We start from the raw sequence: 111268 nt of genomic DNA, 5'->3' as shown, positions 1-111268 counted from the left end.
GCGACCCCGGGTTGGCCCTGTGCACGCGGGCCGCTGCAGAAACGTTTCTTGACGCGATGCACACGCCCGCTTGACCGTTCGGCGGCATGCTGTGGGTCGTCAGGAGCGCGCCATGTCCAACCCTTCTTCGCTGCAAGCCGCGATCGCGGCACACCGCTTCGGTCTGGGTGAGGCGTCGCTCGAAACAATTGCGCCCGACCCGCAGCAATGGCTGCTCGGCCAGATCGGCCCGGCAGATGCGCCACGCGGCGACGGCCTGCTGAGCACCGCGCAGGCGCTCGAGCACGTGGCGGCCGAGCGCGAGAAGCGCCAGCAGGCCAAGAACCCGCCGCCCGGCATGACGGCCGAGCAGGTGCTCGCCGGCCACTACCGCGAAGTGATCGTCGCCGACGCGCGCTCGCGCCTGCTCACGGCCGCCACCACCACCCGCCCTTTCGCCGAGCGGCTGCAGCTGTTCTGGGCCAACCACTTCACCGTGTCGCTCGCCAAGGGTGCCACGCGCGGACTGGTGGGCGCGTTCGAGCGCGACGCGATCCGGCCGAACATCGCGGGCTCGTTCGAGGCGCTGCTGAACGCTTCGACCACCCACCCGGCGATGCTGCGTTACCTCGACAACGTGCAGTCGGCCGGCCCGCACTCGCGCATCGTCGCCCGTGCCGCGCGCCGCGCCGAACGCTTGGGCGAAGGCCCGCGCATCACCGGCCTGAACGAGAACCTGGCGCGTGAAGTGCTGGAGCTCCACACGCTCGGCGCCGAAAGCGCGCGCGGCGCGAACGGCACGTACAGCCAGGCCGACGTGACCGCGTTCGCGCGGGTGCTGACCGGCTGGCGTGTCGGCGCGCAGGGCACCGACGCGGGCGACACCTTCGACGGCAACTGGCACGAGCCCGGCACCAAGACCGTGCTCGGCAAGATCTACCCCGAGGGCCCCGACGCGCTGCGGCGTGTGCTGCACGATCTGGCCTTCCACCCCGCCACCGCGAAATTCATCGCCACCAAGCTCGCACGCCACTTCGTGGCCGACGATCCCCCGCCAGCCCTCGTCGAACGGCTCGCACAAACCTATCTGCGCAACGAGACGCGGCTCGCACCGGTCTACGCTGAACTGGTGCGCAGCCCCGAAGCCTGGCCGCCGCAACCGATGAAGCTCAAGACGCCCGAAGAATTCGTGCTCTCGGCGACGCGTGTGCTGCGTGTCAACCCGCGCCTCTTCGAACGTGGCGACAACGCGATCGGCGTCACTTCGCTCGGCCAGCGCATTCAGGCCGCGCCCTCGCCCGCCGGCTGGAGCGACCGTGCCGAAGACTGGCTCGGCCCCGACGCCGTCTGGAAGCGCATCGAATGGTCCACGCGCACCGCCAACCGCATGGGCAGCACCGTGGACGCGCGGGCTCTTGCCACGCAGAGCCTCGGCCCGCTGCTGAGCGCCGAGACGAAGACGCAGATCGACCGGGCGGCCGACGGCCCGCAGGCGCTGGCCTTGTTGCTGATGGCACCGGAATTCCAGCGCCGCTGAAGAGGAATGGCCCCATGAACAAACACCGTCACTTCAACCCGCAGCGGCGCCAGATGATGGGCGCAGCCCTCGGCGCCGGTGCGCTCGGCGCCCTGTCGACCCTCAGCTTCGCCGCGGGCAACAACGGCAGCCCGAAGCGTCTTGTGTTCGTCGTGCTGCGCGGCGGCATGGACGGCCTCTCGGCCGTGCCGGCGATCGGCGACCCCGAGTTCGCCGCCGCGCGCGGCCCGCTCGCGCAGTTCGGCAGCGCACCACTTTCGCTCGATGCCACGTTCGCGCTGCATCCGAACCTCGCGCAGCTGCACACGATGTACACCGGCGGTGAGCTCGTGGTCGTGCACGCCGCGGGCCTGCCCTACCGCGAGCGTTCTCACTTCGACGCGCAGCAGGTGCTCGAAAGTGGCGGCGTGCGGCCCTACGAGCTGACGACCGGCTGGCTCGGCCGCGCACTCGCACCGAGCGCTGCGAAGAGCCTGGCACTGAACACGAGCGTACCGCTGGTGCTGCGTGGGCCGGGCGCGGTCGACACCTGGGCGCCGTCGGCGCTGCCCGATCCTTCGGCCGACCTGGTCGCGCGCATCGAACGCCTGTACGGCAACGACGCGGTGCTCGCCACGGCGCTGCAGCGTGCGAAGGCGCTGCACTTCGACGGCGCGATGCCGGCCGACATGAATTCGATGGACGGCAAGGCCATGGGCAACGCGGGGCGCAGCGGCAACTTCACGCTGCTCGCACAACGCGCGGCAGAATTCCTGGCGCCATCGAACGGCCCGCAAGCGGCGGTGCTCGAGCTCGGTGGCTTCGACAGCCACGCCAACCAGGCCAACCCGAACGGTGCCTTGTCGAACACGCTGCGCCAGCTCGACACCGGCCTCGCCACCTTGCGCGAAGGCCTGCTCGCCAGCGGCACCTGGGCGCGCACCGTCGTCGTGGTCGCCACCGAGTTCGGCCGCGAGGTCGCCGTCAACGGCACGCTGGGCACCGACCACGGCACCGGTGGCGCAGCCTTCGTGCTGGGCGGCGCGGTCAAGGGCGGGCGTGTGATCGCCGACTGGCCGGGCCTGGCCAAGCGTGATCGCTTCGAAGGCCGCGACCTGCGCATCACGACCGACCTGCGCGCGGTGCTGCGCGGGGTGTTGGCCGACCACCTGCAGGTGGCCACGCGCAGCCTGAACAACGAGGTGTTTCCGGGCAGCGAGAACATCAAGCCCGTCGCGCTCCTGAAGGCCTGAGCACGCGCCAGGTCAGAGCAGCGCCGCGATCTCTTTCGCCATGCGCTGCGCTGCGCCTCGGTGCTGGCCCGAGAACGCGAGCGCGCTCTTCACGCAACCGTCGAGCCGCGCCGGCTGCTGCAACAGGGCGAGCGCTTCTTCGACCGCCGCATGCATGTCGGGCACGCGGATCGCCGCGCCGGTGGCGACCGACAGTTCGGCCGCCTCGGCGAAATTGAAGGTGTGCGGCCCCATCACCACGGGGCAGCCGCAGGCCGCGGCTTCGATCAGGTTCTGGCCACCGAGCGGTGCGAAGCTGCCACCGAGCAGTGCGACCCGTGCCACGCCGTAGTACAGCGCCATCTCGCGCATCGTGTCGCCGAGCCAGACCTGGGCTGTCATGGCTTCGACCGAAGGTGCATCACCCCAGCCGCTGCGCCGCGCGAGGCTGAAGCCGGCGCCCGTGACCAGCGCCGCCACCTCGTCGAAACGCTGCGGGTGGCGCGGCACGATCAGCAGCAGCGGGCGCGGCTCGCTGTGCCGTTGCCAGGCCGCGAGCAGCAAGGCTTCTTCGCCTTCGCGCGTGACCGCGGCGAGAACCACCTCGCGCGCCAGGCTCAAGCGCCAAACGTGGCCGAGTGCCACCAGGGCCGGGTCGGGTGACATGTCGAACTTGAGGTTGCCACTGACCTTCACGTCGGGTGCACCGGCGTCACGCAACCGCGCCGCGTCGGCTTCGGTCTGCGCGAGCACGAGGCGCAGGCTTTGCGCCGCAGGCCGCATCAACGCGGCCAGGCGCTGGCCCTGGCGGTGGCTCTTCACGCTCAGGCGCGCGTTGGCCAGCACCATGGGCACGGCCCGCGCCTGCGCAGCGAGCAGCAGGTTGGGCCAGACTTCGGTTTCCATCAGCACGCCGATGGCGGGGCTGAAGTGGGCGAAGAAGCGCTCGGCGATGGCGGGGGTGTCGTAAGGCAGCCAGGCCTGCACGTCGCCTTCGCGCAGCGTCTGCACACCCGCTTCGCGGCCGGTCGCCGTGCCGTGCGTGAGCAGCAGCCGCATGCCGGGCCGCAAGACACGCAGCGCCTCGATCAAGGCTTCGGCGGCGCGGGTCTCGCCGAGCGAGACGGCGTGAACCCAGAGCCAGCCGGCGCTCGGTGCGCCTTCGTAGACACCGAGCCGCTCGTCGATGGCGTGCTGGTACAGCGGCTCGGCACGCCCGCGCCGCCGCAGGCGCAGCACGTACAGCGGTTGCAGCAGCCGCATCAGCAGCGAATAGGCGCCACGCGCCGCACGCTGCCCGAGCGAGATCATCCGCGTGCCGCCCCGGCCACCTGCATCCAGGCCGCCCACACGGTTTCGAGCGACGGGATCGGCTGGCCTTCGACCGACACCTGGTGCAGGTGCCCGTGCTCGGCCTGCGGCCCGGTGCGCCACGCGGTCGGGAAGTTGTAGAGCTGCACATGCGGCAGGTCGAGCGCCACGGCGATGTGGCTCAGGCCGCTGTCGACGCCGATCACGCCCTGCGTGCCGGCGAGCCGGTCGACCACCGCGTCGAGCGAGAGCGACGGCCAGACTTCGACCCGCATCGTCTGGTCGAATTGCCAGCCCGCGGCGATCAGCTCGGCGCGTGTCTGCTCGGCTTCGTTGCCTTGTGGCAAGGCGATCGACCAGCCGGCTGACAGGAAACGTTTGCCGAGTTGCACCCAGTTGCCCAGTGGCCAGAGCTTGTCGTCGCGCGAGGTGCCGTGCACGAACACGACCGTGGGCGCCGCGCCCTGTCGCCTGGCGGCGGCGCCGGCCTGCAGCCCGTAACGTGGCGCGCCTTCGGGCTGGTAGTGCAGGGCCGCGCCAACCAGCACCCGCGCCCGGTCCATCGCATGGATGCGTGGCGGCACCGAGATCGCGTGGTCGACCAGCCAGCGCGCCGGCCACTCGTGGCTCGCGCCCTCGGTCTGGTTCGCCAGGCCATAGCTCGTGCCGCGGGCCAGGCGCGCGATCACGGCCGATTTGGTCAGGCCTTGCAGGTCGATCACCGCGTCGTAGTGGTTCTGTTGCAAGCGCGCCCGAAACGCGCGCCACTCGGCGCGCACCGGCGCCGTCCACCAGGCCTTGCTCCAGCGCCGCAGCGCACATTCGATGACGGTGCCGATGCCCTGCACACGCCGCAGCAGTGGCGCGAACCCGGGCTCGACGACCCAGTCGATCACCGCGCCCGGGTGCGCGGCCAGGATGTCGTGCACCACCGGCATGGTGTGCACCACGTCGCCCAGCGACGAGAGCTTGACGATCAGGATGCGCAAGGGGCGGCCGGGTTCAATGCGCGGCCGCGGCGATCTGCGCGTCGGGCTTGACGACGCGCAACGCCGCCATGAATTCGGTTTCGATGCGCTTCAGCGCCGCCGGCGTGTGCCCCTCGAAGCGCAGCACCAGCACCGGCGTGGTGTTCGAAGAACGGATCAGGCCGAAGCCGTCGTCGTATTCGGCGCGCAGCCCATCGATCGTGACGATCTCGTGCGCGCCGGGGAACTTTGCGGTGGCAAGCAGTTGCTGCACGATGCGCGGTGCTTCGCCTTCGGCGCAGCGCACGTTCAGCTCGGGCGTGCTGAAGCTTGTGGGCAGGGCGTTGAGCACCGCGCTCGGGTTCTTGCTGCGCGAGAGGATCTCGAGCAGGCGCGCCGCGGTGTAAGTGGCGTCGTCGAAGCCGTACCAGCGTTCAGCGAAGAAGATGTGGCCGCTCATCTCGCCGGCGATCGGCGCCTTCGTTTCGCGCAGCTTGGCCTTGACGAGCGAGTGCCCGGTCTTCCACATCAGCGGCACGCCGCCGGCCGCTCGGATCACCGGCCCGAGGCGCTGCGTGCACTTCACGTCGAAGATGACGCTGGCGCCGGGGTGGCGCGTGAGGATGTCGACGGCGAACAGCATCAGTTGCCGGTCGGGGTAGATGATCTGGCCGTCCCTGGTGACCACGCCGAGGCGGTCTCCGTCGCCGTCGAAGGCCAGGCCGAGTTCGGCGCCGCTGCTCTTCACCGTGCGGATCAGGTCGGCCAGGTTGGCGGGTTGGCTCGGGTCGGGGTGGTGGTTCGGGAAGCTCCCGTCGACCTCGGAATACAGCTCGGTCACGTGGCAGCCGAGCGCGCGCAGGATGCCGGGCGCCGAAGCGCCGGGGATGCCGTTGCCGGAGTCGACCACGATCTTCATCGGCCGCGCCAGCTTGCAGTCGCCGGTGATGCGGGCCGCGTACTCGGGCCCGATGTTCAGCGGCGCCGAGCGTCCCGGTGCGCGCACGTAGTCTTCGGCCTCGATGCGCCGGCGCAGGCCCTGGATCTCTTCGCCGTGGATCGCCTTGCCGGCGAGCACCATCTTGAAGCCGTTGTAGTCCTTCGGGTTGTGGCTGCCGGTCACTTCGATGCCGCTGCTGCAGCCGTGTTCGGCGCGCGTCGCGGCCACGTAATACAACATCGGCGTCGTCACGGCACCGAGGTCGACCACGTCCAGCCCGGTCGAGGCCAGGCCACGCACGAGGGCGGCTGCGAGCGACGGGCCGGAAACCCGGCCGTCACGCCCCACCGCCACCGCTTTTTCACCCAGGCGCAACGCCTCGCTGCCGAAGGCACGGCCCAGGTGTTCTGCAAAAGCTTCGTCGATGTCGCGGCCGACCACGCCACGAATGTCGTAGGCCTTGAAGCTGGAAGCACTGACCTGCATGGAGACCCCGCTTGAAAATCGTCCGGCGATTGTAGGGACCGTCCCGCCACCCGCCGGCCGCGTTGTCGATTCATCGGCCCGGCTGTCCACCCGGCGCAGCCAGCCGCGGGCCCGGGGTGCGGCTGCGTAGACTGGCGCCCCATGTTCACCCGGCAACTCCTCGCGCAATCATGGCGCTCCTGGCTCAGCCGCAGCGCCCCGCGCGCCGGCCCGGCCTGGCTGCAGCCGGTGTGGACGCTGCTCTGGTGTGCCGCCATCGCGGTGGGCTTCACGGCGGCGGCGTTCATGCTGTCGGGGCCCGGCGATGCGGCCACGAACCCCTGGGCGGCCTGGGCCCGGTGGTACGGGCGTTGCCTGATCATCACCGCCTGCATCGGCTTCACGATCCGGGCGCTGTTCGATCTGGGCTGGCGCGCTTTCGGCGTGGCCCGCGTGCGGGCCTTCAGCGCCTGGCAACGTGTCGCCTTCTTCTGCGGTGTGCCCATGGTCGGCACCTTGCTGGCGTGGCCGGTCGGCATGGTGCTCGCTGGCTACGAAGTGGCCGGCCTGCTGGCGCGGCAAGGCCCGCACGACATCGGCGCAAGCATGATGCTGGCGCTGCTGATCAGCTTCCTGTTCTACCTGTTCTTCGCGATCAAGAACCGGCAGATCGACGCCGAGCGCCGCGCCACCGAAGCGCGTCTGAAGCTGCTGCAGGGCCAGATCGAACCGCACTTCCTGTTCAACACGCTGGCCAACGTGGCCAGCCTGATGGACCATGACACACCGCGCGCGCGGCTGATGCTCGAGACCTTCGTCGACTACCTGCGCGCCTCGCTCGGCAGCCTGCGGGTGGCAGCGCACACGCTCGGCGACGAACTGGTGCTGGTCGAGGCCTACCTGCGCATCATCCAGATCCGCATGGACACGCGCCTGGCATACCGCATCGACGTGCCCGATGCGCTGCGCTCGCTGCCCTTGCCGGCGCTGACGCTGCAGCCGCTGGTGGAGAACGCGGTGCAGCACGGCTTGGAGCCGAAGATCGAAGGCGGCACCGTCACGGTGACTGCCGGGCTCGAAGGCGCGAGTCTCGTGCTGACCGTGGACGACGACGGCCTGGGCCTGCCCGCGGCCGGCACGCGGCCGCAGCGCGCTGGCGGCGGCACCGCATTGGCCAACATCCGCGAGCGGCTGAGCGAAGCACACGGCAGCGCCGCCACCCTCAGCCTCGCGAACGGCGCGCTCGGTGGCGTGCGCGCGATGCTCACCCTGCCCGCCCACCCATGACACGAACCATGACCACCGCCCTCATCGCCGACGACGAACCACACCTGGCCAAGCACCTTGGCGAGCAGTTGCAGAAGCTGTGGCCCGAGTTGCAGTTGATGCCGGCCGCACGCAACGGTGTCGAAGCGGCTGCACAGATCGCGGCGCTGCAACCCGACCTGGCCTTCCTCGACATCAAGATGCCGGGGCTGTCGGGGCTGGAAGTGGCGCAAGGCATCGAGGGCCGCACGCGTGTCGTATTCGTCACCGCGTTCGACGAATTCGCGGTCAAGGCTTTCGAGCAGGAAGCGCTCGACTACGTGCTCAAACCGGTGAGTGCGCAGCGCCTGGCGCAGACGGTCGAGCGGGTTCGGCGCGCGCTGGTGGCGCCGTCACCCGCAGCCGACACCGACGACGCGCGCCTCGCGACGGCCCTGCAACGCCTTCTGCCCGCGCACGGCACCGCACCGCGTCTGCGTTATGTGCGCGCGAGCCAAGGCGAGCTCACGCACCAGATCGACGTGGCCGAGGTGCTGTTCTTTCGCGCCGATGACAAGTACACCTGCGTGCAGACGGCCAGCGGCGAGCACCTGATCCGCACCCCGATCGCCGAGCTGGCGGCGCAGCTCGACCCCGAGCAGTTCTGGCAAGTGCACCGCTCCACGCTGATCAACCTGCGCTTCGTGGCAGGCACGCGGCGGGACGAGCTCAGCCGGCTGTTCGTGCGCCTGCTCGGCCACCCGGCCGAGCTGCCGGTGAGCCGCGCTTACGTGCACCTGTTCAAGGCGATGTAGGCGCGGCCCGGGCCGTTGCGTCAGTAGTTCGCGCCCAACTGCTCCAGGATCGCCGGATTCTCGAGCGTGGACGTGTCCTGCGTGATCGCCTCGCCCTTGGCCACCGAGCGCAACAGCCGCCGCATGATCTTGCCCGAGCGGGTCTTCGGCAGGTTGTCGCCGAAGCGGATGTCTTTCGGTTTGGCGATCGGGCCGATTTCCTTGCCGACCCAGTCGCGCAGCTGCTTGGCGATGGCCTTGGCTTCGTCGCCAGTGGGCCGCGAGCGCTTCAGCACGACGAAAGCGCAAATCGCTTCGCCGGTGGTGTCGTCTGGGCGGCCGACGACTGCGGCTTCGGCCACGAGCTCGGTGCACGAGACCAGCGCCGACTCGATCTCCATCGTGCCCATGCGGTGGCCGCTCACGTTGAGCACGTCGTCGATGCGGCCGGTGATCGTGAAGTAACCGGTCGTCGCGTCGCGGATCGCGCCGTCGCCGGCGAGGTAGTAGCGGCCCTGGAAGTCGTCGGGGTAGTAGCTCTTCTTGAAGCGCTCGGGGTCGCCCCAGATCGTGCGGATCATGCTCGGCCACGGCTTCTTCACGACCAGGATGCCGCCCTGGCCCCAGGGCACGTCCTTGCCGGTCTCGTCGACCACGGCGGCCATGATGCCCGGGAAGGGCAGCGTGCACGAGCCCGGCACCAGCGTGGTGGCACCCGGCAGCGGCGTGATCATGTGGCCGCCGGTCTCGGTCTGCCAGAAGGTGTCGACGATTGGGCAGCGGCCGCCGCCCACGTGCTTGTGGTACCACTCCCAGGCCGCCGGGTTGATCGGCTCGCCCACCGAGCCGAGGATGCGCAGGCTCTTCAGGTCGTAACGATCGGGGTGCACGGCGGCGTTGCCTTCGGCGGCCTTGATCAGCGAGCGGATCGCCGTGGGCGCGGTGTAGAACACCGTGACCTGGTGGTCCTGAATCATCTTCCAGAAGCGGCCGGCGTCGGGGTAGGTGGGCACGCTCTCGAACACCACCTCGGTGCCGCCGAGCGCGAGCGGGCCGTAGGTGATGTAGGTGTGGCCGGTGACCCAGCCGATGTCGGCGGTGCACCAGAACACGTCGTCGCCCTTCAGGTCGAAGGTCCACTTGGTGGTGAGCGCCGCGTGCAGAAGGTAACCGCCGGTCGAGTGCTGCACGCCCTTGGGCTTGCCCGTGGAGCCCGAGGTGTAGAGCAGGAACAGCGGGTGCTCGGCGCCCACCCATTCGGGTTCGCAGGTCGTGGCCTGGTTCTTCACCTCGTCGTGCAGCCACTTGTCGCGCGCCGCGTTCCAGGCGATCTTGCCGCCAGTGCGCTGGTAGACGATCACGTCACGCACCGATTCACAGCCTTCGAGCGCGAGCGCTTCGTCGACGATGGACTTGAGCGGCAGTTGCTTGCCGCCGCGCAGTTGTTCGTCGGCGGTAATCACCATCACGGCGCCGGTGTCGGCGATGCGGTCACGCAGGCTCTGCGCCGAGAAGCCGCCGAACACCACCGAGTGCGTGGCGCCGATGCGGGCACAGGCCTGCATGGCGACCACGCCTTCGACCGACATGCCGATGTAGATGACGACCCGGTCGCCCTTCTTCACGCCGCGCGCGCGCAAGGCGTTGGCCAGGCGGCAGGTGCGCTCCAGCAGTTCGGCGTAGGTGACCTTGCTGACCTTGGCGTCGTCGGCCTCGAAGATGATCGCGACCTTGTTGCCCAGGCCGGCTTCGACCTGGCGGTCGAGGCAGTTGTACGAGGCGTTGAGCGTGCCGTCGTCGAACCACTTGAAGAAGGGCGCGTTGCTGTCGTCGAGCACCTTCGTGAAGGGCTTCTTCCAGCTGATGAGTTCACGCGCCTGGCGCGCCCAGAAGGCCTGGTGGTCGGCCTCGGCCTCGGCGCAGAGCGCGTTGTAGGCATCCATGCCCGGAACGTGGGCCGCCTTCGCGAGGGCGGCAGGCGCGGGGTAGAGGTGGGTGTCGGCGGCGCTCATGGCTTGTCTCCAGGTGGGCTCGTGGTTTTGATTCTGCAGCTGGGCGAGACCATAAGCAGACGCTCTTACGAAGGCCTTACTCTGCCACCGCACGGGTTGGGCCCATGGTGCGGCCACTACAATTTCCGGCAACCGGACTATCCCTGAAAGCCCCTTCATGGCCCAGACGCCTTCGCCCACGCCCCCGCCCGTGAAGCTGCGGCCGTTGCCCAATTTCATCTTCATGAGCCGCTGGCTGCAGCTGCCGCTCTACCTCGGGCTGATCCTGGCGCAGTGTGTCTACGTGTTCCATTTCTGGGTCGAACTGGTCCACCTGATCGAGGCGGCCTTCGGCAGCCCCACGGCACTGAACGCGCTCGTCGCCGGCATGGGCTACCAGTTTCCCGACATCAAGGACGCCGCCGGCACGGTGATCGGCCAGCAGGCGCCGAAGCTGACCGAGACCGTGATCATGCTCGCCGTGCTGGCGCTGATCGACGTGGTGATGATCTCCAACCTGCTGATCATGGTGATCGTGGGCGGTTACGAAACCTTCGTCAGCCGCATGAACCTCGAGGGCCACCGCGACGAACCCGAATGGCTGAGCCACGTGAACGCCTCGGTGCTGAAGGTCAAGCTCGGCACCGCGATCATCGGCATCAGCTCGATCCACCTGCTGAAGACCTTCATCAACGCCGGCAACTACACCGAGAAGGTGTTGATGTGGCAGACCATCATCCACATCGCCTTCCTGCTCTCGGCGATCGCCATCGCCTACACCGACAAGCTGCTCAACGCCTCTCACCCCGACGGTCACTGAGGCAGCGCGAGCGCCTCTTCCACCGCGGCCAGCAGCTCCTGCATGTCGAGCGGCTTGGTGAGGTAGCGCACGAAGCCCGCGGCCAGGCCGTGCTCCACGTCGCGCGCCATCGCGTTGGCGCTCACGGCGATCACCGGCACCTGGCGGCCGGCCTCTTCGAGCCGCAGGCGGCGCAGCACCTCGAAGCCGTCCATGCCGGGCAGCTGGATGTCGAGCAGGATCAGGTCGGGGCGTTCGTCCACCACCATCTGCAAGCCGAGCATCGGCAGCGGTGCGCTCAGCATCTGCAGGCCGGCCACGCGGCCGAGCATGGCTTCCATCAGCAGCACGTTGACAGGGTTGTCTTCGATGTAGAGCACCTTGCGAAGGCGCGCCGGCGGCAGGCTCGCGCCGGGGAGAGGCAGGGCGGCCTGTTCGCCGCGGCCCGGCGCCGCAGGGCCCTCGGTCCGTGGCAGGCGCAACCAGAAGACGCTGCCGGCGCCAACCTGGCTGTCGAGCCCGATCTCGCCGCCCATGGCTTCCATCAGGTGCTTGCTCAGCGCCAGGCCCAGGCCCGCGCCTTCCACGCCGCTGCGCACCGCGTCGAGCCGCTCGAAGGCCTGGAACAGGCGTGCCGCCTGTTCGGCGCTCAAGCCCGGGCCGTTGTCGCGGATCTCGACGCGCACGCCCTGCGCATCGACAGCGCAGGCGATGTGCACGTGGCCGTGCGGCCGGTTGTACTTGATCGCATTCGACACGAGGTTGAGCAGCACCTGCTTCAAGCGGGTGCGGTCGGCCACCACGAAACATTCACAACCGCCCTCGTCGAGCACTTTCACGTCGATGTAGTCGGCACGCGCCAGCGGGTGCACCAGGGCCATGCATTCCTGCAGCAGCTCGGCCAGTTGCACCGGCTCGAGCGAGACCTGCAGCTTGCCGGTTTCGACCAGTGCCAGGTCGAGCACTTCGTTGATCAGGTTCAGCAGGTGGCGCGCACCGCGCAGGATCTCGCCCACGTGCTCGCGCTGCTGCTCGGCCAGCGGATGGCGGGTGTCGGAGACCAGCAGTTGCCCGAACCCGAGAATCGCGTTCATCGGCGTGCGCAATTCGTGCGACATGCGCGAGAGAAATTCAGATTTGGCGCTGTTTGCACGCTCGGCCTCGTCTTTCGCTTCGGTCAGCGCCTGCTGCGCTTCGAAATACGCGGTCACGTCGGCGTAGGTGCGCACCAGGCTGCCGTCGGGCAGGTGCCGCGTCTGCACCTCGAGGCGCCGGCCGGCGCGGGTCTCGCGCACGTAGAGCTGCGGCAGGTCGAGGTGTTTCATCGCGCGGATGAAGTGGCGCGACTCGGGCGAGATGTACGACAGGGCGTCGCCGAAGTCGCCACGCTCCTTCTGGAAGGTCGCGATCTCGGTCAGCGTGGCGCCGGGCCGGACCAGCGTGTCGGGCAGGTCGAGCAGTTCGAGCATGCGCCGGTTGTGCACGCTGACGCGGCCGCTCGCGTCCATGCTGACGATGCCCTGGGCGATGCTGTCGAGCGTGACCTGCAGCGCATGGGTCTTCTGCGTCAGCTCGGCGCTGGTGGCGAGCAGCTGCTTCTCGACCCGCTTGCGCGCGCTGATGTCGGCGAACATGCCGATCGCGCCGAGACGTTTGCCCGCCGTGTCGAAGATCGGCGTGGCGTTGTTGAAGCAGTCGACCTGGCTGCCGTCGGGCCGGGAGAGCGCGATCTCGTAGCCGGTGGCCACGCCGGCGGCGCGGTGTTTCACCTGCTCCTGGAAGATCAGCGTGTTCGCGGCGTCGACGAAGGCATAGATGTTCCGGCCCAGAATGTCTTCGCGTGGCCGGCCGAGAATGCCGCACATCGCCGGGTTCACGTCGGTCGTGACGCCCTCGGTGTCGATGAACCAGAAGCCCTCGCGCGTGTTCTGCACCAGCAGCGTGAGCAGATGGTGCTGTTCGGCCAGCGCCAGTTCGGCCGCCTTGGCCTCGGTGATGTCTTGCACCACGCCGTTGATGCGAACGACCCGGCCGTCTTCGAGCTGCGGGTGGCCGATCAGCCGGACCCAGCGCTGGCGGCCACGAACCGTGGTGAGCGGATGCGCCTCGTCGTAGGGTTTGGCCGAGGCCACCACCGCAGCCAACCCGGCGCGCAACGAGGCCTGCTGCTGCGGCCCGTAGAGCCCGACGAAACCTTCGAAGGTGGGGCGGCTCGACGGCGGCGCATCGTGGATCAGGTAGGCCTGGGCGGTGAGACGCAAGGCCATCGTGGCAAGGTCGAGTTCCCAGCCCCCCACGGCCGCGGTGGCGCCGGTGCGTTCGAGCAGTTCTTCGCTGCGGCGCAAGGCCTCGGCCTGCTTGCGCTCGGCCAGCCGCAGCGCCACGTAGTTGCGCTCGACGCGGTGGGAACGGCGTGCCGTCAGGCTCAGGAAGGCGAGCGTGCCGATCACGGCGACACCGAGCGTCCAGTAGATCGAGTCGGTCTGGCCGAAGAGCTGCACGCTCAGCAGGCCGAACACCGGCGCACCGAAGGCCAGCGCAGCCGGCAGGTCGAAGGCCGTCATCGTGAAACTGCTCGCGGTCACACCGGCCAGCACGATGATGCGCACCGCCTGGTGCAGCGAGTCGTCGGCCGGGATCGGCAGAAAGCTCGTCAGGCCCCACACCACCCCGTGCACGAAGATGCCCAGGCGGTAGGCCCAGAGCCAGCGCGGGTAGGCCGCCGGCTCGGGCGCCGCGCGCGAGAACAGCAGCGCCGTGACTGCGCGAGCCACCAGCACCAGCGCCAGCAGGCCCAGCCAGGCCCACAGTGCCGCCTCTGGAACGACCTCGCGTTCCATCACGAAGAACAGCGCTGCGGCGAACACCGCGCCGCCGATCGCCGATGGCAAGTTGGTGAAGTGCGTTCGCACCTGCTGCGCCCGCAAGGCGCTGGCGATCGCTTCGCGATCGTCCTGCACCGTGGCCGACAAGGCTTCAGTTTTCATGGCGCTTTCCTGCGTTCACCGCCCAGCAGCAGGGCCGAGCCGATCAGCCCGGCGACCAGCGAACCGCCGAGCACGCCCAGCTTGACCTGCGTTTCATAGGCAGCGCCCTGCCCCGCAAAGGCCAGCCCCCCGATGAACAGGCTCATCGTGAACCCGATGCCACACAGCACGCACACACCGAAGAACTGGCGTGTGGTCGCGCCTGCCGGCAGGCTGGCCCCGGTCAGGCGCATCAGCAGCCACGCGGCACCGAACACGCCGACCGCCTTGCCGAGCACGAGGCCGAACGCGATGCCGAGCGGAATGCCCTGGGCCAGCGTGGCAAGCGACACGCCTTCGAGCGACACGCCGGCATTGGCGAAGGCGAACATCGGCAGCACGACGAACGCGACCCAGGGGTGCAGCGCGTGTTCCACGGTTTCGAGCGGCGAGCCACCGGCCGGGTCGCGCAGCGGGATCGCCAGCGCGGTGGCCACACCGGCCAAGGTGGCGTGCACGCCAGACTTCAACACGCACACCCAGACGACCAGGCCGATCAGGACATAGGGCGCGACGTGCATGACACGCGCCCGGTTCAACCCGAACAGCAGCAGCGCACCGCCGCCCGCGGCCAGCAGCATCGGCAGCGAGAGCTGCGCGGTGTAGAACAGCGCGATCACGACGATGGCGCCCAGGTCGTCGATGATCGCCACGGCCGTGAGAAAGATCTTCAACGACGCCGGCACGCGCGGGCCGAGCAGCATGAGGATGCCGAGCGCGAAGGCGATGTCGGTCGCGGTGGGGATGGCCCAGCCCCGCAGTGCCACCGGGTCGGCGTGGTTCAGTGCCACGTAGATCAGGGCCGGCACCAGCATGCCGCCGACCGCGGCCGCCGCAGGCAACGACGCCTGCTTCAACGACGCCAGCTCGCCGGCCAGCACCTCGCGCTTGATCTCCAGCCCCACGAGAAAGAAGAACACCGCCATCCACAGGTCGTTGACCCACAGCAGCAGCGGCTTGGCCAGCACCAGCCAGTCGCCACCGATGCGCACTTCACCCGGCAACTCGACGAACTGGCGGTACAGCGGGGCCAACGAAGAGTTGCTGACGATCAGCGCCACCACGGCGGCTGCCGCCAGCACCACGCCACCGGCAGACTCCGAAGCGATGAAACGGCGGATGCTGCTGATCAAGTCAGGCCTCGGGTTCAGTAAACTGCGAAGCTGCATTGTCGGCCACCTTCGGCCCACCCCCTCCCCGCGTCTTCCCCGCCCTTCAGCGAGCCCCACATGACCACGATCCGCTATGCCGACCTCGTCGAGAGCGTTGCCGGCGCACTGCAGTACATCAGCTACTACCACCCGGCCGACTACATCGCCCACCTGGCGCGCGCCTACGCGGCCGAGCAGAGCCCGGCGGCAAAAGACGCGATCGCGCAGATCCTCACCAACTCGAAGATGTGCGCCGAAGGCAAACGCCCGATCTGCCAGGACACCGGCATCGTCAACGTGTTCCTGAAGATCGGCATGGACGTGCGCTTCGAGGGCTTTGCCGGCAGCATCGAAGACGCCGTGAACGAAGGCGTGCGCCGCGGCTACGACTTTGCCGACAACAAGCTGCGCGCCAGCATCGTGGCCGACCCGCATTTCGAGCGCAAGAACACGAAAGACAACACGCCCGCCGTCGTCCACATGACGATCGTGCCCGGCAACACCGTCGACGTGCAGGTCGCCGCCAAGGGCGGTGGCAGCGAGAACAAGAGCAAGTTCGTGATGATGAACCCCAGCGATTCGCTGGTCGACTGGGTCATGAAGACGGTGCCGACCATGGGCGCCGGCTGGTGCCCGCCCGGCATGCTCGGCATCGGCATCGGCGGCACGGCCGAACGCGCCATGCTGATGGCCAAGCAGAGCCTGATGGAAGACATCGACATGTACGAGCTGAAGGCACGCGGGCCGCAGAACAAGGTCGAAGAACTGCGCATCGAACTCTGCGACAAGATCAACGCGCTGGGCATCGGCGCGCAAGGCTTGGGCGGCTTGACGACCGTGCTCGACGTGAAGATCGCCACCTACCCGACGCACGCCGCGAGCAAACCGGTGGCGATGATCCCGAACTGCGCCGCCACGCGCCACGCGCACTTCGTGCTCGACGGCTCCGGCCCGGCCTACCTGGAGCCGCCGAGCCTCGACCTGTGGCCCGACGTGAAGTGGGCGCCTGACTACAACAAGTCGAAGAAGGTGAACCTCGACACGCTGACGAAAGAAGAAGTCGCGGCCTGGAAACCCGGCGACACCCTGCTGCTGAACGGCAAGATGCTGACCGGCCGCGACGCCGCGCACAAGCGCATTCAGGACATGCTGGCCAAGGGCGAGAAGCTGCCGGTGGACTTTGCCAACCGCGTGATCTACTACGTCGGCCCGGTCGACCCGGTGCGCGACGAAGTGATGGGCCCGGCGGGCCCCACCACCGCCACACGCATGGACAAGTTCACCGAGATGATGCTGGCGCAAACCGGCCTGATCGGCATGATCGGCAAGGCCGAGCGTGGCCCGGCCGGCATCGAGGCCATCAAGAAGCACAAGAGCGCCTACCTGATGGCGGTGGGCGGCGCGGCCTACCTCGTGTCGAAGGCGATCAAGCAGGCCAAGGTGGTCGGCTTTGCCGACCTCGGCATGGAAGCGATCTACGAGTTCGACGTGACCGACATGCCGGTCACGGTGGCCGTCGACTCGCAGGGCGTGTCGGTGCACGAGACCGGCCCGAAGGACTGGGAAGCGCGCATCAGGTCGGGCATCGGCAAGATCCCGGTCACGGTGGCCTGACCTTTCTCGCTGGCGCCGGCCTGGCCCGGCGCCCTGACTACGGCTGCTTGCCGATCTCGGTCAGCAGCCGCGTCATCAGGTAGAGCCGCGGCACGATCGAGTCGATCTCGATGTATTCGTCGCGGGCGTGGTAGCCCCAGCCTGCCAAGCCGAAACTCTCGACCACCACGGCCTTGCCCGAGCGCGCCGCGAAGGCCGCGTCGGTGCCGCCGCCGGTCATCGGCACGAGCGCCAGGTCGCGGTCGATTTCCTTGTAGATCGCTTGCGCCTGTTCGGCCAAGGCCTTGCCGCGCGGGCCGGCCAGGAACGAGGGGCGGCCGACCACCAGCTTCGCGGTCGTCACGGTGTCGGGCACGAGCTTGCTGCTGGCCAGCTTCGCCTGCAGCGCGGTGTTGAGCTTCTCTTCGGCACCGGGCACGGTGATGCGCACGTCGCCACGCGCCACCGCCAGCTCGGGGATCTGGTTGGTGGCCTTGTTCGAGACCACGTTGGTCCAGTTCAGCGTCACGCCGGGAATGTCTTTCGCCAGGTCTTTCGTCTGCAGCATCTGGTGCGAGATCTCGATGATCGCGTTGCGGCCCTGCTCGGGTGCCGCGCCCGCATGCGCCGCACGGCCTTTCACTTCGAGCGTGGCCGCGGCGATGCCGGCCGCGCCGAGCAGCAAGGCTTCGGTCTTCACCACCGCCTTGGCGCCGGTGGGTTCGAACGACAGCACCGTGTCGTGCTGGTCGGCCAGCGTGGCGATGATCTCGCCGGAACCGGCCGAGCCCACTTCTTCGTCGGCGTTGAACAGCACGGTGACTTGCGCGTAGTCTTTCCAGCCCGCGTCGGCCAGGATCTTCAGGCCGTGCAGAATCACTGCGATGCCGCCCTTGTCGTCGGCGATACCGGGGCCGTAGAGCTTGTTGCCGTCGACCTTGTAGGGCTGGCTCTGCAAGATGCCGCGCTCGTACACGGTGTCCATGTGGCCCTGCAGCATGATCCGTTTCTTGCCGCTGCCGGTGAGCGTGCCGATCACGATGTCGGCGCCGGCACCGGCGGTCGACTTGCGGCGCTCGGTCTTGAAGCCCAAGGCCTTCAGCCGGTTGTCGAGCAGCGTGGCCATCTTCGCCAGGCCTTCCACGTCGGCGCTGCCGGTCTCGATGCCGACCAGCTCTTTCAGGCTCTCGATCACCGCGGGCTGCGCCTGCGTGGCGGCGGCCAGCAGCCTGGCGCCGGGCGCGGCGGCCGCGGCGCCGGCACACAGAGCGAGCCCGATGGCGGTGGCAAGAAGGTTCGTGGGGCGGGCGGTGGGTCGGCGCATCGGGGGCTCCTGAAAGGTCGTTGGCGTTCAGCTGCCGGGCAGCAGGTCGTTAGTATTGCCCAGACAAATTCGCCGCCCGGGAACAGCGATGCCGCCTTCAGAGATTCAACTCTTCCTGCGTGAACGCCACGGCCACGCCCACGTCACCAACGAAGAACTGTTCTTCGACCTGATCTATGCCTTTGCGATCACGCAGCTCTCGCACCGCCTGCTCGAACACCTGACGCTGGCAAGCGCACTGCAGACGCTGGTGCTGTGGTTCGCCGTGTGGCTGGGCTGGCAATACACCGCGTGGGTCACCAACTGGTTCAACCCGCAGAACCGCGCCATGCGGGTGATGCTGTTCGGCGTGATGCTGCTCGGCCTGATGATGTCTTCGGCCATTCCCGAGGCCTTCGGTGAACGGGGCCTGGTGTTCGCCGTGTGCTTTGCAGCGATCCAGGTGGGGCGCAGTGTCTTCGTGCTGTGGCAGTTGCCGGACGGGCACGCCTTGCGGCCGAACTTCACGCGCATCTGCGGCTGGCTGTGCATCTCGGCCGCCTTGTGGGTGGCCGGCGGCTTGTCGCAGGGTGATGCGCGGCTCGCGTTCTGGGCCGGCGCGGTGGCGTGTGAATACCTGTCGCCGATGTTCGGGTTCGCCTTGCCGGGGCTGGGCCGCTCGCGCTCGTCGGACTGGACGATCGACGGTGCGCACCTCGCCGAGCGTTGCCAGCTGTTCGTGATCGTGGCACTCGGCGAGTCGATCCTCGCCACCGGCGCCGGCTTCAGCGGCTCGAAACACTGGGACGTGCCGACCTTCATCGCGCTCTTCGTCGCTTTCGCCGGCAGCCTGGCCATGTGGTGGATCTACTTCGACACCGCCGGCAAACACGGCAGCGCGGTCATCACCGGCTCCAGCGACCCGGGCCGCATCGGCGCGCTGTTCCACTACATCCACGTCACACTGATCGCCGGCATCATCGTCAGCGCGGTGGCCGACGAACTCGTGATCCACCACCCGGCGCATCACGTCGACCTGGCCACCGCCTGCGCGCTGGTCGGCGGCCCGCTGATCTACCTGCTGGGCAACGCGGCCTACAAGAAAGTGGTGTACGGCCGGGTGCCGCTCTCGCACCTGGCCGGCGTGGCGATGCTGGTGGCGCTGTTCCCGGCCGCCTTTCTGACCGACCGGTTGATGGTCGGCGGCCTCGCAAGCCTGGTGATGGTCGTCGTGGCGGTCTGGCAAAGCCTGAAGACGCCTCGGCCGGCGAACGCATGAGCCCGCGCCAACCCGCTGCCGGCCAGCTCTCGACCACCGCCTTCGCCACGCTGCTGCTGATCGCCTTCATGATGGGGGCGAACCACGTCGCGGCGCGCGTGGCCTTCGAGCACGGCGTCGACGTGGTCACGGCGGTCGCGGTTCGCAGCAGCGTCACGGCGGTGGTGGTCTGGCTGTTGCTGGCGCACGCCCGCGTGCCGCTGAGGTTCGAGCGCCGGCACCGCTGGGCCTTGCCGGGCATCGGTGTCCTGATCGCGGTGCAGAGCGTGTGCCTGTATTCCGCGGTCGCGCGCTTGCCGGTGGCGCTGGCCTTGCTGGCCTTCAACACCTACCCGTTGTGGACGGCGCTGTGGGCGCGTGTGTTCTACGGCCACCGCGCCGAGCGGCGCGTCTTGATGGCGATGCCGGCGATGCTGCTCGGCCTGGCGCTCGCGCTCGACGTGCTGGGCGCTGCGTCGGGCCTGGGCGCGGCCGGGCAGTGGCAGAAGATCGGCGCCGGCGTGGCCTTCGCGCTCGCCGCCGCGGCCACGTTCGGTCTGGCGCTGGTGCTCACGCAGCACGAAGCCGGTGGCGTGGACGGCCGTTTGCGCACCGCCACCACGATGACGCTGGTGGCCGTGTTCGCGCTCGCCGGGTCGGGCCTGCAAGGCGGGCTGCACTTGCCGAATGCGGCGGCCGGATGGTTCGGCCTCGGCGCGCTCACCTTCCTGTACGGCACCGCGTTCACGATCATGTTCACGGTGCTGCCGCGGCTCGGCGTGGTGGGCAACTCGGCCATCATGAACGTGGAGCCGATCTTCGCGCTGGGCTTGGCGTGGGCGATCCTCGGTCAGTCCATCGCCGCCATTCAGGTGCTGGGTGGCCTGATCGTCGTGGCCACCGTGGTCTGGCTCGGGCTGCGCCGGCGCGCCGCGGCCTGACGACGCCCCTTCACCCGCGCGGGTGGTGCGTGGCGTGCAACTGCTTCAGCCGCTCGCGCGCCACGTGGGTGTAGATCGTGGTCGTGGAGATGTCGGCGTGGCCGAGCAGCATCTGCACCGCGCGCAAGTCGGCACCGTGGTTCAGCAGGTGCGTGGCGAAGGCATGGCGCAGCGTGTGCGGTGAGAGCGGCACCTGCACACCACCGCGCAGCGCGTGCGCCTTGATCAGCTTCCAGAACATCTGGCGCGTCATCGGCCCGCCACGGGCGGTCACGAACAACGCGTCGCTCGCCTGCCCCTTGAGGATCTCCGCGCGGCCGTCGGCCAGGTAACGCTGCAGCCAGGCCTGCGCTTCCTCGCCGAAGGGCACGAGCCGTTCTTTCGCGCCCTTGCCGGTCACGCGCAGGGCGCCTTCGCTCAGACTGAGGTGCACGCTCTTCAGCGTGACGAGCTCGCTCACGCGCAGACCGCTCGCGTACATCAACTCGAGCATCGTGCGGTCGCGCAGGCCGAGCGCCGTGTCGATGTCGGGCGCCCCGAGCAGGGCTTCGACCTGCGCTTCGCTCAGCGTCTTGGGCACGCGCAAGGGCTGGCGCGCCGTGAGCAGCTTCAGCGTGGGGTCGCTCGTGAGCAGGTGTTCGCGCAGCGCCCAGCGAAAGTAGCGCTTGAAGACGGTGAGGCGCCGGTTGCTGCTGGTGGCCTTGCTGCCTTCGTGGCGCGCCACGCGGTATTCGAGAAGATCGCTCTCGCGAGTGGCGTCGATGGCGCGCTCGGCGTGGCGCGCGAGCCAGCCGGCGTAGAGCTGAAGGTCACGCCGGTAGGCCGCCAGCGTGTTGTTCGACAGACCGTCTTCGATCCACAGAGCATCGATGAAACGGTCGATCGACGCCTGGCTGGCCTGGATCGCTTCCAGCCCTTACTCCAGCGTGAGCTTCTGCAGCGCCACGACCTTCTTGTAGACCTCGAACTCGGCCGCGATCTGGGCGGCGAATTCGGCCGGCGAATTCGCGACGATGAGCGAACCGGTGTCTTCGATGCGCTTCTTCACCGACGGGTCTTCGAGCGTCTTCTTCACCGCCGTGCTGATCTTGTCGACCACTTCTTTCGGCAGGCCCTTGGGGCCGTAGATGCCGTAGTAGGCCATGCGGTTCACCGGCTCCAGCCCCACTTCCTTGAAGGTCGGCACGTTCGGCAGCTGCGCCAGGCGCTGCGGCGCGGCGACCACGATGGCGATCAGGCGGCCGTCCTTGATGAACGGCAAGGCCGAGGGCAGGTTGTCGAAGATCATCGGCACCTGGCCGGCCACCGTGTCGTTCAAAGCCGGGCCAGCACCGCGGTACGGGATGTGCGTGACGAAGGTGCCCGAGAGGTTCTTGAACAGCTCCATCTGCAGGTGGCCGATGCCGCCGGTGCCCGAACTCGAAAAGCTGTACTTGCCGGGGTTCTTCTTGAGCTCGGCCAGAAAGCCCTTGTAGTCGCGCGCCGGGAAGCTCGGGTGCACGGCGATCACGTTCGGCGTGGCCGCCACGTTGATGATGGGCGTGAAGTCGGTCAGCGGGTTGTACGGGATCTTCGGGTTGATCGCGGGGTTGGCCGCGGTCGTCGACACCGTGGCCATGCCGAGCGCGTAACCATCGGGCACGGCACGCGCGGTTTCGGTGGCACCGACCGAGCCGCCGCCGCCGGCCTTGTTCTCGACGATCATGGTCTGACCGAGCGGGCCATTGATCTTTTCAGACAGCACACGCGCGACGATGTCGGTCGTGCCGCCGGGCGCGAACGGCACCACCAGCCGCACCGGCTTCGAGGGGTAGGCCTGGGCCCAGGCGCCCGTGGAAACGCCCAGCGTGGCGGCGGTGAGGGCAGTGACGATCAGGTTGCGGCGTTGCATCGGGTCGATCTCCGTCGAAGACAAAAGAGAAAAGTGTAGGGCCAGACCGTCAAGACCCTGCAGCGGGCTCACCCTGCCCCGCGTCCAAGCCGGCCGGCGCGCGCTGGCACACTCGGCCCATGTCGAATGCCCTGCTGTTGTTGCCCGACTTCCTGCTGATCCTGCTGGGTTTCGTGCTCTGCCACAAGACGGCCCTGAACCGCCCGGTCTGGGACGCCGCCGAGCGGCTCGTCTACTACCTGCTGTTCCCGGTGCTGCTGTTCAACTCGATCCTGAAGAGCCCGCTGCAGCCGGCCCAGACACTGAGCCTGGCCGCGGCGGCCGTGTGCACCGTGGGCGCCGGCGTGCTCATCGCCTTTGCGATCGGGCGCTGGCCAGGGGTCGACGCGCGCCTGCACGCTTCGGGTGCACAGACCGCGTTCCGCTTCAATTCCTTCATCGGCCTGGCCTTGTCGGAACGGCTCGGCGGGCCGCAAGGACTGGCGTGGATGGCCCTGTGCATCGCACTCTGCGTGCCGCTGTGCAACGTGGCCGCGGTGTGGCCGCTGGCGCGCCACGGTGGGCATTCCTACGGCCGCGAGTTGCTGCGCAACCCGCTGATCCTGAGCACGGTCGCGGGCTTGATCGCGAACCTGGCCGGGCTGAAGTTTCCCGAGGCGGTGGCGACGACGCTGCAGCGCATCGGCCTGGCGGCCTTGCCGCTCGGTCTGATGGCGACCGGTGCCGGCCTGCACTTCGGCCGACTCAAGTCGGCACCGGGCCTGGCCACGAGCTTCATGGCGGTGCGCCACGCCGTGTTGCCGGCCCTGGCGATCGGCCTCACCGCGGTGCTCGTGCTGCCGCCCGAGCAACGGCTGATCATCGTCATGTTCGCCGCGCTGCCGACCGCGTCGAGCGCCTACGTGCTCGCCGCGCGGATGGGCGGCGACGGCGGTTACGTGGCCGGGCTGGTGACGCTCTCGACGCTGCTGGGCATGGTCAGCGTGCCGCTGTGGCTCGCGGTGCTGGCGGGGCTTCAGTAACGCCTTCTCAAGGGCGCTGCGCGAGCGCCCATTCGATGTGCTCGCGCACCAGCTCGCCGGCGCTCGGCAGACGCTGTGCGAGCTGCTGCGAGAGGGCATCGGCCTCGCTGCCCCGCGCCACGCGCAGCGCATTGCCCAGCGCCACCGCGATGTTGCGTTGCCAGCGCTCGTGGCCGATGCGCCGGATCGGGCTGCCCTCGGTGAAACGCAGGAATTCTGGTTCGCTCCACGACCACAAGTCCAGCAAGGTGGCGTTGCCGACCGACGCGCGCACATCGAAGTCGGGCAGGCGGCTCGCTTTGGCGTACTTGTTCCAGGGGCACACGAGCTGGCAGTCGTCGCAGCCGTAGATGCGGTTGCCGATGAGCGGCCGCAGCTCGACGGGGATTGGCCCCGCATGCTCGATCGTCAGGTAAGAAATGCAACGCCGCGCGTCGAGCCGGTAAGGCGCCACGATGGCCTGCGTGGGGCACACGTCGATGCAGGCGCTGCAGCTGCCGCAGTGCGCGTCGGCGGGCTCGGTGAGCGGCAAGGCGAGGTCGACGTAGATCTCGCCGAGAAAAAACATCGACCCGGCGTCGCGGCTCAGCGCCAGCGTGTGCTTGCCACGCCAGCCGATGCCGCTCTTCGAGGCCAGCTCGACCTCGAGCACCGGCGCAGAATCGGTGAACACACGGTGGCCGAACGGTCCCACGCTGTCGGCCAATCGATCGGCCAGTGTTTGCAGGCGCGAGCGCAACACCTTGTGGTAGTCACGGCCACGGGCATACATCGAGAGTGTGGCCTGTGCCGGGTCTTCGAGCCGGCGCCATTCCACCGCCTGCCAGTCGCCCGGCGCGCTGCGTGGCAGGTAGTCCATGCGCGCGGTGATCACGCGCACGGTGCCCGGCACCAGCTCGGCCGGCCGCGCGCGTTTCAGGCCGTGTGCCGCCATGTAGGCCATCGAGCCGTGAAAACCGTTGTTCAGCCACTCCAACAACCCGGCTTCGGCGTGCGACAAATCCACATCGGCCACACCGATCTGGGAAAATCCGGCGGCCGCGGCCCACTGGCGCAAATTTGCCAGCAGCGCGGCCTTGTCCAGACCTGTCTGCAACCCTGCCTCTCGAGCACCGATCATTTGTCGATACTACTGACCCGCCGCCTGACCTGGCGCGACGAAGCCGCTTGTGCGAGCGCGGCCGCAGAGCTCGCCCGCCACGCCGGCGTGCACCAGGCCTTCATCGAACTCCACGGCGCACTCGGCGCCGGCAAGACCACCTTCGTCCGCCACCTGCTGCACGCGCTCGGCGTGCCCGGGCGCGTGAAGAGCCCCACCTACACCGTGATGGAACCCTACGAGGTGCCCGGCGCGAACGGCCCGTTGCACATCTGGCACTTCGACTTCTACCGTTTCAACGACCCGCAGGAATGGGAAGACGCGGGCTTTCGCGACGTCTTCGCGAGCACCGGCCTGAAGCTCGCCGAGTGGCCTGAAAAAGCCGACGGCCTGCTGCCCCAGCCCGACCTGCGCGTCTTCATCGAACCGGGCCTGGGCGACCAGCGCGAGGTGCGCATCACCGCGCACAGCGAGCGCGGCGTGGGCTTGCTGACGTGAAGAGCACACGCCGTGCCGCGCTGCGCTCGATGGGCGCCACCGTGCTGCTGCTCGGCGCACGCGAACTGGCCTTCGGCGCCAGCATCGTCGCGGTGCGTGTCTGGCCGGCGGCCGACTACACGCGCATCACGATCGAGTCCGACGCGCCGCTCGCCGAAAAGCACTTTCTCGCCGAAGCGCCGGGACGGCTGGTGATCGACATCGACGGCCTCGAGCTCAGCCCCGCGCTGCGCGAGATCGTCGGCAAGGTGCGCGCCGACGACCCTTTCATCGCCGGCGTGCGCGTGGGCCAGAACCAGCCGCGCGTGGTGCGCCTGGTGATCGACCTGAAACAGCCGACCGCGCCGCAACTCTTCACGCTCGCGCCAGTGGCCGCCTACCAGCACCGGCTGGTCTTCGACCTGTACCCCACGCGCGAACGCGACCCGCTGCTGGCCCTGATCCGCGAGCGTGAATCGGCCGAGCAGCAGGCCGCCAAAAGCGTGCAGGACGCGCTCGGCGAGTTCATCGGCAAGATGGACAAACCGCCGCTGCTGCCGCCGAACGCCGAGGCCTCGGCCGGCCCGCCGCTGGTCAACGCACCGGTGCCCGCGGCCACGCCGGCACCGATCCCGCAGGCGCAGATGCAGACGCCCGCCCCGCTCAGCCCGCAAGCGCAGGGCCGCATCGACCGCCTGGTGGTCGTGGCCATCGACCCCGGCCACGGCGGTGAAGACCCGGGCGCCGTGGGGCCGAGCGGGCTGCGCGAAAAAGACGTGGTGCTCGCGGTGGCGCTGCAGTTGCGCGACCGCATCAACGCCCTGCCCAACATGCGCGCCATGCTCACGCGCGACGCCGACTTCTTCGTGCCGCTGCAAGAGCGCGTGCACAAGGCGCGGCGGGTGCAGGCCGATCTGTTCGTCTCGATCCACGCCGATGCCTTCATCACACCGCAGGCGCGTGGCGCTTCGGTGTTCGCGCTCAGCCAGGGTGGCGCCAGCAGCTCGGCCGCACGCTGGATGGCCAACCGCGAGAACGCGGCCGACATGGTGGGCGGCATCAACATCAAGGCCAAGGACGCGAGCGTGTTGCGCGCCTTGCTCGACATGAGCACCACCGCGCAGATCCGCGACAGCCTCAAGCTCGGCGGCGAAGTGCTGGGCCAGATCGGCAAGGTCGGCAAGCTGCACAAGGGCAGCGTCGAACAGGCCGGCTTCGCGGTGCTGAAGGCGCCCGACATTCCGTCGATCCTGGTCGAGTCGGCCTTCATCTCGAACCCCGAAGAAGAAGCCAAGCTGCGCGACCCGCAGTACCAGGCGCAGCTGGTGCAGGCGCTGGCCGTCGGCATCCAGCGCTACTTCGCGAAGAACCCGCCGCTGGCAAGATCGCGGCAACTTTGAACATCGACAAGAACACCGGAGGAGACCTCATGCTGCACCCCCAGACCCGCGCCCTGCTCGACCTGATCGAACAGAAGAAGATCCCGCCCACGCACACGCTGAGCGTGGCCGACGCGCGGGCCTACTACCGCGACCGGCGCAGCGTCACGCAGCCCGCCCCGCCCGAAGTGGCGCTGGTGCGCGACCTGCAGGCGGCGGGCCCGGCCGGCCCCATCCCGCTGCGCCTGTACCGGCCGCTGGGTTCGCCTGCCGACGCTTCGTTGCCGGTGCTCGTGTACTACCACGGCGGCGGCTGGGTGATCGGCGACCTCGACACGCACGACAGCCTGTGCCGCGCGCTCTCCAACGAAGCCGGCTGCGCGGTCGTTGCGGTCGACTACCGGCTGAGCCCGGAGCACCGCTTCCCGGCGGCGGTGAACGACGCGATCGCCGCCACGCGTTGGGTGCACGCGAATGCCGCCGAACTGAAGCTCGACGCCTCGCGCCTGGCGGTGGGTGGCGACAGCGCGGGCGGCAACCTCGCCGCCGTGGTGTCGATCGCGGCGCGTGACAGCGGTGACCTGCCGATCCGGTTCCAGCTGCTGATCTACCCCGCCACCGACCAGCACCGCACGGCACCGTCGCACACCACGAACGGCGAAGGCTACCTGCTGACGCGCGACACCATGGACTACTTCAGCGGCCACTACATCGCCGACCGGTCGCACTACGCCGATTGGCAGAGCTCACCGCTGCTGCACACCGATCTGTCGAAGCTGCCGCCGGCGCTCGTGCTCACCGCCGGCTACGACCCGCTGCGTGACGAAGGCGCGGCCTACGCCGAAGCGCTCACCGCGGGTGGCAACCGGGCCAGCTACGTCTGCTTCGAGCGCCAGATCCACGGCTTCATCACGATGGGCAAGGTGCTCGACGAAGCGAACACGGCGGTGACGATGTGCGCGGCAACGCTGCGGCGGGCGCTGGCGGCCTGATGCGCAAGGCCTTGTTCGTCTGCGGGCTGATGGCGTGGGCCGGAGCGAGCCTTGCCGCGGCGCCTTCGGTCTTTCTCGAAGAGCTCACCTGGACCGAGCTGCGCGACGCGCAGCGTGCCGGCAAGACGACCGTGATCATCCCGGTCGGCGGCACCGAACAGAGCGGTCCGCACCTCGTGCTCGGCAAACACAACGCACGCGTGAAGCTGCTGGCCGGGCGCATTGCCGAAAGCCTGGGCAACGCGGTGGTGGCACCGGTGGTGGCCTACGTGCCCGAAGGCAACATCACGCCGCCGAGCTCGCACATGCGCTTCACCGGCACGATCTCGATCCCCGATGCCACGTTCAAGAGCCTGCTCGATGCGAGCGCCCGCGGCTTCAAGCAGCATGGCTTCACCGACGTGGTGCTGATCGGCGACCACGGCGGTTACCAGAACCTGCTGAAAGCGGTGGCGGCAAAGCTCAACCAGGACTGGGCCGCCACGCCTGCCCGCGCCCACTTCATCGACGAGTACTACCGCGTCACGCAGACGGCTTACGTCAAGTCACTTCAAGCCAAGGGCCTCGCCGAAGCACAGATCGGCGTGCATGCCGGTGCCGCCGACACCGCACTGCAGATGGCCGCCGACCCGGCCGGCGTGCGAGCCGATCAGTTCGCACTCGCGGCGCGCGAAGGCCCGGCGCTCGGGGTGACCGGCGACCCGCGCAGCGCCAGTGCCGCGCTCGGGCAGGTTGGCCTGGAATTGATCGTGTCACACACGGTTGCAGCAATCCGGCTCGCGCTTGCGCCACGTCATTGAAGCCTGCTGCTTTGCTTCGATAATTCGAAGTCCAACGAAGAACCACGAGACAGCCCTTGAGCAAGACCCGAACCATTGCCGCCCTGACCGTGCTCGCCGGCAGCGCCACACTCGCCTGGTGGGCGACCGCGCAAACGACGCCTGCCGCCAGTGCGCCCGTGGCAGCCAAGCCCGCCACCGTGAACACCGTGCCCGGCATGCCGCCGGTGCCCGACGCGAAGAACCTCTACAGCGAAACCGTCGCCGGCCGCCTGAGCCCGAATGTCGCCGGTGCGCTCGAGCGCGTGTACGTGCCGAACCGCAGCGCCAACACGGTGTCGGTGATCGACCCGGCCACGCTCAAGGTGGTGAAGACCTTCCCGGTCGGCATCAACCCGCAGCACGTGGTGCCGTCGTGGGACCTGAAGACACTCTGGGTCGCCAACAACGCCGAAGGCCGCACCGACGGCAGCCTGACGCCGGTCGACCCGCTCACCGGCAAGCCCGGCGCGCAGGTGATGGTCGACGACCCGTACAACATGTACTGGTCGCCCGACGGCCAATACGCGATCGTGGTGGCCGAAGCCTACAAACGGCTCGACTTCCGCGACCCGCGCACGATGGAGATGAAGTATTCGATCGCGACCCCCGAGTGCGCCGGCATCAACCACGCCGACTTCTCGATCGACGGCCGCATCGCCTTCTTCACCTGCGAATTCAACGGCTCGATCACCAAGATCGACCTCGTCAACCGCAAGGTGCTGGGCACGCTCAAGTTGAGCCAGTACTTCAACCGCCCCGACGCGCTGGCGCTGATCGCCAAACCCGGCAAGAAGCCGAAGAAGGTGCCCGACCCGAGCCAGCTCGGCGCCGAGATCTGCACCACGCCCGGCATGCCGCAAGACGTGCGCGCTTCACCCGACGGCAAGACCTATTACGTGGCCGACATGATGGCCGACGGCGTGCACGTGGTCGACGGCGAGACCCTCAAACAGACCGGCTTCATCGCCACCGGCGTCGGCGCGCACGGCCTGTACCCAAGCCGCGACGGCAAGAGCCTGTACGTGGCCAACCGCGGCAGCAACCTGATCCACGGCAAGCCAGGCGGGCCGGGCAGCGTCTCGGTGATCGACTTCGCCACCGCGAAGGTGCTGAAGACCTGGCCGATCGAAGGCGGCGGCAGCCCCGACATGGGCAACGTGAGCGCCGACGGCAAGTACCTGTGGCTCTCGGGGCGCTACGACAACGTGGTCTACCGCTTCGACACCGAGACCGGCGCCGTCGACAAGGTCAAGGTCGGCCGCGAGCCGCACGGGCTGACGGTGTGGCCGCAGCCCGGGCGCTATTCGCTGGGGCACACGGGCAACCTGCGCTGAACCAAGGCAGGCTTCACGCCTGCGCGCGCAGCGGCCGGAAGAACTCGCGAATCTCGTGCGCCAGCGCTTCGGGCTGCTCCATCGCGGCGAAATGGCCGCCGCGGGCCTGCACTGTCCAGCGCCGGATGTCGCTGTACATGCGTTCGGCCGCCGAACGCGGCGGCCTCAGGATCTCGCGCGGGAACTCGGCGTAGCCCGTCGGCACGTCGACCGTGGCGCCCGGCGGCACAGGCCACGGCCGGTTCAGGCGCGCGTGGTAGGGCCAGAACGACGAACCGATGGCGCCCGTGGCCCAGTAGAGCGTGATGTTGGCCAGCATGTCGTCGCGCGAGATCGCGTTGGCCGGGTCGCCGTCGCAGTCGCTCCAGCTGCGGAATTTCTCGACGATCCATGCCGCGAGGCCGGCCGGTGAATCGGTGAGGCCGAAGGCGAGTGTCTGCGGCCGGGTGCCCTGGATCCACTGGTAGCCGGTTTCGTCTTTCAGGAACTGGTTCAGCTCGCCGAGGAATCGGCGTTCTTCTTCGTTCGGGTTCTGCAGCAGAGCCGGGTCACGACGCAATGCCAGCAAGTTGAGATGGATGCCGACGAGGTGCTCGGCATACCGATAGCCGAGCCGCGAGGTGATGAACGAACCCCAGTCGCCACCCTGTGCGCCAAAGCGCGAATAGCCCAGAACGCCGGTCATCAACTCCTTGAAGACGTCGGCGATCTCTTCGACGCCGAAGCGCGGCTGGCCAGGCCGGAACGACAGCGTGTAGCCCGGCAACGAGGGCGCCACCACGCTGAAAGCATCGGCCGGGTCGGCACCGAACGCGGCCGGGTCGGTCAGCATCGGGATGAGCCGCCGAAACTCGAACACCGAGCCGGGCCAGCCGTGCGACAGCAGCAGGGGCAGCGGCGCCGGCCCCCGCCCCTGCTCGTGAATGAAGTGAACGTCGATGCCCGCCAGCGGCACCGTGTACTGCGCAAAGCGGTTCAGCTCGGCTTCGCGGGCGCGCCAGTCGAAACCGGTGCGCCAGTGTTCGACCAGCGCTTGCATGTAGCCCACGCTGGTGCCGGTGCGCCACGGCGGCTCGCCGCCCGGTTCGTCGGGCCAGCGTGTCTGTGCCAGGCGCGCGCGCAGATCGTCGAGCACCCGGTCGGCCACGTGCAACGTGAACGGCGAGAAGGCGGCATGCGGCATGCGGGCCGGCCTGTCAGGTGGTCGACGATTCGTCGTCCGGCACCACGGCGCAGCCGCTGATGCGCCAACGCTTGTCGCTCTGGCGCTGCAGCTCGTAGACAGCGCGCCACAGGCGCCCTTCGGCATCGCGGAACTGCACCGCCTGCGTGACCACGCCGCCCGCGCCTTCGGGGCGGAAGTAGCTCACCGAGCGAGGGCTAATCAGCATCGCGTAGCTCTGCCGCACCATGGCCATGAAGAGATCGGCGTCGCCGAACTGCTGGCGGATGGCCGGGGCAGCGTACGAGAAGGCCTGCTCGGCCTGGTTGTCGGCCAACGCCTTCAGCTGGGCCTGCACCACCGCGCGCACGGCTCGGCTGTCGCTTGCGCTGACGCTGTCGGCCTGCGCCGTACCGGCCAGCAAGGCCGCGCACGCGGCCAGCACCCAGAGCCACCGATCGATCCAGCGTTTGAACATGAGCGCCCCCTTGTTCGTCGACCCGTGCATTCTGCAGCCGCGGGCGATTCGGCGCTCAGGCGGCTGCTTTGCGGCGCGCCCGCCAGGCGCCGAACATCACCAGCACGCCGGGCAGGATGATCGCGCCCCAGATGATCTTGTCGAGATTGACCTTGACCCACGGAATGTTGCCGAACACGTAGCCGGCCAGCGTGACGCCACCCACCCACAGGCTCGCGCCGACGATGTTGTAGAACGTGAAGCGGCTGCGGGTCATCTCGGCCACGCCGCCGACGAAGGGCACGAAGGTGCGCAGAAAGGGGAAGAAACGCGCCGCGATGATCGTGATGCCCCCGTACTTCTCGTAGAAGGCGTGCGCCTGGTTGAAGGCGTCCTTGTTGAAGAAACGTGAGCTCTCCCACTGGAACACCTTCGGCCCGAAGTAGCGGCCGATGCTGTAGTTGCACTGGTCGCCGAGGATCGCGGCCACCGTGAGCAGGGCCATCGCCAGCGGCAGGTTCATCAGGCCGGCACCGCACAGCGCACCGACGACGAAGAGCAGCGAATCACCCGGCAGGAAGGGCATGACCACCACGCCGGTCTCGACGAAGATGATCAGGAACAGCAGCGCGTAGACCCAGGCGCCGTAGGTCTGCACGAACGTGGCGAGGTGCACGTCGACGCGCAGGATGAAGTCGAGAATGAAGTGAACGAATTCCATGCGGCGCGATTATCGGTGCGCACTGCGCCTCGCCCGCGCAAACCCGCTGGCCGCGGGTGGGATCAGGCCAGCGTGTCGAGCGCCCAGACGGTGTCGCCCCAGGCGGCCAGCGCTTCCGGGATGGGCTGGTCGGCCTCGAAGCCTTCCCAGCGGCGCTGCAACTGGTGCGCGCTGGCGATCAGGTTCCATTGCAGTTCCTGCGCCAGTGCCCAGAGCTCCACACGCAAGGCTGGGTCGTTTTCGGCGCCGCTGGTCAGCATGCCGAGTTGCTCGGCGGTGATGCCGGCATCGAAGAGCATGCTCTGCAGGGCCTCGGCCTGTTCGGCAAAAGACCGCAGCACACCGCGGCTCGCGTCGTCGAGGTCGGGGGTGGTCTGGTCGAGCGCGTCGTGCCATTCGGCCAGCAGGCCGGCGAGCAGTTGCAGCCGTTGCACCGATTCGGCCACGCCCGGGCCGGGTTCGTCGACCGGCGCCGGCAAGGTGGCGAGCAAACGCTGCACCGCCGCCACGCACGCCGCATCGAAGCGGCGCGGGCTGATGCGCAGCATCAGCGACACACGCTGCTCGGGGTACTGGCGCTTGCCGTCGAACATGGCGGTCACCACTTCGGCCAGCGACAGCACCCGCCCCAGCGGGCTGATGGCGGCGCCGGCCAGCCCGCGCGGGTAGCCCGAGCCGTCGAGTTGCTCGTGGTGTTCGACGATCGCACGCGTGACCTGCTCGGGATAGACATCGAAGCGGTTCACGAGCATCGCCGAGGTGATCGGGTGCACGTAGAGCGGCCGGCGCTCGCTGCTGCTCAGGCGGTGCCCGGCCTGCAGCAGGGCGGGGTCGATGTGCAGCATGCCCAGGTCGTGCAGCAGGCCAGCCGCCGCGGCAGCGCTCATGTCGGCCGCCGAGCCGCCGCTCTCGCGCACCAGGTGGGCACACAACAAGGCCATCAGCACGCCGTGGTCGAACTGCTCGAAGCTGGTTTCGCGCGCCAGCGTGAGCTGGAACGCCACCGGCGCCGGCAACGGAATCGCCGCCACGGCGTCGAGCAAGGCGTCGCGCGCGCCGGCGTCGGCCGCCATCGCAGCGAAGAAGGGCAGGCTGCGGATCGCATCGGCAGCCGCCTTGCGCAAACCCGCCGCGTCGATCGGCGCTTCGGTGGCGACACACTCGTCGAGACGCACCGCCAGCGGCTGCTCGAGCAAGGTGGCGACGCTGGCCGGGTCGAGGCTCACGCCGGCGTCGAGCAACTTCTCGCCGCGCAGGTTGTGAACGGCGCGCGCCGTCGACAAGGGCCGGCGCTGTGCCAGTTCGGCGATCGCGTGCAGGAAGGCCGGGCTCTCGGCGTCGGCGGAATCGTCAGAAGCGGGCGTCGGGGGCATTCGGAACGAGCAGGTTGAGCGGAGCCTGAAGCTAACCGATCCGCGCCCGCTGGCGCCACCCGGCGCCCTTTCAGAATGGCCGCTCGCGTGACATCACAACGCCCTTTGGGGCCCTTTCTACAATGGGCCGATGAACGCCTTGTTGCAAGCGCCCCCGCGCCGCCCGATCCGCGAGTTGCCCGACGAGCTGATCAGCCAGATCGCCGCTGGCGAAGTGGTCGAACGCCCGGCCTCGGTGGTGCGTGAACTGGTCGACAACGCGCTCGACGCCGGCGCCACCGAGATCGCGGTCAAGCTCGTGGGTGGCGGCATCCGCGCCATCGTGGTCGAAGACGACGGCCACGGCATTCCCGCGCCCGAACTGGCGCTGGCCTTGCGCCGCCACGCCACCAGCAAGATCGCCTCGCTGCCCGAACTCGAAGGTGTGGCGACGATGGGTTTCCGTGGCGAGGCGCTGGCCGCGATCAGCTCGATCGCCGAGGTCACGATCGCCAGCCGCACGCCCGACGCGCCGCACGCGCAGCGCCTCGACGCACGCTCGGGCGAGCTGGCGCCCTCGGCGCGCGGCGTGGGCACCAGCGTCGAAGTGCGCGAGCTGTTCTTCAGTACGCCGGCGCGGCGCAAGTTCCTGAAGACCGAAAGCACCGAACTCGCGCACTGCATCGAAGCGGTGCGCCGCCATGCGCTCACGCGGCCCGAAGTGGGCTTCGCCGTCTGGCACGAAGGCAAGCTGGTGCAGCAGTGGCGCAAGGCCAGCGCCGTGCAACGCATCGGCGACGTGCTGGGCACCGAGTTCATGGCCCAGAGCCGCGAACTGACGCTCGACCTCGGCGTGCTGCGCGTGAGCGGCCGCGCCGGCACGCCCGAAGCGGCGCGCACCCGCGCCGACCAGCAGTACGTGTTCGTGAATGGCCGCCATGTGCGCGACAAGCTCATCGCCCACGGCGCGCGCTCGGCCTACGAAGACGTGCTGCACGGCGGGCGCCAGCCGGCCTACGTGCTGTTCATCGAGATCGCGCCCGACCGGGTCGACGTGAACGTGCACCCGACCAAGATCGAGGTGCGCTTCCGCGATTCACGCGAAGTGCACCAGGCGGTGCGGCGGGCGGTGGAGAGCACGCTCGCGGTGCCGCAGGCCGGCGCGAGCGCGACTGTGGTCGGCCCCTCGCCGGGTGCCTGGTCGGACAGCGCGGCGGGCCGCTTCGGCGCCGCGCGCCAGGCGCCGCTGGGCCTGCAGCAGCCGGCCCTGCTCTACGCTCAACCGCTGGCCGCGCCAATCGGTGTGCAGGAACAACCCGCCAGCTGGACGGTGGCGCCAGTACCGGCCTTGAAGGCGGCAGCTTTCGATGCCGATGCCCACAGCTGGCCGCTCGGCCGCGCCATCGCGCAGATCGCCGGCGTGTTCGTGCTGGCCGAGAACGACCAGGGCCTGGTGATCGTCGACATGCACGCCGCCCACGAGCGCATCGTCTACGAACGGCTCAAAGCGAGCCTGGGCTCGGCCGCGATCGACAGCCAGCCGCTGCTGATCCCGGCCACCTTCGCCGCCACCGCGCAAGAGATCGCCACGGCCGAAGCCCAGGCCGACAACCTGCTCGCGCTGGGCCTCGACGTGGCGCCGCTCTCGGCCAGCGTGCTCGCGGTGCGATCGCGCCCGGCAGCGCTGGCCGGTGGCGACGTGGTCGAGCTCGCGCGCAGCGTGCTGGCCGAGCTGGCGCAATTCGAGGCGAGCACGCTGATCCAGCGTGCGCAACACCAGATCCTCTCGACCATGGCCTGCCACGGCGCGGTGCGCGCCAATCGGCAACTCACGCTCGAAGAGATGAACGCGCTGCTGCGCGACATGGAAGCGACCGACCGGGCCGACCAGTGCAACCACGGCCGGCCGACCTGGCGCCAGATCACGCTGAAAGAACTCGACGCGCTGTTCTGGCGCGGGCGTTGAACTTTTCCGCCACCTCGCCGCTCATTTGCCGATGCCCAAAAACCTGATCCGCGCGTTCTGGCTCGCCGCTGCCCTGCTCTTCACCGGCGCCGTGACGGTCGGTTGTGCCAGCTTCGACGAACAGCAGCGCAAGTGGATCTTCCAGCCGCAGACCGCCGGCGCGTCGCAACGCACCGGCAACACCGACGGCATGGACGACGTGTGGATCGAGTACACCGCCCCCAGTGACAACGACCAAGTGAAGCTGCATGCGCTCTGGCTGTCGCACGCCGACCCGGGCGCCCCCGTGCTGCTGTACCTGCACGGCGCGCGGCGCAATGTGTCGAGCAGCGCTTTCCGCATCCGCCAGATGAACGAGCTGGGCTTTTCGGTGCTGGCGATCGACTACCGCGGTTTCGGCCGCAGCAGTGCGGGCCTGCCGTCGGAAGCCAGCGTCGCCGAAGACGCCCTCGCCGCCTGGGCCTGGCTCGAGCGGCACCACGGCCGGCAGCCGCGCTACATCTTCGGCCACTCGCTCGGTGGCGCGATCGCGGTGCAGCTGGCCAGCGATCTGAAGGACGGGAACAGCGCCAAGGGCCTGATCCTCGAAGGCACCTTCACGTCGATCCCCGACGTGTTCGAGACCATGAAGTGGGGCTGGCTGCCGATCACGCCGCTGATCACGCAGCGTTTCGACTCGGCGCGCAAGATCGAACGCCTGACGCTGCCGGTGCTGGTGGTGCATGGCGACGCCGACACGCTGATCCCGCCCGAACTCGGCCGCGCGCTGTTCGATCGTGCCGTGGCGCCCAAACGTTTCGAGCTGGTGCAGGGCGGCACGCACTACAGCACCAATGGCGTCGGCCAGCCGCAATACCGGGAAGCCTTGCGCGCGCTCTTCGGTCTGGGCACCTGAGCCGCGCGCGCGTGCTCCAATCGGGGCCATCCGCGAGAACTCACATGGCCACCCTGAAGCTCAAGAACCCCCCAGCCCCCGCCAGCGGCGGCCTGTCGCCGCCACGCGCCCCGGTGCGAGGCATCGGCGCCGGCGTCAACAAACGCCCCACGCTGGCCGAAGCACAGGCGCAGCGCGCCGAGCGCGAAGCGCGCTACCAGGAGCAGTTGCGCCAGCGTTTCGGTGATCGGCCGCCAGCCGGGTTCACGCGCCGTGACGAGCCGCAGAGCGCTCGGCCCGCACCGCGCCAGGACCGCCCGCCGCGCCCGCAGGCACCCCGCCCGCAGGCACCGCGCGCCGAACCCCGCCAGCAGCGTCCCGCGGCACCGCCGCAGCGTCAACATCAAGACAACCGCGACGAACGCCAGGACCGCGAACCCACCGAACACGCGCCCGGCAGCATGCGCCTGTCCAAGCGCATGAGCGAACTCGGCATCGCCTCGCGCCGCGAAGCCGACGAATGGATCGCGGCCGGCCTGGTGCGCGTCGACGACCAGATCGTGAAAGAACTCGGCTCGCGCGTCGTGCCGGGGCAGCGCATCACCGTCGATGCCAAGGCCCGCCACCAGCAGGCGCAGCGGGTCACGGTGCTCGTCAACAAACCGGTCGGCTACGTCAGCGGCCAGGCCGAAGACGGCTACGAGCCCGCCGTGGTGCTGGTGACAGCGGCGAACCAGTGGCGCGAAGACCGCTCCGGCACACGCTTCCTGCGCGAACACCTGCGCAGCCTGGTGCCGGCCGGCCGGCTCGACATCGACTCCGTGGGCCTGCTCGTGCTCACGCAAGACGGGCGCGTCGCCAAGCAGCTGATCGGCGAAGACACCGAGGTCGAGAAGGAATACCTCGTGCGCGTGGCCACCGCGAACGGCAAACGCCTGCCCGAGGCTTCACTGGCGCTGCTGCGCCACGGCCTCGAACTCGACGGCGAAGCGCTGCGACCGGCCCACGTGGAATGGCTCAACGACGACCAGTTGCGCTTCGTGTTGCGGCAAGGCAAGAAGCGCCAGATCCGCCGCATGTGCGAAGCGGTCGGCATGCAGGTGCTGGGCCTCAAGCGCGTGCGCATCGGCAAGGTGATGCTGGGCGACCTGCCACCGGGTTGCTGGCGCTACCTGCGCCTCGACGAGAGCTTCGTTTGAACGCCGCGCCCTCACCTTCTAGGCGCGACCCGCAATGGGCGGCGCTCGCCTGGCTGCTGCTCGCCACCTTTGCCACCGCGGCCATCGGCGCGTTTGCTTCGATCGATGCGAAGACGTTCTATGCCAGCCTGAACCAGCCGTCGTGGTCGCCACCACCCACCGTGTTCGGCCCGGTCTGGACGGTGCTCTACCTGATGATGTGTGCCGCGGCCTGGCTGGTGGTGCGGCAAGTCGGCACGGCGGCGGCGCGCCCGGCACTGTGGCTCTACGGCGTGCAGTTGCTGGCCAACGCGCTCTGGACCTGGCTGTTCTTTCACTGGCACTGGGGCGCCGTGGCTTTCGCCGAAGTGCTGTTGCTGCTCGGGCTGGTGGCGCTCACCTTGCGCAGCTTCTCGCGCGTGCGGCCGCTGTGCGGCTGGCTGATGCTGCCTTATCTGTTGTGGGTCGGCTTCGCGTCGGCGCTCACGCTGGCGATGTGGCGCCTGAACCCCGGCGTGTTGTGAGCGATGTGCGCAAGTCGATGACCCCGACGGTCGTCGTATTGACGATCACCCTGCTGCTCGGCCTGCAACCGGTCACGACCGACCTGTACCTGCCGGCGTTGCCGACGATGCAGCGCGAGCTCGGCGCCACGGCCGGCGCCACGCAGATGACGCTGTCGGTCCTGATCATCTGCTTCGGCCTGGCCCAGCTGGTGTGCGGGCCGCTGTCCGACCGCTTCGGCCGGCGCCCGGTGTTGCTGGGTGGCATGGCGCTGTACTGCGTGGCCAGCGTGATGGGCGCGCTGGCGCAGCAGATCGACACGCTGGTCGCGTGGCGTGGTGTGCAAGGCGCCGCGATGGCGGCGGCCGTGACCTGTGGCCGCTCGATGGTGCGCGACCTGTTCCAGCCGCACGAAGGGGCGCGTGTGATGTCGCGCGCGCTCGGCGGCCTGGGCGTGGTCGCTTTGCTCAGCCCGGCCCTCGGCGGGCTGCTGGTGCAGTGGCTGAGCTGGCATGCAGCGTTGCTCGCCACCGCGCTGTTCGGTGCCGTCACGCTGGCCTTCATCGGCTGGCGCTTCGAAGAGACGCTGCTGCAACGCGACCCTCGCGCCACCCAACTGCTGCCGCTGCTGAACAACTGGCGCATCGTGCTGCGCGACCCGAGCTTTCGCGCCTGGACGGCACTGCTGTGCTGCACCTACGGCGCCCTCTTCACGATCCTGGCGAGTTCGTCGTTCGTGTTCATCGACGTGCTCGGCCTGTCGCGCGTGGCCTGCGGCGCGGTGCTCGCCGTCAACTCGCTGGCCTACATCGTCGGCACGGTGCTGTGCCGTCGCCTGCTGCTGCGCCATGGCCTGCGCGGTGCGGTCAAACGCTCGGCGCTGTTCTCGCTCGCCGGCGGCGTGGGCATGGCCGCCCTGAGCCTCGCCGGTGTGCAGTCGGTGTGGGCCATCGTGCCGCCGATGGTGCTGTTCGCGATCGGCCACGGCGTGAACCAGCCTTGCGGGCAGGCCGGTGCGGTCGGCCCGTTTCCCGACAAGGCCGGCACGGCCGCGTCGATGTCGGGCTTTCTGATGATGCTCACGGCCTTCTGCGCCGGCATCGTGCTCGGCCGCAGCATCAACGGCACCGTGTTCCCGCTGACGCTCGGCGTCGGCTTCTTCACCATCGTGCTCGCCGTGGTCGCCTGGACGCTCGTGCAGCGTGATGGCGAGCCTTCGGTGCGCCCCGGCGTGCTGGCTGCCAAAGCCTGACCATGAATCAGCAGACACCCACCCTCCACTGCCTGTGCCTGGCCGGCCCCACCGCTTCGGGCAAGACCGGCGCCGCGCTCGCGATCGCGCAGGCGCTGGCGAACGAACGCCCGGTCGAGATCGTCAGCGTCGACTCGGCGCTCGTCTACCGCGGCATGGACATCGGCACCGCCAAGCCCACAGCCGAAGAACGTGCGCTCGTTCCGCACCACCTGATCGACGTGATCGAACCCTTCGAGGCGTATTCGGCAGCACGTTTCGTCGGCGATGCGCAGCGGCTGATCAGCGAGATCACCGCGCGCGGCAAGCTGCCCCTGCTCGTGGGCGGCACGATGCTGTATTTCAAGGCCCTGTTCGAAGGCCTCGACGCGATGCCGGCGGCCGACCGCGGCGTGCGCGCCGCGTTGGCCGAGCAGCTCGAACGCGACGGTTTGCACGCCTTGTACCGCGAGCTGCAACGGGTCGACCCGGTCACCGCCGCGCGCCTGAAACCGGCCGACCAGCAACGCATCCAGCGAGCGCTCGAAGTCTTTCGCGTCAGCGGCCAGCCGATCTCTTCGTTCCACAGCGACAAGCCGGCGCGGGCCATGCCACCGCTGATCTCGCTCGAGCCCACCGACCGCGCCTGGCTCCACCGGCGCATCGAACAGCGTTTTGCGTCGATGCTCGACGCCGGCCTGCTCGACGAGGTGCGCGCGCTCGGCGAGCGCGGCGACCTGCACGCCGACATGCCGTCGATGCGCTGTGTCGGCTACCGCCAGTCGTGGGAAGCGCTGGAACACGAGTACGAACACGGCGAACACCTGCGCGCGGTGGTGCAGGAAACCGGCAGCGCCGCCACGCGCCAGCTCGCCAAGCGCCAGCTGACCTGGCTGCGCGGCATGGCCTGGCGCCACACCGTGGCCTGCGACGCCCTCGATGCCACCGCGCAGGCCGTGGCACTCGCGCGCCAGCTCGCGCCCGCAGCGGCATGAGGCGCGCCGCTTGAGCCTGCTGCAGGTCCACGCGCTCGCCAAACGTTATGGCGAGGCCGCGGTGTTTTCGGGGGTCGACCTGAACGTCGCGACCGGCGAATTCGTCGCGATCCTCGGCGAGTCGGGCGTGGGCAAGTCGACGCTGTTGAACTGCATCGCCGGGCTCGACACGGTCGACGCCGGCCGGGTGCAGATCGCCGGCACGAACATCACGACCCTGCCCGAAGCCGCGCAGGCGCTGTTCCGGCGCCAGCACCTCGGCTTCGTGTTCCAGGCCTTTCACGTCTTGCCGCACCTGAGCGTGGCACACAACGTGGGCCTGCCCTTGCTGCTGCAGCGCCGGCCCGACCCGGCGCGTGTCGAAGCCTTGCTCGACGCGGTCGGTCTCGGTGGCCTGGGCGAGCGCCTGCCCGAAACACTCTCGGGCGGGCAGTTGCAGCGCGTGGCGATCGCCCGCGCCATGGTGCACCGCCCGGCCTTGATCCTGGCCGACGAACCCACCGGCAACCTCGACCCGGTGACCGCCGAGCGCGTGATGGACCTGCTCTCGGCGCAGGTGCGCGAACAGGGCGCGGCCTGCGTGCTGGTCACGCACTCGAAGACCGCGGCCGCGCGGGCCGACCGGGTGCTGACGCTGACGGCCCACGGCATGCAAGACGGCGCGCCGGCCACATGAGCTCGTTGCTGCTCCGGCTGTCGTGGCCAGAGCTGCGCCACCACCCTTGGCGCCACCTGGCGGCGCTGCTGGCGGTCACGCTCGGCGTGGCCTTGGCGTTTTCGGTGCAACTGATCAACCAGTCGGCGCTGAGCGAATTCAGCTCGGCCGTGCGCGCCGTCAACGGCGAACCCGACTTCGAATTGCGCGGCCAGCGCAGCGGCTTCGACGAGGCCTTGTACGAACGCGTGGCGCGCCACCCGCAGGTGGCGATCGCGAGCCCGGTGGTCGAGGTCGACACCTACGGCTTCGACGCGGCGGGTGATCGCGTCGCCTTGAAAGTGCTCGGCATCGACGCGCTCGTGGTGGCCGGCATCGCGCCCGCGTTGATGCCGAGGCCTGATGCGAATGCCGAACGCCTGGCGATGCTCGACCCCGGCGCGGTGTTCCTGAACGCCACGGCACAACAGCGCCTGGGCGCCGCCGCCGGGTTGCGCGTGCAGAACAGCACCGGCATCACCACGCTGAAGCGCGCCGGCAGCGTGCTCGCCAACGGCGCACCGCTCGCGGTCATGGACATCGCCGGCGCGCAAGGCAACTTCGGCTGGCTCGGCCGCCTGAGCCGCATCGACGTGCGGCTGGCGCCCGGCGCCGACCGCGCCAAAGTGCTGCGTGAACTCGCGCTGCCGGCCGGCATCCGCGCTGCGGCACCCGATGAAGCGGCGCAGCGTGTGTCGAACGTGTCGCGCGCCTACCGCGTGAACTTGACGGTGCTGGCACTCGTCGCCTTGTTCACCGGCGCGTTCCTGGTGTTCTCGATCCTCTCGCTCTCGGTCGCCAAGCGCCAGCCGCAGCTGGCCTTGCTCGGCGTGCTCGGCCTGAGCGGGCGCGAGCGGCTGGCGCTGGTGCTGGCCGAGTCGGCGATCCTCGGCGCGGTGGGCAGTGCGCTCGGCCTGGCGCTCGGCACGGCACTGGCCGCGCTCGCGCTGCGCCTGCTGGCCGGTGACCTCGGCGGCGGATATTTTCCGGGTGTGGCGCCGAGCCTGCAGTTCGACATCGTTTCGGCCTCGATCTACGGCCTGCTCGGCATCGCCGCGGCCGCCATCGGCGGCTGGCTGCCGGCGCGCGCGGCGCAACAGCTCGCGCCGGCGCAAGCCTTGAAAGGCCTGGGGACACGCAGCGGCCACGCCGGCCCGGCCTGGTTCGGCCCCGCACTGTTGTTGGCCGGTGTGTTGCTCGCGCTGCTGCCGCCGGTCTTCGAGATTCCACTGGCCGCCTATGCCTCGGTGGCCTGCCTGCTGCTCGGCGGCATCGCCTGCGTGCCGGCCGGCGTCGGCCTGTTGCTGGCACGCGTGGCACCGCCGACGCACGCACTCGCGCTGCTGGCGGTGGAGCGCGCGCGCCACCAGCGCCACACCGCGACCATCGCGGTCGCCGGCGTGGTGGCGAGCCTGAGCCTGGCGGTCGCACTCACCGTGATGGTCGCGAGCTTTCGCGACTCGGTAACGCAGTGGCTCGGCACCGTGTTGCCGGCCGACCTGTACGTGCGCGCGGCGGCTTCGGTCAGTGCCGGCGACGTGGCAACGCTGCCACCCGAACTGCTGCGCCGTGCAGCCACCCTGCCCGGTGTGGCGCGGGTCGAGTCACAGCGTGTCTCGCAAGTGCAGTTCGACCCCGCGCGGCCGGCCGTGGCGGTGATCGCGCGTGCCCTGCCCGACCCGGCGCGCGCGTTGCCGCTGGTCGGCGAACTGGTGGCGCTGCCGGCCGGCGAGACCGCCGTGTTCGTCAGCGAAGCGATGGCGAGCCTGTACGGCGCCGCGCCCGGCACGCACCTTACGCTGCCCTTGCCGAAGGCCGGGCCGACCACGTTCTACGTGCGCGGCGTCTGGCGCGACTACGCCCGCCAGCACGGCGCGCTGGTGCTGCCGGCCGATGACTACCGGCGCCTGACCGGCGACGAGCGTGTCAACGACATGGCACTGTGGCTGGCCGAGGGCAGCAACGCGTCGGCCGTGCAGCGGTCGTTGCGCCAACTCGCCACCGACCTCGGCATCGACGGTTCCCTGCTCGAATTCGCTTCGGCCAGCGAGATCCGCCGGGTGTCGCTGCGCATCTTCGACCGCAGCTTCGCCGTGACCTACTGGCTGCAGGCGGTGGCGATCGCGATCGGCCTGTTCGGCATTGCCGCGAGTTTTTCGGCGCAGGTGCTGGCGCGGCGCAAGGAATTCGGGCTGCTCGCGCACCTAGGCCTGACGCGCAGGCAGGTGCTCGGCGTGGTCGCCGTCGAAGGCGCCGTGTGGACCGCCGCAGGCGCCCTGCTCGGCCTGTTGCTGGGGTTGGCAGTCAGCGTCGTGCTGGTCAAGGTCGTGAACCCGCAGAGTTTTCACTGGACCATGGAGTTGCTGTTGCCGTGGGGGCGCCTGTTGTCGCTGTGCGCCGCCGTCATGCTGGCCGGCACACTCACCGCCTGGCTGGCCGCACGCAGCGCCGCGGGCCGGCAGATGGCGCTGGCAGTGAAGGAAGACTGGTGAACACGATGGCGAGCCCCGGCGACCTCAGCCTGCCCGAAGCGCTGCTCGGCAAGCTGCGCGCTTGCTACGGCGAGCCGCACCGGCGCTACCACTCGCTCGCGCACATCGAAGCGCTGCAGCGCTGGTTCGCGCGCCACCGCACGCTGGCGCGCGAACCGGCACTGATCGACGCGGCGATCTGGTTCCACGACGCGGTCTACGACACGCGCCGGCAAGACAACGAACAGCGCTCGGCAGCGCTCGCGCAACTCGAGTTGGCCGCTCTGGGCTGGCCGGCTGCCAGCGTGCGCCGTGTCGCCGAACTCGTGCTCGCGACCCATCGGCATGAGGCCGAGCTTTCAGACACCGACGCCTGGCTGTTTCTCGATCTCGACCTGTCGGTGCTCGGCCAGAGCGCAGCGCACTACGCGGCCTACGCCGACGCGGTGCGGGCCGAGTACGGCTGGGTCGACGCGGCGGCCTACCGCGCAGGCCGCACGCGTGTGTTGCGCAGCTTTCTGGAACGCGACAGCATCTATCGCACGGCCGTGGTGCATGCGACCTGGGAGAGCGCCGCACGGCTGAACCTGCAGCAAGAACTCGCCGCGCTGCAGCCGCCGGTCTGAACGGAGCGGCTTCTGCTGTTCAGGGCAGACCCGGCAGGCCCGGCAAACCGGGTGGTCTGGGCGGGCGCGGCAAGCCCGGCGGGGCGGGCGGCCTCGGCAGACCGGCGCCCGAGTGCGGTGGCCGGGGCACGTGGGCCGGGCCGGGCACGTAACCGGGACGCGGAACGTGGGGCGCCGGCACGTAGACCGGCGGGTGGCCGTAGCCCGGCCCGTACCCGGGCCCATAGCCGGGCGCGTAGTTCGGCCCGTGGCCATAACCCGGCCCCCAATACTGGCGGTGCCCGTACCAGGGGCGGTGGCGGTAGTGCGCGCCCCAGTAGTCGACCATCACGAACGGCGTGATCGGAATGCCGAACCCGGGGCCGTAGTAGTTCGACACCGGTACCCAGCGATCCTGGTAGGGGTAGTAGAGACTGCCCGCCGGCGCCCAGCCACGTTGCCCGTCGGAGGCGACCAGGTCGCACCAGCGGTAGCCGCTGGTGCAGCCGTAGACCTGCACGTAGGTACCGGGTGGCAAGCGCATCACGGTGGGGTAGTTGCCGGCCGGGCCGGCGCGCACGTTGACCCACGCCTTGGTACGCGCCTGTTCGGCGGTGGCGACCAGCGGCAGCGCCAGGCACAGCGCGGCCAGCATCCGGAGCACGGGTTTTCTTGTCATGGCGACCTCCTGGTGGCGGCCAGCATAGCGCCAATGCACCGGGCGACACAACGCCACGCCACGGGGGCACAGGCCTCAGCCGCGCAGCGGCGGCGCAACGAGCGCGCTGACGGCGAAGTCACGCAGCGCCACGCCGATCTGCGGCAGGCTCTGCGCACCGTGGCGCCGCAACTGGTCACGCACCAGTTCTTCCATGCCTCCGACCAGCGCCAGCAACTGCGCGTCGCTGACCTCGCCCAGACCGGGTTCGAGTTGCCGGCGGCGCTGGTGGAAAGCGCGCCACTGTTCGACCCATTGCGCCATGACCCAGTCGCGCCGGTCGAGCGCGCGGCGGCCGGCGCCGAGCACCTCGACCGTGAACGACCAGGCGGCCGCCGGCACGCTCGCCATCGCGCCGAGGTAGGCGTCGATCGCGACGCGGGTGCGCAGCGCCAGTTCGTCGCGCGGCACACCGGCGAGTGCGCTGCGGATCGCCGCGAACAGGCTGCGCATGCCGTCTTCGTAGGCCGCGAGAAAGCAGTCTTCGAGACCGGGAAAGTGTTCGTAGAAGGTGCGGCGCGACACGCCCGCGAGCAAGATCACGTCGGCCACCGTGGCGGCGCCATAACCCTTGTCGGCGGCGACCCGTGCCACCGCGTCGAGCAGGCGCAAGCGCTGCGAGCCGGCCACCGCGGCCTGCGTGAGCGGGTGGCGGCCGCGTGGCAGCCTGGCGGGCGCAGCTGGTTGGTGGCGGCTTGCGTGCATGGTTTGAAAACATTACCATACACACAGAAAACACAAATGTTTTTAAATCAATGCCCGGGCCGACGGCCCGGCTGAAGGAGCCGAAGATGCTTGCGAATGTTCTGGTGGGCCTGGTCGCCGCCCTGCACGCCTATTTCATGGTGCTCGAGATGCTGCTCTGGGACAAACCCACCGGCCGCCGCGTCTTCGGTCTGACACAGGAATTCGCCACCGCGTCGAAAGGCCTCGCGATGAACCAGGGTCTGTACAACGGCTTTCTGGTCGCGGGCCTGGTCTGGGGTCTGAGCCAGGGTGCGGCGGGCCAGCCGCTGAAGCTGTTCTTCCTGGGCTGCGTGATCGTCGCCGGCGTGTTCGGCGCACTGACCGTGAACCGCAAGATCCTGTTCGTGCAGGCCGTTCCCGCCGTTGTGGCGATGGCCGCGGTTCTGCTGCCCTGAAGGGCACGGCCCGGCATGGGCCGTGCCGCCCGCCGCGATCAGTCGGCCGCGAAGCAGTAGTACAGGCCAGCGCCGCCGGTCGCCTTGAGCGCGTCGGCGCCGCAGCCGCGCGTCATGTGCGACGAGTTCCACGACTTGGCGGGCACGCTTTCGTCGAGCCCGGTCTTGTCGTGGTGGCCGACCATCGCCGAGCCTTCGCCGCTCTGCGTCCAGTTGCCGCAGGTCGAGTTCACGTTGCCGGCGATGAACGTGCCGTCGGGCTGCGAGCCGGTCAGCACGTCGTGCATGTTCGGCGTGTCGCCACGGCCGTTGACGCCGGCGCCGGTCTCGGTCAGCGCGGTCATCTTGTTCAGGTTGTTGGCCCCGTGCAGTTGCGCCACGTCGGTCGCCACGACCACGCCCTTGGCGTTTTGCCACGGGCCCTTGCCGATGCGGTCGCGGGCGTTGATGCCGGGCACGTTGGCGGTGGGCTGCTGGCTCAGGTAGGCGCGCCAGGTGCGGTTGCCGGCACCGGCCGCCGCGGCGAGCGTCTGGCACTGCTTGTCGGCACCCGCGAGGCCGCCCAGGTCGGCGCCCTTGCCCGGCCCGGCGCTGGTGACGAAGAAGCTCATGCCGGTCTTGCCGCCGGACATGCTGCCGCAGGCAGCGAGCAGGGACACGGCGGTGGCGCAGGCGGCCAGCGGCCAGATGATCGATTGACGCATGGGTTTCTCCTCGGGTTGTGATCGGTGACGACGCGGCAGTCTGCCAAATGTCGAAGCGCTCGCAGACTACCAAGCCCCCTTGCCGGAAGGGGCAAGGACAAACACCGAGGAATAAATCAGCGGGGCGCCTTCGGCGGGCCGCGGCGCGATCGGTTCGCGGCCGGTGCGTGGCCGCGGCTGCGCGCAGCCCACAGCTTGTACGCGGTCGGCGTGAGTTCACGCTTGAGCAACTGCACCAGCTGGCCTTCGGTCAGGCCGTGGTTCATCAACACGGCGTTGAACGGCGGGCGGTCGTCCCAGGCGGTCTTGATCACGCTGGCGACTTCGGCGGCACTCAAACGGGGAACGGGCTTGGCCATGGGGAGCGATTGTGTGCGATCGCTGTGCGATGCTCTGCGCATGCAACGACGTGACTGGCTCTTCTCTGCCGCCGCCTGCGCGGCCGCGCTGCGGCTGAACGCAGCGCCCTCGCCCGCCGCGCTGCGCTGGCCGCACGACTTCGGCGCGCACCCCGAGTCGCGCACGGAATGGTGGTACCTGACCGGCTCGCTCGAAGCCGGCGCGCGGCTGTGGGGGTTCCAGGTCACGTTCTTCCGCTCGGCCACCGGCCTGGCCGCCGGAAGCACGAGCCGCTTCGCCGCCACCGAACTCGTGTTCGCACACGCCGCGTTGACCGACCTGGAGCAGAAGCGGCTGCGCCACGACCAGCGCATTGCGCGTGCCGGTTTCGGCACGGCTGATGCGGCCGTCGGCAACACGCAGGTGCTGCTGCGCGACTGGCGGCTCGCCCGCGAATCGGGCGCACCGGACAGCAGCCGCTACCGCGCTTCGATTCGCAGCGACAGCGCCGGTTTTGTTTTCGACCTGCAGTTCGACGCCACCCAGCCGCTGCTGGTGCAAGGGGTGAACGGCTTGTCGCAAAAGGGGCCGGGGGCTGCGCAGACGAGCCGCTACTACAGCGAGCCGCAGCTCGCCGTGCAGGGCACGCTCACGCTCGACGGCAAGCCGCTCGCCGTGCAGGGCCGGGCCTGGCTCGACCACGAATGGAGCGACACGCTGCTCGACCCGGCCGCCGTGGGCTGGGACTGGGTCGGCATGAACCTCGCCGACGGCAGCGCGCTCACCGCCTTTCGGGTGCGACGCGCCGACGGAACGAGCCTGTACGCGGGTGGCAGCTTTCGTGCGCCGGGGCAATCGCCGCGCAACTTCGGCGCTGACGAAGTGCGCTTCATTCCCGGCCGTGTGTGGGCCAGCCCGAGCTCGAAGGCGAACTACCCGGTCGATTGGCGCATCGACACGCCCGCCGGCGTGTTCAACGTGAAAGCCCTGCTCGACAACCAGGAACTCGACAGCCGCGGCAGCACCGGCGCGATCTACTGGGAAGGCTTGAGCGACCTGCTCGGCGCCAGCGGCCAGCGCGTGGGCCGCGGTTACCTAGAGATGACGGGCTACGCGGCCAGGTTGCAGCTATGAAGGTTCAATGTGCCCCGCCGCCGCCAGCGCCTGCACCCAGCGTGGGCTTGGAGAGCCACACCATCACGATCAGCACGAAGAACAAGACCGCCGAGAGGTAGAAGATGTCGGTCACGGCCATCGTGTAGGCCTGCTGGTCGAGCAGCCGGTTCACGGTGGCCAGGGCCTGCTGCGGGGTGGAACCGCTGGCCGCCAGTTGATCGAGCGTCTGCATCGCCGTGGCGTTGCCGCGGTTCACGCTCTCGGCGAGCTGCGCGTGGTGCAGGATCGCGCGGTCTTCCCACACGGTGGTGAACAGCGAGGTGCCGACCGCACCTGCGGTGATGCGCACGAAGTTCGACAAGCCCGCCGCCGAAGGCATGCGCTCTGGCGGCAGGCCCGAGAACACGATCGCCTGCAGCGGGATGAAGAAGAAGGCCATCGCCGCACCCTGCAGCACGGTCGGGATCAGGATCGTCGTGAAGTCGGCCTGGGTGTTGAAGTTGGAGCGCATCCACAGCACCAGACCGAAGCCGACGAAGGCCACGGTGGCCAGCTTGCGCGGGTCGATCCTGCTGACGTTCTTGCCGACCCAGGGCGACAGGATGATCGCGAGGATGCCGACCGGCGCCGTCGCCAGGCCGGCCCAGGTGGCGGTGTAGCCCATGTGCTGCTGCAACCACAGCGGCAGCAACACCACGTTGCCGAAGAACAGACCGTAGGCGATCGACAGCGCCAGGGTGCCCATCACGAAGTTGCGGCGCGCGAACAGGCGCAGGTCGACGATCGGGTGCTTCTCGGTCAGTTCCCAGGCCAGGAAGAACAGGAAACTCACGACCGAGACGACCGCCAGCGTGACGATCTGGCCTGACGAGAACCAGTCGAGCTCCTTGCCCTTGTCGATCATGATCTGCATCGTGCCGACGAAGAGCACGAGCAGCCCCAAGCCCACCACGTCGAGCGGCACGCGGCGCGGGCCGGGGTCGCGCTTCTTGTAGATCGACCAGGTGAGCGCGGCAGCGCCCAGGCCGACCGGCACGTTGATGTAGAAGATCCAGGGCCACGCGATGTTGTCGGTGATCCAGCCGCCGAGCAGCGGCCCGGCCACCGGTGCCACCAGCACCGTCATGGCCCACATCGCCATCGCGATGCCGGCCTTGGCACGCGGGTAGCTGGCGAGCAGCAGCGTCTGCGACAGCGGGATCATCGGCCCGGCCACCAGCCCCTGCAACACGCGGAAGGCGATCAGCGATTCGATGTTCGGCGCCAGGCCGCACAACCACGAAGCCAGCACGAACAGCAGGATGCTGGCGGTGAACAGGCGCACCTGGCCGAAACGCTGCGTGAGCCAACCGGTGAGCGGCACCGAGATCGCGTTGGCCACCGCGAACGAGGTGATCACCCAGGTGCCCTGCGCCGGGCTCACGCCCATGTCGCCCGAGATCGCGGGGATGGAGACGTTGGCGATCGAGGTGTCGAGCACGTTCATGAACGTGGCGAGCGACAACGCGACCGTGCCCAGCACGAGTTCGCTGCCCTTGAGCGGTGCGAACGCGACAGGCCCGGCGGGTGGCGCGGGCGGCGGCGCGGAAGGCGCTGGTTCGGCAGCGCCCGGCGCCACAGCGGCGGTGGAAGACATCAGTGGCTCCGGCAGGTCACTTCAGGCGGGTGGCGGCCTGCGCCAGAGCACTGCCACCGGCGAGTGTGGCGACCGATGCCGGCGCGGCGGAAACCGGGGCCGTGCTCGCCGACGACACCGACGACGGCGCCGACGCCACCTTGTGGCCACCGGCCACGTCGAGCTTGCCCACCTTGCCACCGTTGGCGACGATGATCTTGCGCACTTCGGCGTCGGCCGCGCTGTTGTTCTGCTCGAACACGCTGGTCTGCGACACGGCCGAAGCGCGCGACGCATCGGCCAGCATGCGGCCGTCGGTCTTGCTGGTGTCGACCTTCGCGTCCATCGACAAGCCCACGCGCAGCGGGTGCTCGACCAGTTGTTTCGCGTCGAGCGTGATGCGCACCGGCACACGCTGCACCACTTTGATCCAGTTGCCAGTGGCGTTCTGCGCCGGCAGCAGCGCGAACGCCGCGCCGGTGCCCGCGCCCAGGCCTTCGATCGTTCCGGTGTATTCGACCTTCTTGCCGTACACGTCGGCCTGCAGCGTCACCGGCTGGCCGATGCGCAGCTTCTGCAGCTGGCTTTCCTTGAAGTTGGCTTCGACCCAGACCTGGTTCAAGGCGATCACCGACATCAGCGGTGCGCCGGCTTGCACCCGGGCGCCGAGCTGCACGCTGCGCTTGGCGACATAACCGTCGACCGGGGCGAGCAGGTCGGCACGCTTGAGCGCGAGGTAGGCCTCGCGCACGCGAGCCGAAGCGCGCAGCACATTCGGGTGTTGTTCGAGCGCCGTGCCGTCGGTGAGCGTCTGGTTCGAGGCCAGCTGTTCGCGCGCCGCAAGCGCCGCCGACTGCGCCGCCGCCACGCTGCTGCGCGCTGCTGCGAGCTGCGAGTTGACGTGGTTGAACTCTTCCTTGCCGACGGCGCCGGTGGACACCAGCGGGGCGCGGCGTGTCACGTCGTCCTGCGCGCGAGCCAGTTCCGACTGCGAACGCGCGAGATCGGCTTCACGCAAGGCGATCTGCGCCTTCAGCGTGCCGTTGTTCGCGTACAGCGTGCGCACTTCTCGCACGGTCTGCGCGAGCTGGGCTTCGGCTTGGTCGAGCGCGACCTGCGCGTCGGCCGGGTCGAGCTTGACGAGAAGCTGGCCGGCTTTCACGTGGTCGGTGTCGTCGGCGTTGATCGCCACGACCGTGCCGCCGACCTGCGGCGTGAGCTGCACGACGTTGCCTTGCACATAGGCGTTGTCGGTTGACTCGTAGTGGTTCAGCACCAGCGCCCAGTAGGCGCCGTAGCCAATGCCGGCCAGCACGACAGCGGCGGCGACCGCGCCGAGCGCTCGTTTGCGAGCCGGGTTGCCTTGCGGTGCGGGGGTGGTGGTGGTCTCGGGGGCGGTCATGGTCTTTCTCCGGAAATCTGTTCGGTGTGTTCGGTGTTCAGCGCTGTGCCGGGGTGCCTGCGACGGCGGCGACACGCGGCATGTCGTTGGCCTCGCTCACGTAGCCACCGCCGAGCGCGCGGATCAGCGCGATCTGGCTGTCGAGCGCGCGCGCTTTCAGGTCGGCGGCCTGGCGGCGCTGGTTCAACACGCTCGCTTCGGCGTTGAGCACGGTCAGGTACGTGCCCAGGCCGGCCTTGTAGCGCTGGGTGGCCAGGTCGTAGGCCGACTCCGATGCAGTCTGCGCCAGCGCCTGCTCGCGCTGCTGGCGTTCGATCGAGCGCAGCGAACCGATCTGGTCGGCCACGTCGTGCACGGCGTCGATCACTGCGCCGTTGTAGCTTTCGATCGCGGTGTCGAGGTCGGCGGCCTTGCCCTTCAGATTGGCGCGCAGCCGGCCCGAGTCGAAGATCGGCAAACGGATCGCCGGGCCGGCGCCGTACTGTTCGCTGCCCGACTTGACGAGCTGGTCGAGGCCGATGCTGGCCAGGCCGACGAAGGCGGTGAGGTTCACGTTCGGATAGAACTGCGCCTTCGCACTCTTCATGTCGCTGCTCGCAGCTTCGATGCGCCAGCGCGCGGCGGTGATGTCGGCGCGGCGGCCGAGCAGGTCGGCCGGCACGGCGGCGGGCAAGGGCACGGCCTGCACGCTGCGGAGCAGGGGGCTCAGCGTGTCGAGCGCGTCGGGGGCCTGCGCGCTCAGCGCCGCCAGCGCGTGGCGCGCCAGCGTGATCTGTTCGGCCAGCGCTTCGATCTGCTGGCGCGACTCGGGCAAGGCGCCCTGCCCCTGGCGCAGTTCGACGGCCGTGTCGAGGCCGCCGTCGACCCGCTGGCGAATGAGCGACAGCGTTTCGTCGCGCTGCGCCAGCGCGCGTTCGGCGACGGTGCGCTGCTCGACCAGCCGCGCGAGCTGCACGTAGGTGCGCGCCACGTTGGCCGCAAGCAGGATGCGCGCGGCCTCGGTGTCGGCCTGTGCTGCGCGCTGCGCGCCCACGGCCGCGTCGAGCGCGGCGCGGTTGCGGCCGAACAGGTCGAGTTCCCACGAAGCGTTGGCCTGCAGTGTGCCGAGCGTGCGGATCGAACCGCCGAGTGGCGGCGGGTAGATGCTGGTGGCGCTGAAGCGCTGGCGCGTCACGTCGAAGGCGCCGTTGACTTGCGGGCCTTCGGTGGCTTGCGCGCCCGCCACGGCGGCCTGGGCGCGGCTGAGGCGCGCTTGCGTGACCTTCAGGCTCGGGTTGCCGGCCAGCGAACGCTGGATCAGATCGGTCAGCGAAGCATCGCCGAAACCGAGCCACCAGTCGGCAGCGACGGCGGGCGTGGCCACCTTGGCGTCGAGGCCGGCGGGGGCTTGCGTATGTGCCATCGGGGCGATGCCCGCGCTGCTGGCGCACCCGGCAAGCGTGAGCACCAGCGACGATGCAATCGCGACGGCCATGGCTGCCACCGTGGGCAAGGCGGCGCAACGGGCCGAGACCTGATCGAGGGAGGCGTCGGTCGTCGACAGCGGCGATAGTTGTTGTGGCTTCATTTGCTTAGGCAGGTATTTGGGCAAGAGTGGCCAGGGGATCGTCTTCATGATTTCAGTCGGCGTCGCGCAAGGCTTCGCCGGTCTCGAGCATGCGGTTCAGGTAGGTCTTGAGCGCCAGCCACTCGGTCTTCGAAAAGCCGGCGAGGTGCGCGTTCATCACGTCGCTCAACACGGCCGGCACGCCGGCCACCGCGGCCTCGCCTTCGGGCGTGAGCTCGACCTGCACGACACGGCGGTCTTCGGTCGAGCGCACGCGCTTGCACAAGCCCTTCTTTTCGAGGCGGTCGAGCAGACGCGTCATGGCTCCGGCATCGACTTGCAACCAGCGTGCCAGTTCTGCCACGGTGGCGCTGCCGGAGTTCTTGATCTTCAGCAGCGGGCCCCACTGCGCGCTCGTCAGGCCGTGCGCGTCGAGGCGCTTGTCGGCCTGGTAGACGATCGACAACATGATGCGTTTCATCAGGTACCCGACGCTCTCTTCGGCACAGTAGGTGCCGGCGCGGTAGAAGTCGGCGGGAGCGGGAGGACGGGCCACGGGAATAACCTTGCGGGTGGGAGTGCTCGAACTATAACTGCCTAGGCAATTATTGTCAAGGCTTGGCAAGGTCGACACCCTGCCGAAGCGCCGGCCGCGAGCCGCTGCCCTACACTGCCGGCCATGCCCAGCACCGCCACGCTCAACGCTCCTGCCACGCCCGCTCCGGCCACACCCGCCCGCAACGTCAAGTCGCTGAGCGGCCTGTTGCCCTTCTTGCGGCCCTACCGCGGGCGCATCGCATTCGCGGTGGTGTTTCTCGTGCTCGCGGCCGTGAGCACGCTGGTGTTCCCGGTGGCGCTGAAGTCGCTGATCGACCAGGGCCTGGTCGCCGCCGACAACGGCTCGCGCGTGATGGCGCTGCGCGAACACTTCTTCGCGCTGTTCGCGGTGGGCGCGGCGCTCGGCCTGTTTTCTGCGCTGCGCTTCTACATGGTCACCTGGCTCGGCGAGCGTGTCACCGCCGACCTGCGCAACGCGGTCTACGCGCATGTGGTGACGCAGAGCCCCGAGTTCTTCGAGACCACGCAGACCGGCGAGGTGCTGTCGCGCCTGACGACCGACACCACGCTGGTGCAGACCGTCGTGGGCTCCAGCCTGTCGATGGGTCTGCGCAACGCGGTGCTCGGCATCGGCGCGATGACGATGCTGATCGTGACCAACCCTTATGTGATGACGCAGGTGCTGGGTATCCTGATCCTGGTGGTGCTGCCGAGCCTGTATTTCGGCCGGCGCGTGCGCAAGCTCAGCCGCGCCAGCCAGGACCGGGTGGCCGATTCGAGCGCGATCGCCGCCGAGGTGCTGAACGCCATTCCGGTGGTGCAGAGCTACACGCAGGAGTTGCGCGAAGCGAAACGCTTCGACCTGTCGACCGAGAACGCTTTCGGCACCGCCGTGAAACGCACGCGCATGCGTGCCGCGCTGGTCGGCTTCATCATCACCGCGACCTTCGGTGCTTTGCTCTGGGGCCTGTACCAGGGCACGCAGGCGGTGGTGCGCGGCGACATCAGCGCCGGGCACCTGGGGCAGACGGTGGTCTACGTGATCATTCTCGTGAGCAGCGTGGCGGTGCTGTCCGAGGTCTACGGCGACCTGCTGCGCGCCGCCGGCGCCACCGAACGCCTGATGGAGTTGCTGAGCCTGCGCTCGCCGATCGCCTCGCCCGCGCAGCCGACGGCGCTTGCGGCGACGAGCGGTGGCTCGTCGGTGGCGCTGCGCGACGTGACCTTCCGCTACCCGTCGCGGCCACAGCACGCGACGCTCTCGCACTTCGACCTGAACGTGCAGCCCGGCGAAACGGTGGCGCTCGTCGGGCCGAGCGGCGCCGGCAAGAGCACGGTGTTCCAGCTGCTGCTGCGCTTCTACGACGTGGCGTCGGGCAGTGTCCTGGTCGACGGCGTGCCGGTGAAAGACGTGTCGCTCGACGACTTGCGCGAGCGCATCGGCATCGTGCCGCAAGACAGCGTGATCTTCTCGGCCGACGCGATGGAAAACATCCGCTACGGCAAGCCGACGGCGAGCGACGAAGAAGTGGTGGCGGCCGCGCAAGCCGCGTTCGCGCACGACTTCATCAGCGCCCTGCCCGAGGGCTACAAGACCTTTCTCGGCGAGCGTGGCGTGCGCTTGTCGGGCGGGCAACGCCAGCGCATCTCGATCGCGCGCGCGATGCTCAAGAACCCGCCGCTGCTGCTGCTCGACGAAGCCACCAGCGCGCTCGACGCCGAAAGCGAACGCATGGTGCAGGCCGCGCTCGAATCGGCGATGAAGGACCGCACCACGCTCGTGATCGCGCACCGCTTGTCGACCGTGCAGCGTGCCGACCGCATCGTGGTGCTCGAAGCCGGCCAGATCGTCGAGACCGGCACGCACGCGCAGTTGATCCATTCCGGCGGCCTGTATTCGCGCCTGGCGGCCTTGCAGTTCGACCGCTGATAATCCAATCCCGCTCAACCGGAAGTTCGCCGTGACCTCGCCCAACACCCGCCCCGTGCGTTCGCAGTACGAAGACTTCATGCGCCATGTGGACGCACACGGCGTGTTCAAGGCCGACCGCACCGGCACCGGCACGAAGAGCGTGTTCGGCCACCAGATGCGCTTCGACCTGAACGAAGGCTTTCCGCTCGTCACGACGAAGAAGGTGCATCTGAAGTCGATCATTCTCGAACTGCTGTGGTTCCTGCGTGGCGACGGGAATGCAAAGTGGCTGCAAGACCGCGGCGTGACGATCTGGAACGAATGGGCCAAACCCGACGGCGACCTCGGCCCGGTCTACGGCGTGCAATGGCGCTCGTGGCCCCAGCCCGGCGGCGGCCACATCGACCAGATCGCCGAAGTGGTCAAGCAGCTCAAGGGCAACCCTGATTCGCGCCGCATCATCGTCAGCGCCTGGAACGTGGCCGACCTGTCGAAGATGGCTTTGATGCCATGCCACGCCTTCTTCCAGTTCTACGTGGCCGAAGGGCGCCTGAGCTGCCAGCTCTACCAGCGCAGTGCCGACATCTTTCTCGGCGTGCCGTTCAACATCGCGAGCTACGCGCTGCTCACCCACATGCTGGCGCAGCAGTGCGACCTGCAGGTCGGCGACTTCATCTGGACCGGTGGCGACTGCCACATCTACAGCAACCACGCCGAGCAGGTGGCGGAGCAGCTTTCGCGCCAGCCGCGTGCCTACCCCACGCTCGAGATCAAGCGCCGGCCCGCGTCGATCTTCGACTACGAGTACGAGGACTTCGCGGTGCTGGGCTACGAGCCGCACCCGGCCATCAAGGCGCCGGTGGCTGTCTGAAGCGCTGCGGGCGCAAGTCCGCAAGACTTGTCAAGGCGGCTCGCGGCATCATGCGCACTCACGCCAGACAGGGAGTGTCGTGATGCAAGACACCGGGGTGGGCAGCGTCATCGGCAGCGCGAGGGTCGAACGCCGCTCGGAGCACGAGCACGCCGTTCAGGAAGCGCTGGCCCACCCTGGCCAGCATGAGTGGGCGCGCTACGAGCCACGCCTGCAACGTGTCATCGAGCACGTGCACGACCACCTCGACGAACCGCTCGACCTGAACGCGATGGCCGAATTGGCCTGCCTGTCGCCGCACCACTGGCACCGCATCTACCACGCGATGTACGGCGAAACCTTGGCCCACACCGTGAAGCGCCTGCGGCTGCATCGCGCGGCGGGGCAACTGGCTTGTTCCACGACAGCCGTCGCCCAGGTGGCCCGGGCCGCCGGCTACCCGAGCGTGCCCTCGTTCAACCGCACCTTCAAGTCGGTCTACGGTTTGCCGCCGGCCCGCTTTCGGGCGGCCGGCCAGCACCTCGAGTTCGAATTGCGGCCAGAGACGTCGCACGGCCCGGCCTTCGAGGTCACGGTGATTCACACCGAAGCGCTGCCGGTGCTCACGATGACGCACCGGGGTTCCTACATGGCGATCGGCCGGACCTTCGACCTGCTGTTCACGCGCCTCGCAGCGGCCGGCCTGGCGCGCCCCGGCATGCGCATGCTGACGCTGTACTTCGACGACCCCGATCTCGTGGCCGAAGGCGAACTGCGCGCGCAGGCCGCCGTGGCAGGCTTCGCCGAGCCCGCGGCCGACTGCGGCTTGCAGCGCACGACGATTCCCGCCGCCACTCTCGCCAGCCTGACGCACACCGGCCCTTACTCTTCGATGAAAGCGGCTTACCGCTGGCTCTTCGGCCACTGGCTCGTCAACTCCGGCTTCGAGCCGGCCAGCGGCCCGGTCGTCGAGGAGTATCTCAACAGCCCGCGCGACACGGCGCCGCAAGACTTGCGCACGCTGATCCAGTTGCCCTTGCGGGCCGGAGGCATCACCCCATGAGCAGCCGCAAGCAGACCTGGACCGACCGCCTGCAGGACGCGAGGCCGCATCAGGTCAAACCAGCCCCGATCGACATCGCGGGCATGAAGGCCGGGCAGATCATGCTGGTGCCCAGCGCGCTGATGGTCGACGCCTTCATCCGCACGCTGCCACGCGGCCGCAGCCTGAGTGCGCGCGAGTTGCGTGCCGCGATGGCCGCCGCGCACGGCGCAGAAGTGACCTGCCCCATCACCACCGGCTTTCACTTGCGCACCGTGGCCGAAGCGGCCTGGGAAGCGCTGGCCGCCGGAACGCCGATCAGCCACCTGGCGCCGGTGTGGCGCGTGCTGCCGCCGGATTCGCTGACCTTGAAGAAGTTGTCGTTCGACACCGCGTTCATCCGGCAACAGCGAGAGGACGAAGGCCTAGACCGAAAACCCGCGGTGAACGGCGCGAGGTCTGCGGCTAGACGAAGCTGACCGTCAACGGTGGCAAGCCGGCACTGAAGCGCGCGGCCCAGCGCTCGCCCGGCTCGACGGGCCATGCGTCGGTCCAGGTGCCGGTGGTGACCACGTCGCCGGCTTTGAGGTCGGGCGCACCGGGGCAGGCGCGCAGTTCTTGCAGAAAGTGGTGCAGTGCACGCAGCGGGTTGTCGAGCACATTGGCACCCACGCCTTCTTCGACGAGTGCACCGTTCCTGCTCAGGCCCAGGCCGGTGCGGGCCAGAGCCGCCTGCAGTTGCTGCGCATCGCTCGCGATGTCGGCGATCGGTGTCTTTCTCCCGACCAGCAGGCGCGCATGCAGGCCGCCGTCGGCGACGGTTTCTGCAGCGCTGAACTTCCAGCCTGGCCGGTGCGACTGCACCACCTCGAAGCCGGGGGCGACCCAGTCGAGCGCGTCGAAGAGTTCGTCGAGGCTCGCGCCGACGCAGGGCGTGGCCTTCAATCCGAACACCGCTTCGGGCTCGATGCGCGGCTGGCACAGGCGGGCCAGCGACACGACACCCTCGTCGCCATCGGCGAACGAGAGCGTGCTATCCCACACCGAACCCCAGATCGGCGCGAACACGCCGTAGCGCGGCCAGATGTTGCGGTTGGTGAAGCCGATCTTGTAGCCGCGAGGTGCCTCGCCACGCGCCAAGCGCAGCGCTCGCGACCCGAGCGCCACCTGGTAGGCCGCGGCCAGGTCGGTGAACGCAGGGTTCGGCCATGCGCCGGGCCAGGGCTGGCCCGAGTCGATGTGGTCGAGCAATACTTGCGGTGTCATGGCGGTCCCTTCTTCATTCACGTGGCGCATGAAAAAAGCTCCCGGGCGTTTGGGCGCCAGGGAGCTTGAATCATCGGCGGTCAACGCCGAACTGTCGTCTGGTGGAGCTGGGGGGAATCGAACCCCCGTCCGAAAGCCATTGCCGGGCAGATCTACACGCTTAGCTGACTGATTTGGTTTTAGATCGGCGGGTCGCGCAGCAGCACGCTACCCACTTCTCGATTCACTAGATTTAGTCCTGTGAAGAGTGACCCAACTCAGGACGAGCCAATGTGTATGACTTCGCAGCCTTCGGGTTACCCCTCAGGCCCAGCCCATCGGCCAACTGTTGCGAAGCTCACCGGTATTAAGCGGCGAGGGCGTACGTTTGATCGTTCGCAGTTACTTTGTTTCCAGTGGATTTACGAGCGAACTGGTGCTCGGCGTGCACTGTTCCAACTCCGCACCTTCGTCGAAGCCAGGTCAGCCCCAGAGCCCGTAGTTTAGGCCATCGCGAGCAACTGCAAGAGCTGCTGCGGGGTCTGCACGATGTGATCGGCACCCCAAGCGTCGATGGATTCACCCAGGCCGAGGTAGCCCCAGGCCACGGCGATCGTCGTCATGCCAGCCGCCTTGCCGGCCTGAACGTCGCGCAGATCGTCGCCCACGTAGACACAGGCATCGGGCTCGACGCGCATGCGCCGCGCCGCTTCGAGCAGCGGCTCGGGGTGCGGCTTGGCATGCGGCGTGGTGTCGCCGCACACCAGCGTGGCGGCGCGAGCGAGCAGACCCAGCGACTGCACCAGCGGTTCGCTGAAGCGCGTGGCCTTGTTGGTGACGATGCCCCAGGGCAAGGCCTGCGCGGCGAGTGCGTCGAGCAAGGGCAGCACTTCGTGGAAGACACGCGTGTCCTGCGTCATGCGTGCTTCGTAGCGTTGCAGGAATTCGTCGCGCAGCGGCGCGAACTCGGGCGCGGGCGGGGCCACATCGAACGCCCGCCCCACCATGCCGCGGGCACCCGAGCCGACCATCGGGCGAAAGTGCGCCAAGGGGTATGGCGCCAGCGCGCGCGCGACGCGCATGTCGTTGGCCGCGCCCGCCAGATCGGGCGCGCTGTCGATCAGCGTGCCATCGAGGTCGAACAGGACCGCACGGATCGGCCCCCCGCCGCTGGCCGACCTCATGCCGGCCGTCTGCAGGCCAGCAGATAGTTGACGCTGGTGTCGGCCGAGAGCCAGTAGCGCTGGGTCAGCGGGTTGTATTCCATGCCGCGGGTCTCGAGCAGGTCGAGCCCGGTGTTGCGGCACCACTGCGCGAGCTCGCTCGGGCGAATGAACTTGGCGTACTCGTGCGTGCCTTTCGGCAGCAGCTGCAGCACATGCTCGGCACCGACGATGGCGAAGACGAAGGCCTTGGCGTTGCGATTGATCGTGGAGAAGAAGACCCACCCGCCGGGCCTGACCAGCGTGGTGCAAGCCCGGACGATCGAAGACGGGTCGGGCACGTGTTCGAGCATCTCCATGCAGGTGACCACGTCGAAACTGCCGGGCGCTTCGGCCGCCAGCGCCTCGGCCGCGACCTCGCGGTACTCGACGTTCGGCGTCTGCGCTTCGAGGGCATGCAGCTGTGCCACTTTCAGCGGCTTGGTGGCGAGGTCGATGCCGAGCACGTGGGCACCGCGCCGTGCCATCGAGTCCGACAGGATGCCGCCGCCGCAGCCGATGTCGAGCACGCGCTTGCCTGCCAGCGCCGAATGCGCGTCGATCCAGTCGAGCCGCAGGGGGTTGATCTGGTGCAGCGGGCGGAATTCGCTCTCGGTGTCCCACCAGCGGTGGGCCAGCTCGCTGAACTTCGCGAGCTCCTGCGGGTCGGCGTTGATCGTTTGGGTCATGGGGCTATCGTATCGAATGACGGCGCTGGAAGGCCGAGGCCAGAAAGCAGAAAACCCCGCCAGGGCGGGGTTTTCAAGGTCAGCGCGAGGCTGATTACTTCTTGGTGCGCGTACCGACCACTTCGATTTCGACGCGGCGGTTCTTTTGCTTGCCTTCCTTCGTCTTGTTGTCGGCAACCGGCTGCTTTTCGCCCTTGCCTTCGGTGTAGACGCGGTTCTTCTCGATGCCCTTGCCGACCAGATAGGCCTTCACGGATTCCGAACGCTGAACCGACAGCTTCTGGTTGTAGGCATCGCCACCATCGGAGTCGGTGTGGCCGACGGCGATGATCACTTCGAGGTTGATGCCACCCATCTTGCTGACGAGGTCGTCGAGCTTGGCCTTGCCTTCGGGCTTCAGGTTCCACTTGGCCACGTCGAAGAACGCGTCAGCGGCGAAGGTCACCTTCTCGCTCACAGGAGCCGGCGGCGGCGGGGGCGGCGGCGGAGCGACCGGAGCAGCGGCCGGTGCAGGTGCCGGAGCAGCGGCGGGGGCCGGTGCAGGAGCGGGAGCCGGGGCAGCCATCGGCTTGATCGCGCCATCGCAATCGGCCAGGGCGGTCGCGGGGGTCCACGAGCCATCGCGCCAGCAGAGTTCGTTGGTGCCGTTCTTCCAGGGCAGGTTACCGCTGCCGTTGACCCAGTTGTCAACCGACTGCGCGAACGCGCCGGACATGGAAGTTGCGAGGGCAGCGGTTGCAAAGAGCGACGCCACCTTGTTCAGTTTCTTCATGATTCTCCTCTCGAGGGAAGGCGCAGTAATGTTCTGCAAAACGTCCGAACCGGAATCGGAAAGTACTGGTTAACTCCCGCAGCACGGGCGCTGACCACCGACCGACTTATTGTGCCATAGGGCATTCGACGAACCTCTTTTTGGGGCACCCGGTGGCGCTCGGCCGGGTTGATGTTGCTTCGTCGCGACAACCAACGCCAACTACAATCTTGGGTTGCGTAGGGCGCGCGGCATGGTTTTGCCGCCCGAACGCTCCTCCCCAGGCTCCGTTGCACATATCGCATGACTCAGTTCGCCAAGGAAACGCTGCCCATCAGCCTGGAAGAGGAAATGCGCCGGTCGTACCTCGACTACGCGATGAGCGTGATCGTGGGCCGCGCCCTCCCCGACGCTCGTGACGGCCTCAAGCCGGTGCATCGGCGTGCACTGTTCGCGATGCACGAGCTGAACAACGACTGGAACCGGCCCTACAAGAAGTCGGCCCGCATCGTCGGCGACGTGATCGGCAAGTACCACCCGCACGGCGACCAGTCGGTCTACGACACCATCGTGCGCCTGGCGCAAGACTTCTCGATGCGGCACATGCTGGTCGACGGCCAAGGCAATTTCGGCTCGGTCGACGGCGACAACGCTGCGGCGATGCGCTACACCGAGATCCGCCTGGCCAAGATCGCGCACGAGATGCTCGCCGATCTCGACAAGGAAACGGTCGACTTCGGCCCCAACTACGACGGCAGCGAAAAAGAGCCGCTGGTCATGCCCAGCCGCCTGCCGAACCTGCTGGTCAACGGTTCGGGCGGCATCGCCGTGGGCATGGCGACGAACATCCCGCCGCACAACCTGAACGAGGTCGTCGACGCCTGCCACCACCTGCTGAAGAACCCGGGCGCCAGCGTCGAAGAGCTGATGGAGATCATCCCGGCGCCCGACTTCCCGACCGCCGGCATCATCTACGGCCTCTCGGGCGTGCGCGACGGCTACCGCACCGGCCGCGGCAAGGTGGTCATGCGCGCCAAGTGCCACTTCGAAGACATCGACAAGGGCCAGCGCCAGTCGATCATCGTCGACGAGATTCCCTACCAGGTGAACAAGAAGACGCTGCTCGAGCGCATCGCTGAGCTGGTGCACGAGAAGAAGCTCGAGGGCATCAGCCACATCCAGGACGAGTCCGACAAGTCGGGCATGCGGGTGGTGATCGAGCTCAAGCGCGGCGAGGTGCCCGAGGTCGTGCTGAACAACCTCTACAAGCAGACCCAGCTGCAAGACACCTTCGGCATGAACATGGTGGCGCTGATCGACGGCCAGCCGCGTTTGTGCAACCTGAAAGACCTGATCGAGGTCTTTCTCGAACACCGCCGCGAGGTCGTCACCCGCCGCACCGTGTTCGAGCTGCGCAAGGCACGCGAACGGGGCCATGTGCTCGAAGGCCTGGCCGTGGCGCTGGCCAACATCGACGAGTTCATCGAGACCATCAAGGCCTCGCCGACCCCGCCGGTCGCGAAAGCCGCGCTGATGAGCAAGAGCTGGGACTCGGCCATGGTGCGCGAGATGCTCTCGCGCGTGGCCGGCGACAACCCCGGCGGGCTCGACGCCTACCGGCCCGAAGGCCTGCCGAAGAACTTCGGCATCCAGCCCGACGGCTTGTACCGCCTGTCGGACGACCAGGCCAGCGAAATCCTGCAGATGCGCCTGCAGCGCCTGACCGGGCTCGAGCAGGACAAGATCATCGGCGAGTACAAGGAGGTGATGACGCAGATCACCGATCTGCTGAACATCCTGAACACGCCGGCCCGCGTCACGACGATCATCTCCGACGAGCTCGCCGCCATCAAGGCCGAGTTCGGGCAGACCAAGATCGGCGCGCGCCGCAGCGTGATCGAGCACAACGCGATGGACCTCGGCACCGAGGACCTGATCACGCCGACCGACATGGTGGTGACGCTCTCGCACACCGGCTACATCAAGAGCCAGGCGCTCAGCGAATACCGCGCACAGAAACGCGGTGGCCGCGGAAAGCAGGCCACCCAGACCAAGGAAGACGACTGGATCGACCAGCTCTTCATCGCCAACACGCACGACTACATCCTGTGCTTCACCAACAAGGGCCGGGTCTACTGGCTCAAGGTCTGGGAAGTGCCGCAAGGCTCGCGCAATTCGCGCGGCCGCCCGATCGTCAACATGTTCCCGCTGCAGCCTGGCGAGAAGGTCAACGTGGTGCTGCCGCTGACCGGCACGTTCCGCACCTTCCCGGCCGACCACTACGTGTTCATGGCCACCGCGCAGGGCACGGTCAAGAAGACCGCGCTCGACGAGTTCAGCAACCCGCGCAAGGCCGGGATCATCGCGGTCGATCTCGATCCCGACGACTTCCTCATCGGTGCGGCGCTCACCGACGGCGAACATGACGTGATGCTGTTCAGCGACGGTGGCAAGGCCGTGCGCTTCGACGAGAACGAGGTGCGCCCACTGAGCCGCACTGCGCGCGGCGTGCGCGGAATGACACTCGAAGAAGACCAGAGCGTGATCGCGCTTCTGGTCGCCGAAGACGAGACACAGAGTGTGCTCACGGCGACCGAGAACGGCTTCGGCAAGCGCACCTCGATCACCGAATACACCCGGCACCTTCGTGGTGGCAAGGGGATGATCGCGATCGTGCAGAGCGAGCGCAACGGCAAGGTCGTGGCCGCCACGCTGGTGCGCGCCGACGACGAGATCATGCTGATCACCGACAAGGGCGTGCTGGTGCGCACCCGTGTTTCCGAGATCCGCGAACTCGGCCGCGCCACGCAAGGCGTGACGCTGATCGCGCTTGACGGCGGCACCCAGCTCAGCGGCGTGCAACGCATCGTCGAGAACGACGCGAATGGCGACGCGAACGGCGACGCTTCCAACGAACCCGGCGGCGAGCCCCCGACCGAGGAGAACTCCTGATGAAAAATACGATCGTCGTGGCGCTGCTCGCCAGCGCCACGCTGGTGCACGCGCAGACCGCTTCCGCACCGGCGCCCGTCTCGGCCGCCAAGAAAGAGCTCGTGCAGAAGGTGCTGTTGTTGCAACAGCCCGCCATCGAGAACATGGCGCGCAATCTCGTCGAACAACCCGCCGGGCAGATGATGCAGGCGGCCGGCCGTGCCTTGCAGCAGCAGGTGCCGGCCGAGAAGCGCGAAGCCGTCGGCAAGGGCATCGAGGCCGACGTCAGGAAGTACGTGGACGAGTCCTACCCGACCATCCGCGACCGCGCCGTGAAGATCGCGCCCACGACCATCGGCGCCGTGCTCGAAGAGAAGTTCACCGAAGACGAACTCAAGCAGCTGATCGCCTGGCTGGAATCGTCTGTCAACAAGAAGTACCTGCAGCTCGGCCCCGAGATGCAGAACGGCTTCATGCAGAAGCTCGTCACCGAAGCGCGCCCCGTGCTCGACCCCAAACTGCAGGCGCTCGAGACCAAGGTGCGCACTTCGCTGGGGGTGCCGGCCGAGCCGGCCACGTCGTCTGCGCCGGCAGCGTCGCCCAAGGCGCCGGCGCCAGCGCGCAAGGCGTCGGGCGCCAAGTGATCGGCTGGTGAGCGCTCAGGGCAGCGCCCGCCCCGCCGTCGCCGCGCCGGCGGGGTCTTGACGCATGCGAGAATTTGCGCTCGACCATGGCTGACCCCTCCCCCGCAAACGCCGACACCCTGCTCGCTTTCCGCGTGCAGATCGATGCGCTCGACCGTGAGTTGCTCGCGCTGCTGAACCGCCGTGCCGCGCTGGCGCAAGAGGTCGGCGAGGTCAAGAAGCGCGAAGGCTCGGTGGCCTTCAGGCCGGAGCGTGAAGCGCAGGTCATCGACGGCCTCAAGCTGGCCAACGCCGGCCCGCTCAAGTCCGACAGCGTGGCACCGATCTGGCGCGAGATCATGTCGGCCTGCCGCGCGCTCGAAACGCCCACGCGGGTGGCCTACCTCGGGCCGGCCGGCACCTTCAGCGAAGAAGCCGCGCTCGGTTTCTTCGGCTCGTCGATCGTGCACGTGCCCTGCGCCAACTTCGACGAGGTGTTCCACGCCACCAGCGCCGGCTCGGCCGACTTCGGCGTGGTGCCGGTCGAGAATTCCAGCGAAGGTGTGGTCACGCGCTCGCTCGACCTGTTCCTGACCACGCCCTTGTTCATCATCGGCGAGACCAGCCTCTATGTGCGTCACCACCTGCTGCGCGGCGTGAATTCGCTCGACGGCATCGAGGCGGTCTGTGCGCATCCGCAGGCGCTGGCGCAGTGCCATGGCTGGCTGAGCAACCACTTGCCCAACGTTGAACGGCGGCCGGTGTCGAGCAATGCCGAAGGCGCGCGCCTGGCGGGCGCCGACCCACGCCTGGCCGGCATCGCCAGCGAGCGCGCGGCCAGCCAGTTCGGCCTGCACGTGGTGGCACCGGCGGTGCAGGACGACGCCCACAACCGCACCCGCTTCGCCATCGTCGCGCACCCGCACAAGCACCCGCAGCCGAAGGCCTCGGGGCACGACTGCACCAGCCTCGTCGTCTCGGTGAAGAACCAGCCCGGCGCGGTGCACGACATGCTGGTACCGCTGAAGCAACACGGTGTGTCGATGACCCGGTTCGAGTCACGCCCCGCCCGATCCGGCCAGTGGGAGTACTACTTCTACATCGACCTGCAGGGCCACCCCGACCAACCCCACGTCGCCGCGGCGTTGCAAGAGCTGCGCGAGGTCTGCGCGTTCTTCAAGCTGCTCGGCACCTACCCCATCGATGTGCACTGACGAGGGCACTCAAGTCTCATGTTCAACCAACTCGGAGTGATCGGCTGTGGCCTGATGGGCGGATCATTCGCGCTCGCGCTCAAGCGTGCCGGCCTCGTCAAGCGCGTGATCGGCTACAGCAAGTCGCCTTCCACCACCGAGAAGGCGAAGAAGCTCGGCATCATCGACACTGCTGCCGAATCGGCGCTGCTGGCCGTGTCGGGTTCCGACATCGTGTTGATCGCCGTGCCGGTGTCGGCGACCGAAGCCACCTTCAAGGCGATTCGCCATCTCGTCGAGCCCGGCCTTCTGCTGATGGACGTGGGTTCGACCAAACGTGACGTGGTCGATGCCGCCCGGCGCGTGCTGAAAGACCGCATCGGCTCGTTCGTTCCGGCGCACCCGATCGCGGGCAAAGAGGTGGCTGGCATCGCCCACGCCGACGCCGCGCTGTACAACGGCCGCCAGGTGATCCTCACGCCTCTGCCGCAAACCTCGCCCGAGCTGGTGCAGAAGGCCACCGACGCCTGGGCCGCCATCGGCTCGCAGGTCTTGCGCATGACGCCCGAGAACCACGACGCCGCGTTCGCCGCGGTGAGCCACCTGCCGCACCTGCTGGCCTTCGCGTACTTCAATTCGGTGGCGCGGCAACCCGCGGGGCGCGACTACTTGTCGCTCGCCGGCCCGGGCTTTCGCGACTTCACGCGCATCGCCGCGAGCGACCCGACCGTCTGGCGTGACATCCTGATGTCGAACCGCGAAGAATTGCTGAAGCAGACGATGCGCGTCCGCCACGCCCTCGAAGCGATGGAAATCGCGATCAAGTCGGGCAATGCCGAAGCGCTGGAAGACATGATCCGCAGTGCTTCCGATGCGCGCGCCGGCTGGCAGATGAACGCTTCCAAGCCGAACACCAGCCACTGATTTTTTTGCGCCGCAACGGCTGCGCAGCCGCCGAATGTTCAAGACCCGCTTTCTCGATATTCCGCCGCTGCAGTCTGCCGCGGGAAATGTGCAGTTGCCCGGCTCCAAGAGCATCTCGAACCGGGTGCTGTTGCTGGCCGGCCTGAGCGCAGGCACGACAGTCATTCACGACCTGCTCGAGTCCGACGACACGCAGGTGATGCTCGACGCGTTGCGCACACTCGGTTGCGAGGTTCGAGCCCATGGCGACACGCTGCATGTGACCGGCCTCGGCGGCCGCCTTCGAACACGCGAGGCCAGCCTCTTTCTCGGAAATGCCGGCACCGCGATGCGCCCGCTCAGCGCCGCGTTGGCCGTTCTGGCGGCCACCCAGAGCGGCAGCTTCGAACTGAGTGGCGTGCCGCGCATGCACGAACGGCCAATCGGCGACCTGGTCGATGCCTTGCGCCAACTCGGCTGCGCCATCGACTATCTCGGCAACGACGGTTTCCCGCCGCTCCGGTTGCAGCCCGGAACGACCGCGCTGCGAACGAGTCAGCCCATCCGCGTGCGCGGCGACGTGTCGAGCCAGTTCCTCACCGCCCTGCTGCTGGCCTTGCCGCTGGCCGCGCAGCAGCAGGCCATCGTGATCGAAGTCGACGGCGAGCTGATCTCGAAGCCTTACGTGGAGATCACGCTGAACCTGCTGGCACGCTTCGGCATCGCGGTCGAGCGTGACGGCTGGCAGCGGTTCACGATCCCGCAAGGCAGCACCTATCGGTCGCCGGGTGACATTCATGTCGAAGGCGACGCGTCGTCGGCCTCGTACTTCGTCGCGCTCGGAGCGATCGCTGCCACTGAAGCGCCGATCAGGATCGGCGGAGTCGGCTCCGACTCGATCCAGGGCGACATTCGTTTCATCGAGGCGGCGCAGGCCATGGGCGCGCAGATCACCAGCGGCCCCGGCTGGCTGGAAGTGCGACGCGGCACGTTCCCGCTCAAGGCGATCACGCTCGACTGCAACCACATCCCCGACGCCGCGATGACGCTGGCCGTGATGGCGCTCTACGCCACCGGCACGACCCGGCTCGACAACATCGCCAGCTGGCGCGTCAAGGAAACCGACCGCATCGCAGCAATGGCGGCCGAGTTGCGCAAGCTGGGCGCCAATGTCGTCGAGGGGGCTGACTTCATCGAGGTCAGCCCGCCCACGCACTGGCGGCCGGCCGCGATCCACACCTACGACGACCACCGCATCGCCATGTGCTTTTCGCTCGCGGCATTCAACGACGCGGCCGTGCCCGTGCGCATCCTCGATCCGCAGTGCGTCGGCAAGACCTTTCCCGACTACTTCGAAACGCTGTTCGACCGCGTGAGCACGGCGGCGCAGCACGTGCCGATCATCACCGTCGACGGCCCCACCGCTTCGGGCAAGGGCACGCTCGCCAGTGCGGTGGCCAAGGCACTCGGGTATCACTTCCTCGATTCCGGCGCCGTCTACCGTGCCACCGCGCTCGCCGCGATGCGCGCCAGCGTGCGTGCCGACGACGAACAGCGCCTGGCGCAACTCGCCTCGAACCTCGACCTGCATTTCGACGCCGGCACCATCCGCCTCGGCGGCCAGGACGTGACCGAAACGCTGCGGCTCGAAGAAGTGGGCGCCCTCGCCTCCAAGGTGTCGGCCTGGCCCCTGGTGCGCGCGGCGCTGCGCACGCTGCAGGTCTCGTTCCACCGCATTCCCGGCCTGGTGGCCGACGGGCGCGACATGGGCACCGTGATCTTCCCCGGCGCGCAGTTCAAGGTCTTCTTGACCGCGAGCGCCGCCACGCGCGCCGAGAGGCGCTACAAGCAGTTGATTTCAAAGGGAATTTCCGCTAATATCGACAGTCTTCGCGCCGAGTTGGAAGCACGCGACGCCCGGGATCAGACCCGCAGCGTTTCGCCTCTCAAGCCGGCCGTGGATGCGGTGTTGCTGGACAACTCGGCACTTTCCGTCGAAGCCTCGGTGGACGCGGTGCTGAAAGCCTGGGAACAACGCAGGCCGTTCGGGGCTACTTGATCGGCAAACAGCAAGAAGAGTCAGTTGTAGAGCAAGCAGAAGCAAGGTCCGTCGCTCTCCCTCCTGTGCCACTCACTTCCGAAGGCACGCCAGGGCGGCGGTTGTTCAACCCAACCCCGCGGTCGCAAGGCCGCACCGGAAACCTCAATGTCCCAAACTCAAGTGGCCGCCTCGAGCGGCATGGAATCCTTTGCCGCCATGTTCGAGGAGTCGCTGTCGCGCTCCGAAATGCGCAGCGGCGAAGTCATCACTGCTGAAGTGGTGCGCGTGGAACACAGCTTCGTGGTCGTCAATGCCGGCCTCAAGTCCGAAGCGTATGTGCCCATCGAAGAATTCAAGAACGACCAGGGCGAGCTCGAAGTCCAGGTCGGCGATTTCGTCTCGGTCGCGATCGACGCGGTCGAAAACGGCTACGGCGACACCATCCTGTCGCGCGACAAGGCCAAGCGCCTGGCATCGTGGCTGTCGCTCGAGAACTCGCTCGAATCCGGCGAGTTCGTGGTCGGCACCGTCAACGGCAAGGTCAAGGGCGGCCTGACCGTCCTCGTCAACGGCATCCGTGCCTTCCTGCCCGGCTCGCTGCTCGACACGCGCCCGGTCAAGGACATGTCGCCGTTCGAAGGCAAGACCATGGAGTTCAAGGTCATCAAGCTCGACCGCAAGCGCAACAACGTCGTGTTGTCGCGCCGTGCCGTCGTCGAGGCCTCGATGGGCGAAGAGCGCGCCAAGCTGCTCGAGACGCTGACCGAAGGCGCCATCGTCAACGGCGTGGTCAAGAACATCACCGAGTACGGCGCGTTCGTCGACCTCGGCGGCATCGACGGCCTGCTGCACATCACCGACATGGCCTGGCGCCGTGTGCGTCACCCGAGCGAAGTGGTGCAGGTCGGCCAGGAACTGCAGGCCAAGGTCCTGAAGTTCGACGCCGAGAAGAACCGCGTCTCGCTGGGCATCAAGCAACTGGGCGACGACCCGTGGCACGGCGTGTCGCGCCGCTACCCGAACAGCACCCGCCTGTTCGGCAAGATCACGAACATCGCCGACTACGGCGCGTTCGTCGAGATCGAGCCGGGCATCGAAGGCCTGGTGCACGTCTCCGAAATGGACTGGACCAACAAGAACGTCGCCCCGAGCAAGATCGTTTCGCTCGGCGACGAAGTCGAAGTCATGGTTCTCGAGATCGACGAAGACAAGCGCCGCATCAGCCTGGGCATGAAGCAGTGCAAGGCCAACCCGTGGGAAGAGTTCTCGACCACCGTGCAGCGCGGTGACCGCGTCAAGGGCCCGGTCAAGTCGATCACCGACTTCGGCGTGTTCGTCGGCCTGGCCGCCGGCATCGACGGCCTGGTGCACCTGTCCGACCTGTCGTGGCACGAGCCGGGCGAAGCCGCCGTGCGCAACTACAAGAAGGGCCAGGAAGTCGAAGCGATCGTGTTGGCGGTCGACGTCGATCGCGAGCGCATTTCGCTCGGCATCAAGCAGCTCGACAGCGACCCGTTCACCAGCTACACCTCGGTCAACGACCGTGGCATGGCCGTGACCGGCAAGGTCAAGATGGTCGACGCGCGTGGCGCCGAGATCCAGCTGAACGACGACGTGACGGGCTACCTGCGCGCTTCCGAAATCAGCCGCGACCGTGTCGAAGACGCGCGCAACGTGCTGAAGGAAGGCGACGAAGTCTCTGCCGTGATCCTGGCTGTCGACCGCAAGACGCGTTCGATCCAGCTCTCGATCAAGGCCAAGGACAACGCCGACAACCAGGAAGCGATGACCCGTCTGGCCCAGACCAGCGAGCGTGAAAACGCCGGCACGACGAGCTTGGGCGCCCTGCTGCGCGCCAAGCTCGACAACCAGAAGGACAACGGCTAAGCCGTTTTCCAGCTGAGTTCGAATGACCCGCTCCGACCTCGTGGCTCAACTGGCTGAACGTTTCAGCCAGCTGACGCATCGCGACACGGAGTTCGCGGTCAAGACGATCCTCGATGCGATGTCTTCGGCCTTGTCCAAAGGGCACCGCATCGAGATCCGTGGTTTTGGCAGCTTCTCGATCAACCGCCGCCCGCCGCGCGTGGGCCGCAACCCGCGCAGCGGCGAGCAGGTGGTGATCCCCGAGAAGCTCGTTCCGCATTTCAAGCCCGGCAAGGCGCTGCGCGAAGCCGTCGACTCCCAGGTGCCCGCCGATGCGGCACCCGTCGACGCCGCACGCATGCCAAGCGAAGGCTCGGGCACTTAGGCCCTGTTGCGCGTCGGCCGGCCGCTAAAATCGCGGCAGGAGTCTCGATGCGAATCTTTGTCTGGCTCGTTCGAGCCGCCATCTTCTTCACCCTGTTTGCCTTCGCGCTGAACAACCAGCAGGAAGCCGGCATCCGCTGGTTCTTCGGCCAGGAGTGGCGCGCGCCGATGGTCTTCATCGTGCTGGCCGCTTTCGCGCTCGGTTGTGCCTTCGGCGTGTTCGCGATGGTGCCGAGCTGGTGGCGCCACCGCCGCGTGGCACGCAAGCACGCGCCCGTGGTGGCGCCGACGCCTGAACCGGTGCCCACGACCCTCGCACCCGATTCCCTGCTGCCCCACCCGCCCCGCGATGGACTTTGACCTGCAGTGGCTCCTGCTCGGCCTGCCGCTGACGTTTGCGCTCGGCTGGCTCGCGTCGCGCTTCGACCTGAAGCAGTGGCGTCGCGAGCAGAAAGATTCGCCCAAGGCCTATTACAAGGGCCTGAACCTGCTTCTCAACGAACAGCAGGACAAGGCGATCGACGCCTTCATCGAAGCCGTCCAGCAAGACCCCGACACCTCCGACCTGCACTTCGCGCTCGGCAACCTGTTCCGCCGCCGTGGCGAGTACGAACGCGCCGTTCGCGTGCACGAGCACCTTCTGCACCGCGCCGACCTGCCACGCAGCGAGCGTGACCGCGCCCAGCACGCGCTGGCACAAGACTTCATGAAGGCCGGCCTGTTCGACCGCGCCGAAGTGGCCTACAAGGCCCTCGACGGCACCGGCTTCGACACCGAAGCGCGCCTCGCGCTGTTGACCCTGCACGAGCGCTCGCGCGACTGGCGCGCGGCGGCCGAAGTGGCGCAAAAGCTCGAACAGCGTGGCACCGGCAGCTTTGCCTCACGCATCTCGCACTACTGGTGCGAGATCGCGCTCGAGGCCGATGCAAAACACCAGACCGAAGAAGCCGATGCAGCGCTCAAGCGCGCACGCGATGCCGCGCCGCAGGCGGCCCGCCCGCTCGTGCTGGCGGGTCAGCGCGCATTGCGTCTCGGCGCGCATGCCGAAGTGCTCGCGCTGTGGGGCGTGCTGCTGGTGGCGCACCCGGCCGCCTTCAACCTCGTGGCGCGCGAATACGCGCAGAGTGCGCTCGCCAGCGGCGAGACGGCGGCAGCGCTGGTGCGTCTGCAAGACCTCTACCAACGTGCGCCCACGCTCGACCTGCTCGAAGCCATCGCCCTGCTCGACACCGACCCGGCGCGGCAACGCGAACGCCTGCTCGCCCACCTGCGCGACCACCCTTCGCTGTCGGCCGCGCAAGGCCTGCTCGGCCAGCAACCTGGCGGCACGTTCAACGAGCCCGAAACCCAGGCCCTGCGCGACGCCGTCGGCCGCGCGGCGCAGCCGCTGCGGCGTTACCGCTGCGCCGCCTGCGGCTTCGAGGCCCAGCACTATTTCTGGCAATGCCCGGGCTGCTCGAGCTGGGACAGCTACCCGCCGCAGCGGCTGGAGGACCTGGCATGAAAATCACCCGCGAGCGCCTGGCCCAGGCGCGTGTCCTGGTGGTGGGCGACGCGATGCTCGACCGCTACTGGTTCGGCGCCGTCGACCGCATCTCGCCCGAAGCGCCGGTGCCGGTGGTGCGTGTCAACCGCGAAGAAGAGCGCCTGGGTGGCGCCGCCAACGTGGCGCTGAACGTCAAGACACTCGGCGCGCAGGCCACGCTGCTGACCGTCGTCGGCGACGACGAGCCGGCCCGCAAACTGCGCGCCCTGCTCGAAGCGGAAGGCGTGGCCGCCCTGCTCGGCAGCGACCCGCAGCTCTACACCATCGTCAAGCTGCGCGTGATCGGCCGCAACCAGCAGTTGATCCGTGTCGACTTCGAGAACCAGCCCGATCACGAAGTGCTCTCGGCCATGCTGAGCGACTACGAACGCGTGTTGCCCGGGCACGATGCGGTGCTGTTCTCGGACTACGGCAAGGGCGGCCTGACGCACATTCCGCGCATGATCGAGTCGGCTCGCGCCGCCGGCAAGCCGGTGTTGATCGACCCGAAGGGCAGCGACTACAGCCGCTACGCCGGTGCCACGGTGATCACCCCGAACCGTGCCGAACTCGCGCAGGTGATCGGCACCTGGGCCAGCGAGGCACAGCTCGTCGAACGCGCCCAGGCCTTGCGCGCCGAGCACCGCCTAGAAGGCCTGATGCTGACCCGCTCCGAAGACGGGATGTCACTCTTCGACGGCGACGCACGCGACGGCGGCCACGCCCGCGTGCCCGCGCAAGCGCGCGAAGTGTTCGACGTGACCGGTGCTGGCGACACCGTGATCGCCACGCTGGCGGCCATGCTCGCGTGTGGGCTCAGCCTGCGCGAAGCGATGCCGCTGGCCAACCGCGCTGGCGGCATCGTGGTCGGCAAATTCGGCACGGCCAGTGTCAGCTACGAGGAGCTCTTTGCATGAAAGTCGTCGTCACCGGAGCGGCCGGCATGATCGGCAGCAACCTCGTCCACGGCTTGAACAAGATCGGCATCGACGACGTGATCGCCGTCGACGACATGACCGACGGGCCCAAGTACAAGAACCTGCTCGGCGCACAGCTGAGCGACTACCTCGACAAGAGCGAGTTCTACGCCCGCTTCGCGCGTGGCGAGTTCGGCCGGGTCGACGCGGTGCTGCACCAGGGCGCCTGCTCCGACACCATGGAGCACAACGGCCGCTTCATGATGGAGACGAACTACCGTTGCTCGAAAGACCTGCTCGACGCGTGCCAGGCCCAAGGCACACGCCTGCTCTACGCGTCGTCGGCCGCCACCTACGGCGGCAGCGCGTCGTTCGTCGAGACACCCGATTTCGAGCGCCCGCTCAATGTCTACGGCTACTCGAAGCTGCTCTTCGACAACGTGGTGCGGCGCGTCTTGCCGGGCGCTGGCACGCAGATCGCCGGGTTTCGCTACTTCAACGTCTACGGCCCGCGCGAGCAGCACAAGGCACGCATGGCCTCGGTCGCTTTCCACCACTTCAACCAGTTTGCCGAGACCGGCAAGGTCAAGCTCTTCGGCGAGTACGGCGGCTACGGCCCCGGGCAGCAAAGCCGCGACTTCGTGTTCGTGGACGACGTGGTCGCCGTCAACCTCTGGTTCCTGGAACACCCCGACCGCAGCGGCATCTTCAACCTGGGCACCGGCCGCGCCCAGCCGTTCAACGACGTGGCCGTGGCAACCGTGAACGCGGCGCGCGCGCTGAAAGGGGAACCGGCGCTGGCGCTCGACGAACTCGTACGGCGTGGCCTGGTCGAATACATCGACTTCCCCGCCGCGCTGGTCGGCAAGTACCAGAGCTTCACCCAGGCCGACCTGACGCAACTGCGCTCGACCGGCTGCGAGCATCGCTTCGCCGATGTGGCCCACGGCGTGCGGGCGTATGTGAACTGGCTCGCGCAAACGGCAGCGTGAAGCGCTGACGCGTCGGCGGCATCCACCTTTCGGGGGTGGTCTTTCGGGCTGGCCCGCCGTGGCGATTTTCAAGCCCGGCGTGGCCTCGAACAATCCAGCCAGAGCCTGCAATTCCGCAGCGCTCGAAACACTGGAGAACCCCATGAACCTGATCAAGATCCTGCTCGCCACCGTGCTCGCACTCGGCGCCGCTTTCGCTTTCGCTGCCGTCGAAGTGAACAAGGCCAGCCAGGCCGAACTCGAAACCATCAAGGGTGTCGGCCCGGCGATGTCGACCAAGATCCTCGAAGCCCGCAAGGCCGGCGCCTTCAAGGACTGGCCCGATCTGGCCGAGCGCGTGAAGGGCATCGGCAGCGGCAACTCGGCAAAGTTTTCGGGCGAAGGCCTGACCGTCAACGGCGCCACCTATGTGGCCAACACCAGCCCGGCGCCCGCGCCCCGGGCCGCGAACAAGGCCGGCACCACACCGAAAGAAGCCGCCAAGAAGTGAAGCGACGCAGCTACCAGCCGAAGAAGCTCACCACGTCGGCACGCCGCTTCATGGTGTCGGCCACACCGAGCGCCATCAGCTCGCGTGTGTACGGCGCTTCGAACAGCAGGTAGCTCGCCAGTGCCGCGCCGCGCGCGTCGTTGCCACGCCCTTCCACGCCCACGCCGCGCAGCATGCCGCGGATCGGCAAGGGCAAGGCGCCGAGGTGGCGTGCAGCGATGTCGTCCAGGCGCTGGCTCGGCGCGATCACCAGCACGTCGATCGGTTTCAGACTGCTGTGCGCACGCGCCTCGGGTGTCAGCAGCGCCAGTGTGCTGTTGATGCGCTGCAGGCGCTCGACGTCGACCGCCAGCGCATCGAGAAAGATGTTCGACAACGCGTGGCCGGCGATCTGCGCGAGGTTCGGGTACTCGCTGCTGCCGGCGCGTTCACCAGGCGGTTCGTGCATGCGCCCGGCACCGACCACGAGGATGCGCTCGGCGCCCAAGTGCACCGCCGGCGAGATCGGCGCGGCCTGGCGCATCGAACCGTCACCGCAATACTCGGTATGGCCGCCGATGTTCAGCGCCACGGCCGGGAACACGAACGGGATCGCCGACGAGGCGAGCAGGTGTGGCACGCCGATCGCGTCGCGCACGGCGATGCGCTGCGAGCGGGTCCACGGCAGGATGTCGGCCACGGCGTCGTAGAAGGTCACGTGCAGACCCGACCCGTAGCTCGACGCGGTGACGGCCAGCGCTTTCAGGTGGCCGTCCTGCATCACCTGGTGCAGGCGCTCGGTGCTGACGAGCCGGCTCAGCAGCTCTTGAAGCGGCGAGTTGTCGAGCAGCGAACGCGGCTTGGCGCGGCGCCAGCGTGCGATCACCCAGCCGATCGACATCATCGTCAACCAGCGCGCGCCGGTGCGGATCACGCCGAAAGAATCGGAGCGGTACACCTGTTCGGCGTGGAAGTTCTCCCAGACCTCGCAGATCGTGTCGACGGCCGCGTCGAAGTTGTCGGCGCGGCACGCGAGTGCGGCCGCGTTGATGGCGCCGGCCGAGGTGCCGGCGATCACCGGGAACGGGTTGGCGGCGGGGGCGCCACTGTCGCGCCGAATCTGCGCAATCGCCTTCAACACACCCACCTGGTAGGCCGCGCGTGCACCGCCGCCGGTGAGCACGAGGCCGGTGGTGGGTTGGGGCGTGGCGCTGGTTTCAGCCATCACGCTTTATCGGCCGAGGCGAACCCCGACTGAAGGCCGGCCCGCGGCCGTCACTCGTACACCACCACGGCGCGGCCGTTGCGCGCGCCGGCGCGCCAGCGGTCGAGCGCGGCGTCGGTGGGGTAGAAGCGTGCCGAGTCGCCCAGGTCGAGCTCGCCGCTCGCGTTGTCGCGCTGCAGTTGCAGGCGCACCGTCAGGCCCTGAGCCAGATCACCGTGTTCGGTGGCGACGCGGCGCGACGGAAAGTCGCGCAGCACGTCGGCCACCGGCGGCACGCTGCCGTTCACTTCCACACGCAGGTACTTGCCGAAGCGGCAGCGCGCGCCGGCCAGGTCCCAGACCTGCGCGACGGTGAGGCGCAGGCCGCCCGAGAAACGATCGGGCTGCACCTTGCCCTGCACGATGATCAGTTCGTCGTCTTTCAGCAGGTCGCGGTTGGCGTTGAGCAGGTCTTCGTTCGCGACCGCCTCGATCACTTCGCTCTTGTCGTCGAGCTTAAAGATCGCCACACGCCCGCGCTGGCCGTTGATCACGCGCAGGTCGCTCACGATGCCGGCCAGCAGTTGCGGCTCGCGGCTGTCGAGCAGGTCTTCTATTCTGCGTTTGGCGAAGCGCCGCACCTCTTCACCACTCTGGTCGAACAAGTGGCCCGACAAGTAGTAGCCCAGCGCGCCCTTCTCGAGCGTGAGCCGCTCCTTGATGCTCCAGGCTTCGGCCGACACCAGCGCCGGCTCCTGCGTGCTCGCCGCGTGGCTGCTTTCTTCGTCCGGGCCGAAGTCGAACAGGCCGCCCTGGTCGGCGTGCGCGGCCTGCGAGTCGGCCCAGTCGAGCGCGAGGCTCACGCTCGCCAGCATGGCCGAACGCTCGGGGTGCAATGCGTCGAACGCACCGGCCTTGATGAGCGCTTCGACCACCCGCTTGTTGATGCGCTGGCGGTCGACGCGAGCACAGAAGTCGAACAAGCTCTTGAACGGGCCGCCTTCGGTGCGCGCCTTCACGACCGCTTCGATCGCGCCCTGCCCTGTGCCCTTGACGGCGCCCAGACCGTACTGGATTTCCTTGTCGCTCACGGGCTCGAAGCGGTACACACCCTTGTTCACATCGGGCGCGTGCAACACCAGGCCGAAGTTGCGCAGGTCGAGCATCAAGACCCGCAGCTTGTCGGTGTCGTCCATCTCCACCGTCATGTTGGCGGCGAAGAACTCGGCCGTGCAGTGCACCTTGATCCAGCCGGTGTGGTACGCGAGCAGCGAATACGCGGCGGCGTGCGACTTGTTGAAGCCGTAGCCCGCGAACTTTTCCATCAGGTCGAAGACTTCGTCGGCCACGTCGGCCGCGATCTCCTTCTTGGCCGCACCGGTGCGAAAGATCTCGCGGTGCGTGGCCATCTCTTCGGCCTTCTTCTTGCCCATCGCACGGCGCAGCAGGTCGGCGCCGCCGAGCGAGTAACCGCCCAGCACCTGCGCGGCCTGCATCACCTGCTCTTGGTACACCATCACGCCGTAGGTTTCGCCGAGCACGGTTTCGAGCAAGGGGTGCGGGTAACTCACCTCTTCGCGGCCGTGTTTGCGGGCGCAGAAGGTCGGGATATTTTCCATCGGCCCGGGCCGGAACATCGCGTTCAGCGCGATCAGGTCTTCGATGCGCGTGGGCTTCGCGTCTTTCAGCATGCGCTGCATGCCCGAGCTTTCGAACTGGAACACCGACTCGGTGCGGCCTTCTGAAAAGAGCTTGTAAACGCGCGCGTCGTCGAGCGGCAGCTTGTCGTAGTCGAAGCCCGCGTACTGCGGGCGCCGCTTCAGGATGAACTCTTTCGCGATCTCGAGGATCGTCAGCGTCGCCAGGCCCAGAAAGTCGAACTTGACGAGGCCGATCGCTTCCACGTCGTCCTTGTCGAACTGGCTCACGGCGCTGTCGCTGCCGGGCTGCATGTAGAGCGGGCAGAAGTCGGTGATCTTGCCGGGCGCGATCAACACGCCGCCGGCGTGCATGCCGACGTTGCGTGTGATGCCCTCGACGCGCGCGGCGAGCGACAACAGCTCCGCCACCTCGACTTCGGCCGCTTCGCGTTGTTCGAGCTCGGGCGCTTCACGGCGCGCGTAGATCAGGCCCGCGTCGGGGTTCTCGGGCACCTTGGCCAGCGTGACCTGTTTGCCCGGCGGGGCGGGGATGAGCTTGGCAATCGAGTCGACATGGCCGTAGCCCATGCCCAGCACGCGCCCCACGTCACGCAGTGCCGCCTTGGCCGCCATGGTGCCGAAGGTGGCGATCTGGCTCACCGCGTCGCGGCCGTACTTGGCCTTCACGTAGTCGATCACACGTTCGCGGTTGGCCTGGCAGAAGTCGATGTCGAAGTCGGGCATCGACACCCGCTCCGGGTTCAGGAAACGTTCGAACAGCAGGTTGTATTGCAGCGGGTCGAGGCCGGTGATGTTGAGCGAATAGGCCACCAGCGAACCGGCTCCCGAACCCCGCCCCGGGCCGACCGGGCAGCCGTTCTTCTGCGCCCAGTTGATGAAGTCGGCCACGATCAGGAAGTAGCCCGGGAAACCCATCTTCAGGATGGTCGCGATCTCGAAGTCGAGCCGCTCGACGTAACGCGGGCGCTGCTTGTCGCGCTGCGCGGCGTCGGGGTAGAGCTGCAGCAGCCGCGCTTCCAGCCCCTGGTGAGAGGCGAGCGCAAAGTACTCGGGCATGGCGAGTTGTTTGCCGTCGACCAGCGGGGTGGCGAAGTCGGGCAGCTGCGGCTTGCCGAGCACCAGCGTGAGGCTGCAGCGCTTCGCGATTTCGACACTGTTGCGCACGGCGCTCGGCAGGTCGGCGAACAGCGCTTCCATCTGCGCCTGCGACTTGAAATACTGCTCCTGGCTGAAGCGTTTCACACGGCGCGGGTTGCCGAGCATCTCGCCTTCGGAGACACACACACGCGCTTCGTGCGCTTCAAAATCATCGGGCGCCAGAAACTGCACCGGGTGGGTGGCGACGACCGGCAACTTGCAGGTGGCCGCGAGCGCAGCCGCCGCGCGCACGTGCGCTTCGTTGCCGGGCAGGCCGGCGCGTTGCAGCTCGATGTAGAAACGGTTCGGGAACAGCGCGGCCAGCCGCAGCGCATGCGCTTGCGCACGGGCCGTGTCGCCGGCGACGAGCGCCTGCCCGACGGCGCCCTGCTCCGCGCCCGACAACACGATCAGCCCCGCGCCGAGCTCACCGAGCCAGTCCCATTTGACGAGCGCCTGGGCGCGCTGCTCGTTCTGCAGCCAGGCACGTGAGAGCAGCTCGCACAGGTTCAGGTAACCCTGGTTGTTCTGCACCAGCACGAGCAATCGGGTCGCCGCTTTTTCGCCGCTGGCGGGTTCGACCCAGAGATCGGCGCCGATGATCGGCTTGACGCCGCGCTTGCGTGCCGCGCTGTAGAACTTGACGGCGCCGAACAGGTTGGCGAGGTCGGTGATGGCCAGCGCAGCCTGTTTGTCTGCGGCGGCCGCAGCCACCGCTTCGTCGATGCGCAAGGTGCCATCGGCGACGGAAAATTCGGTGTGGGTGCGCAGGTGAACGAATGCCATGCGCCGCATTTTAGGGAAGGCGCGGCCCGTAAAATTTGCGCCGTGAAATCAATTCTGAATGTCTCGGCTTACAAGTTTGTGCACCTCGGGGAACCTGCCGCTTGGCGCGACCGCATTCGTGCGCAGGCACAGGCCTGCCGGCTGCGCGGCACGGTGCTGCTGGCCGAAGAAGGCATCAACCTGTTCATGGCCGGTGCCCAGGCAGACATGCAGGCTTTCGTGCGCTGGCTGCTCGCACAAGACCCTTTTGCCGATCTTGTCACCAAAGAAAGCGAATCCGACGGCGTGCCCTTCGGCAAGCTGATCGTGAAGGTCAAGCCCGAGATCATCCGCATGAACCACCCGATGATCCGGCCGCAAGACGAGCGGGCGCCGGCCGTCGACGCGCGCACGCTGGCGCGGTGGTTGTCGAACGGCCACGACGACGCTGGCCGGCCGGTCGTCACGCTCGACACGCGCAACGCTTTCGAGGTCGATCACGGGCGATTCACCGGCGCGCACGACTGGCGCATCGCGAAGTTCAGCGACTTTCCCGCGGCACTGGCGGCGCACCGCGACCAGTTGACCGGCAAGACCGTGGTGAGCTACTGCACCGGCGGCATCCGCTGCGAAAAAGCGGCGTTGCTGATGCGCGAGGCCGGGGTCGAGAACGTTCTGCAACTCGAAGGTGGGATCCTTCAATACTTCAAGGACGTCGGTGGCCAGCACTTCGAAGGGAATTGTTTCGTCTTCGACGAACGCGAGGCCTTGTCTGACACACTTGCGCCGACACCCCCGCTATAACTCTCGCCATGAAGTCGACCCCGCGCCTTGCGCCCTTGCACGCCAGCCCGCTCGCGCGTGCCTTCGCCGACGTGCGAGAGGCCACCGTGGCACTGGTGGCGCCGCTGTCGCCGGAAGACTGCCAGGTGCAGTCGATGCCCGACGCGAGCCCGAGCAAATGGCACCTCGCGCACATCACGTGGTTCTTCGAGACCTTCATCCTCGAACGTTTCGAGCCTGCGTTCAAGCCTTTCGACCCCAGCTTCCGCGTGCTGTTCAACAGCTACTACCAGGGCGTGGGCGAAATGCACCCGCGTGGCCAGCGCGGGTTGATCACGCGGCCCACGCTGGCCGAGGTGCTTCACTACCGCGCCGACGTCGATGCGCGCATGCAGCGGCTGCTCGCCTCGCGCACCGATGACCAAGCGCTGCATGAACTCGTCACGCTCGGCCTGCACCACGAACAGCAGCACCAGGAGTTGCTGCTGACCGACATCAAGCACGCGCTGTCCTTCGTCCCACAACAAACGCCCTACGCCAAACGCTGGCCCATGACCACAGTGCATGCGCAGCCACTGCGCTGGCACGGCTTCGAGGGCGGCTTGATCGACCACGGCTTCGACGCAGCGCTCGACGGCGCCTTCAGTTTCGACAACGAAGGCCCGCGTCACCGCGCGTACACGGCGCCGTTCGAGATCGCCTCGCGCCCGGCCACGTATGGCGAATACCTCGCCTTCATGGACGATGGCGGCTACCGGCGCCCCGAGTTGTGGCTTTCGATGGGCTGGGACTGGGTGCGCAGTGGCCAGCGCAAAGCGCCGCTGTATTGGCGTCAGGCGGACGGCGCGTGGCTGAACCACACCTTGCATGGCGAAGTCGAGATCGACCCGCGCACGCCGGTGTGCCACCTGAGCTACTTCGAGGCCGAGGCGTTCGCCCGCTGGTCCGGCGCGAGGTTGCCGACCGAGGTGGAGTGGGAACTGGCCGCGCGCAGCCTGCGCACCCCGCAGCGCCCGAACTTCGCCGACCGCGGCGCCTACCACCCGCTGCCGGCCGACGACGCGTGCGACGACGAGCCGCTGCAGATGTTCGGTGACGTATGGGAATGGACGCAGTCGTCGTACAGCCCCTACCCCGGCTACCGCGCCCTGCCCGGCGCGGTGGGCGAGTACAACGGCAAGTTCATGTGCAACCAGTACGTGCTGCGTGGCGGCTCGTGCGCCACGCCGGCCGGGCACATGCGGGCGAGCTACCGCAACTTCTTCCCGCCCGACGCGCAGTGGCAGTTCAGCGGCGTGCGCCTCGCGCGCGACGCCTGAGCTTCACGAGTTGAGCACGCTCAAGACCTCGGAGCGGAACTCTCGCTGATAGAGGATGTAGACCACCCCCGCGGTCGCCACCAGAAAGACGATCGGCGAAAAGAACCAGCCGATCGCAGCGAACGCGAAGTAGTAGCCCCTCAAGCCATCGTTGAAGGTCTCGGCGGCCAGGCCGACGATGCGCCCCGCCTTGTCGGCAAACTCTTCTCGTGACAGGCCTTCGCTGATGAAGCGCTCGGCCTCGGGCGCGGCCGCCACCAGCAGCGCGCCGAAGGTGTATTGCCGCATCGACCACGTGAAGCGGAAGAACACGTACACGAAGATGCCGAGCAGCAGAATGAGCTTCAGGTCGAAGATCAGCGTGGTGGTGCGGGCCGCGAAAGGCAGGTCGCGCACCAGCTCGTTTGCCTTGTCCCCGCCCAGCACCGCGAGCAGCCCGCCGATGATCAGGATGGTGGTCGACGCGAAGAACGACGGGCTGGTCGAGAGGTTCTGGATCACCACGCCGTCGATCACACGCACTTCGCGGTAGGTGGTCTGCAGCATCCACTCGCGGCGCACGGCGTTGGTGGTGCCGAGCACCGAACGGTGCGAGTCAGCCCGCAGGCGCGCAAAGTGCGCATAGCCGGCCCAGCCGGCGAAGAACAGCAGCAGCGCAGCCCAGTCAACCCAGGGCAGCACCGTGAGCACGGTGATGATCTTTTCCACACGGCGACTGTATCAAGGGCGCCGCCGCGCGAACAAGCGCCTGCGCGTGGCGCAGGCGCTTTCAGTGAGGCTCAGCGTGCCAGACGTGCGGCCGTGTCGGCCACGCGCTTGCCGAACAGCTTGGCCGTGGCGATGTCGCCCGGCACCATTTCGTCGGCCGAAGCGTCGGAAGGCGTGACCGTCATCAGGCCGGAATAGCCGCCGACGTTGTTGGGGTCGTCGCGCGTCGAGGCCTTGGCGTTTGGCGCGTGCATGCCCATGCCGACCCACAGCATGCCGTGCTGTTGCGACAGCGTGATCATCTGCTGGATGGTCGAGAACTTGTCGCCGTTCAGCGTCGCCGAGTTGGTGAAGCCGGCGGCGAGCTTGTCGCGCCACTGTTTCATGAACCAGGGCTTGGAAGAGGCGTCGGCGAACTTCTTGAACTGCCACGACGCGCTGCCCATGTAGGTCGGCGAGCCGAACACGATGGCGTCGGCCGCGGCCAGCGTTTCCCAGCCGCCTTCGGGCAGGTTGCCTTCGGCGTCGATGGCGAGCAGCGAACCGCCGGCGGCTTCGGCCACGGCCTGTGCGACTTTCGCGGTGTGGCCGTAGCCGCTGTGGTAGACGATCACGATCTTGGGCATGGGGTTCTTTCGTTGTGAATACAAAGGGTCGGGCAATGAATCAGCGGGCGCGCTTCGCATCGATGCTGATCGCGCCGGCGCCGAACGCGGCCAGCACCATCAGACCACCGGCGACCGAGATGTTCTTCATGAACATGAGTTGCTGCACCATCTGCTGGTCGGCCGGCAGGCTCCAGAACGCGTGGAAGATGAAGCTTGCCAGCAGGGTGAAGCCGGCCAGCGCCAACGCCGACCAGCGGGTGAAGAAGCCGAACATGATCGCCAGGCCACCGCCCACTTCGAGCACGATGGTGAGCGCCGCGAGCAGCGAAGCGGCAGGCAGGCCCTTGGACGCGATGTAACCCGCCGTGCCGGCGAAGCCGCCGATCTTGCTGAAGCCGGCCAGCACGAACATCAGCGCGAGCAGGATGCGGCCGACGAGGGCCAGTGGGTTTTGCAGGTTGTTGAGCACGGAAATCCTTTGATGAAAGAAAGGGTGAAAGGGAAAGGGAATCAGTGAAGGTCGAACACCAGCACTTCGGCATCGACGCCGTTGTCGATCTCGAGCAGCGTCTCGTTCTCGATGCGCAAAGCATCGCCCGCCTGCAGGTGCTGGCCGTTGACGTCGAGGCTGCCGCGCACGAGGTGCACATACGCCTTGCGCGACGGGTCGAGCTCGCGCTTGACCGCCTGCCCGGCGGCGAACAGACCGCTGTAGATGGCGGCGTCGGCGTGGATCGTCACCGAGCCGTCACGACCGTCGGCTGAAGCGACGAGTCGCAGCGTGCCGCTCTTCGAGCCGGCGTCGAAGTGCTTCTGCTCGTAGCCGGGTTCGATGCCACGCTGGCTCGGCTCGATCCAGATCTGCAGAAAGTGTGTCGTGTCTTTCGGCGCGTGGTTGAACTCGCTGTGGCGCACGCCGGTGCCGGCGCTCATGCGCTGCACGTCGCCCGGGCGAATCACGCCGGCCTGGGCCGCGCCGGCCTCGCCGTTGCCCATGCTGTCCTTGTGCGCGAGCTCGCCGCTCAGCACGTAGCTCACGATCTCCATGTCGCGGTGACCGTGCGTGCCGAAGCCGGTGCCGGGGGCGATGCGGTCTTCGTTGATGACACGCAGGTTGCCGAAGCCCATGTGCTTCGGGTCGTGGTAGTCGGCGAATGAAAAACTGTGGAAGCTCTTGAGCCAACCGTGGTCGGCAAAGCCTCGTTCGTTCGATTTGCGCAGTGTGAGCATGTCGGCTCTCCTTTTGATGAACGAACTTTAGGTGCGGCACAGCGCCGCACGGTGCAGCGCGCGTTGAAGTGATCGTTCAAATAAGATGAACGACTTTTCACACTCCAGTCGCCCATGCCCGACAGCCGCAACGTCCTCACACCCGACGCCCTCTCGATGATGGACGTGATCGCCCGCACCGGCAGCTTCGCCGCCGCGGCCCGCGAACTCGGCAAGGTGCCGTCGTCGCTCACCTACAGCGTGCGCCAGCTCGAAGACGCGCTCGACGTGCTGCTCTTCGACCGCCGCTCGCGCCAGGCGCGCCTCACCGCCGCCGGCGAAGAACTGCTGAGCGAAGGCCGGCGCCTGCTCGAGCAGATGGACGCGGTGGCGCACCGGGTCAAGCGCGTGGCCACCGGCTGGGAAACGCAGCTCAGCGTGGCGGTCGATGGGGTGCTGTCGCGCGTGACGATGTTCGAGCTGTGCGAGGCCTTCTACGCGCTCGCGCCGCAACCGGCGGCGCCGCGCGCGGCCGACAGCGCCGCCCTGCCCGCCACGCTCGGCAGCCCGGGCACGCGGCTGCGTTTGCGCACCGAGGTGATGTCGGGCACCTGGGAAGCGCTGGTGTCGGGCCAGGCCGACCTAGCGATCGGCGTTGGGCTCGACCGCACGGCCTCGCCCGGGTTTCAATTCAAGGAACTCGGCAGCCTCGACTTCGTGTTCGCGGTGGCGCCGCACCACCCGCTCGCGGCCTGCGGCGCGCCGATCAGCGACCTGGAACTGGTGCGCCACCGCGCCGTGGCCGTGGCCGACTCGGCGCAACGCCTCACGCCGCTGACCGTCAACCTGCTCCCCGGGCAGGACGTGCTGACCGTCAGCAGCATGCAGCTCAAGATCGAAGCGCAATTGCGTTGCATGGGTTGCGGCTTCGTGCCGGAGCCGCTGGCGCGCGAGCACATCGCCGCAGGGCGGCTCGTCGTCAAGCCGGTGCACCGCGGCTCGCAGAGCGTGCGCCTGGCCTACGCATGGCGCACGCCGGTCAGCAGCACGCCGGGCGCGGCGCGCAAGCCACAGCTCGGCCTGGCGCTGCGCTGGTGGCTGGGGCAGCTCGAAAGCCCGGCCACGCGGCAGGCGCTGCTCGAGCGGCACACGCAGATGCCGCTTGCAGGCATGTGAACGGCGTGGCTTACGTCGGCCGCTTCGCTCCGTCGCCCACCGGCCCGCTGCATGCCGGCTCGCTGGTGGCCGCGCTCGCTTCGTGGCTCGATGCGCGCGCACACGGCGGGCGTTGGCTGGTGCGCATCGAAGACGTGGACACACCACGCTGCGTGCCCGGCGCGGCCGAACAGATCCTGACGCAGCTCGCGGCCTGCGGGCTGGTGGCCGACGACGAGCCGGTCTGGCAGTCGACAAGAAGTGCCTTGTACCAAGGCGCGCTCGATCGGTTGGCCGGCGCGGGCTGGGCCTACCCTTGCGGCTGCACGCGCAGCGACATCGAGCAGGTGCTCAGGTCAGAAGGCCGCGAGCGAGAACGCCACCATGAGCTCGTGTATCCCGGCACCTGCCGCAGTGGCCTGCACGGCAAACCGGCACGCGCCGTGCGCCTGCTCGCCGCAGCCCAGGGCACGCACGAAGCGCTGAACATCGCCTGGCACGACCGCCGCCTCGGCGCCCTGCATCAAGACCTGACGCGCGAGGTCGGTGACTTCGTGCTCAAGCGCGCCGACGGTTGGTGGGCCTACCAGCTCGCGGTGGTGGTCGACGACGCGGCACAAGGCGTCACCCACGTGGTGCGCGGCGCAGACCTGGCCGACAACACGCCGAGGCAGATCCACCTGCAACGTTGTCTCGGCCTCGCCACGCCCAGCTACCTGCACACCCCGCTGGTGTTCGGCCCGAACGGCGAAAAGCTTTCGAAGCAGAACGGCGCGCAGGCGCTGGCGCTTGAGAGGCCCCTGCAGGCACTGCGGGAAGCGGGCGCGGTGCTCGGCTTGCGCATCGAAGGCACGGATATTGCGCGCTGGCTCGCCGCCGCCACGGCAGCATGGCGCGAGCGCTGGCCGGCGTGATTGCCGGCGCGGGGCTGGCATGATGCCGGACCTGTTCGATCGACTCACACAAAGGCTCACCATGACCACCACCGCTTCCGGCCTGCAATACGAAGACACCGTGCCGGGCACCGGCGCCACTGCGCAGGCCGGCCAACAAGTTTCGGTGCACTACACCGGCTGGCTCTACAACGACGGCGTGAAGGGCGCCAAGTTCGATTCCAGCAAGGACCGCAACGACCCCTTCGAGTTCGGCCTCGGTGCCGGCATGGTCATCAAGGGCTGGGACGAAGGCGTGCAAGGCATGAAGGTCGGCGGCACGCGCGTGCTGGTGATCCCGCCGCAACTCGGCTACGGCGCGCGCGGCGCGGGCGGCGTGATCCCGCCGAACGCGACCCTGATGTTCGAGGTGGAACTGCTGGGCGTCTGAAGCTGCTCATGCCCGTCCAGTACGAGATCGTCCACACGACGATCTACCACTACCAGCAGCCGGTGAGCTTCGGCGAACACCGGGTGATGTTTCGCCCGCGTGACAGCCACGACCTGCGCGTGCTGGCCACCGACCTCGAAGTGAGCCCCGAGTGCACGGTGCGCATGATCCAGGACCCGCACTCGAACTCGGTGGCGCTGGTGCAGCCGCTCGTGTCGGCGGCCGAGCTGAAGATCGTCTGCAGCTTCACCATCGAACACGCGCACACCAACAACCTCGAGCTGCCGCTGGCGCCGAGCGCCGAGGTCTTTCCGTTCGCCTACAGCGTGGAAGAGCGCTTCGACCTCGAACAGTACCTGCGCCCGCACCACGACGACCCGGGCGGCCACCTCACGGCCTGGGCTCGGCAGTTCATCCGCACCGACGGGCTGACCGGCACGCGCGACCTGCTGGTCAAGATGAACCAGTTCATCCGCGACAACTTCAACTATGCCGCGCGTGACGAACAGGGCACGCAGACGCCGCAGGAAACGCTCAAGCTCAGCACCGGCTCGTGCCGTGATTTCGCGCTGCTGATGATGGAAGCGGTGCGGCGCCTGGGCATCGCCACGCGCTTCGTGTCGGGCTACCTGTACGACCCGGCGCTCGATGGCGGTGAAGCCGACCACACGGTCGGTGCCGGCGCCACCCACGCGTGGCTGCAGGCTTACCTGCCGGGCGCAGGCTGGGTGCCTTTCGACCCGACCAACAACCTGCTCGGCGGCAACCAGCTGATCCGTGTCGGCGTGGCGCGTGACCCGTCGCAAGCCGCGCCGATCGCCGGCAGTTGGTACGGCGAGAACGGCGACTACCTGGGCATGACCGTCAAGGTGGTGGTGCACCGGCTCTGAGGCGGTCTTCAGCGCGGCAATCGCCCGCAAAAAAGCCCGCGTGTGCGGGCTTTTTCTTTGAGCCGTCGGGGCCGTTCAGCGTGTGAAACCACCCGGGCGCGGGCGTTGCGGCTTGAACGGGCCCTTGCCGGCCGGGGCACCCGGTTTGCGCGGCGCGAAGCCACCGGCCTTGTGGTCGATGCGGCCGGCGCTGGGCGCGCGGTCGAAGGGGCTGCGTTGGCCGTCACCACCCATCGGCGGGCGCGGTTGCTCGAAACGGTTGCCGTCTCGGTCACCGGCGTGGCGGTCGAACGGCGCGCGCTCACGCGGCGCAAAACCTTCACCCTGACGCGGTGCGAAGGGCTTCTTGCCGAAGCTCTTGGCCGGGCCGTAACCCGGCTTGCCGAAAGGCTTGCCACCGAAGCGGCCGGCCGGAGCGCCTTCGCTGCGCATTGCGAACATCTTGGGTTCCGGCGTCTTGGGCTCAAGGCCTTCGATCATCGCCACCGGAATGCTCTGCGTCGTGAACTGCTGGATGCGGCGGATCATGCCCACGTCCATGCGTTCGCCGAGCGTGATCGCCAGGCCGTTGCGGCCGGCGCGGCCGGTGCGGCCGATGCGGTGCACGTAGTCTTCGGCCTTCATCGGCAGGCCGTAGTTGATCACGTGGCTGATGGTGGGAACGTCGATGCCACGCGCCGCCACGTCGGTGGCGATGAGGATCTTCAGTTGCCGGTTGCGCAGGCCTTGCAACACGCGGTTGCGCCGGCCTTGCGGGTGGCCACCGTGCAGCGAAGCGACGTGGTGGCCCATGTCGGCGAGGCGGTCGGCGAGCCAGTCGGCGTCGCGCTGCGTGCTCGTGAACACCAACGCCTGTTCCATGTCTTTCTGGGTCAGGATGTGGTCGAGCAACGCGTTCTTGTGGTTCACGTTGTCGGCCCAGTGCAGGCGCTGCTCGATGTTCTCGTGCGTGTCGGTGTGCGAGGCGACGTCGATGCGCTTCGGGTCACGCAACAGGTTCTGCGCCAGGCGGCCCACGTGGCCGGCGAAGGTGGCGCTGAACATCAGGGTCTGGCGCGCGGCAGGAATGGCGTCTGAGATCGTGTTGATGTCGTCGATGAAGCCCATGTCGAGCATGCGGTCGGCTTCGTCGAGCACCAGCATCTCGACGTTTTCGAGCACGGCCTTGCCGGTCTGCAGGTGGTCGAGCAGGCGGCCGGGGGTCGAGATCAGGATGTCGAGCGGGCCACGCAACGCGGCGATCTGCGCCGGGTACGGCACACCACCCACGACGGTGGCGACGCGCAGGCCCTGCACGAAGCGGCCGTAGGTGGCGGCGGCCTTGGCGACCTGCATCGCCAGTTCGCGGGTCGGGCACAGCACGAGCACGCGCGGGCCATAGATCACGCCCTTTTCGCGGCGCTTGCTGTTGTCGCCGCGGGCGGCGAGCACACGCTCGAGCGCGGGCAGGATGAACGAGGCGGTCTTGCCGCTGCCGGTGCTGGCCGAGACCATCAGGTCGGCGCCTGCGAGCGCGGGCGGGATCGACTGGCTCTGCACTTCGGTGGCGGTGTCGTAGCCGGATGCGGCGACTGCTTTGGTCAGGGCTTCATTCAGGCCCAATGTTTCGAAACTCATGGTTCTCAGATCTCATATACATGGCGCCGCCGCGCGTCACCCGTGGTGAGCGCGCGAACAAAGCGCCGCCGGCACGTTGAAGTGCCGACAGACAAGTCGCTGGGGAGAAGGTCCGAACCAGCACCATGAACTGGGGCTGGACCTCGGGAACAGTCAAAGCGACGGCATCGCCGCCAACCATTCCTGAAAACCGCAAGGTTCAAAGGGTTCGAACAGGCCGCACGTCGCGCCGGATGCGCTTCACGTGGGAAGACTCGATGAGGTCAGAGGGGATGAACGAAACGCCGCACTTCAATCAACCTGCGGCGAAGCTCGGATTCTATGTCGTATCGGGTTTTCCCGCAAGCTGCCCGGTCGATCACTTGGCCAGAAGGTGCTCGCGGTAGTAGGCCAGTTCTTCGATCGACTCGTGGATGTCGGCCAGCGCCGTGTGGGCCTGCGCCTTCTTGAATCCGGCCAGGATCTCGGGCTTCCAGCGTTTGGCCAGTTCCTTGAGCGTGCTCACGTCAAGGTTGCGGTAGTGGAAGAAGGCTTCGAGCTTGGGCATGTAGTTCGCCAGGAACCGCCGGTCCTGGCAGATGCTGTTGCCACACATCGGCGAGGTGCTCTTGGGCACGTAGCGCTTCAGAAACTCGATCACCTGCGCCTCGGCCGAGGCTTCGTCGACGGTCGAAGCCTTCACCCGGTCGATCAGCCCGCTCTTGCCGTGCGTGCCTTTGTTCCACGCATCCATCGCGTCGAGCGCGGCGTCGCTCTGGTGCACGGCGAACACCGGGCCTTCGGTGCGGTGGTTGAGGTTGGCGTCGGTCACGACGACGGCGATCTCGATGATACGGTCGGTGTCGGGGTAGAGGCCCGTCATCTCGAGGTCGATCCACACGAGGTTCTGGTCGCTGCTGGTCAGAAGGATGCTGTTGCTGTCGGTCATGGTTTTTCTCCTGGCGGGGATTCTCGCAGCCCCGGCCCTCGCCGCATGCCGGGCGCCCTACACTTCGGCCCATGCAATCTTCCACCCTGACCCTGCTGTTCGCGGCCGCCCTGCTGGCGTCGCTGGGCGTCAAGTTCTGGCTCGCCACGAGGCAGATGCGCCATGTGGCGACACACCGCGACACCGTGCCATCCGCGTTTGCCGGAACGATCACGCTCGCAGCGCACCAGCGCGCCGCCGACTACACGCTCGCCAAAGGCCGCTTCGGCCTGTTGACCATGGCCTTCGGCGCGGCCGTGCTGCTCGGCTGGACGCTGCTCGGTGGCATCGACGCGCTGAACACTGTCTTGCGTGACGTCGTGCAGCCGCGCTGGGGCGACATGGCTTACCAGCTCGCGCTGTTCGTGGGCTTCGCGCTGATCGGCGGCCTGCTCGACCTGCCCTTCGAGCTCTACAGCACCTTTCGCATCGAGCAGCAGTTCGGCTTCAACCGAATGACGTGGAAGCTTTACGTGGCCGACATGTTCAAGGGCTTGTTCGTCGGCGCATTGATCGGCCTGCCGATCGCCGCGCTGATGTTGTGGATCATGGGCGCCACCGGTGGCTTGTGGTGGCTGTGGGCCTGGGGCGCGTGGATGGGTTTCAATCTGCTCGTGCTGGTGCTGTACCCGACCGTGATCGCGCCGCTGTTCAACAAGTTCGAGCCGCTCGCCGACGAGTCGCTGAAGGCGCGCGTGCAGGCGCTGATGGCGCGCTGCGGCTTCGCAGCGAAAGGCCTGTTCGTGATGGACGGCAGCAAGCGCTCGGCCCACGCCAACGCCTACTTCACCGGCTTCGGCGCGTCCAAGCGCGTGGTCTTCTTCGACACGCTGCTGAACAAGCTCTCGCCGGGTGAAGTGGAAGCGGTGCTTGCCCACGAGCTCGGCCACTTCAAGCACAAGCACGTGATCAAGCGCATCGCCTCGATATTCGCGATCAGCCTGGCGGGCTTCGCGCTGCTCGGCTGGCTGTCGACGCAGGTCTGGTTCTACACCGGGCTCGGTGTGCGGCCTTCGGCCGGCGCGCCGAACGACGCGGTCGCCCTGTTGCTGTTCCTGCTGGTCACGCCCGTGTTCGGCTACTTCGTCTCGCCGTTGTTCGCGCAACTCTCACGCCGTCACGAGTTCGAGGCCGATGCCTACGCCTGCCAACAAGCGAGTGGTGGCGACCTCGCCAGCGCGTTGCTGAAACTGCACGAAGACAACGCCTCGACGCTGACGCCCGACCCGGTTTACGTCCGCTTCTACTACTCGCACCCGCCTGCGTCGGAGCGCCTCGCGGCGCTGGCGCGGGCCCCGGTGCCCCAACCCGCGTGAGCCCATGAGCAACCTTCTGCACCAGAAATGCCAGGCCCTCGAAGGCGGCCTGCCGATGAGCGACGCCGCCGTGCACGACCACCTGGCCCAGGTCAGCGGCTGGCACTTGAAAGACGGCTCGATCGAGAAGACTTTCTCGTTCAAGAACTACTTTGAAACCATCGCGTTCGTGAACGCGCTCGCCTGGGTCTGCAACACCGAAGACCACCACCCCGACCTGGCCGTGAGCTACAGCCGCTGCGTGGTGCGCTTCAACACCCACTCGGTCGGTGGCATCTCGATCAACGACTTCATCTGCGCGGCAAAGACCGACGCGCTGGTGGCTTTCATTGCGTGAGCGTGTGCCGGTGACTTTGCGTTGAGCAAGACCGCGGCGCTCGACCCGGGCCTCGTGGTCGCCGGCCACGGCCGCCACTACATCGTCGAATCGCCCGAAGGCGTTCGCCTCAAGTGCCACCCGCGTGGCAAGAAGAGCGACTGCGTCGTCGGTGACCGCGTGCGCTGGCAGGCCTCGGGTGACGAAGGGGTGATCGAACACGTGGAGCCGCGCCGCAACCTGCTGTTCCGGCAAGACGAATGGAAGACCAAATCGTTCGCCGCCAACCTCGACCAGTTGTTGATCCTGGTCGCAGCAGAACCGGTGTTCAGCGAGTCGCAGCTCGCGCGCGCGCTGATCGCGGCCGAGAGCGCCGGGATCCCGGCGCGCATCGTGCTCAACAAGGCCGACCTCGAGACGATCGGCGCCGCCCGGGCCCGGCTCGCGCCCTATACCGCGATGGGCGTCGACGTGCTCGAGATGGCCTTGAAAGCGCGCCCTGCCGAAGCCCGCAGCGTGCTCGACCCGCTGCTCGACGGCCGCGCCACGCTCGTGCTCGGGCCGAGCGGCACCGGCAAGAGCACGCTGATCAACCTGCTCGCGCCCGACGCGAAGGCGCAGGTCGGCGACATTTCGCAAGCGCTGAATTCCGGCCGCCACACGACGACGACCACGCAGTGGTACTGGATCGACGCCGCGCGCGACACGGCGATGATCGATTCGCCAGGCTTTCAGGAATTCGGCCTGCGCCAGATCGACGCGAACCAGTTGTCGGGCCTGATGCCCGACCTGCGCGCGCACACCGCGGACTGCAAGTTCTACAACTGCAGCCACCAGCATGAACCGGGCTGCGGCGTGCGTGCTGCTCTGCAGCGTGGCGAGATCAGCGAGTCGCGCTACCGCATCTATGGCGAGATATTGAGCGAACTCGTGCAGCGGCGCTGAAGCGCCGGGTCAACCGACCAGGTTGGCGAGCGACAGCAAGGCGAGCAGCAGCATCCACAACACGACCGAGCGCCACACCAGCCCGACCACACTGCGCAAGTGGCCCGGCTCGGGTGCCAGCCCCGGTGTGGACCCGTCGGCGAACACCGCTTCGGGCGCGGCGCCGGCCTCGAAGGTCTTGGAGCGGTCGGGCGTGACGCCGGGCGCAGCCGCGCCCCCGAGTTGCACCCCCACCGCGCCGGCGGCGGCGGCCAGGATGATGCCTTCGTTCGGGTGTTTCCACAGCCCCGCATCGCGGCGCCAGCAGCTCACCGCTTCTTCGAAATTGCCGACCACCGCGAAGCCGAAGGCCGTGAGCCGCGCCGGCACGTGGTCGAGCAGATTGAACACGCGCTGCGACAGGTTCATCAGCGTTTCGTTCACGGCCGCGTCGATGGTGCGGCTCTTGAACGCCCAGTAGCGGCTCGCGTACTCGGCCATGCGGTACAGCACCGCGCCCGCCGGGCCGAGGCCGAACGACGAGAGCAGCACGAACCAGAAGAACACACCGAACACATGGCGGTGCGCGGCCAACAGCGAGTGTTCGATCACGTGGCGCAACAGCTCGGTGCGGGGCAGCTCGCTCGCGTCGAGGTGCCGCCACTCCGACAGCAGGCGGCGCGCCTCGGCTTCGTCACCCCGATCGAGGGCGTCGCGGATGTCGGTGTAGTAGTGGCTGAACTGGCGAAAGCCAAGCGTGACGTAGAGCACCGCCACGTTCCACAGCAGCGCGAGCAGCAGGCTGAAATGCGCGACACCGGCATAGATGGCCCACGCCAGCAGCGCTGGCACGACCGTCGTGATGCTCCAGACCACCCAGGCGTGGTGATCGCGCCCGGCGTCGAAATTGCGGCCGGTCCAGCGCAGCCAGCCGGTCAACGCGTCGTGCACCACGTTGCCGCGCGGCAAGGGTTTGAGCTGCTCGATCAGCAGCGCGAACAGGACGGCGAAGAAACTCATGCGCGGCAATGATACCGACGGGGTTCGTTCGCTCGCCTTCAGGCCGCCAGGAAGCGGTACAGATTGCGCAGCATCGCGGCCGTGGCGCCCCAGACGAAGTAACGACGCGGCTCACCCTGTTCGTCCAGCCCCTGCCAGGGCATCGACAAGAACTCGCGCCGGGTATCGTCGACCTCGACGACATGGCGTTGGTGATGGGCCGGGTTCATCAGGAACGCGAGCGGCACCTCGAACACCTCGGCCACCTCGAACGGGTCAGCCCGCAGCGCGAACCCGGGGCGCACGAACGCGACCACCGGCGTCACGATGAAGCCTGTGCCGGTCGTGTAGGTGGGCATGGTGCCCAGCACGTCGACGAACGAAGACTCCAGGCCGATCTCTTCGTGCGCTTCGCGCAGCGCGGTGGCCGCGGCGTCGGCGTCTTCCGGCTCAGCCCGACCGCCGGGAAAGCTGATCTGGCCCGGGTGGTCGGTGAGGTGGTCGGTGCGCTGGGTCAGCAGGACGGTGATTTCGTCGTCGCGCGGCACCAGAGCGATCAGCACCGAAGCAGCAGCCGGGGCGCGCTCGAAGAAGCGCGGTTCGGCCTTGATCTCGGGCGACCACGCCGGCGGCGCGTTGAAACGCTGGCGCAATGAATCGGTCAGCAGCGAACCCGCCGCCACAGGCGGCAAGTGGTCATCGACACCGAGGACCGGGAGTTTCTGCGGATCGAAGCTGAGCGCCATCGGGAATCCGGAATGAAACAGGCCGCCCCGTGGGGCGGCCCGTCGTGCGGCCCGCTGTGGCGGCCGCGGGTTGCGTCAGGCGAGCTTCTCTTTGATGCGTGCCGACTTGCCCGAACGGCTGCGCAGGTAGTACAGCTTGGCGCGGCGCACATCACCGCGGCGCTTGACTTCGATCGACGAGATCAGCGGGCTGTACAGCTGGAACGTGCGCTCCACGCCTTCGCCGCTGGAGATCTTGCGAACGATGAAGCTTGAGTTCAGGCTGCGGTTGCGCTTGGCAATCACCACGCCTTCGAAAGCCTGGACGCGCTTGCGCGTGCCTTCGACCACGTTGACGCTGACGATCACGGTGTCGCCCGGGGCGAACGCGGGAATGGTCTTGTTGAGCCGGGCGATTTCTTCCTGCTCGAGGGTCTGGATCAGATCCATGGTTTTCTCCAAGTGATCTTGCCGGCGCGTGGTTTGGAATTGGGTTGGGGCGGCGGCACGAAGCCTGTGCCCCTGCGCGGCAGAGGATCGAAAAGCCTTTGATTATAGCCTGAGTGAGGCGAGGTAACTCTCGTCTGCCGGCGTCAGGCGGCCCGCGGCCCGGGCGGCGGCCAACAGGTCGGGCCGCCGGCGTGCCGTGAGTTCGAGCGACCGCTCGCGCCGCCAGCGACTGATGTCCTTGTGGTGACCCGACATCAGCACCGCCGGTACCGCTTGCGCTCCGCCTTCACCGGGCAGCAGTTCCGGGCGGCTGTAGTGCGGGCAGTCGAGCAGCCCGTCTTCGAAGCTGTCCTGCTGGTGCGATTGGGCGTCGCCCAGCACACCGTCCTGCAAGCGCGCCACGGCGTCGAGCAGGGCCAGTGCCGGCAGTTCGCCGCCCGAGAGCACGAAGTCGCCCAGGCTGAGCTCCATGCTCACATGGCGGTCGATGAACCGCTGGTCGATGCCTTCGTAGCGGCCGCAAAGAAAGATCGCGCCGGCACCGGCAGCGAACTCGCGAACCACCGCCTGGTCGATGCGGCGGCCGGTCGGCGTGAAGTGCACCAGCGGCGCCGGCTGGGCATCCTGGCGCGCCGCACGCACCGCGCTCAGCGCGCGCCCGAGCGGCTCGGCCAGCATCACCATGCCGGGGCCACCACCATAAGGGCGATCGTCGACGCGCCGATAGTTGTTGTCGGCGAAGTCGCGCAGCGGCCAGAGTTTCACGTCGACCTGCCCCGACTCGAAGGCACGCCGCGTGACGCCGTGCACCAGGTGCGGTGCAAACAGTTCGGGGAACAGCGTGACGATGTCGAAACGCATGGGCGGGCCGCAGCGCTGCGTCAGAAGTCCAGGCCCCAATCGACCGTGATCAAGCGCTGCTCCAGGCTCACGGCGTCGATGTAGGCGGAGACGAAAGGAATGAGCCTTTCGCCGGCTTCGTCGAGCACGCCTTGGGGCGCCACCCGCAAGACGCTGTGCGGGCCGGTGTCGATGAGCCCGGTCACCGTGCCGAGCGTTTCGCCCTGACGGTTCACGACACCGAGGCCGATCAGGTCGACCCAGTAGAACTCGTCAGCTCCGGCCGTCGGAAAGCTCGAGCGGCCGATGAAGACCCGTGCGCCGCGCAGTGCTTCGGCGGCGTCGCGGTCGGGCAACTCTTGAGCCAGGGCCACGACCACGTCACCGTGGTCTTTGACCTGCGTGATCCGCAGCAACGGCGGCACCGGCTTCACGATCGTGGCCGGGCGTTGCAAGCCAGCCTTGTCGGAAGGTTTGATGAACCAGCGGCGCGATGAAAACAGCGCCTGCGGGTCGGACGCGAAAGGCTTGACCTTGATCCAGCCTTTCAGCCCCCAGGCATCGACCACGATGCCCACCTCGACCGCGTCTTCGGGCCAGCCCGGTTCGGCGGCGAGGCTGGGCGCAGAGGCACTCACGGGAGCGAGTGCGCAACCGCGCGCGGCAACCGAGAGATCAGGCCGCAGCCTTGGCCTGGGCGACCAGGCGCTGGACGGTCGGCGACAACTGGGCGCCGGTGGCGGTCCAGTGTTCGATGCGGTCGAACGCGACGCGCAGCGGCTGCTCGCCACCCGAGGCGACGGGGTTGTAGAAGCCCACGCGCTCGATGAAGCGGCCGTCGCGTCGGGTGCGCGAGTCGGCAACGACGATGTTGAAAAACGGGCGCTTCTTGGCACCACCTCGTGCGAGTCGGATCACGACCATGACTGTTCCTTCAGAATGTTCAATCTTCCACCGCACCAGGACACCGCGCCGGTCAGGGCACGCAGGTCAGGCAGATCGGGAGCCACCGGAGCCTTTGCGCCTTGCGGTGCGCAGCCTCCGACAGCACGTGCTGTCCCTCGTTGCCGTAGATACGCCGAACGCTCGCTCGGCCAGCAACGAAACCGCGCATTATAAACTCAGAGCAACCATCCTTGGGAACCGACATGACCGCCGCCTCGCTGCTGATCCGCCCCAGCACCCCCGCCGACGTGCCCGCCATCACGGCCATCTACGGCTGGAACGTGCTGAACGGCACCGGCACCTTCGAGCTCGAAGCGCCCGACGAGGCCGAGATGGCGCGGCGCCGCGACGACGTGCTCTCCAAGGGCCTGCCCTGGCTCGTGGCCGAGCGCGGCGGCGCGGTGCTGGGCTACGCCTATGCCAACCACTTCCGCCCGCGCCGCGCCTACCGCTTCTGCCTGGAAGACTCGGTCTACCTGGCGGCCGACGCCAAAGGCCAGGGCCTCGGGCGCCTGCTGCTGGCCGAGCTGCTGGCGCGCTGCGAAGCCGCTGGCGCGCGGCAGATGCTGGCCGTGATCGGCGACTCGGCCAACCTCGGCTCGATCGGCGTGCACCGCACCCTGGGCTTCGAACCCGTCGGCGTGATGAAAGCCGCCGGCTGGAAGTTCGAGCGCTGGCTCGACGTGGTGCTGATGCAGAAGAACCTCGGCCAGGGGGCCCGCACCGCGCCGGTGGACGCAGCGTGAGCGCGCCTGGCGCGCTCAAGTCGAAGACGCTGGCCACCTGGTTCGCGGTCGTCGGCGGCTGCTTCGGCCTGCACCGCTTCTACCTGCACGGGCTGAAAGACAAGGCAGGCTGGCTCGTCGTGGCGCCCACGCTGGCCGGCCTGTACGGTGTGCAGCGCATGCGTCATCTGGGCGTCGACGACCATCTGGCGTGGGTGCTGATTCCGATGCTCGGCCTGACGCTGACCATCGCCATGGTCAGCGCGCTCGTGCTCGGGCTCACATCCGACGAAAAGTGGCAGGCGCGCTTCAACCCGAGCGGCGCCGTGCAGCCCAGCGGCTGGATCGTGATCATCGGCGTGATCACCGCGCTGAGCCTGGGCGCGGGTGTGCTGATGGCCACGATCGCCTTCAGCGCACAACGCTATTTCGAGTACCAGGCCGCGCCGCCGGCCCGGTGATCAGACGAACAGGCGCAGGCTGATCCAGTAGAACACCCCGGCCACGAAGGCCGAGGCCGGGATCGTGAAGATCCACGCCCACACGATGTTGCCGGCCACGCCCCAGCGCACTGCCGAAGCGCGGCGCACCGAACCCACGCCGACGATCGCGCCGGTGATGGTGTGGGTGGTCGACACCGGTACACCGAGCGCCGTTGCCAGGAACAGCGTGATCGCTCCGCCGGTTTCGGCGCAGAAGCCGCCCACCGGCTTGAGCTTGGTGATCTTCTGCCCCATGGTCTTGACGATGCGCCAGCCGCCGAACATCGTGCCCAGGCCGATGGCGATGTAGCAGCTCCAGATCACCCAGCTCGGCGGCATGGCGTCGGTGGCCGGGGTGTAGTTCGAGGCGATCAGCAACATCCAGATGATGCCGATCGTCTTCTGGGCGTCGTTGCCGCCGTGGCCCAGGCTGTACAGGCCGGCCGACACCAGCTGCAGGCGCCGGAACAGGTTGTCGACCCGCAGCGGTGAAGCGCGCCGGCACAGGTGTGCCACCACGACCATCAGGATCGAGCCCAACAGGAAGCCGAGCAGCGGCGAGACGAAGATGAACAGCACCGTCTTCCACACGCCGGCGGCGATCAGCGACGTGGCGCCGGCTTTGGCGATCACCGCGCCGACGATGCCGCCGATCAGCGCGTGCGACGAGCTCGACGGAATGCCGTACCACCAGGTCACCACGTTCCAGAAGATCGCACCGATCAATGCGCCGAACACCACGTGGTGGTCGACCACGCCCGGCAGCACGATGCCCTTGCCCACCGTGGCCGCCACGTTCAGGTGAAACACCGCGATCGCCAGCACGTTGAAGAAGGCCGCGAAGATGATCGCCTGCTGTGGCTTGAGCACGCCGGTGGAAACGACCGTCGCGATCGCGTTCGCCGCGTCGTGGAAACCGTTCATGAAGTCGAACGCGATCGCCAGCACGACCAGCATCGCGACGACCCAGAAGGCAGTCTGTACAGAGCCCATCGGAACGCAGCGTCAGTTCAGGAATTTTCGAGGACGACGCCCTCGATCAGGTTCGCCACGTCTTCGCACCGGTCGGAGATCGACTCGAGCAGTTCGTAGATCGCCTTGAGCTTGATCAGCTCGCGCACGTCGGTCTCTTCGCGAAAGAGCTTCGACATGGCCGAGCGCATCACCCGGTCGGCGTCGGACTCGAGCTTGTCGATCTCTTCGCAGGTCTTGATCGCCGCCTCGGCCGTGGCCGGCTGGCTGATCCGGGGCAGAAGCGACACCGCATGCTGGACGCGCTCGCAGCACTTGGCGCTCAGGTCACCCAGGCGCAGCACGTCTTCGGTCATCGCGCGCACGTCGTAGAGCGACATGGTCTCGGTGGCGTCTTGCAGCAGGTCGAGAATGTCGTCCATCGCGTTGATCAGGCCATGGATCTGCTCGCGGTCGATCGGCGTGATGAAGGTCTTGTGCAGCAGCCGGTTCACCTCGGCGGTGATGCGGTCGGCCTGCTTCTCGGCGCGGTCGACCTCGGCGGCGTATTTCTCGCGCAGCTGCAGGTCGGCGTAGTTCTGGATCAGCAGGATGAAAGCGCGCGCGCCTTCGACGATGTGGTTGCCATGCTGGTTGAACAGCTCGAAAAAATTGCCTTCGCGAGGCAGCAGCTTGCCGAACAGCATGGGGGTCTCCTGGACATGTCATCAAACCGTCATCGATTTGACTCGGCGGGAGTGTACTTGCCGGGGCGCGGGCCCCTGGCGCCATTCAGGCGAACGGCACGTCGCCTGCCGAATGAAAGTACTCTCGCGGGCCACGGAACGCAGCCAGCCGCACCAGCAGCTCGTTGAAGTCGGCCTTGCTCTCGACCGGGTTGAAGTCTTCGGTGCCGATCGCGAACACCGGCGCGCCTGCATACGAGCCGAAGTAGCCGACGTAGGCGTCGCAAAGGCGCTGCAGATAATCGGCCGAGATGCCCTGCTCCATGCCGATGGCGCGCCGGTGGATGCGCTGCAGCAGCGTGGCGGGCGTGGCCTGCAGCCAGACCACGAGATCGGGCTCGCTGAACTGCCCGGCCACCTGCGCGTGCATCTGGCTGTAGAGGCGGTACTCGTCGTCGCTCAGGTTCAGGCGCGCGAACAGTCCGTCCTTCGCGAACAGGAAGTCGCTGACCAGCGCGCCGGCGAACATGCCCGGCTGCGCGATGCCCTGCATCTGCTTGACACGCTGGAACAGGAAATGAAGCTGGGTCTGGAACGCGTAGCCCGGCATGTCGGCGTAGAAGCGCCCGAGAAAAGGGTTCTCTTCGGCCTGCTCGAGCAGCAGATCGGCACCGAGGTAGGCGGCCAGTTTGCGCGCGAGCGAACTCTTTCCCGCGCCGATCGGGCCTTCGATCGCGATGTGTCGAAAGCGTTGCAGGCCGGCGTCCATCAGCCGCGGAAGATGAAGTACACCGCGCCGACCATGCACAGGCCGGCCCACAAGAAGTCGAGCTTGAAGGGCTGGTCCATGTAGACCATCGCGAACGGCACGAAGACCGCGAGCGTGATCACTTCCTGCGTGATCTTGAGCTGCGCCAGGGTGAAGCCCCCGGCGTAGCCGATGCGGTTGCCCGGCACCTGCAGCAGGTATTCGAACAGCGCGATGCCCCAGCTCACGAGCGCGGCGGTGTACCAGGGTTTGTCGGCCAGGTTCTTCAGGTGGCCGTACCACGCGAAGGTCATGAAGACGTTCGACGCCACCAGCAGCAGCACCGTCTGAAGCGAAACCGGAATGGAGTTCATCTCGGCAGTTTATCGGCCCGCTGGTCGGCCACCCGCAATAGCAGGTCGCGCACGCGGCCGACACCGGGCACCAGGGCATCGGCAGCGATCTCGGCCAGCGGCCGCAGCACGAAGGCCCGTTCGTGCAAGCGCGGATGCGGCACGGTCAGGGTGGCGCTGTCGATGCACTGCTCGCCGTACAGCAGCAGGTCGAGGTCGAGCGTGCGTGGGGCGTTGGGGTACGGTCGTTCGCGGCCATGGGCCGCTTCGATGCCTTGCAGTTCGGCCAGCAGTTCGTGCGGCGCGAGCCGCGTTTCGAGCAGCACGACCGCGTTCAGGTAATCGGGCCCGCTCGACTCGATCGGCGTGCTTCGATAGAGCGACGAACTCTGCCGCAGCGTTGTGTGAGGCAGCAGCGCCAGGGCGTTCAGCGCAGCGTGCAGCGTGGCACGGGCATCACCCAGATTGGCACCGAGGCCGACGAAGGCCTGCACCGGCCGCGCCGCATCAGTCGTCGATGGCGGCATAGACGAGCTGCCTGAACAACTCGCGCACCTCGTCGAGCTGGCCAGGCGCCTGCACCATCACGATCGCGAACATGGCTTCCTGCGGGTCGACGAAAAAAGCGGTGCCCGCCGCGCCGCTCCAGCCGTAGCTGCCGATCGAGCCGGGTTCGGTGTGCTCGCCGAGCGCGGTTTTCACGGCGAAGCCGAGGCCGAAGCCGTGCCCGCGCGGCAGCACCTCGCCCGAGCGCGGGATAGCCCCCAGGTGGTCGGCCGTCATGAACTCCACGGTCTTGCGGCCCAGCAGGCGCAGGCCGTCGATCGTGCCGCCGCCGAGCAGCAAACGCAGAAAGCGCGCGTAGTCGGCCGTGGTCGACATCAGGCCGCCGCCGCCGCCTTCGAGCGCCGCCGGCACGCGCGCGTCGAAGGTCGAAACGGGCACGCCGTTGTCGGGGTTGATCGCGAAAGGCTCGGCCAGGCGCGCGTACTGCGAAGCAGGCACGGCGAAGCCGGTGTCGTTCATCCCCAGCGGCTCGAAGATCGCCTCGCGCAGGTGTTCGCCCAGGCTCTGCCCGCTGATCACTTCGAGCAGCCGGCCGAGCACGTCGGTTGCGCGGCTGTAGTCCCACACGCTGCCGGGTTCGTGCATCAGCGGGATCTGCGCGATCGCCGCGCTGAGTGCAGCACCGGTTCGGTCGCGTGCGAACAGCTTCGCTTCCGAGTAGCGCAGCCGCACGGCAGAAGGCTCGAGAAACTCATACGTCAGGCCGGCGGTGTGGCGCAACAGGTCGTGCACCGTCATCGCCCGGTTCGGCATCTTCAGCTCGAGCTGGCCGTCGCGTTCCACGCCGACCCGAGCGCGCACGAACTCGGGCAGGTACTGCGACACCGGGTCGCGCAGCATCAGGCGGCCCTGTTCGACCAAGCGCATCGCCGCCACCGAGACGACCGGCTTGGTCATCGAGTAGATGCGAAAGATCGCGTCCTCGCGCATCGGCCCGCCACGCACCGGGTCGAGTTGACCGACGCTGTCGAAGCAGCCGACCGTGCCGCGCCGGTGGATCAGCCATTGCGCCCCGGGCAATCGCCCGCGCTCGACGAGGGCGGTGAACGCGGCGCGCAAGCGCTCGAGCGCTTCGCGGTTCAGGCCGGCGGCTTCAGGCGCTTTCACGGCCGGCCCTCAGACGTCGCCAGATGGCGCGGCGGGGGCGGCCGAATCTTTCGCACCTGCGCTGCCCGACGGCTTGCGGCGCCTGCGGCGGCGCTTGCGCACCGGGTCGCCATCGGACACGGCGGCCCCGTCCGATACTTCCGGGTCGGCTTCAGCATCGACACCAGCAGCCGCCGCGCGCGGAGCGCTGCGCACACGCCGAACCGGTTCCTGGCTGCGCGCTGCGTCGAGCAACGCACGCCGGCCGGCTTCGTCGGCGAGCGAGAAATCTTCCCACCAGTTGGCGAGCTCGCCTTCGATTTCGCCGGCGTCGCCACGCAGGCGCAGGAAGTCGAAGCCGGCGCGAAAGCGCGGTTGCTCGACGAGCGACATCACGCTGCTGCCGGTGCGGCGCTCGAAGCGCGGCTGCATCAGCCAGATCTCGCGCATGTCGGCGGCCAGCTTGCCACGGCCCGAGATGTCGCCGATGCGCGCGTCGAACACCGTGTCGACGGCCTGCTGCAACGCCGGGAACGACGGCTCACCCTGCGCCTTGAGCTTGCTCCAGCCCGCCAGCACGTCGTGCCACAGCATGCACGCGAGCATGAAGCTCGGCGCGACCGGCTTGCCTTCGCCGACGCGCCGGTCGGTGTCGGCCAGGGCGAGCTGCACGAACTTCTCGCGGCCGTCGTGGCGGTGCGCTTCGTCGAGAACCACGTCGATCACCGGGAACACACCCCGGTGCAGGCCCTGCTTCTTCAATTCTTCGACGCTCGCCAGCGCGTGGCCGGTCTGCAGCAGCTTGATCATCTCGTCGAAAGTGCGCGAAGCCGGCACGTTGTCGAGCAGGCCGACCATCGCCTTGATCGGCGCGCGGGTCTTGGGTTCGATCTCGAAGCCGAGCTTGGCTGCGAACCGCACCACGCGGATGATGCGCACCGGGTCTTCGCGGTAACGCGTGGCCGGGTCGCCGATCATGCGCAGCAGCTTCTTCTTCACGTCCTTGATGCCGCCGTGGTAGTCGACCACGATCTCGCGCACGGGGTCGTAGTACATCGCGTTGACGGTGAAGTCGCGCCGCGCGGCGTCGTCGACCTGCGGGCCCCACACGTTGTCGCGCAGCACGCGGCCTTCGGCATCGACCACATGGCTCTTGCCGGCGAGGTCGCTCTTCGATGTCTTCTCGTTGCCGCTGACCTGGTCGGTCGCTGCGGCCTCGACCATCGCGCGGAAGGTCGAGACCTCGATCACTTCAGAAAGCCCACGGTCCTGGCGCCCGCGCCCGAACACCACGTGCACGATGCGGAAACGCCGGCCGATGATGAAGGCGCGCCGGAACAGGCCCTTCACCTGCTCGGGCGTGGCGTTGGTGGCCACGTCGAAGTCTTTCGGGCGCAAACCAACCAGCAGGTCACGCACCGCGCCGCCGACGATGTAGGCCTCGAAGCCGGCGTCGGCCAGCGTGGTCACGACCTTGACAGCGCGTTCGTCGACCAGCGACGGGTCGATGCCGTGTTCGCTCTTCGGCACCTCGACGCGCTTGCCGGCGGCGGGGGTCGCAGGCTCGGCCTTGGCACTCTTGCCCAGCAGCTTGTCGATGAATTTCTTGATCATTCGCTTCGGTTCACTCGAACAGTTTCAGGACGCGCCAGCCGCGCTCGGTGGCCACGGCTTCGAGAGCGGGCGTCGGGTTCGTGGCCACCGGGTCGGTTGCGCGCTCCAGCAGGGCCAGGTCGTTCACGGAGTCGCTGTAGACGCTGATGCGCTCGAAGCTGTGCCAGGTGCAATCGCGCTCGGCCAGCCAGGCTTGCACCCGCGCCACCTTGCCTTCGCGGTAACTCGGTGTGCCCTCGATGCGGCCCGTGATGGTACCCCCGGGGCCCCGTTCGAGCCGCACCGCGATCAGCTTGCCGATGCCGAGGGCCTGCGCGATCGGCGCGGTGATGAAGTCGTTGGTGGCGGTGACGAGGGCGATCAGGTCGCCGCGCGCCTGGTGCGAACGCACCAGTTGCAAGGCGGCCGGCCGCAGGTTGGGCGCGATCACTTCCTGCATGAACTGCCGGTGCGCCTGCACGGCTGCGTCAAGCCCGCGCGCGCGCAGCGGCCCGGTCGCGAATTCGATGTAGGCATGGATGTCGAGCGCGCCGACCTTGTATTGGGCGTAGAAGGCGTCATTGCGGCGCTTGAATTCGGCCGCGTCGACCCAGCCGAGCCGCAGCATAAACTCGCCCCAGGCGTGGTCTGAATCGAGCGGGAGCAGCGTGTCGTCGAGGTCGAACAAACACAGGTTGCAGCCCACCTCCGAGCTCACGCGCCACCCTCTTCGATCAGCATCTGCTTGAGCAGCGGCACCGTGATCGCACGCTTGTTCGCGAGCGCGAACTCGTCGAGCCGGTCGAGCTGGGTCATCAGGTGCTTCAGGTCGCGTGCGAAGCGGGTCAACAGGTAGCTCATCACATCGTCCGACAGGAACACGCCGCGCCGGTCGGCTTCGCGCCGCAGTGCGGCGCGCATTTCGGTCTCGTTCAGCGGCTGCAGCGCGAACACGTGGCCCCAGCCCAGACGCGTGCGCAAGTCTTCGCGCAAAGGCAGGTCGACCGGCGGCAGGCGGCCGGCGGCGACGATCGGCACACCACGCGTCGTGGCTTCGACGAAGAGCGTGAAGGCGGCGTGTTGCGGGTCGGGTTGAAGCTCGTCGCAGCGGTCGATCACGATCAGCGACCAGCTCTCGTCGAACATCCAGGGCGCCGGGTCTTCGGCATTGAACCAGCCAGCCTGCGCGCCCTGCTGCTGGTACTGCAACACCAGCGCCTGAAGAAGATGGGTCTTGCCGGTGCCACTGGCGCCCCACAGGTACACCGGGGCCGACTGTGGCCCGAGCGCCTGCAGGTGCGCCACCGCCAGCGCATTGGCGCCGGGCAGGAAGTTGTCGAAGCTGTTCGCCGCTTCGACGCCGATGGCCAAGGGGATCTGCTTCATCCGAGGTACAGCTCGCTGGCAACGTAGCTGGCACGTAACCGCCGCACCGCGACCACCAGCAACGCGCTGACCGGCAGGGCCAGCAGCACGCCGACAAAGCCGAACAGGTGGCCGAACGCGAGCAAGGCGAAGATGACGGTGAGCGCGCTCATGCCGATGCGCTCGCCGACGAGGCGCGGTGTCAGGAAGAAGCTCTCGACGAGTTGCCCGAAGCCGTAGACCACCGCCACCGCGATCAGGCCGTACCAGCCGGTGAACTGCAACAGACCGGAAATCAAGGCCAGCACCAGGCCGAAACCGAAGCCGACGTAGGGAATGAAGACCGCCAACCCGGTGAAGACACCCACCGGCACCGCCAGCTCGAAGCCGAACAGCGCCAAGGCGATGCTGTAGTAGGCCGCCAGAACCAGCATCACCAGCAGTTGCCCGCGCAGGTACTGGCCGAGCACGTCGTCGCACTCCTGAACGAAGCTGTGAACACCTTCGCGCATGCGGGGCGGCACCAGGGCGCCGAGGCGCTGCGTCAGGTTCATCCAGTCCAGCAGCAGGTAGAACAGCACCATGGGCACCAGGAAGGCGTTGCCCAGCACCGCGAGCACGATGCTGCCGCCGATGCGCGCCGAGCTGAGCGCGGTGGCGATCGAGTCGTCGACGTTCGCGTCGAGGTACTTGAGCACGAAGGCCTTGATGCTGGCGGTGTCGAGCGCCACGTTGATGCCGAAGTTCGCGAGCAGCGGCGACAGGCCGTTGTTCAGGCGATCGGCCAGCAGCGGGATCTGTTCGCGCAGCAACGGAAGCTGCTTCGACAGGATCGGCACGAGCAGCAGGATCACCGCGAGCACGACGACGATGGCCGTGACTTCGACGAGCGTGACGGCCAGCACGCGTGGCACTCGGCGCGCCGCGAGGCGCTCGACCAGCGGGTGCAGCACGTAGCCGAGCACGGCGGCGATGAGGAACGGGGTGAGTACCGGCCCGAGCAGCCAGACCAGCAGGATGGCGAGCGCCCCGAGGGCGGTCCAGGTGGCGGTTTGGCGTTGTGCGGCGGTCAGGGTCATGAGGCGTGAAGTTGCGGCGCCAGGCTGGCGGCCGGTGCAGGCGCAACGCGGCAAGCCGGGAGAATTCTACGGGCCACGTTCGGCTCTGCGCGGCGGCTCAATGCAGGCGCGAAGCGCCGCCGCGGCCGAGCGCGAGCAGTTGCGCTTCGACGAGCGCTCGGTCGGGCGCCGCGGGCACGTGCTCGAGGTACGCGGCCAGGTCGCGCGTGGCGGCGTCCACCAGGCCCAGCTCGGCACACACCAGGCCGCGGTCGCGCCGTTCTTCCCAGGCCCGCGGCAACAGCACGACGAGCCGCTGCTGCACCGCCAGCAGGCGCCTGGCCTCGCCGGCGTTTCGGTGCACTTCTTTCAGGTTGCGCAGCATGCGGGCGAGCACGTCGCGCGAATTGGCGGTCTGCAGGAACAGACCGAGCGGCACGTCGAAGTCGCCTTGCAGGCCGCGGTGGCGCTTGTAGGGTGCGAGCAGCTCGTCGAGTTCGTCGCGCGAGAGTGAATGCCCGGTGAACGGGTCGATCACGACCTCGCCCTGCGGCATGCGCAGTTTGACGAGAAAGTGGCCGGGGAAGGAAACACCGCGCGCCGTCAGGCCGATCTGCGTGGCGAGCTCGATGTAGAGCACGGCCAGTGTGATCGGGATGCCGCGCCTCGTGGCGAGCACGGCATGCAGATAGCTGTTGTTCGGGTCGTAGTAGTGGTTGACGTTTCCCGCGAAGCCCAGTTCCTGGAAGAAGTAGCGGTTGAGCCAGCGCAGACGCTGCACCGGCACGGCGTCGGCGGGGAACTTGCGCTTGAGGCGGGCGGCGAGTTGGTCGATCTCGGCCAGCACGGCCAGGGTGTCGAGCTGCGGGTACTCGTCTTGCGCGATCGACACCGCCGCTTCGACGAGCGACAGGCTGGCGTCGTCGGCCACCAGCGTCGTGAAAAATTCAAGGGCGCTGGGCGTCTCGAATTGCAGGGGGCCGGGCATGCAGCCAGTTTAGCCGCGGCGCATGAAATGGCGAAGGCGGATGCCCATCGCCGCCAGTGCCACGAAATAGAGCAGCGCCGAACCGCCGAGGAAGGCGGCCATCAGGCCGATGCGCCTTCCCTCGTGGGCACCCAACGCGACCCAGTCGAACGCGTGCGCACCCCAGCCCAGCAAGCCGCCGAGCAGCGCCGAACCCACCAGCACGCGCAACCCGAAACCGAACCAGCCCGGGGCCGGTGTGTACCAGCCGGCGCGGCGCAGGCCAATGAAGAGCCAGGCGGCGTTCACGACGGCGCCCAAGCCGATCGACAACGCCAGCCCGGCGTGCTTGAGGTAAGGCACGAACACGAGGTTGAGGCACTGCGTCAGCACGAGCACGGTGATCGCGATACGCACCGGTGTGCGCACGTCCTGCCGCGCATAGAAGCCGGGCGCCAAGATCTTCACGCCGATGATGCCGAGCAGGCCGGCGCCGTAGCCCATCAGCGCCAGCGCCGACTGCCGCACCGCGTCGGCAGTGAACGCGCCACGGTGGAAGAGTGTGGCCAGCAGCGCGTCGGGGAACACCAGCAGCGCCACCGAACACGGCAAGGCCAGCAGCAGCGCCAGGCGCAAGCCCCAGTCGAGCAGGCCGGCGTAGACCGGCACGTCGTTGCGCGCCTGCGCTGCCGAGAGCTGAGGGATCAGCACCACACCGAGCGCCACGCCGAGCAGCGCGGTCGGGAACTCCATCAGCCGGTCGGCGTAGGTCAGCCACGAGACGGCGCCCACGCCCTGGTGCGTGGCGATCTGGGTGTTGATGATCATCGACAGCGGCGCGACCGACACACCGATCAGCGCCGGCCCCATCTGATGCATCACGCGCTTCACACCGGGGTGCGACCAGGCGTCGCGAATGGCGCTCCAGCGCAAGCCGATGCGTGGCATCTGGCCGATGCGCCGCAATGCAGGAACCTGCAGCGCCAGTTGCAGCACACCACCGATCATCACGCCGACGGCCAGCGAATAGATCGGGTCGACGCCGGCGCGCTTGAACACCGGCGCCAGCAGCCAGCCGGCGGCGATCACCGCGATGTTGAGCAATACCGGTGTCGCGGCCGGCACGGCGAAGCGCTTCCAGGTGTTGAGCACGCCCGAGCACAGCGACACCAGCGAGATGAAACCGATGTAGGGGAACATCCAGCGGGTCATCACGACCGCGCTGTCGAACTCGGCCAGTTCGGAGCCCATCACCCACACGACGACGGGCGCGGCGATCACACCGATCACGCAGGTCACGAGCAGCGCCCAGAACAGCACCGTTGCAACAGCGTCGATCAGGCGGTGCGTGACCTCGTCCCCTTCGACCGCGCGGGTGGCGGCGAGCACCGGCACGAAAGCCTGCGCGAACGCGCCTTCGCCGAAGAGGCGGCGCAACAGGTTCGGGATGCGGAAAGCGACGTTGAACGCGTCGGCGCTGGCCCCGGCGCCGAACAAGGACGCCACCAGAATCTCGCGGCCCAGGCCGGAAATGCGTGACGCCAGCGTGAACAGGGAAACGGAGGACGCGGCCCGCAACAGGTTCATGAACGACAGTGTGGCGCCGGGTGAGGGCCGCTCGGCAAGGCAGACCGGCAGAATTATAGGGAGCGCCCCTGCCCAGCAGGCCAACGGATTGCAGCGGCTTCCTGGCCGATGCTATACTCGCGGTCTTTGCTCCAATTGCTCAAGCTCCAACATGGCCACCACTTCCAAAGCCAAGAAAAAGACAGTTCGCATCGCTTCGGGTCTGAAGCGCGTGCGGCAAGACGTGAAACTCAACGCGGCCAACACGGCCCTGCGTTCGAAGTTCCGCACCGTCATCAAGAACGTGCAGAAGGCGGTTGTGGCCGGTGACAAGGCCAAGGCGGCCGAGCTGTTCAAGAGCGCCCAGGTCGTGATCGACTCGGTGGCCGACAAGGGCCTGTTCCACAAGAACAAGGCAGCGCGCCACAAGAGCCGCCTGTCGGCCAAGGTCAAGGCACTGGCCGTCGCCGCCTGACCCACTCCCCGGCACCGCACAAAAGGCTCGCATTGCGAGCCTTTTTGCTTTTAGGGTCGGGTAACAACTACTTCGGCGGGGCCTCGGGCACGAGGCAGGCCTCGGCCAATTGCAGCCGGTTGTCGCGGGCGAAGTTCATCACGAAGTCCCAGGCCATCGGCTCCACGCCCTTGAGCGCCTCGCTGACGATCACGCACTTGACGCCGTTGATGACGCGCGGCACGCACAGCGGCGAATAGCCGATGTAGGCGCCGATGCCGCCTTGCACGCCGTCGGGCCGGAAGCACGACATGGCGCCCGCCAAGCGCTCGGCCCAGTCGCTGGGGCGGAAGGCCTGGCCATCCAGGGTGACACCTTGGATGAAAAACTCGCGGGGCTTGGGGCTGGTCATCGGTTCGGTGCGGCCGGCAGTGGGCGGCCAAGCGGGACCCTCGGTCCGGAACGGCCGTTGTGCGGCACGCGCCATTGTGCCGTGAATGTGTTGCAGTGCAGCACGATCTGTGCCGGCGGCCGGGGTGTGCATGCCGTTGTCATCGCCGGATTCGGCCCCCGCTTTAGAATCGTGGCAGGGCGGGACGTGACTTATCGGCACTCCCGCCCGTTTCATTGACGCCCACCCACGGAGTCCCTGCCATGAATGCCCCGGACAAGCTGCACACATCAAGTGAACCCCATGTGATGCGCACCTACGGCCGCCTGCCGCTGGCGCTCTCGCATGGCCGAGGCTGCTGGGTCTGGGACACCGACGGCAAGAAGTACCTCGACGGCCTGGGCGGCATTGCCGTCAACACGCTCGGCCACGCCCACCCCAAACTGGTGCCGGCATTGCAAGAGCAGATCGGCAAGCTCATCCACAGCTCGAACTACTACCTGGTGCCGCTGCAGGAACAGCTCGCCGCCAAGCTGTGCGAGCTGTCGGGCATGAGCAACGTGTTCTTCTGCTCGACCGGCCTCGAGGCCAACGAAGGTGCGATCAAGCTCGCCCGCAAGTTCGGTCACGACAAGGGCATCGACCGCCCCGAGATCGTGGTCTACGAAGCGGCGTTCCACGGCCGCTCGATCGCCACGCTGTCGGCCACCGGCAACCCCAAGGTGCAGGCCGGCTTCGGCCCGCTGGTCGAAGGTTTCGTGCGCGTGCCGCTGAACGACGTGGCAGCGATCGAAGCCGTGGCGCGCAGCAACAAGAACGTGGTCGCGGTGTTTCTCGAAGTGATCCAGGGAGAAGGTGGTATCAACCCGGCGACGGTCGACTACCTGCGCGAAGTGCGCCGCGTCTGCGACCAGAACGACTGGCTGCTGATGCTCGACGAAGTGCAGTGCGGCATGGGGCGCACCGGCAAGTGGTTCGCGCACCAGTGGGCTGGCATCAAGCCCGACGTGATGCCGCTGGCCAAGGGCCTGGGCTCGGGCGTGCCGGTGGGTGCGGTGGTCTGCGGCCCGAAGGCCGCGAACGTGTTCGCGCCGGGCAACCACGGCACCACTTTCGGTGGCAACCCGCTGGCGATGCGCGCCGGCGTCGAGACCATCCGCATCATGGAAGAAGAACGCCTGCTGGCGAACGCCGCCACCGTCGGTGGCCTGCTCAAGGCCGGCCTGGAGCGCGAGCTCGCCGGCGTGAAGGGCGTGAAGCAAGTGCGTGGCCAGGGCTTGATGCTCGGCATCGAGCTCGACCGGCCGTGCGGTGATATCCTCGGCCGCGCCGCGAAAGCCGGGCTGATGTTGAGCGTCACGGCCGACCGCGTGATCCGTCTCGTGCCGCCGCTGATCCTGAGCGCCGACGAAGCCGCGCAGATCGTGCAGATCCTGTGCCCGCTGATCAAGGCCTTCCTCGCCGAAGCCACGTGATGAAACCCGGCATGAGCCTCATCAAGCACTACCTTCAGTTCAAGGACCTGCGCGCCGAGGAATACGCCTACCTGTTCGAGCGCGCGGCCACGATCAAGAAGCGCTTCAAGAACTACGAGAAGTACACGCCGCTGGTCGACCGCACGCTCGCCATGATCTTCGAGAAGGCCAGCACACGCACACGCGTGAGCTTCGAGGCCGGCATGTACCAGATGGGCGGCTCGGTCGTGAACCTGACCACCGGCGACAGCCAGCTCGGCCGCGCCGAGCCGATCGAAGACAGCGCGCGCGTGATCAGCCGCATGGTCGACATCGTGATGATCCGCACCTTCGAGCAGAAGAAGCTCGAAGCCTTCGCGGCGAACTCTCGCGTGCCGGTGATCAACGGCCTGACCAATGAATACCACCCGTGCCAGATCCTGGCCGACGTGTTCACCTTCATCGAGCAGCGCGGCAGCATCAAGGGCAAGGTCGTGGCCTGGGTCGGCGACGGCAACAACATGGCCAACACCTGGCTGCAGGCGGCCG

Annotated in this window: 108 protein-coding genes and 1 other RNA gene; 55 read left to right on the top strand and 54 right to left on the bottom strand. The window is 68.0% G+C overall.

The annotated features are described in order from the left end of the window. Positions 1-112: 112 nt before the first annotated feature. Positions 113-1516 (top strand): DUF1800 domain-containing protein, encoded by a 1404-nt coding sequence (locus AC30PD_RS08835; RefSeq protein WP_489535282.1) that lies wholly within the window; start codon positions 113-115, stop codon positions 1514-1516. 14 nt (positions 1517-1530) lie between these two features. After that, positions 1531-2748, top strand: a complete 1218-nt coding sequence (locus tag AC30PD_RS08830; RefSeq protein ID WP_489535281.1) for a DUF1501 domain-containing protein — start codon at positions 1531-1533, stop codon at positions 2746-2748. Between the two features lie 12 nt (positions 2749-2760). Here the strand turns inward: AC30PD_RS08830 and AC30PD_RS08825 are convergent, their stop codons facing one another. From AC30PD_RS08825 to AC30PD_RS08815, 3 genes are read right to left on the bottom strand one after another with little or no spacing between them, the layout of a single operon-like run. Then, the gene (locus AC30PD_RS08825; RefSeq protein ID WP_489535280.1) at positions 2761-4038 is read right to left on the bottom strand and encodes a 3-deoxy-D-manno-octulosonic acid transferase; all 1278 of its coding nucleotides are present in this window, start codon (positions 4036-4038) and stop codon (positions 2761-2763) included. After that, a complete protein-coding gene (gene waaC / locus AC30PD_RS08820; protein WP_489535279.1) occupies positions 4035-5027 on the bottom strand; it encodes a lipopolysaccharide heptosyltransferase I in 993 nt (330 codons plus the stop codon). Before waaC ends, AC30PD_RS08825 begins: the two co-directional genes overlap by 4 nt. Before the next feature lie 13 nt (positions 5028-5040). After that, positions 5041-6432, bottom strand: coding sequence for a phosphomannomutase/phosphoglucomutase (locus AC30PD_RS08815; RefSeq protein ID WP_489535278.1), 1392 nt, complete (start codon positions 6430-6432; stop codon positions 5041-5043). Positions 6433-6573: 141 nt separating this feature from the next. Between AC30PD_RS08815 and AC30PD_RS08810 the strand changes: the two genes are divergently transcribed. Both AC30PD_RS08810 and AC30PD_RS08805 read left to right on the top strand, forming a co-directional pair. Beyond that, a complete protein-coding gene (locus AC30PD_RS08810; protein WP_489535277.1) occupies positions 6574-7698 on the top strand; it encodes a sensor histidine kinase in 1125 nt (374 codons plus the stop codon). Positions 7699-7706: 8 nt separating this feature from the next. Next, complete coding sequence (locus AC30PD_RS08805) at positions 7707-8471, top strand: LytR/AlgR family response regulator transcription factor (RefSeq protein ID WP_489535276.1); 765 nt, start codon at positions 7707-7709, stop codon at positions 8469-8471. Between the two features lie 20 nt (positions 8472-8491). Here the strand turns inward: AC30PD_RS08805 and acs are convergent, their stop codons facing one another. After that, on the bottom strand, positions 8492-10462 hold the full coding sequence (acs, locus tag AC30PD_RS08800; RefSeq protein WP_489535275.1) for an acetate--CoA ligase: 1971 nt from the start codon (positions 10460-10462) through the stop codon (positions 8492-8494). A gap of 157 nt (positions 10463-10619) precedes the next feature. Here acs and AC30PD_RS08795 point away from each other — a divergent pair, with 157 nt between their 5' ends. Next, complete coding sequence (locus AC30PD_RS08795; protein ID WP_489535274.1) at positions 10620-11261, top strand: TIGR00645 family protein; 642 nt, start codon at positions 10620-10622, stop codon at positions 11259-11261. Here the strand turns inward: AC30PD_RS08795 and AC30PD_RS08790 are convergent. Next, complete coding sequence (locus AC30PD_RS08790; protein WP_489535273.1) at positions 11255-14227, bottom strand: PAS domain-containing hybrid sensor histidine kinase/response regulator; 2973 nt, start codon at positions 14225-14227, stop codon at positions 11255-11257. The genes AC30PD_RS08795 and AC30PD_RS08790 overlap by 7 nt on opposite strands. Continuing rightward, complete coding sequence (gene nhaA, locus AC30PD_RS08785; protein WP_489535272.1) at positions 14224-15399, bottom strand: Na+/H+ antiporter NhaA; 1176 nt, start codon at positions 15397-15399, stop codon at positions 14224-14226. Before nhaA ends, AC30PD_RS08790 begins: the two co-directional genes overlap by 4 nt. Positions 15400-15495: 96 nt before the next feature. Here nhaA and AC30PD_RS08780 point away from each other — a divergent pair, with 96 nt between their 5' ends. Continuing rightward, complete coding sequence (locus AC30PD_RS08780; protein ID WP_489535271.1) at positions 15496-17031, top strand: fumarate hydratase; 1536 nt, start codon at positions 15496-15498, stop codon at positions 17029-17031. A gap of 37 nt (positions 17032-17068) precedes the next feature. Here the strand turns inward: AC30PD_RS08780 and AC30PD_RS08775 are convergent, their stop codons facing one another. After that, a complete protein-coding gene (locus AC30PD_RS08775; protein ID WP_489535270.1) occupies positions 17069-18334 on the bottom strand; it encodes a glutamate carboxypeptidase in 1266 nt (421 codons plus the stop codon). 88 nt (positions 18335-18422) lie between these two features. On the opposite strand from AC30PD_RS08775, the gene AC30PD_RS08770 reads away from it, so the two are divergent. Beyond that, entirely contained in the window at positions 18423-19592 is a 1170-nt protein-coding gene (locus tag AC30PD_RS08770; protein WP_489535269.1) for a low temperature requirement protein A, read from the top strand. Then, positions 19589-20512: a DMT family transporter gene (locus AC30PD_RS08765; protein ID WP_489535268.1), complete on the top strand. Its 924-nt coding sequence runs from the start codon at positions 19589-19591 to the stop codon at positions 20510-20512. Before AC30PD_RS08770 ends, AC30PD_RS08765 begins: the two co-directional genes overlap by 4 nt. Before the next feature lie 10 nt (positions 20513-20522). On the opposite strand, the gene xerD is transcribed toward AC30PD_RS08765, so the two are convergent. Next, a complete protein-coding gene (gene xerD / locus AC30PD_RS08760; protein WP_489535435.1) occupies positions 20523-21416 on the bottom strand; it encodes a site-specific tyrosine recombinase XerD in 894 nt (297 codons plus the stop codon). Between the two features lie 12 nt (positions 21417-21428). Next, entirely contained in the window at positions 21429-22403 is a 975-nt protein-coding gene (locus tag AC30PD_RS08755; protein ID WP_489535267.1) for a tripartite tricarboxylate transporter substrate binding protein BugE, read from the bottom strand. A gap of 119 nt (positions 22404-22522) precedes the next feature. Between AC30PD_RS08755 and AC30PD_RS08750 the strand changes: the two genes are divergently transcribed. After that, positions 22523-23425: an AEC family transporter gene (locus AC30PD_RS08750; protein ID WP_489535266.1), complete on the top strand. Its 903-nt coding sequence runs from the start codon at positions 22523-22525 to the stop codon at positions 23423-23425. A 7-nt stretch (positions 23426-23432) separates the two neighbouring features. Here the strand turns inward: AC30PD_RS08750 and queG are convergent, their stop codons facing one another. Beyond that, positions 23433-24521, bottom strand: coding sequence for a tRNA epoxyqueuosine(34) reductase QueG (gene queG / locus AC30PD_RS08745; protein ID WP_489535265.1), 1089 nt, complete (start codon positions 24519-24521; stop codon positions 23433-23435). A gap of 24 nt (positions 24522-24545) precedes the next feature. Between queG and tsaE the strand changes: the two genes are divergently transcribed. The 5 genes from tsaE to AC30PD_RS08720 are packed head-to-tail and all read left to right on the top strand — an operon-like array spanning position 24546 to position 29527. Next, positions 24546-25022, top strand: coding sequence for a tRNA (adenosine(37)-N6)-threonylcarbamoyltransferase complex ATPase subunit type 1 TsaE (tsaE, locus tag AC30PD_RS08740; protein ID WP_489535264.1), 477 nt, complete (start codon positions 24546-24548; stop codon positions 25020-25022). A 29-nt stretch (positions 25023-25051) separates the two neighbouring features. Beyond that, positions 25052-26401 (top strand): N-acetylmuramoyl-L-alanine amidase, encoded by a 1350-nt coding sequence (locus AC30PD_RS08735; RefSeq protein WP_489535434.1) that lies wholly within the window; start codon positions 25052-25054, stop codon positions 26399-26401. Positions 26402-26430: 29 nt separating this feature from the next. Continuing rightward, entirely contained in the window at positions 26431-27372 is a 942-nt protein-coding gene (locus tag AC30PD_RS08730; RefSeq protein WP_489535263.1) for an alpha/beta hydrolase, read from the top strand. Next, on the top strand, positions 27372-28172 hold the full coding sequence (locus AC30PD_RS08725; protein WP_489535262.1) for a creatininase family protein: 801 nt from the start codon (positions 27372-27374) through the stop codon (positions 28170-28172). The genes AC30PD_RS08730 and AC30PD_RS08725 overlap by 1 nt, the downstream gene beginning before the upstream one ends. 56 nt (positions 28173-28228) lie before the next feature. Further along, positions 28229-29527 carry a YncE family protein gene (locus tag AC30PD_RS08720; RefSeq protein WP_489535261.1) on the top strand — a complete coding sequence of 433 codons (1299 nt, stop codon included), beginning with the start codon at positions 28229-28231 and terminating at the stop codon, positions 29525-29527. 13 nt (positions 29528-29540) lie between these two features. Here the strand turns inward: AC30PD_RS08720 and AC30PD_RS08715 are convergent, their stop codons facing one another. The 4 genes from AC30PD_RS08715 to AC30PD_RS08700 form a co-directional block, all read right to left on the bottom strand. Then, positions 29541-30710 (bottom strand): epoxide hydrolase family protein, encoded by a 1170-nt coding sequence (locus tag AC30PD_RS08715; protein WP_489535260.1) that lies wholly within the window; start codon positions 30708-30710, stop codon positions 29541-29543. 13 nt (positions 30711-30723) lie between these two features. Next, positions 30724-31167, bottom strand: coding sequence for a DUF4864 domain-containing protein (locus AC30PD_RS08710; protein WP_489535259.1), 444 nt, complete (start codon positions 31165-31167; stop codon positions 30724-30726). Between the two features lie 55 nt (positions 31168-31222). Next, complete coding sequence (locus AC30PD_RS08705) at positions 31223-31867, bottom strand: DedA family protein (protein ID WP_489535258.1); 645 nt, start codon at positions 31865-31867, stop codon at positions 31223-31225. Between the two features lie 62 nt (positions 31868-31929). After that, a complete protein-coding gene (locus tag AC30PD_RS08700) occupies positions 31930-33240 on the bottom strand; it encodes an HD-GYP domain-containing protein (protein ID WP_489535257.1) in 1311 nt (436 codons plus the stop codon). A gap of 130 nt (positions 33241-33370) precedes the next feature. On the opposite strand from AC30PD_RS08700, the gene mutL reads away from it, so the two are divergent. Genes mutL through AC30PD_RS08655 form a run of 9 tightly spaced genes read left to right on the top strand, consistent with a single transcriptional unit; the run spans position 33371 to position 43758 of the window. Beyond that, positions 33371-35185 carry a DNA mismatch repair endonuclease MutL gene (gene mutL, locus AC30PD_RS08695; RefSeq protein WP_489535256.1) on the top strand — a complete coding sequence of 605 codons (1815 nt, stop codon included), beginning with the start codon at positions 33371-33373 and terminating at the stop codon, positions 35183-35185. 31 nt (positions 35186-35216) lie between these two features. Next, the gene (locus AC30PD_RS08690) at positions 35217-36080 is read left to right on the top strand and encodes an alpha/beta hydrolase (RefSeq protein WP_489535255.1); all 864 of its coding nucleotides are present in this window, start codon (positions 35217-35219) and stop codon (positions 36078-36080) included. A gap of 44 nt (positions 36081-36124) precedes the next feature. Further along, positions 36125-37258, top strand: coding sequence for a pseudouridine synthase (locus AC30PD_RS08685; protein WP_489535254.1), 1134 nt, complete (start codon positions 36125-36127; stop codon positions 37256-37258). Next, entirely contained in the window at positions 37255-37761 is a 507-nt protein-coding gene (locus AC30PD_RS08680; protein ID WP_489535253.1) for a TspO/MBR family protein, read from the top strand. The genes AC30PD_RS08685 and AC30PD_RS08680 overlap by 4 nt, the downstream gene beginning before the upstream one ends. A 17-nt stretch (positions 37762-37778) precedes the next feature. Further along, positions 37779-38993, top strand: a complete 1215-nt coding sequence (locus tag AC30PD_RS08675) for a multidrug effflux MFS transporter (RefSeq protein ID WP_489535252.1) — start codon at positions 37779-37781, stop codon at positions 38991-38993. A 2-nt stretch (positions 38994-38995) separates the two neighbouring features. Then, positions 38996-39967: a tRNA (adenosine(37)-N6)-dimethylallyltransferase MiaA gene (gene miaA / locus AC30PD_RS08670; RefSeq protein WP_489535251.1), complete on the top strand. Its 972-nt coding sequence runs from the start codon at positions 38996-38998 to the stop codon at positions 39965-39967. Positions 39968-39983: 16 nt separating this feature from the next. Then, positions 39984-40643 carry an ABC transporter ATP-binding protein gene (locus tag AC30PD_RS08665; RefSeq protein ID WP_489535433.1) on the top strand — a complete coding sequence of 220 codons (660 nt, stop codon included), beginning with the start codon at positions 39984-39986 and terminating at the stop codon, positions 40641-40643. Further along, complete coding sequence (locus AC30PD_RS08660; protein ID WP_489535250.1) at positions 40640-43153, top strand: FtsX-like permease family protein; 2514 nt, start codon at positions 40640-40642, stop codon at positions 43151-43153. Before AC30PD_RS08665 ends, AC30PD_RS08660 begins: the two co-directional genes overlap by 4 nt. Continuing rightward, positions 43150-43758, top strand: a complete 609-nt coding sequence (locus AC30PD_RS08655) for an HD domain-containing protein (RefSeq protein ID WP_489535249.1) — start codon at positions 43150-43152, stop codon at positions 43756-43758. The genes AC30PD_RS08660 and AC30PD_RS08655 overlap by 4 nt, the downstream gene beginning before the upstream one ends. A 19-nt stretch (positions 43759-43777) precedes the next feature. On the opposite strand, the gene AC30PD_RS08650 is transcribed toward AC30PD_RS08655, so the two are convergent. Both AC30PD_RS08650 and AC30PD_RS08645 read right to left on the bottom strand, forming a co-directional pair. Next, positions 43778-44416, bottom strand: coding sequence for an SH3 domain-containing protein (locus AC30PD_RS08650; RefSeq protein ID WP_489535248.1), 639 nt, complete (start codon positions 44414-44416; stop codon positions 43778-43780). A 75-nt stretch (positions 44417-44491) separates the two neighbouring features. Then, on the bottom strand, positions 44492-45160 hold the full coding sequence (locus tag AC30PD_RS08645; protein WP_489535247.1) for a TetR/AcrR family transcriptional regulator: 669 nt from the start codon (positions 45158-45160) through the stop codon (positions 44492-44494). Positions 45161-45246: 86 nt separating this feature from the next. Between AC30PD_RS08645 and AC30PD_RS08640 the strand changes: the two genes are divergently transcribed. After that, the gene (locus AC30PD_RS08640; protein ID WP_489535246.1) at positions 45247-45597 is read left to right on the top strand and encodes a DUF1304 domain-containing protein; all 351 of its coding nucleotides are present in this window, start codon (positions 45247-45249) and stop codon (positions 45595-45597) included. A 38-nt stretch (positions 45598-45635) separates the two neighbouring features. Here the strand turns inward: AC30PD_RS08640 and AC30PD_RS08635 are convergent, their stop codons facing one another. Both AC30PD_RS08635 and AC30PD_RS08630 read right to left on the bottom strand, forming a co-directional pair. Then, positions 45636-46301 (bottom strand): hypothetical protein, encoded by a 666-nt coding sequence (locus AC30PD_RS08635; RefSeq protein ID WP_489535245.1) that lies wholly within the window; start codon positions 46299-46301, stop codon positions 45636-45638. Positions 46302-46417: 116 nt separating this feature from the next. Continuing rightward, positions 46418-46660 (bottom strand): DUF2805 domain-containing protein, encoded by a 243-nt coding sequence (locus tag AC30PD_RS08630; RefSeq protein WP_489535244.1) that lies wholly within the window; start codon positions 46658-46660, stop codon positions 46418-46420. 40 nt (positions 46661-46700) lie between these two features. Between AC30PD_RS08630 and AC30PD_RS08625 the strand changes: the two genes are divergently transcribed. Then, the gene (locus tag AC30PD_RS08625) at positions 46701-47774 is read left to right on the top strand and encodes a lipocalin-like domain-containing protein (protein WP_489535243.1); all 1074 of its coding nucleotides are present in this window, start codon (positions 46701-46703) and stop codon (positions 47772-47774) included. Between the two features lie 4 nt (positions 47775-47778). On the opposite strand, the gene AC30PD_RS08620 is transcribed toward AC30PD_RS08625, so the two are convergent. The 4 genes from AC30PD_RS08620 to AC30PD_RS08605 form a co-directional block, all read right to left on the bottom strand. Beyond that, a complete protein-coding gene (locus AC30PD_RS08620) occupies positions 47779-49392 on the bottom strand; it encodes a DHA2 family efflux MFS transporter permease subunit (protein WP_489535242.1) in 1614 nt (537 codons plus the stop codon). Between the two features lie 16 nt (positions 49393-49408). Further along, positions 49409-50773: an EmrA/EmrK family multidrug efflux transporter periplasmic adaptor subunit gene (locus AC30PD_RS08615; RefSeq protein ID WP_489535241.1), complete on the bottom strand. Its 1365-nt coding sequence runs from the start codon at positions 50771-50773 to the stop codon at positions 49409-49411. A 37-nt stretch (positions 50774-50810) separates the two neighbouring features. Further along, a complete protein-coding gene (locus AC30PD_RS08610) occupies positions 50811-52247 on the bottom strand; it encodes an efflux transporter outer membrane subunit (RefSeq protein ID WP_489535240.1) in 1437 nt (478 codons plus the stop codon). Between the two features lie 145 nt (positions 52248-52392). After that, complete coding sequence (locus AC30PD_RS08605) at positions 52393-52875, bottom strand: MarR family winged helix-turn-helix transcriptional regulator (RefSeq protein ID WP_489535239.1); 483 nt, start codon at positions 52873-52875, stop codon at positions 52393-52395. 123 nt (positions 52876-52998) lie between these two features. Here AC30PD_RS08605 and AC30PD_RS08600 point away from each other — a divergent pair, with 123 nt between their 5' ends. From AC30PD_RS08600 to AC30PD_RS08585, 4 genes are all read left to right on the top strand, one after another. Next, positions 52999-54807: an ABC transporter transmembrane domain-containing protein gene (locus tag AC30PD_RS08600; protein WP_489535238.1), complete on the top strand. Its 1809-nt coding sequence runs from the start codon at positions 52999-53001 to the stop codon at positions 54805-54807. 31 nt (positions 54808-54838) lie between these two features. Further along, the gene (locus tag AC30PD_RS08595; protein WP_489535237.1) at positions 54839-55660 is read left to right on the top strand and encodes a thymidylate synthase; all 822 of its coding nucleotides are present in this window, start codon (positions 54839-54841) and stop codon (positions 55658-55660) included. An 82-nt stretch (positions 55661-55742) separates the two neighbouring features. Continuing rightward, positions 55743-56702, top strand: a complete 960-nt coding sequence (locus AC30PD_RS08590; protein ID WP_489535236.1) for an AraC family transcriptional regulator — start codon at positions 55743-55745, stop codon at positions 56700-56702. Beyond that, positions 56699-57160 carry a hypothetical protein gene (locus tag AC30PD_RS08585; RefSeq protein WP_489535235.1) on the top strand — a complete coding sequence of 154 codons (462 nt, stop codon included), beginning with the start codon at positions 56699-56701 and terminating at the stop codon, positions 57158-57160. Before AC30PD_RS08590 ends, AC30PD_RS08585 begins: the two co-directional genes overlap by 4 nt. Here AC30PD_RS08585 and AC30PD_RS08580 read toward each other — a convergent pair. From AC30PD_RS08580 to ompA, 5 genes are all read right to left on the bottom strand, one after another. Continuing rightward, positions 57147-57947, bottom strand: coding sequence for a 2-keto-4-pentenoate hydratase (locus AC30PD_RS08580; protein WP_489535234.1), 801 nt, complete (start codon positions 57945-57947; stop codon positions 57147-57149). The two genes, AC30PD_RS08585 and AC30PD_RS08580, sit on opposite strands and share 14 nt — an antisense overlap. A gap of 99 nt (positions 57948-58046) precedes the next feature. Beyond that, positions 58047-58417: a transfer-messenger RNA gene (gene ssrA / locus AC30PD_RS08575) on the bottom strand. Between the two features lie 12 nt (positions 58418-58429). Further along, entirely contained in the window at positions 58430-59110 is a 681-nt protein-coding gene (gph, locus tag AC30PD_RS08570) for a phosphoglycolate phosphatase (protein ID WP_489535233.1), read from the bottom strand. Then, entirely contained in the window at positions 59107-59817 is a 711-nt protein-coding gene (gene ubiG / locus AC30PD_RS08565; RefSeq protein WP_489535232.1) for a bifunctional 2-polyprenyl-6-hydroxyphenol methylase/3-demethylubiquinol 3-O-methyltransferase UbiG, read from the bottom strand. Before ubiG ends, gph begins: the two co-directional genes overlap by 4 nt. A gap of 94 nt (positions 59818-59911) precedes the next feature. Next, positions 59912-60589, bottom strand: a complete 678-nt coding sequence (gene ompA, locus AC30PD_RS08560) for an outer membrane protein OmpA (RefSeq protein WP_489535231.1) — start codon at positions 60587-60589, stop codon at positions 59912-59914. 282 nt (positions 60590-60871) lie between these two features. On the opposite strand from ompA, the gene gyrA reads away from it, so the two are divergent. The 12 genes from gyrA (at position 60872) to AC30PD_RS08500 (ending at position 74433) form a co-directional block, all read left to right on the top strand. Continuing rightward, positions 60872-63520, top strand: coding sequence for a DNA gyrase subunit A (gene gyrA / locus AC30PD_RS08555; RefSeq protein WP_489535230.1), 2649 nt, complete (start codon positions 60872-60874; stop codon positions 63518-63520). After that, a complete protein-coding gene (locus tag AC30PD_RS08550; RefSeq protein WP_489535229.1) occupies positions 63520-64143 on the top strand; it encodes a DUF2059 domain-containing protein in 624 nt (207 codons plus the stop codon). Before gyrA ends, AC30PD_RS08550 begins: the two co-directional genes overlap by 1 nt. A gap of 86 nt (positions 64144-64229) precedes the next feature. After that, positions 64230-65336 (top strand): prephenate dehydratase, encoded by a 1107-nt coding sequence (gene pheA, locus AC30PD_RS08545; protein ID WP_489535228.1) that lies wholly within the window; start codon positions 64230-64232, stop codon positions 65334-65336. Between the two features lie 18 nt (positions 65337-65354). Beyond that, a complete protein-coding gene (locus tag AC30PD_RS08540; protein ID WP_489535227.1) occupies positions 65355-66239 on the top strand; it encodes a prephenate dehydrogenase in 885 nt (294 codons plus the stop codon). A gap of 34 nt (positions 66240-66273) precedes the next feature. Continuing rightward, complete coding sequence (locus AC30PD_RS08535) at positions 66274-68277, top strand: bifunctional 3-phosphoshikimate 1-carboxyvinyltransferase/cytidylate kinase (RefSeq protein ID WP_489535226.1); 2004 nt, start codon at positions 66274-66276, stop codon at positions 68275-68277. A 147-nt stretch (positions 68278-68424) separates the two neighbouring features. Then, on the top strand, positions 68425-70146 hold the full coding sequence (gene rpsA, locus AC30PD_RS08530) for a 30S ribosomal protein S1 (RefSeq protein ID WP_489535225.1): 1722 nt from the start codon (positions 68425-68427) through the stop codon (positions 70144-70146). Positions 70147-70168: 22 nt separating this feature from the next. Next, positions 70169-70510 carry an integration host factor subunit beta gene (locus AC30PD_RS08525; RefSeq protein WP_489535224.1) on the top strand — a complete coding sequence of 114 codons (342 nt, stop codon included), beginning with the start codon at positions 70169-70171 and terminating at the stop codon, positions 70508-70510. 47 nt (positions 70511-70557) lie between these two features. Beyond that, positions 70558-70869, top strand: a complete 312-nt coding sequence (locus AC30PD_RS08520; protein ID WP_489535223.1) for a LapA family protein — start codon at positions 70558-70560, stop codon at positions 70867-70869. Continuing rightward, on the top strand, positions 70859-72013 hold the full coding sequence (lapB, locus tag AC30PD_RS08515) for a lipopolysaccharide assembly protein LapB (RefSeq protein WP_489535222.1): 1155 nt from the start codon (positions 70859-70861) through the stop codon (positions 72011-72013). Before AC30PD_RS08520 ends, lapB begins: the two co-directional genes overlap by 11 nt. Continuing rightward, the gene (gene rfaE1 / locus AC30PD_RS08510) at positions 72010-72951 is read left to right on the top strand and encodes a D-glycero-beta-D-manno-heptose-7-phosphate kinase (protein WP_489535221.1); all 942 of its coding nucleotides are present in this window, start codon (positions 72010-72012) and stop codon (positions 72949-72951) included. The genes lapB and rfaE1 overlap by 4 nt, the downstream gene beginning before the upstream one ends. Beyond that, entirely contained in the window at positions 72948-73943 is a 996-nt protein-coding gene (gene rfaD / locus AC30PD_RS08505) for an ADP-glyceromanno-heptose 6-epimerase (protein WP_489535220.1), read from the top strand. The genes rfaE1 and rfaD overlap by 4 nt, the downstream gene beginning before the upstream one ends. A 142-nt stretch (positions 73944-74085) precedes the next feature. Beyond that, positions 74086-74433: a ComEA family DNA-binding protein gene (locus tag AC30PD_RS08500; RefSeq protein ID WP_489535219.1), complete on the top strand. Its 348-nt coding sequence runs from the start codon at positions 74086-74088 to the stop codon at positions 74431-74433. Between the two features lie 10 nt (positions 74434-74443). Here AC30PD_RS08500 and AC30PD_RS08495 read toward each other — a convergent pair whose 3' ends face one another. Next, positions 74444-75637, bottom strand: a complete 1194-nt coding sequence (locus AC30PD_RS08495) for a patatin-like phospholipase family protein (RefSeq protein WP_489535218.1) — start codon at positions 75635-75637, stop codon at positions 74444-74446. Between the two features lie 50 nt (positions 75638-75687). Next, positions 75688-79200, bottom strand: a complete 3513-nt coding sequence (dnaE, locus tag AC30PD_RS08490) for a DNA polymerase III subunit alpha (protein ID WP_489535217.1) — start codon at positions 79198-79200, stop codon at positions 75688-75690. A gap of 42 nt (positions 79201-79242) precedes the next feature. Between dnaE and AC30PD_RS08485 the strand changes: the two genes are divergently transcribed. Beyond that, positions 79243-79983 (top strand): sulfurtransferase, encoded by a 741-nt coding sequence (locus tag AC30PD_RS08485; RefSeq protein WP_489535216.1) that lies wholly within the window; start codon positions 79243-79245, stop codon positions 79981-79983. Positions 79984-79991: 8 nt separating this feature from the next. Further along, the gene (gene egtB, locus AC30PD_RS08480) at positions 79992-81281 is read left to right on the top strand and encodes an ergothioneine biosynthesis protein EgtB (RefSeq protein WP_489535215.1); all 1290 of its coding nucleotides are present in this window, start codon (positions 79992-79994) and stop codon (positions 81279-81281) included. A 3-nt stretch (positions 81282-81284) separates the two neighbouring features. On the opposite strand, the gene AC30PD_RS08475 is transcribed toward egtB, so the two are convergent. The 4 genes from AC30PD_RS08475 to AC30PD_RS08460 form a co-directional block, all read right to left on the bottom strand. Then, on the bottom strand, positions 81285-81989 hold the full coding sequence (locus AC30PD_RS08475) for a DUF599 domain-containing protein (protein WP_489535214.1): 705 nt from the start codon (positions 81987-81989) through the stop codon (positions 81285-81287). A gap of 71 nt (positions 81990-82060) precedes the next feature. After that, positions 82061-82615, bottom strand: a complete 555-nt coding sequence (locus tag AC30PD_RS08470) for a flavodoxin family protein (protein ID WP_489535213.1) — start codon at positions 82613-82615, stop codon at positions 82061-82063. Between the two features lie 40 nt (positions 82616-82655). Continuing rightward, complete coding sequence (locus tag AC30PD_RS08465; RefSeq protein WP_489535212.1) at positions 82656-83066, bottom strand: DoxX family protein; 411 nt, start codon at positions 83064-83066, stop codon at positions 82656-82658. A gap of 41 nt (positions 83067-83107) precedes the next feature. Next, positions 83108-83827 carry a pirin family protein gene (locus AC30PD_RS08460; protein WP_489535211.1) on the bottom strand — a complete coding sequence of 240 codons (720 nt, stop codon included), beginning with the start codon at positions 83825-83827 and terminating at the stop codon, positions 83108-83110. Between the two features lie 114 nt (positions 83828-83941). On the opposite strand from AC30PD_RS08460, the gene AC30PD_RS08455 reads away from it, so the two are divergent. The 4 genes from AC30PD_RS08455 (at position 83942) to AC30PD_RS08440 (ending at position 87174) form a co-directional block, all read left to right on the top strand. Further along, positions 83942-84982 (top strand): LysR substrate-binding domain-containing protein, encoded by a 1041-nt coding sequence (locus AC30PD_RS08455; protein ID WP_489535210.1) that lies wholly within the window; start codon positions 83942-83944, stop codon positions 84980-84982. 5 nt (positions 84983-84987) lie between these two features. Then, entirely contained in the window at positions 84988-85875 is an 888-nt protein-coding gene (gluQRS, locus tag AC30PD_RS08450) for a tRNA glutamyl-Q(34) synthetase GluQRS (RefSeq protein ID WP_489535209.1), read from the top strand. Positions 85876-85936: 61 nt separating this feature from the next. Beyond that, positions 85937-86284, top strand: a complete 348-nt coding sequence (locus AC30PD_RS08445) for an FKBP-type peptidyl-prolyl cis-trans isomerase (RefSeq protein WP_489535208.1) — start codon at positions 85937-85939, stop codon at positions 86282-86284. A gap of 8 nt (positions 86285-86292) precedes the next feature. Next, positions 86293-87174, top strand: a complete 882-nt coding sequence (locus tag AC30PD_RS08440) for a transglutaminase family protein (RefSeq protein ID WP_489535207.1) — start codon at positions 86293-86295, stop codon at positions 87172-87174. Positions 87175-87249: 75 nt separating this feature from the next. Here the strand turns inward: AC30PD_RS08440 and AC30PD_RS08435 are convergent, their stop codons facing one another. Both AC30PD_RS08435 and orn read right to left on the bottom strand, forming a co-directional pair. Next, positions 87250-88791: a DEAD/DEAH box helicase gene (locus tag AC30PD_RS08435; RefSeq protein ID WP_489535206.1), complete on the bottom strand. Its 1542-nt coding sequence runs from the start codon at positions 88789-88791 to the stop codon at positions 87250-87252. A gap of 358 nt (positions 88792-89149) precedes the next feature. After that, positions 89150-89719 (bottom strand): oligoribonuclease, encoded by a 570-nt coding sequence (gene orn, locus AC30PD_RS08430; protein ID WP_489535205.1) that lies wholly within the window; start codon positions 89717-89719, stop codon positions 89150-89152. Between the two features lie 71 nt (positions 89720-89790). On the opposite strand from orn, the gene AC30PD_RS08425 reads away from it, so the two are divergent. The 3 genes from AC30PD_RS08425 to rsgA are packed head-to-tail and all read left to right on the top strand — an operon-like array spanning position 89791 to position 92335. Continuing rightward, on the top strand, positions 89791-91074 hold the full coding sequence (locus tag AC30PD_RS08425; protein WP_489535204.1) for a M48 family metallopeptidase: 1284 nt from the start codon (positions 89791-89793) through the stop codon (positions 91072-91074). 4 nt (positions 91075-91078) lie between these two features. Then, a complete protein-coding gene (locus AC30PD_RS08420) occupies positions 91079-91411 on the top strand; it encodes a 4a-hydroxytetrahydrobiopterin dehydratase (protein ID WP_489535203.1) in 333 nt (110 codons plus the stop codon). 21 nt (positions 91412-91432) lie between these two features. After that, positions 91433-92335: a ribosome small subunit-dependent GTPase A gene (gene rsgA / locus AC30PD_RS08415; protein WP_489535202.1), complete on the top strand. Its 903-nt coding sequence runs from the start codon at positions 91433-91435 to the stop codon at positions 92333-92335. A 9-nt stretch (positions 92336-92344) separates the two neighbouring features. On the opposite strand, the gene AC30PD_RS08410 is transcribed toward rsgA, so the two are convergent. The 6 genes from AC30PD_RS08410 to rpsP form a co-directional block, all read right to left on the bottom strand. Further along, a complete protein-coding gene (locus tag AC30PD_RS08410) occupies positions 92345-93334 on the bottom strand; it encodes a CobD/CbiB family protein (protein ID WP_489535201.1) in 990 nt (329 codons plus the stop codon). Between the two features lie 38 nt (positions 93335-93372). Then, positions 93373-94059 carry a CoA pyrophosphatase gene (locus tag AC30PD_RS08405; protein WP_489535200.1) on the bottom strand — a complete coding sequence of 229 codons (687 nt, stop codon included), beginning with the start codon at positions 94057-94059 and terminating at the stop codon, positions 93373-93375. Positions 94060-94134: 75 nt separating this feature from the next. Then, on the bottom strand, positions 94135-94488 hold the full coding sequence (gene rplS, locus AC30PD_RS08400; protein WP_489535199.1) for a 50S ribosomal protein L19: 354 nt from the start codon (positions 94486-94488) through the stop codon (positions 94135-94137). Between the two features lie 102 nt (positions 94489-94590). Continuing rightward, on the bottom strand, positions 94591-95349 hold the full coding sequence (trmD, locus tag AC30PD_RS08395) for a tRNA (guanosine(37)-N1)-methyltransferase TrmD (RefSeq protein WP_489535198.1): 759 nt from the start codon (positions 95347-95349) through the stop codon (positions 94591-94593). Between the two features lie 20 nt (positions 95350-95369). Next, a complete protein-coding gene (gene rimM / locus AC30PD_RS08390; RefSeq protein WP_489535197.1) occupies positions 95370-95966 on the bottom strand; it encodes a ribosome maturation factor RimM in 597 nt (198 codons plus the stop codon). 37 nt (positions 95967-96003) lie between these two features. Next, the gene (gene rpsP / locus AC30PD_RS08385; RefSeq protein WP_489535196.1) at positions 96004-96252 is read right to left on the bottom strand and encodes a 30S ribosomal protein S16; all 249 of its coding nucleotides are present in this window, start codon (positions 96250-96252) and stop codon (positions 96004-96006) included. 224 nt (positions 96253-96476) lie between these two features. Here rpsP and AC30PD_RS08380 point away from each other — a divergent pair, with 224 nt between their 5' ends. Both AC30PD_RS08380 and AC30PD_RS08375 read left to right on the top strand, forming a co-directional pair. Then, positions 96477-97019, top strand: coding sequence for a GNAT family N-acetyltransferase (locus tag AC30PD_RS08380; protein ID WP_489535195.1), 543 nt, complete (start codon positions 96477-96479; stop codon positions 97017-97019). Continuing rightward, positions 97016-97459 (top strand): hypothetical protein, encoded by a 444-nt coding sequence (locus tag AC30PD_RS08375; RefSeq protein WP_489535194.1) that lies wholly within the window; start codon positions 97016-97018, stop codon positions 97457-97459. Before AC30PD_RS08380 ends, AC30PD_RS08375 begins: the two co-directional genes overlap by 4 nt. On the opposite strand, the gene AC30PD_RS08370 is transcribed toward AC30PD_RS08375, so the two are convergent. From AC30PD_RS08370 to murJ, 12 genes are all read right to left on the bottom strand, one after another. Continuing rightward, positions 97460-98473, bottom strand: a complete 1014-nt coding sequence (locus tag AC30PD_RS08370; protein WP_489535193.1) for an inorganic phosphate transporter — start codon at positions 98471-98473, stop codon at positions 97460-97462. Between the two features lie 17 nt (positions 98474-98490). Next, on the bottom strand, positions 98491-99138 hold the full coding sequence (locus tag AC30PD_RS08365; protein WP_489535192.1) for a DUF47 domain-containing protein: 648 nt from the start codon (positions 99136-99138) through the stop codon (positions 98491-98493). A gap of 85 nt (positions 99139-99223) precedes the next feature. Beyond that, positions 99224-99886 carry a deoxynucleoside kinase gene (locus tag AC30PD_RS08360; RefSeq protein WP_489535191.1) on the bottom strand — a complete coding sequence of 221 codons (663 nt, stop codon included), beginning with the start codon at positions 99884-99886 and terminating at the stop codon, positions 99224-99226. Beyond that, positions 99886-100239: a DMT family protein gene (locus AC30PD_RS08355; protein WP_489535190.1), complete on the bottom strand. Its 354-nt coding sequence runs from the start codon at positions 100237-100239 to the stop codon at positions 99886-99888. Before AC30PD_RS08355 ends, AC30PD_RS08360 begins: the two co-directional genes overlap by 1 nt. Further along, entirely contained in the window at positions 100236-100745 is a 510-nt protein-coding gene (gene folK / locus AC30PD_RS08350) for a 2-amino-4-hydroxy-6-hydroxymethyldihydropteridine diphosphokinase (protein WP_489535189.1), read from the bottom strand. Before folK ends, AC30PD_RS08355 begins: the two co-directional genes overlap by 4 nt. Next, positions 100726-101892, bottom strand: a complete 1167-nt coding sequence (locus AC30PD_RS08345) for a serine hydrolase domain-containing protein (protein ID WP_489535188.1) — start codon at positions 101890-101892, stop codon at positions 100726-100728. The genes folK and AC30PD_RS08345 overlap by 20 nt, the downstream gene beginning before the upstream one ends. Before the next feature lie 9 nt (positions 101893-101901). After that, a complete protein-coding gene (gene pcnB / locus AC30PD_RS08340) occupies positions 101902-103485 on the bottom strand; it encodes a polynucleotide adenylyltransferase PcnB (protein ID WP_489535187.1) in 1584 nt (527 codons plus the stop codon). A 10-nt stretch (positions 103486-103495) separates the two neighbouring features. Next, the gene (locus AC30PD_RS08335) at positions 103496-104182 is read right to left on the bottom strand and encodes an HAD family hydrolase (RefSeq protein ID WP_489535186.1); all 687 of its coding nucleotides are present in this window, start codon (positions 104180-104182) and stop codon (positions 103496-103498) included. Further along, positions 104179-104850: a DnaA regulatory inactivator Hda gene (hda, locus tag AC30PD_RS08330; RefSeq protein WP_489535185.1), complete on the bottom strand. Its 672-nt coding sequence runs from the start codon at positions 104848-104850 to the stop codon at positions 104179-104181. Before hda ends, AC30PD_RS08335 begins: the two co-directional genes overlap by 4 nt. Next, positions 104847-105908: an AI-2E family transporter gene (locus tag AC30PD_RS08325; RefSeq protein WP_489535184.1), complete on the bottom strand. Its 1062-nt coding sequence runs from the start codon at positions 105906-105908 to the stop codon at positions 104847-104849. The genes hda and AC30PD_RS08325 overlap by 4 nt, the downstream gene beginning before the upstream one ends. Positions 105909-106005: 97 nt before the next feature. Then, positions 106006-106875 carry a SirB1 family protein gene (locus tag AC30PD_RS08320; protein WP_489535183.1) on the bottom strand — a complete coding sequence of 290 codons (870 nt, stop codon included), beginning with the start codon at positions 106873-106875 and terminating at the stop codon, positions 106006-106008. 9 nt (positions 106876-106884) lie between these two features. Then, positions 106885-108441, bottom strand: a complete 1557-nt coding sequence (murJ, locus tag AC30PD_RS08315; RefSeq protein WP_489535182.1) for a murein biosynthesis integral membrane protein MurJ — start codon at positions 108439-108441, stop codon at positions 106885-106887. 151 nt (positions 108442-108592) lie between these two features. Between murJ and rpsT the strand changes: the two genes are divergently transcribed. Then, positions 108593-108895 carry a 30S ribosomal protein S20 gene (gene rpsT / locus AC30PD_RS08310; RefSeq protein ID WP_489535181.1) on the top strand — a complete coding sequence of 101 codons (303 nt, stop codon included), beginning with the start codon at positions 108593-108595 and terminating at the stop codon, positions 108893-108895. A gap of 67 nt (positions 108896-108962) precedes the next feature. Here the strand turns inward: rpsT and AC30PD_RS08305 are convergent, their stop codons facing one another. Continuing rightward, positions 108963-109286, bottom strand: coding sequence for a DUF3579 domain-containing protein (locus tag AC30PD_RS08305; protein WP_489535180.1), 324 nt, complete (start codon positions 109284-109286; stop codon positions 108963-108965). Between the two features lie 242 nt (positions 109287-109528). Here AC30PD_RS08305 and AC30PD_RS08300 point away from each other — a divergent pair, with 242 nt between their 5' ends. Then, on the top strand, positions 109529-110740 hold the full coding sequence (locus tag AC30PD_RS08300) for an aspartate aminotransferase family protein (protein ID WP_489535179.1): 1212 nt from the start codon (positions 109529-109531) through the stop codon (positions 110738-110740). Beyond that, positions 110740-111268 (top strand): Rossmann-fold NAD(P)-binding domain-containing protein (locus AC30PD_RS08295; RefSeq protein ID WP_489535178.1); only part of this gene is annotated, 529 nt, incomplete at its 3' end. The genes AC30PD_RS08300 and AC30PD_RS08295, both read left to right, overlap by 1 nt.

Origin of the sequence: Rhizobacter sp. (genome assembly GCF_032229685.1) — a bacterium.
Lineage (GTDB): Bacteria > Pseudomonadota > Gammaproteobacteria > Burkholderiales > Burkholderiaceae_C > LMDS01.
Note: the sequence above shows the minus strand (reverse complement) of the source record. Positions and strands in the feature narration are given on the sequence as shown.

What these genes read in the sequence shown, in the direction of transcription:
- AC30PD_RS08835 (WP_489535282.1), top strand. Translation starts at nt 113, where the DNA reads ATGTCCAACCCTTCTTCGCTGCAAGCCGCGATCGCGGCACACCGCTTC.
- AC30PD_RS08830 (WP_489535281.1), top strand. Translation starts at nt 1,531, where the DNA reads ATGAACAAACACCGTCACTTCAACCCGCAGCGGCGCCAGATGATGGGC.
- AC30PD_RS08825 (WP_489535280.1), bottom strand. Translation starts at nt 4,038, where the DNA reads ATGATCTCGCTCGGGCAGCGTGCGGCGCGTGGCGCCTATTCGCTGCTG.
- AC30PD_RS08815 (WP_489535278.1), bottom strand. Translation starts at nt 6,432, where the DNA reads ATGCAGGTCAGTGCTTCCAGCTTCAAGGCCTACGACATTCGTGGCGTG.
- AC30PD_RS08810 (WP_489535277.1), top strand. Translation starts at nt 6,574, where the DNA reads ATGTTCACCCGGCAACTCCTCGCGCAATCATGGCGCTCCTGGCTCAGC.
- AC30PD_RS08805 (WP_489535276.1), top strand. Translation starts at nt 7,707, where the DNA reads ATGACCACCGCCCTCATCGCCGACGACGAACCACACCTGGCCAAGCAC.
- acs (WP_489535275.1), bottom strand. Translation starts at nt 10,462, where the DNA reads ATGAGCGCCGCCGACACCCACCTCTACCCCGCGCCTGCCGCCCTCGCG.
- AC30PD_RS08795 (WP_489535274.1), top strand. Translation starts at nt 10,620, where the DNA reads ATGGCCCAGACGCCTTCGCCCACGCCCCCGCCCGTGAAGCTGCGGCCG.
- AC30PD_RS08790 (WP_489535273.1), bottom strand. Translation starts at nt 14,227, where the DNA reads ATGAAAACTGAAGCCTTGTCGGCCACGGTGCAGGACGATCGCGAAGCG.
- AC30PD_RS08780 (WP_489535271.1), top strand. Translation starts at nt 15,496, where the DNA reads ATGACCACGATCCGCTATGCCGACCTCGTCGAGAGCGTTGCCGGCGCA.
- AC30PD_RS08775 (WP_489535270.1), bottom strand. Translation starts at nt 18,334, where the DNA reads ATGCGCCGACCCACCGCCCGCCCCACGAACCTTCTTGCCACCGCCATC.
- AC30PD_RS08770 (WP_489535269.1), top strand. Translation starts at nt 18,423, where the DNA reads ATGCCGCCTTCAGAGATTCAACTCTTCCTGCGTGAACGCCACGGCCAC.
- AC30PD_RS08765 (WP_489535268.1), top strand. Translation starts at nt 19,589, where the DNA reads ATGAGCCCGCGCCAACCCGCTGCCGGCCAGCTCTCGACCACCGCCTTC.
- AC30PD_RS08755 (WP_489535267.1), bottom strand. Translation starts at nt 22,403, where the DNA reads ATGCAACGCCGCAACCTGATCGTCACTGCCCTCACCGCCGCCACGCTG.
- AC30PD_RS08750 (WP_489535266.1), top strand. Translation starts at nt 22,523, where the DNA reads ATGTCGAATGCCCTGCTGTTGTTGCCCGACTTCCTGCTGATCCTGCTG.
- AC30PD_RS08735 (WP_489535434.1), top strand. Translation starts at nt 25,052, where the DNA reads ATGGGCGCCACCGTGCTGCTGCTCGGCGCACGCGAACTGGCCTTCGGC.
- AC30PD_RS08730 (WP_489535263.1), top strand. Translation starts at nt 26,431, where the DNA reads ATGCTGCACCCCCAGACCCGCGCCCTGCTCGACCTGATCGAACAGAAG.
- AC30PD_RS08725 (WP_489535262.1), top strand. Translation starts at nt 27,372, where the DNA reads ATGCGCAAGGCCTTGTTCGTCTGCGGGCTGATGGCGTGGGCCGGAGCG.
- AC30PD_RS08715 (WP_489535260.1), bottom strand. Translation starts at nt 30,710, where the DNA reads ATGCCGCATGCCGCCTTCTCGCCGTTCACGTTGCACGTGGCCGACCGG.
- AC30PD_RS08710 (WP_489535259.1), bottom strand. Translation starts at nt 31,167, where the DNA reads ATGTTCAAACGCTGGATCGATCGGTGGCTCTGGGTGCTGGCCGCGTGC.
- AC30PD_RS08705 (WP_489535258.1), bottom strand. Translation starts at nt 31,867, where the DNA reads ATGGAATTCGTTCACTTCATTCTCGACTTCATCCTGCGCGTCGACGTG.
- AC30PD_RS08700 (WP_489535257.1), bottom strand. Translation starts at nt 33,240, where the DNA reads ATGCCCCCGACGCCCGCTTCTGACGATTCCGCCGACGCCGAGAGCCCG.
- mutL (WP_489535256.1), top strand. Translation starts at nt 33,371, where the DNA reads ATGAACGCCTTGTTGCAAGCGCCCCCGCGCCGCCCGATCCGCGAGTTG.
- AC30PD_RS08690 (WP_489535255.1), top strand. Translation starts at nt 35,217, where the DNA reads ATGCCCAAAAACCTGATCCGCGCGTTCTGGCTCGCCGCTGCCCTGCTC.
- AC30PD_RS08685 (WP_489535254.1), top strand. Translation starts at nt 36,125, where the DNA reads ATGGCCACCCTGAAGCTCAAGAACCCCCCAGCCCCCGCCAGCGGCGGC.
- AC30PD_RS08675 (WP_489535252.1), top strand. Translation starts at nt 37,779, where the DNA reads ATGACCCCGACGGTCGTCGTATTGACGATCACCCTGCTGCTCGGCCTG.
- miaA (WP_489535251.1), top strand. Translation starts at nt 38,996, where the DNA reads ATGAATCAGCAGACACCCACCCTCCACTGCCTGTGCCTGGCCGGCCCC.
- AC30PD_RS08660 (WP_489535250.1), top strand. Translation starts at nt 40,640, where the DNA reads ATGAGCTCGTTGCTGCTCCGGCTGTCGTGGCCAGAGCTGCGCCACCAC.
- AC30PD_RS08650 (WP_489535248.1), bottom strand. Translation starts at nt 44,416, where the DNA reads ATGACAAGAAAACCCGTGCTCCGGATGCTGGCCGCGCTGTGCCTGGCG.
- AC30PD_RS08645 (WP_489535247.1), bottom strand. Translation starts at nt 45,160, where the DNA reads ATGCACGCAAGCCGCCACCAACCAGCTGCGCCCGCCAGGCTGCCACGC.
- AC30PD_RS08640 (WP_489535246.1), top strand. Translation starts at nt 45,247, where the DNA reads ATGCTTGCGAATGTTCTGGTGGGCCTGGTCGCCGCCCTGCACGCCTAT.
- AC30PD_RS08635 (WP_489535245.1), bottom strand. Translation starts at nt 46,301, where the DNA reads ATGCGTCAATCGATCATCTGGCCGCTGGCCGCCTGCGCCACCGCCGTG.
- AC30PD_RS08630 (WP_489535244.1), bottom strand. Translation starts at nt 46,660, where the DNA reads ATGGCCAAGCCCGTTCCCCGTTTGAGTGCCGCCGAAGTCGCCAGCGTG.
- AC30PD_RS08625 (WP_489535243.1), top strand. Translation starts at nt 46,701, where the DNA reads ATGCAACGACGTGACTGGCTCTTCTCTGCCGCCGCCTGCGCGGCCGCG.
- AC30PD_RS08620 (WP_489535242.1), bottom strand. Translation starts at nt 49,392, where the DNA reads ATGTCTTCCACCGCCGCTGTGGCGCCGGGCGCTGCCGAACCAGCGCCT.
- AC30PD_RS08615 (WP_489535241.1), bottom strand. Translation starts at nt 50,773, where the DNA reads ATGACCGCCCCCGAGACCACCACCACCCCCGCACCGCAAGGCAACCCG.
- AC30PD_RS08610 (WP_489535240.1), bottom strand. Translation starts at nt 52,247, where the DNA reads ATGGCCGTCGCGATTGCATCGTCGCTGGTGCTCACGCTTGCCGGGTGC.
- AC30PD_RS08600 (WP_489535238.1), top strand. Translation starts at nt 52,999, where the DNA reads ATGCCCAGCACCGCCACGCTCAACGCTCCTGCCACGCCCGCTCCGGCC.
- AC30PD_RS08590 (WP_489535236.1), top strand. Translation starts at nt 55,743, where the DNA reads ATGCAAGACACCGGGGTGGGCAGCGTCATCGGCAGCGCGAGGGTCGAA.
- AC30PD_RS08585 (WP_489535235.1), top strand. Translation starts at nt 56,699, where the DNA reads ATGAGCAGCCGCAAGCAGACCTGGACCGACCGCCTGCAGGACGCGAGG.
- AC30PD_RS08580 (WP_489535234.1), bottom strand. Translation starts at nt 57,947, where the DNA reads ATGACACCGCAAGTATTGCTCGACCACATCGACTCGGGCCAGCCCTGG.
- gph (WP_489535233.1), bottom strand. Translation starts at nt 59,110, where the DNA reads ATGAGGTCGGCCAGCGGCGGGGGGCCGATCCGTGCGGTCCTGTTCGAC.
- ubiG (WP_489535232.1), bottom strand. Translation starts at nt 59,817, where the DNA reads ATGACCCAAACGATCAACGCCGACCCGCAGGAGCTCGCGAAGTTCAGC.
- ompA (WP_489535231.1), bottom strand. Translation starts at nt 60,589, where the DNA reads ATGAAGAAACTGAACAAGGTGGCGTCGCTCTTTGCAACCGCTGCCCTC.
- gyrA (WP_489535230.1), top strand. Translation starts at nt 60,872, where the DNA reads ATGACTCAGTTCGCCAAGGAAACGCTGCCCATCAGCCTGGAAGAGGAA.
- AC30PD_RS08550 (WP_489535229.1), top strand. Translation starts at nt 63,520, where the DNA reads ATGAAAAATACGATCGTCGTGGCGCTGCTCGCCAGCGCCACGCTGGTG.
- pheA (WP_489535228.1), top strand. Translation starts at nt 64,230, where the DNA reads ATGGCTGACCCCTCCCCCGCAAACGCCGACACCCTGCTCGCTTTCCGC.
- AC30PD_RS08540 (WP_489535227.1), top strand. Translation starts at nt 65,355, where the DNA reads ATGTTCAACCAACTCGGAGTGATCGGCTGTGGCCTGATGGGCGGATCA.
- AC30PD_RS08535 (WP_489535226.1), top strand. Translation starts at nt 66,274, where the DNA reads ATGTTCAAGACCCGCTTTCTCGATATTCCGCCGCTGCAGTCTGCCGCG.
- rpsA (WP_489535225.1), top strand. Translation starts at nt 68,425, where the DNA reads ATGTCCCAAACTCAAGTGGCCGCCTCGAGCGGCATGGAATCCTTTGCC.
- AC30PD_RS08525 (WP_489535224.1), top strand. Translation starts at nt 70,169, where the DNA reads ATGACCCGCTCCGACCTCGTGGCTCAACTGGCTGAACGTTTCAGCCAG.
- AC30PD_RS08520 (WP_489535223.1), top strand. Translation starts at nt 70,558, where the DNA reads ATGCGAATCTTTGTCTGGCTCGTTCGAGCCGCCATCTTCTTCACCCTG.
- lapB (WP_489535222.1), top strand. Translation starts at nt 70,859, where the DNA reads ATGGACTTTGACCTGCAGTGGCTCCTGCTCGGCCTGCCGCTGACGTTT.
- rfaE1 (WP_489535221.1), top strand. Translation starts at nt 72,010, where the DNA reads ATGAAAATCACCCGCGAGCGCCTGGCCCAGGCGCGTGTCCTGGTGGTG.
- rfaD (WP_489535220.1), top strand. Translation starts at nt 72,948, where the DNA reads ATGAAAGTCGTCGTCACCGGAGCGGCCGGCATGATCGGCAGCAACCTC.
- AC30PD_RS08500 (WP_489535219.1), top strand. Translation starts at nt 74,086, where the DNA reads ATGAACCTGATCAAGATCCTGCTCGCCACCGTGCTCGCACTCGGCGCC.
- AC30PD_RS08495 (WP_489535218.1), bottom strand. Translation starts at nt 75,637, where the DNA reads ATGGCTGAAACCAGCGCCACGCCCCAACCCACCACCGGCCTCGTGCTC.
- dnaE (WP_489535217.1), bottom strand. Translation starts at nt 79,200, where the DNA reads ATGGCATTCGTTCACCTGCGCACCCACACCGAATTTTCCGTCGCCGAT.
- egtB (WP_489535215.1), top strand. Translation starts at nt 79,992, where the DNA reads ATGAAGTCGACCCCGCGCCTTGCGCCCTTGCACGCCAGCCCGCTCGCG.
- AC30PD_RS08470 (WP_489535213.1), bottom strand. Translation starts at nt 82,615, where the DNA reads ATGCCCAAGATCGTGATCGTCTACCACAGCGGCTACGGCCACACCGCG.
- AC30PD_RS08460 (WP_489535211.1), bottom strand. Translation starts at nt 83,827, where the DNA reads ATGCTCACACTGCGCAAATCGAACGAACGAGGCTTTGCCGACCACGGT.
- AC30PD_RS08455 (WP_489535210.1), top strand. Translation starts at nt 83,942, where the DNA reads ATGCCCGACAGCCGCAACGTCCTCACACCCGACGCCCTCTCGATGATG.
- AC30PD_RS08445 (WP_489535208.1), top strand. Translation starts at nt 85,937, where the DNA reads ATGACCACCACCGCTTCCGGCCTGCAATACGAAGACACCGTGCCGGGC.
- AC30PD_RS08440 (WP_489535207.1), top strand. Translation starts at nt 86,293, where the DNA reads ATGCCCGTCCAGTACGAGATCGTCCACACGACGATCTACCACTACCAG.
- AC30PD_RS08435 (WP_489535206.1), bottom strand. Translation starts at nt 88,791, where the DNA reads ATGAGTTTCGAAACATTGGGCCTGAATGAAGCCCTGACCAAAGCAGTC.
- orn (WP_489535205.1), bottom strand. Translation starts at nt 89,719, where the DNA reads ATGACCGACAGCAACAGCATCCTTCTGACCAGCAGCGACCAGAACCTC.
- AC30PD_RS08425 (WP_489535204.1), top strand. Translation starts at nt 89,791, where the DNA reads ATGCAATCTTCCACCCTGACCCTGCTGTTCGCGGCCGCCCTGCTGGCG.
- AC30PD_RS08420 (WP_489535203.1), top strand. Translation starts at nt 91,079, where the DNA reads ATGAGCAACCTTCTGCACCAGAAATGCCAGGCCCTCGAAGGCGGCCTG.
- AC30PD_RS08410 (WP_489535201.1), bottom strand. Translation starts at nt 93,334, where the DNA reads ATGAGTTTCTTCGCCGTCCTGTTCGCGCTGCTGATCGAGCAGCTCAAA.
- AC30PD_RS08405 (WP_489535200.1), bottom strand. Translation starts at nt 94,059, where the DNA reads ATGGCGCTCAGCTTCGATCCGCAGAAACTCCCGGTCCTCGGTGTCGAT.
- rplS (WP_489535199.1), bottom strand. Translation starts at nt 94,488, where the DNA reads ATGGATCTGATCCAGACCCTCGAGCAGGAAGAAATCGCCCGGCTCAAC.
- trmD (WP_489535198.1), bottom strand. Translation starts at nt 95,349, where the DNA reads ATGCGTTTCGACATCGTCACGCTGTTCCCCGAACTGTTTGCACCGCAC.
- rpsP (WP_489535196.1), bottom strand. Translation starts at nt 96,252, where the DNA reads ATGGTCGTGATCCGACTCGCACGAGGTGGTGCCAAGAAGCGCCCGTTT.
- AC30PD_RS08380 (WP_489535195.1), top strand. Translation starts at nt 96,477, where the DNA reads ATGACCGCCGCCTCGCTGCTGATCCGCCCCAGCACCCCCGCCGACGTG.
- AC30PD_RS08370 (WP_489535193.1), bottom strand. Translation starts at nt 98,473, where the DNA reads ATGGGCTCTGTACAGACTGCCTTCTGGGTCGTCGCGATGCTGGTCGTG.
- AC30PD_RS08365 (WP_489535192.1), bottom strand. Translation starts at nt 99,138, where the DNA reads ATGCTGTTCGGCAAGCTGCTGCCTCGCGAAGGCAATTTTTTCGAGCTG.
- AC30PD_RS08360 (WP_489535191.1), bottom strand. Translation starts at nt 99,886, where the DNA reads ATGGACGCCGGCCTGCAACGCTTTCGACACATCGCGATCGAAGGCCCG.
- AC30PD_RS08355 (WP_489535190.1), bottom strand. Translation starts at nt 100,239, where the DNA reads ATGAACTCCATTCCGGTTTCGCTTCAGACGGTGCTGCTGCTGGTGGCG.
- folK (WP_489535189.1), bottom strand. Translation starts at nt 100,745, where the DNA reads ATGCCGCCATCGACGACTGATGCGGCGCGGCCGGTGCAGGCCTTCGTC.
- pcnB (WP_489535187.1), bottom strand. Translation starts at nt 103,485, where the DNA reads ATGATCAAGAAATTCATCGACAAGCTGCTGGGCAAGAGTGCCAAGGCC.
- hda (WP_489535185.1), bottom strand. Translation starts at nt 104,850, where the DNA reads ATGAAGCAGATCCCCTTGGCCATCGGCGTCGAAGCGGCGAACAGCTTC.
- AC30PD_RS08325 (WP_489535184.1), bottom strand. Translation starts at nt 105,908, where the DNA reads ATGACCCTGACCGCCGCACAACGCCAAACCGCCACCTGGACCGCCCTC.
- AC30PD_RS08320 (WP_489535183.1), bottom strand. Translation starts at nt 106,875, where the DNA reads ATGCCCGGCCCCCTGCAATTCGAGACGCCCAGCGCCCTTGAATTTTTC.
- murJ (WP_489535182.1), bottom strand. Translation starts at nt 108,441, where the DNA reads ATGAACCTGTTGCGGGCCGCGTCCTCCGTTTCCCTGTTCACGCTGGCG.
- rpsT (WP_489535181.1), top strand. Translation starts at nt 108,593, where the DNA reads ATGGCCACCACTTCCAAAGCCAAGAAAAAGACAGTTCGCATCGCTTCG.
- AC30PD_RS08305 (WP_489535180.1), bottom strand. Translation starts at nt 109,286, where the DNA reads ATGACCAGCCCCAAGCCCCGCGAGTTTTTCATCCAAGGTGTCACCCTG.
- AC30PD_RS08300 (WP_489535179.1), top strand. Translation starts at nt 109,529, where the DNA reads ATGAATGCCCCGGACAAGCTGCACACATCAAGTGAACCCCATGTGATG.